This is a genomic window from Paenibacillus sp. Y280, from assembly GCF_056786335.1.
In genome coordinates, this window is the sequence record NZ_JBXCIW010000004.1 from 57672 (window position 1) to 173014 (window position 115343).

The 115343-nt window shown below is 48.2% G+C and carries 108 protein-coding genes and 1 pseudogene (1 of these 109 only partly in view); 49 read left to right on the forward strand and 60 right to left on the reverse strand.

The features are described 5' to 3' along the window. Positions 1-947: 947 nt before the first annotated feature. Positions 948-1118 (reverse strand): hypothetical protein, encoded by a 171-nt coding sequence (locus AC1TPC_RS06430; RefSeq protein ID WP_482066043.1) that lies wholly within the window; start codon positions 1116-1118, stop codon positions 948-950. Between the two features lie 148 nt (positions 1119-1266). On the opposite strand from AC1TPC_RS06430, the gene AC1TPC_RS06435 reads away from it, so the two are divergent. Further along, positions 1267-1749, forward strand: coding sequence for a pilus assembly protein (locus AC1TPC_RS06435; protein ID WP_482066044.1), 483 nt, complete (start codon positions 1267-1269; stop codon positions 1747-1749). Between the two features lie 230 nt (positions 1750-1979). Here the strand turns inward: AC1TPC_RS06435 and AC1TPC_RS06440 are convergent, their stop codons facing one another. Continuing rightward, on the reverse strand, positions 1980-2336 hold the full coding sequence (locus AC1TPC_RS06440; protein WP_482066045.1) for a hypothetical protein: 357 nt from the start codon (positions 2334-2336) through the stop codon (positions 1980-1982). A gap of 356 nt (positions 2337-2692) precedes the next feature. On the opposite strand from AC1TPC_RS06440, the gene AC1TPC_RS06445 reads away from it, so the two are divergent. Continuing rightward, positions 2693-3766 (forward strand): transposase, encoded by a 1074-nt coding sequence (locus AC1TPC_RS06445; protein ID WP_482066046.1) that lies wholly within the window; start codon positions 2693-2695, stop codon positions 3764-3766. A gap of 581 nt (positions 3767-4347) precedes the next feature. Beyond that, complete coding sequence (locus AC1TPC_RS06450; protein WP_482066047.1) at positions 4348-4866, forward strand: DUF5673 domain-containing protein; 519 nt, start codon at positions 4348-4350, stop codon at positions 4864-4866. A 75-nt stretch (positions 4867-4941) separates the two neighbouring features. Here the strand turns inward: AC1TPC_RS06450 and AC1TPC_RS06455 are convergent, their stop codons facing one another. Genes AC1TPC_RS06455 through AC1TPC_RS06465 form a run of 3 tightly spaced genes read right to left on the reverse strand, consistent with a single transcriptional unit; the run spans position 4942 to position 6898 of the window. After that, positions 4942-5766 (reverse strand): sugar phosphate isomerase/epimerase family protein, encoded by an 825-nt coding sequence (locus tag AC1TPC_RS06455; protein ID WP_482066048.1) that lies wholly within the window; start codon positions 5764-5766, stop codon positions 4942-4944. Between the two features lie 14 nt (positions 5767-5780). Then, positions 5781-6605 carry a membrane protein insertase YidC gene (yidC, locus tag AC1TPC_RS06460; protein WP_482066049.1) on the reverse strand — a complete coding sequence of 275 codons (825 nt, stop codon included), beginning with the start codon at positions 6603-6605 and terminating at the stop codon, positions 5781-5783. Continuing rightward, entirely contained in the window at positions 6575-6898 is a 324-nt protein-coding gene (locus tag AC1TPC_RS06465; protein ID WP_482066050.1) for a hypothetical protein, read from the reverse strand. Before AC1TPC_RS06465 ends, yidC begins: the two co-directional genes overlap by 31 nt. A 261-nt stretch (positions 6899-7159) precedes the next feature. Between AC1TPC_RS06465 and AC1TPC_RS06470 the strand changes: the two genes are divergently transcribed. Together AC1TPC_RS06470 and AC1TPC_RS06475 are read left to right on the forward strand one after the other, a co-directional pair. Further along, complete coding sequence (locus AC1TPC_RS06470; protein ID WP_482066051.1) at positions 7160-8659, forward strand: ABC transporter substrate-binding protein/permease; 1500 nt, start codon at positions 7160-7162, stop codon at positions 8657-8659. Then, complete coding sequence (locus AC1TPC_RS06475) at positions 8652-9374, forward strand: amino acid ABC transporter ATP-binding protein (RefSeq protein ID WP_482066052.1); 723 nt, start codon at positions 8652-8654, stop codon at positions 9372-9374. Before AC1TPC_RS06470 ends, AC1TPC_RS06475 begins: the two co-directional genes overlap by 8 nt. 186 nt (positions 9375-9560) lie before the next feature. Here AC1TPC_RS06475 and AC1TPC_RS06480 read toward each other — a convergent pair whose 3' ends face one another. The 5 genes from AC1TPC_RS06480 to AC1TPC_RS06500 form a co-directional block, all read right to left on the reverse strand. Next, positions 9561-10658 (reverse strand): glycoside hydrolase family 88/105 protein, encoded by a 1098-nt coding sequence (locus AC1TPC_RS06480; RefSeq protein ID WP_482066053.1) that lies wholly within the window; start codon positions 10656-10658, stop codon positions 9561-9563. Positions 10659-10811: 153 nt separating this feature from the next. Then, the gene (locus AC1TPC_RS06485; RefSeq protein ID WP_482066054.1) at positions 10812-11687 is read right to left on the reverse strand and encodes a carbohydrate ABC transporter permease; all 876 of its coding nucleotides are present in this window, start codon (positions 11685-11687) and stop codon (positions 10812-10814) included. Between the two features lie 39 nt (positions 11688-11726). After that, complete coding sequence (locus tag AC1TPC_RS06490) at positions 11727-12677, reverse strand: ABC transporter permease (RefSeq protein WP_482066055.1); 951 nt, start codon at positions 12675-12677, stop codon at positions 11727-11729. Between the two features lie 97 nt (positions 12678-12774). Further along, on the reverse strand, positions 12775-14331 hold the full coding sequence (locus AC1TPC_RS06495; RefSeq protein ID WP_482066056.1) for an extracellular solute-binding protein: 1557 nt from the start codon (positions 14329-14331) through the stop codon (positions 12775-12777). 254 nt (positions 14332-14585) lie between these two features. Continuing rightward, the gene (locus tag AC1TPC_RS06500; protein WP_482066057.1) at positions 14586-16103 is read right to left on the reverse strand and encodes an extracellular solute-binding protein; all 1518 of its coding nucleotides are present in this window, start codon (positions 16101-16103) and stop codon (positions 14586-14588) included. Between the two features lie 146 nt (positions 16104-16249). Between AC1TPC_RS06500 and AC1TPC_RS06505 the strand changes: the two genes are divergently transcribed. The 3 genes from AC1TPC_RS06505 (at position 16250) to AC1TPC_RS06515 (ending at position 19669) form a co-directional block, all read left to right on the forward strand. Next, positions 16250-18553, forward strand: a complete 2304-nt coding sequence (locus AC1TPC_RS06505) for an AraC family transcriptional regulator (RefSeq protein WP_482066058.1) — start codon at positions 16250-16252, stop codon at positions 18551-18553. A gap of 71 nt (positions 18554-18624) precedes the next feature. Beyond that, positions 18625-19143, forward strand: a complete 519-nt coding sequence (locus AC1TPC_RS06510) for a DinB family protein (RefSeq protein ID WP_482066059.1) — start codon at positions 18625-18627, stop codon at positions 19141-19143. Between the two features lie 106 nt (positions 19144-19249). Then, positions 19250-19669 (forward strand): DUF1284 domain-containing protein, encoded by a 420-nt coding sequence (locus AC1TPC_RS06515; RefSeq protein ID WP_482066060.1) that lies wholly within the window; start codon positions 19250-19252, stop codon positions 19667-19669. A 14-nt stretch (positions 19670-19683) separates the two neighbouring features. Here the strand turns inward: AC1TPC_RS06515 and AC1TPC_RS06520 are convergent, their stop codons facing one another. From AC1TPC_RS06520 to serS, 3 genes are all read right to left on the reverse strand, one after another. Next, positions 19684-20430 (reverse strand): hypothetical protein, encoded by a 747-nt coding sequence (locus tag AC1TPC_RS06520; protein WP_482066061.1) that lies wholly within the window; start codon positions 20428-20430, stop codon positions 19684-19686. Between the two features lie 15 nt (positions 20431-20445). After that, the gene (locus AC1TPC_RS06525) at positions 20446-20784 is read right to left on the reverse strand and encodes a papain-like cysteine protease family protein (protein WP_482066062.1); all 339 of its coding nucleotides are present in this window, start codon (positions 20782-20784) and stop codon (positions 20446-20448) included. A gap of 405 nt (positions 20785-21189) precedes the next feature. Next, positions 21190-22470, reverse strand: coding sequence for a serine--tRNA ligase (serS, locus tag AC1TPC_RS06530; protein ID WP_482066063.1), 1281 nt, complete (start codon positions 22468-22470; stop codon positions 21190-21192). A gap of 911 nt (positions 22471-23381) precedes the next feature. On the opposite strand from serS, the gene AC1TPC_RS06535 reads away from it, so the two are divergent. Next, positions 23382-23948: a hypothetical protein gene (locus AC1TPC_RS06535; RefSeq protein ID WP_482066064.1), complete on the forward strand. Its 567-nt coding sequence runs from the start codon at positions 23382-23384 to the stop codon at positions 23946-23948. A 92-nt stretch (positions 23949-24040) separates the two neighbouring features. On the opposite strand, the gene AC1TPC_RS06540 is transcribed toward AC1TPC_RS06535, so the two are convergent. The 4 genes from AC1TPC_RS06540 to AC1TPC_RS06555 form a co-directional block, all read right to left on the reverse strand. Then, the gene (locus AC1TPC_RS06540) at positions 24041-26098 is read right to left on the reverse strand and encodes a GxGYxYP domain-containing protein (RefSeq protein ID WP_482066065.1); all 2058 of its coding nucleotides are present in this window, start codon (positions 26096-26098) and stop codon (positions 24041-24043) included. 325 nt (positions 26099-26423) lie between these two features. Further along, positions 26424-28613 carry a GTP-binding protein gene (locus AC1TPC_RS06545; RefSeq protein ID WP_482066066.1) on the reverse strand — a complete coding sequence of 730 codons (2190 nt, stop codon included), beginning with the start codon at positions 28611-28613 and terminating at the stop codon, positions 26424-26426. 54 nt (positions 28614-28667) lie between these two features. Then, positions 28668-30122, reverse strand: a complete 1455-nt coding sequence (locus AC1TPC_RS06550; protein ID WP_482066067.1) for an MATE family efflux transporter — start codon at positions 30120-30122, stop codon at positions 28668-28670. 153 nt (positions 30123-30275) lie between these two features. Next, positions 30276-30494, reverse strand: coding sequence for a hypothetical protein (locus tag AC1TPC_RS06555; protein WP_482066068.1), 219 nt, complete (start codon positions 30492-30494; stop codon positions 30276-30278). 407 nt (positions 30495-30901) lie between these two features. Here AC1TPC_RS06555 and AC1TPC_RS06560 point away from each other — a divergent pair, with 407 nt between their 5' ends. Further along, the gene (locus AC1TPC_RS06560) at positions 30902-31240 is read left to right on the forward strand and encodes a hypothetical protein (RefSeq protein ID WP_482066069.1); all 339 of its coding nucleotides are present in this window, start codon (positions 30902-30904) and stop codon (positions 31238-31240) included. A gap of 107 nt (positions 31241-31347) precedes the next feature. On the opposite strand, the gene AC1TPC_RS06565 is transcribed toward AC1TPC_RS06560, so the two are convergent. Next, positions 31348-31848 carry a hypothetical protein gene (locus tag AC1TPC_RS06565; protein ID WP_482066070.1) on the reverse strand — a complete coding sequence of 167 codons (501 nt, stop codon included), beginning with the start codon at positions 31846-31848 and terminating at the stop codon, positions 31348-31350. Positions 31849-32114: 266 nt separating this feature from the next. Here AC1TPC_RS06565 and AC1TPC_RS06570 point away from each other — a divergent pair. The 9 genes and pseudogenes from AC1TPC_RS06570 to AC1TPC_RS06610 all read left to right on the forward strand — a co-directional run. Further along, positions 32115-32482 (forward strand): annotated as a pseudogene (locus tag AC1TPC_RS06570) (multicopper oxidase domain-containing protein); the annotation flags it as partial. Positions 32483-32598: 116 nt separating this feature from the next. Further along, entirely contained in the window at positions 32599-33102 is a 504-nt protein-coding gene (locus AC1TPC_RS06575; protein ID WP_482066071.1) for a hypothetical protein, read from the forward strand. Positions 33103-33257: 155 nt separating this feature from the next. Then, positions 33258-33743 carry a hypothetical protein gene (locus tag AC1TPC_RS06580; protein ID WP_482066072.1) on the forward strand — a complete coding sequence of 162 codons (486 nt, stop codon included), beginning with the start codon at positions 33258-33260 and terminating at the stop codon, positions 33741-33743. A gap of 166 nt (positions 33744-33909) precedes the next feature. Continuing rightward, positions 33910-36177, forward strand: coding sequence for a PAS domain S-box protein (locus AC1TPC_RS06585; protein ID WP_482066073.1), 2268 nt, complete (start codon positions 33910-33912; stop codon positions 36175-36177). A 137-nt stretch (positions 36178-36314) separates the two neighbouring features. Then, complete coding sequence (locus tag AC1TPC_RS06590; RefSeq protein WP_482066074.1) at positions 36315-37910, forward strand: histidine kinase N-terminal 7TM domain-containing diguanylate cyclase; 1596 nt, start codon at positions 36315-36317, stop codon at positions 37908-37910. A 37-nt stretch (positions 37911-37947) separates the two neighbouring features. Next, positions 37948-39315: a TrkH family potassium uptake protein gene (locus AC1TPC_RS06595; RefSeq protein WP_482066075.1), complete on the forward strand. Its 1368-nt coding sequence runs from the start codon at positions 37948-37950 to the stop codon at positions 39313-39315. Between the two features lie 81 nt (positions 39316-39396). Further along, the gene (locus tag AC1TPC_RS06600; RefSeq protein ID WP_482066076.1) at positions 39397-40104 is read left to right on the forward strand and encodes a futalosine hydrolase; all 708 of its coding nucleotides are present in this window, start codon (positions 39397-39399) and stop codon (positions 40102-40104) included. Continuing rightward, the gene (locus AC1TPC_RS06605) at positions 40101-40940 is read left to right on the forward strand and encodes a 1,4-dihydroxy-6-naphtoate synthase (RefSeq protein ID WP_482066077.1); all 840 of its coding nucleotides are present in this window, start codon (positions 40101-40103) and stop codon (positions 40938-40940) included. Before AC1TPC_RS06600 ends, AC1TPC_RS06605 begins: the two co-directional genes overlap by 4 nt. Positions 40941-41314: 374 nt before the next feature. Further along, complete coding sequence (locus AC1TPC_RS06610; RefSeq protein WP_482066078.1) at positions 41315-42250, forward strand: alpha/beta fold hydrolase; 936 nt, start codon at positions 41315-41317, stop codon at positions 42248-42250. Positions 42251-42357: 107 nt separating this feature from the next. On the opposite strand, the gene AC1TPC_RS06615 is transcribed toward AC1TPC_RS06610, so the two are convergent. The 3 genes from AC1TPC_RS06615 to AC1TPC_RS06625 all read right to left on the reverse strand — a co-directional run bounded on the left by AC1TPC_RS06615 (position 42358) and on the right by AC1TPC_RS06625 (position 43403). Further along, positions 42358-42738, reverse strand: a complete 381-nt coding sequence (locus tag AC1TPC_RS06615) for an ArsR/SmtB family transcription factor (RefSeq protein WP_482066079.1) — start codon at positions 42736-42738, stop codon at positions 42358-42360. 1 nt (position 42739) lies between these two features. Continuing rightward, positions 42740-43168: an SRPBCC family protein gene (locus AC1TPC_RS06620; protein ID WP_482066080.1), complete on the reverse strand. Its 429-nt coding sequence runs from the start codon at positions 43166-43168 to the stop codon at positions 42740-42742. A gap of 97 nt (positions 43169-43265) precedes the next feature. Then, positions 43266-43403 (reverse strand): hypothetical protein, encoded by a 138-nt coding sequence (locus AC1TPC_RS06625; RefSeq protein WP_482066081.1) that lies wholly within the window; start codon positions 43401-43403, stop codon positions 43266-43268. A gap of 171 nt (positions 43404-43574) precedes the next feature. Between AC1TPC_RS06625 and AC1TPC_RS06630 the strand changes: the two genes are divergently transcribed. From AC1TPC_RS06630 to AC1TPC_RS06645, 4 genes are all read left to right on the forward strand, one after another. Further along, on the forward strand, positions 43575-44294 hold the full coding sequence (locus AC1TPC_RS06630) for a 3-ketoacyl-ACP reductase (RefSeq protein WP_482066082.1): 720 nt from the start codon (positions 43575-43577) through the stop codon (positions 44292-44294). 150 nt (positions 44295-44444) lie between these two features. Further along, positions 44445-45473 (forward strand): LLM class flavin-dependent oxidoreductase, encoded by a 1029-nt coding sequence (locus AC1TPC_RS06635; RefSeq protein WP_482066083.1) that lies wholly within the window; start codon positions 44445-44447, stop codon positions 45471-45473. Positions 45474-45645: 172 nt separating this feature from the next. Beyond that, on the forward strand, positions 45646-47796 hold the full coding sequence (locus AC1TPC_RS06640) for a YhgE/Pip domain-containing protein (RefSeq protein WP_482066084.1): 2151 nt from the start codon (positions 45646-45648) through the stop codon (positions 47794-47796). A gap of 75 nt (positions 47797-47871) precedes the next feature. After that, positions 47872-48438, forward strand: coding sequence for a beta-class carbonic anhydrase (locus AC1TPC_RS06645; protein ID WP_482066085.1), 567 nt, complete (start codon positions 47872-47874; stop codon positions 48436-48438). 214 nt (positions 48439-48652) lie between these two features. Here the strand turns inward: AC1TPC_RS06645 and AC1TPC_RS06650 are convergent, their stop codons facing one another. The 4 genes from AC1TPC_RS06650 to AC1TPC_RS06665 form a co-directional block, all read right to left on the reverse strand. Next, the gene (locus tag AC1TPC_RS06650) at positions 48653-49135 is read right to left on the reverse strand and encodes a GyrI-like domain-containing protein (protein ID WP_482066086.1); all 483 of its coding nucleotides are present in this window, start codon (positions 49133-49135) and stop codon (positions 48653-48655) included. A gap of 64 nt (positions 49136-49199) precedes the next feature. After that, positions 49200-50114, reverse strand: a complete 915-nt coding sequence (locus AC1TPC_RS06655) for a helix-turn-helix transcriptional regulator (protein WP_482066087.1) — start codon at positions 50112-50114, stop codon at positions 49200-49202. A 53-nt stretch (positions 50115-50167) separates the two neighbouring features. Continuing rightward, positions 50168-50977: a GNAT family N-acetyltransferase gene (locus AC1TPC_RS06660; RefSeq protein WP_482066088.1), complete on the reverse strand. Its 810-nt coding sequence runs from the start codon at positions 50975-50977 to the stop codon at positions 50168-50170. A 197-nt stretch (positions 50978-51174) separates the two neighbouring features. Then, a complete protein-coding gene (locus tag AC1TPC_RS06665; RefSeq protein WP_482066089.1) occupies positions 51175-52080 on the reverse strand; it encodes an NAD(P)/FAD-dependent oxidoreductase in 906 nt (301 codons plus the stop codon). A gap of 257 nt (positions 52081-52337) precedes the next feature. Between AC1TPC_RS06665 and AC1TPC_RS06670 the strand changes: the two genes are divergently transcribed. From AC1TPC_RS06670 to AC1TPC_RS06705, 8 genes are all read left to right on the forward strand, one after another. Beyond that, the gene (locus AC1TPC_RS06670) at positions 52338-53306 is read left to right on the forward strand and encodes an MraY family glycosyltransferase (protein ID WP_482066287.1); all 969 of its coding nucleotides are present in this window, start codon (positions 52338-52340) and stop codon (positions 53304-53306) included. 191 nt (positions 53307-53497) lie between these two features. Then, on the forward strand, positions 53498-53821 hold the full coding sequence (locus tag AC1TPC_RS06675) for a PadR family transcriptional regulator (RefSeq protein ID WP_482066288.1): 324 nt from the start codon (positions 53498-53500) through the stop codon (positions 53819-53821). After that, entirely contained in the window at positions 53821-54168 is a 348-nt protein-coding gene (locus AC1TPC_RS06680; RefSeq protein ID WP_482066090.1) for a DUF1048 domain-containing protein, read from the forward strand. The genes AC1TPC_RS06675 and AC1TPC_RS06680 overlap by 1 nt, the downstream gene beginning before the upstream one ends. Before the next feature lie 9 nt (positions 54169-54177). Continuing rightward, positions 54178-54528, forward strand: a complete 351-nt coding sequence (locus tag AC1TPC_RS06685) for a DUF1048 domain-containing protein (RefSeq protein ID WP_482066091.1) — start codon at positions 54178-54180, stop codon at positions 54526-54528. Between the two features lie 15 nt (positions 54529-54543). Further along, entirely contained in the window at positions 54544-55302 is a 759-nt protein-coding gene (locus tag AC1TPC_RS06690) for an ABC transporter ATP-binding protein (RefSeq protein WP_482066092.1), read from the forward strand. Next, on the forward strand, positions 55303-56073 hold the full coding sequence (locus tag AC1TPC_RS06695) for an ABC transporter permease (protein ID WP_482066093.1): 771 nt from the start codon (positions 55303-55305) through the stop codon (positions 56071-56073). It begins immediately after the preceding gene. A gap of 431 nt (positions 56074-56504) precedes the next feature. After that, the gene (locus tag AC1TPC_RS06700) at positions 56505-57038 is read left to right on the forward strand and encodes an RNA polymerase sigma factor (protein ID WP_482066289.1); all 534 of its coding nucleotides are present in this window, start codon (positions 56505-56507) and stop codon (positions 57036-57038) included. After that, positions 56989-58071, forward strand: coding sequence for a DUF4179 domain-containing protein (locus tag AC1TPC_RS06705; protein ID WP_482066094.1), 1083 nt, complete (start codon positions 56989-56991; stop codon positions 58069-58071). The genes AC1TPC_RS06700 and AC1TPC_RS06705 overlap by 50 nt, the downstream gene beginning before the upstream one ends. A 419-nt stretch (positions 58072-58490) precedes the next feature. Here AC1TPC_RS06705 and AC1TPC_RS06710 read toward each other — a convergent pair whose 3' ends face one another. From AC1TPC_RS06710 to AC1TPC_RS06745, 8 genes are all read right to left on the reverse strand, one after another. Continuing rightward, the gene (locus AC1TPC_RS06710) at positions 58491-59735 is read right to left on the reverse strand and encodes a hypothetical protein (protein WP_482066095.1); all 1245 of its coding nucleotides are present in this window, start codon (positions 59733-59735) and stop codon (positions 58491-58493) included. 413 nt (positions 59736-60148) lie between these two features. Beyond that, a complete protein-coding gene (locus AC1TPC_RS06715; RefSeq protein ID WP_482066096.1) occupies positions 60149-60958 on the reverse strand; it encodes a phytanoyl-CoA dioxygenase family protein in 810 nt (269 codons plus the stop codon). 75 nt (positions 60959-61033) lie between these two features. Next, positions 61034-62590 carry an extracellular solute-binding protein gene (locus AC1TPC_RS06720; RefSeq protein ID WP_482066097.1) on the reverse strand — a complete coding sequence of 519 codons (1557 nt, stop codon included), beginning with the start codon at positions 62588-62590 and terminating at the stop codon, positions 61034-61036. A gap of 69 nt (positions 62591-62659) precedes the next feature. After that, a complete protein-coding gene (locus AC1TPC_RS06725; protein ID WP_169084203.1) occupies positions 62660-63520 on the reverse strand; it encodes a carbohydrate ABC transporter permease in 861 nt (286 codons plus the stop codon). After that, a complete protein-coding gene (locus AC1TPC_RS06730) occupies positions 63514-64446 on the reverse strand; it encodes an ABC transporter permease (protein ID WP_482066290.1) in 933 nt (310 codons plus the stop codon). The genes AC1TPC_RS06725 and AC1TPC_RS06730 overlap by 7 nt, the downstream gene beginning before the upstream one ends. Positions 64447-64664: 218 nt before the next feature. After that, positions 64665-66443: a cache domain-containing sensor histidine kinase gene (locus AC1TPC_RS06735; RefSeq protein WP_482066098.1), complete on the reverse strand. Its 1779-nt coding sequence runs from the start codon at positions 66441-66443 to the stop codon at positions 64665-64667. A 35-nt stretch (positions 66444-66478) separates the two neighbouring features. Continuing rightward, positions 66479-68020, reverse strand: coding sequence for a response regulator transcription factor (locus AC1TPC_RS06740; RefSeq protein WP_482066099.1), 1542 nt, complete (start codon positions 68018-68020; stop codon positions 66479-66481). Between the two features lie 69 nt (positions 68021-68089). Then, positions 68090-70345, reverse strand: coding sequence for an FAD-dependent oxidoreductase (locus tag AC1TPC_RS06745; protein ID WP_482066100.1), 2256 nt, complete (start codon positions 70343-70345; stop codon positions 68090-68092). Between the two features lie 120 nt (positions 70346-70465). Here AC1TPC_RS06745 and AC1TPC_RS06750 point away from each other — a divergent pair, with 120 nt between their 5' ends. Further along, positions 70466-71293, forward strand: coding sequence for a helix-turn-helix domain-containing protein (locus tag AC1TPC_RS06750; protein ID WP_482066291.1), 828 nt, complete (start codon positions 70466-70468; stop codon positions 71291-71293). Positions 71294-71362: 69 nt separating this feature from the next. On the opposite strand, the gene AC1TPC_RS06755 is transcribed toward AC1TPC_RS06750, so the two are convergent. Beyond that, entirely contained in the window at positions 71363-72952 is a 1590-nt protein-coding gene (locus AC1TPC_RS06755; RefSeq protein ID WP_482066101.1) for a bifunctional metallophosphatase/5'-nucleotidase, read from the reverse strand. A 173-nt stretch (positions 72953-73125) separates the two neighbouring features. Here AC1TPC_RS06755 and AC1TPC_RS06760 point away from each other — a divergent pair, with 173 nt between their 5' ends. The 4 genes from AC1TPC_RS06760 to phnE (AC1TPC_RS06775) all read left to right on the forward strand — a co-directional run bounded on the left by AC1TPC_RS06760 (position 73126) and on the right by phnE (AC1TPC_RS06775) (position 76588). After that, positions 73126-74106, forward strand: coding sequence for a phosphate/phosphite/phosphonate ABC transporter substrate-binding protein (locus AC1TPC_RS06760; RefSeq protein ID WP_482066102.1), 981 nt, complete (start codon positions 73126-73128; stop codon positions 74104-74106). Positions 74107-74226: 120 nt separating this feature from the next. Further along, entirely contained in the window at positions 74227-75000 is a 774-nt protein-coding gene (gene phnC, locus AC1TPC_RS06765) for a phosphonate ABC transporter ATP-binding protein (protein ID WP_482066103.1), read from the forward strand. Continuing rightward, the gene (gene phnE, locus AC1TPC_RS06770) at positions 74997-75788 is read left to right on the forward strand and encodes a phosphonate ABC transporter, permease protein PhnE (RefSeq protein WP_482066104.1); all 792 of its coding nucleotides are present in this window, start codon (positions 74997-74999) and stop codon (positions 75786-75788) included. Before phnC ends, phnE (AC1TPC_RS06770) begins: the two co-directional genes overlap by 4 nt. Beyond that, positions 75785-76588, forward strand: coding sequence for a phosphonate ABC transporter, permease protein PhnE (gene phnE / locus AC1TPC_RS06775; protein ID WP_482066105.1), 804 nt, complete (start codon positions 75785-75787; stop codon positions 76586-76588). The genes phnE (AC1TPC_RS06770) and phnE (AC1TPC_RS06775) overlap by 4 nt, the downstream gene beginning before the upstream one ends. 68 nt (positions 76589-76656) lie before the next feature. On the opposite strand, the gene AC1TPC_RS06780 is transcribed toward phnE (AC1TPC_RS06775), so the two are convergent. From AC1TPC_RS06780 to AC1TPC_RS06800, 5 genes are all read right to left on the reverse strand, one after another. Beyond that, entirely contained in the window at positions 76657-77271 is a 615-nt protein-coding gene (locus tag AC1TPC_RS06780; protein WP_482066106.1) for a flavin reductase family protein, read from the reverse strand. Between the two features lie 51 nt (positions 77272-77322). Continuing rightward, positions 77323-77934, reverse strand: coding sequence for an alpha/beta hydrolase (locus AC1TPC_RS06785; protein ID WP_482066292.1), 612 nt, complete (start codon positions 77932-77934; stop codon positions 77323-77325). After that, on the reverse strand, positions 77934-78881 hold the full coding sequence (locus AC1TPC_RS06790; protein ID WP_482066107.1) for a ring-cleaving dioxygenase: 948 nt from the start codon (positions 78879-78881) through the stop codon (positions 77934-77936). Before AC1TPC_RS06790 ends, AC1TPC_RS06785 begins: the two co-directional genes overlap by 1 nt. A 65-nt stretch (positions 78882-78946) precedes the next feature. Further along, positions 78947-79348: a DoxX family protein gene (locus tag AC1TPC_RS06795; protein WP_482066108.1), complete on the reverse strand. Its 402-nt coding sequence runs from the start codon at positions 79346-79348 to the stop codon at positions 78947-78949. A gap of 161 nt (positions 79349-79509) precedes the next feature. Continuing rightward, positions 79510-79962 (reverse strand): MarR family winged helix-turn-helix transcriptional regulator, encoded by a 453-nt coding sequence (locus AC1TPC_RS06800; protein WP_482066109.1) that lies wholly within the window; start codon positions 79960-79962, stop codon positions 79510-79512. Between the two features lie 537 nt (positions 79963-80499). Here AC1TPC_RS06800 and AC1TPC_RS06805 point away from each other — a divergent pair. From AC1TPC_RS06805 to AC1TPC_RS06825, 5 genes are all read left to right on the forward strand, one after another. Beyond that, positions 80500-81786, forward strand: coding sequence for an IS110 family RNA-guided transposase (locus AC1TPC_RS06805; RefSeq protein ID WP_482066110.1), 1287 nt, complete (start codon positions 80500-80502; stop codon positions 81784-81786). A gap of 948 nt (positions 81787-82734) precedes the next feature. Then, positions 82735-83109, forward strand: coding sequence for a lactococcin 972 family bacteriocin (locus AC1TPC_RS06810; RefSeq protein WP_482066111.1), 375 nt, complete (start codon positions 82735-82737; stop codon positions 83107-83109). A 102-nt stretch (positions 83110-83211) separates the two neighbouring features. Beyond that, the gene (locus AC1TPC_RS06815; RefSeq protein ID WP_482066112.1) at positions 83212-85488 is read left to right on the forward strand and encodes a DUF1430 domain-containing protein; all 2277 of its coding nucleotides are present in this window, start codon (positions 83212-83214) and stop codon (positions 85486-85488) included. 2 nt (positions 85489-85490) lie between these two features. Continuing rightward, entirely contained in the window at positions 85491-86132 is a 642-nt protein-coding gene (locus tag AC1TPC_RS06820; protein ID WP_482066113.1) for an ABC transporter ATP-binding protein, read from the forward strand. Between the two features lie 158 nt (positions 86133-86290). Continuing rightward, positions 86291-87289, forward strand: a complete 999-nt coding sequence (locus AC1TPC_RS06825) for a DUF1835 domain-containing protein (RefSeq protein WP_482066114.1) — start codon at positions 86291-86293, stop codon at positions 87287-87289. 68 nt (positions 87290-87357) lie between these two features. On the opposite strand, the gene AC1TPC_RS06830 is transcribed toward AC1TPC_RS06825, so the two are convergent. From AC1TPC_RS06830 to AC1TPC_RS06850, 5 genes are all read right to left on the reverse strand, one after another. Then, on the reverse strand, positions 87358-88287 hold the full coding sequence (locus AC1TPC_RS06830; RefSeq protein ID WP_482066293.1) for an MBL fold metallo-hydrolase: 930 nt from the start codon (positions 88285-88287) through the stop codon (positions 87358-87360). A 274-nt stretch (positions 88288-88561) separates the two neighbouring features. Then, a complete protein-coding gene (locus tag AC1TPC_RS06835) occupies positions 88562-88813 on the reverse strand; it encodes a GlsB/YeaQ/YmgE family stress response membrane protein (RefSeq protein WP_482066115.1) in 252 nt (83 codons plus the stop codon). Between the two features lie 113 nt (positions 88814-88926). Continuing rightward, complete coding sequence (locus AC1TPC_RS06840; RefSeq protein WP_482066116.1) at positions 88927-90015, reverse strand: sensor histidine kinase; 1089 nt, start codon at positions 90013-90015, stop codon at positions 88927-88929. Then, positions 90012-90686 (reverse strand): response regulator transcription factor, encoded by a 675-nt coding sequence (locus tag AC1TPC_RS06845; protein WP_482066117.1) that lies wholly within the window; start codon positions 90684-90686, stop codon positions 90012-90014. Before AC1TPC_RS06845 ends, AC1TPC_RS06840 begins: the two co-directional genes overlap by 4 nt. Before the next feature lie 21 nt (positions 90687-90707). Continuing rightward, entirely contained in the window at positions 90708-92456 is a 1749-nt protein-coding gene (locus AC1TPC_RS06850) for an ABC transporter ATP-binding protein (RefSeq protein WP_482066118.1), read from the reverse strand. Positions 92457-92741: 285 nt separating this feature from the next. Here AC1TPC_RS06850 and AC1TPC_RS06855 point away from each other — a divergent pair, with 285 nt between their 5' ends. After that, entirely contained in the window at positions 92742-93437 is a 696-nt protein-coding gene (locus tag AC1TPC_RS06855; protein WP_482066119.1) for a class I SAM-dependent methyltransferase, read from the forward strand. Positions 93438-93440: 3 nt separating this feature from the next. Here AC1TPC_RS06855 and AC1TPC_RS06860 read toward each other — a convergent pair whose 3' ends face one another. The 3 genes from AC1TPC_RS06860 to AC1TPC_RS06870 are packed head-to-tail and all read right to left on the reverse strand — an operon-like array spanning position 93441 to position 96119. Then, positions 93441-94055 carry a class I SAM-dependent methyltransferase gene (locus tag AC1TPC_RS06860; RefSeq protein ID WP_482066120.1) on the reverse strand — a complete coding sequence of 205 codons (615 nt, stop codon included), beginning with the start codon at positions 94053-94055 and terminating at the stop codon, positions 93441-93443. A gap of 27 nt (positions 94056-94082) precedes the next feature. Then, the gene (locus AC1TPC_RS06865) at positions 94083-94631 is read right to left on the reverse strand and encodes a class I SAM-dependent methyltransferase (RefSeq protein ID WP_482066121.1); all 549 of its coding nucleotides are present in this window, start codon (positions 94629-94631) and stop codon (positions 94083-94085) included. 39 nt (positions 94632-94670) lie between these two features. After that, positions 94671-96119 carry a DEAD/DEAH box helicase gene (locus AC1TPC_RS06870; RefSeq protein ID WP_482066122.1) on the reverse strand — a complete coding sequence of 483 codons (1449 nt, stop codon included), beginning with the start codon at positions 96117-96119 and terminating at the stop codon, positions 94671-94673. Between the two features lie 264 nt (positions 96120-96383). Here AC1TPC_RS06870 and AC1TPC_RS06875 point away from each other — a divergent pair, with 264 nt between their 5' ends. Next, positions 96384-98618 carry a GDYXXLXY domain-containing protein gene (locus AC1TPC_RS06875; protein ID WP_482066123.1) on the forward strand — a complete coding sequence of 745 codons (2235 nt, stop codon included), beginning with the start codon at positions 96384-96386 and terminating at the stop codon, positions 98616-98618. A gap of 73 nt (positions 98619-98691) precedes the next feature. Here the strand turns inward: AC1TPC_RS06875 and AC1TPC_RS06880 are convergent, their stop codons facing one another. From AC1TPC_RS06880 to AC1TPC_RS06890, 3 genes are all read right to left on the reverse strand, one after another. Continuing rightward, positions 98692-99150 (reverse strand): hypothetical protein, encoded by a 459-nt coding sequence (locus tag AC1TPC_RS06880; RefSeq protein ID WP_482066124.1) that lies wholly within the window; start codon positions 99148-99150, stop codon positions 98692-98694. 300 nt (positions 99151-99450) lie between these two features. Continuing rightward, positions 99451-100686: a peptidase gene (locus tag AC1TPC_RS06885; protein WP_482066125.1), complete on the reverse strand. Its 1236-nt coding sequence runs from the start codon at positions 100684-100686 to the stop codon at positions 99451-99453. Between the two features lie 154 nt (positions 100687-100840). Further along, entirely contained in the window at positions 100841-101179 is a 339-nt protein-coding gene (locus tag AC1TPC_RS06890) for an MGMT family protein (RefSeq protein ID WP_482066126.1), read from the reverse strand. 328 nt (positions 101180-101507) lie between these two features. On the opposite strand from AC1TPC_RS06890, the gene AC1TPC_RS06895 reads away from it, so the two are divergent. Further along, positions 101508-101942, forward strand: a complete 435-nt coding sequence (locus AC1TPC_RS06895; RefSeq protein ID WP_482066127.1) for a DUF1641 domain-containing protein — start codon at positions 101508-101510, stop codon at positions 101940-101942. A 36-nt stretch (positions 101943-101978) separates the two neighbouring features. Next, a complete protein-coding gene (locus AC1TPC_RS06900) occupies positions 101979-103160 on the forward strand; it encodes an NAD(P)/FAD-dependent oxidoreductase (RefSeq protein WP_482066128.1) in 1182 nt (393 codons plus the stop codon). Between the two features lie 69 nt (positions 103161-103229). Here AC1TPC_RS06900 and AC1TPC_RS06905 read toward each other — a convergent pair whose 3' ends face one another. The 10 genes from AC1TPC_RS06905 to AC1TPC_RS06950 form a co-directional block, all read right to left on the reverse strand. After that, a complete protein-coding gene (locus tag AC1TPC_RS06905; RefSeq protein WP_482066129.1) occupies positions 103230-104456 on the reverse strand; it encodes a GGDEF domain-containing protein in 1227 nt (408 codons plus the stop codon). A gap of 120 nt (positions 104457-104576) precedes the next feature. Beyond that, positions 104577-104948, reverse strand: coding sequence for a hypothetical protein (locus tag AC1TPC_RS06910; RefSeq protein ID WP_482066130.1), 372 nt, complete (start codon positions 104946-104948; stop codon positions 104577-104579). Positions 104949-105005: 57 nt separating this feature from the next. Continuing rightward, on the reverse strand, positions 105006-106202 hold the full coding sequence (locus AC1TPC_RS06915; RefSeq protein WP_482066131.1) for a ParM/StbA family protein: 1197 nt from the start codon (positions 106200-106202) through the stop codon (positions 105006-105008). Positions 106203-106469: 267 nt separating this feature from the next. Then, positions 106470-107126 (reverse strand): glycosyltransferase, encoded by a 657-nt coding sequence (locus AC1TPC_RS06920; protein WP_482066132.1) that lies wholly within the window; start codon positions 107124-107126, stop codon positions 106470-106472. Between the two features lie 75 nt (positions 107127-107201). Continuing rightward, positions 107202-107756 carry a pyridoxamine 5'-phosphate oxidase family protein gene (locus tag AC1TPC_RS06925; protein WP_482066133.1) on the reverse strand — a complete coding sequence of 185 codons (555 nt, stop codon included), beginning with the start codon at positions 107754-107756 and terminating at the stop codon, positions 107202-107204. 920 nt (positions 107757-108676) lie between these two features. Further along, a complete protein-coding gene (speD, locus tag AC1TPC_RS06930; RefSeq protein WP_482066134.1) occupies positions 108677-109072 on the reverse strand; it encodes an adenosylmethionine decarboxylase in 396 nt (131 codons plus the stop codon). Between the two features lie 3 nt (positions 109073-109075). Then, positions 109076-110026, reverse strand: coding sequence for a carbon-nitrogen hydrolase family protein (locus AC1TPC_RS06935; RefSeq protein WP_482066135.1), 951 nt, complete (start codon positions 110024-110026; stop codon positions 109076-109078). Continuing rightward, positions 109983-111521, reverse strand: coding sequence for a GNAT family N-acetyltransferase (locus tag AC1TPC_RS06940; protein WP_482066136.1), 1539 nt, complete (start codon positions 111519-111521; stop codon positions 109983-109985). The genes AC1TPC_RS06935 and AC1TPC_RS06940 overlap by 44 nt, the downstream gene beginning before the upstream one ends. 231 nt (positions 111522-111752) lie before the next feature. Next, positions 111753-112232, reverse strand: a complete 480-nt coding sequence (gene greA / locus AC1TPC_RS06945) for a transcription elongation factor GreA (protein ID WP_482066137.1) — start codon at positions 112230-112232, stop codon at positions 111753-111755. A 144-nt stretch (positions 112233-112376) separates the two neighbouring features. Then, the gene (locus tag AC1TPC_RS06950) at positions 112377-113213 is read right to left on the reverse strand and encodes a YitT family protein (RefSeq protein ID WP_482066138.1); all 837 of its coding nucleotides are present in this window, start codon (positions 113211-113213) and stop codon (positions 112377-112379) included. A gap of 540 nt (positions 113214-113753) precedes the next feature. Here AC1TPC_RS06950 and AC1TPC_RS06955 point away from each other — a divergent pair. The 4 genes from AC1TPC_RS06955 to AC1TPC_RS06970 form a co-directional block, all read left to right on the forward strand. After that, the gene (locus AC1TPC_RS06955) at positions 113754-113969 is read left to right on the forward strand and encodes a helix-turn-helix domain-containing protein (RefSeq protein ID WP_482066139.1); all 216 of its coding nucleotides are present in this window, start codon (positions 113754-113756) and stop codon (positions 113967-113969) included. After that, the gene (locus AC1TPC_RS06960; RefSeq protein WP_482066140.1) at positions 113911-114198 is read left to right on the forward strand and encodes a type II toxin-antitoxin system RelE/ParE family toxin; all 288 of its coding nucleotides are present in this window, start codon (positions 113911-113913) and stop codon (positions 114196-114198) included. The genes AC1TPC_RS06955 and AC1TPC_RS06960 overlap by 59 nt, the downstream gene beginning before the upstream one ends. Before the next feature lie 443 nt (positions 114199-114641). After that, on the forward strand, positions 114642-114794 hold the full coding sequence (locus tag AC1TPC_RS06965; RefSeq protein WP_482066141.1) for a hypothetical protein: 153 nt from the start codon (positions 114642-114644) through the stop codon (positions 114792-114794). Positions 114795-115331: 537 nt separating this feature from the next. Next, positions 115332-115343, forward strand: partial view of a hypothetical protein gene (locus tag AC1TPC_RS06970; RefSeq protein WP_482066142.1) — the 5' portion only. The gene runs 459 nt beyond the window's last position; 12 of the gene's 471 nt are visible here — the first part of the coding sequence; the start codon lies at positions 115332-115334; the stop codon falls past the right edge of the window.

Genomic DNA, 115343 nt, shown 5'->3' on the forward strand with positions numbered 1-115343 from the left:
AAAGGAGTACCAAACCACCTGAAATAAAAGTCGGTGCTAACTTCTTCTGAAGGTTGAAGCAAATAAATAAGAAAAAGCCTATACGTGTCAATAACAATAAAACAAGCGCAAATAAGATGTGCATACATAAACTCCTCTTTATAACAAAGGCCGCTCCTTTAAGGGAGCGGCCTTTGTGTTTTATTTATTAAATGGTTTAACCTCGAAAGCATGAACGGTTACATTTGTTACATTCAATCTGTCCCGAATAGAATTTTCTAAAGCAACATGATCGACTAGCCCGTTTTCGTCTTCTTTTGACTTGTCCTCTAAATCCAGAATGATGGTTAATTTACCTCTCACAGTATAACTTCTTTTCGTGGCCAGAGATTTCTATTCTCATGTCCAGCATTGTGATTTATTTAAAAATTGAGCCAACACATTAATGAGATCCTCCGGATGCAGCGTACCTAAATATATATCAATTTTATGATGAAGAAGGGGAACATACATGGCGCATTGTGCGACAGATGGCTTTTGCAATCCAGCAGCTTGCCAATGGACAAGGGTGAGATTCTTGCTGCCCTTACCCCGTTCTTCATGGGATGTTACTTTAATCACAATAGATCGATTATCTTTTGTGCTTTTGTGGTGAGTAATAATTTACTCACCAGTGAGTAAAATTTTACCCACCCTTTAAAACGTGAAAAAGGTGCCTTTCGGCACCCTTAAATTAGATTAACTGGTAGTTTGTATTTTTTTCTTTCGCCCTCAATCTCGATGTTTTTAAGAGCATTTTTAAATATAGCTGCTGTTCCATGATCAATTTCTTCCTTCGGGCACAACACAAGATATTAGGATTTACAAACCACACACGAGAGTTATAAACCTTGTTTTCTTCCTGATCCTCGTTTGCTATTTGTTTTTCCTTATAAATTTCAGTTTCGGCTACCGCCAATATCCCTTTTTTAAATAATGAGTTCATCACTGTTGATATAGTTTTTCTCTCTACCCAGCTTTTCGGCAAAATATGTAGGTGTCACTGGCTTACCAACAGATTTATCCTTTTTACGCTGCTTCTCAACCTTTTCGACCAGAACATTATATTTAAAATGCACATGAGAACCGAGTTTAAACAAGAAAGCACATTCTACGTATGATAATTAATCTCCCTACTACTTTTAGAAGTTTTGGAAAATATTTGACGTTGATCCTTTTTCATTAATTGTGTTAAAGTACCTTAGTACTAAAAAATATATATATTAATGGATTTGGAGAGTTCAAGCTATGAAGAAAAAAAGCGCATTGTTAGTAGGTTTATCTGTTTTATCTTTGACAGCAGCCATTACAGCTGCATCTGCGGCACCAGCAAATAATGTAGTGGTCCCGTCCGCAAATTCGATATCTAGTGAGGAAATCGAAATCACTCCTATGGCAGTTGATAAGGAATGGCATGATACAGCTACTGGTAAAGCAACAGTACCAAGGCCCTTTAGTATCAACCCGAATTACGGGCATATAAAGTTGTTTATGAAGAACTATAGCACCCAAATTGTGACTGTAAACTTGGAGCATGTTAGTACTGGTCTTCTGTATTTCAGTAAAAAAATTGCCGCTGGTGGTACATTAACATGGAAAAACTTTGAAGGTGGGTTTCCACAAGGCATGCGTACCGGAGATTATATACTTACCTGGAACAGCGGTGGCGCTACTAATGTTAATGGAGAATATTGGGGAAAAGCGGCATCACTAACAACAGACCTTCCTTAATGCCAAGATAAATTAAAGGGCTGTCCTTCGGGATAGCCCCTTGTTATTTTTTGCTTATAATGCCTGGTGTAAGCTTTTCCTGGTCCTCATCATCAAATGGATACAAGACCCAAACAAACATCTCCACGATTATAATTCATATAGGCAAATAAATATATATTCATCCTTTGCCTCTTCGTTGAGCGCAATGGATAGCTGCGTTTTTCGAAGGATCGACTTCCGCTTAGCCTTCATAAAAATTTGCTCCATTTCTGCAAAGCTGCATGCTTGCAACATATCCGGTTGTTTGTATTGCCAAAGAACTGAAATCTCCAACCATTATTGTTTACATCATACTGTAAACCAAAATCGAGATTGAAATGTTTATTAGATGTACCGCCTCCCGTTTCGATTGTCCAAAAAACAGTTGGATAAGTACCAGATTTAATATTCCAGGAGTCTGGCATTTGGAACGTAGTTTGAGAGGCTTTATATGCTCCCCAATCATTATTTGTTCTATGAACTTCCGCTCCATATGCAAATGCACTCATCGGTAGTGCTGCTAACACGAATAAAGATAAAATTGCTGCAATAATACCTTTTTTCATTATTGATTAACCTCCAATAAATAATTTTTTATAGAACGCTGGCCAGCATTCGAGTTTGAGCATGACTTATGCAGTTCATTCCAAGCGATGGAAATTAGAAATGTAAGCTAAAAGCCTGAAAACCCCTTGACTTTTGGGAATAACACCAATAATCGCGAAGAATACCTTTTCTAACGGGTATATCTCTCAAGATATTAGGTGATTTCAGTGAAACAAACCCTTGAAAATCCACGATTTCGTAAGCTTTCACAAGGCGAATGCGCGGGAGCGCCAATCTTGCGATCGCTTTGGGAAAAGTTCGACTTTTCATTGCTCTTGACACAATCCGGGATATTCAAACGAAGCGGTGCACCGTCATGGATGTTACGCATAGCGCTCATCCCTATGCAAAGAAACTACCGTTTCTGTGCTGGCTCATGGACTCTTCATCGAAAACATACAGCTGGTGTATGAACCTCGTTGTCCTGCAGGCGGTGCTCCAAAATGGACTAGAATATCCGTTGTTCTACCGCGCTTGGCATAAAGTGCCTGACGATGAGGTCGGCTTAACCAAGTTTGATTTAGCCAGACAAATGCTGCTCATGCTGCGTGAGTCGGTCACTTGCCGCCTCTGGGTAGCGATGGACCGATGGTATTTATGTAAAGACTTTTTCGTTTTCTTGCAAGAGCATTCCTTTGATTGGGTAACCAAAGCCAAGCGTAATACTGCACTGTACCGAAAGGTTACGGTCCCCGGACGTCGTGACCGGTATGTGCCTGTTACGGCGCGACAGCTTATTCAGGATGGATACAAGCGCTTATCTGCATCCGAAAATGGACTGTCTGCCATAGCTATGTCCGATATCTATATGAAAATGCCTTATCTTGCCGAGGGAAGGAAAGGACAGCCCGTAACGAAACAACGATTCGTTCCCATCGCTGCCGTTGTCGCCATGCGTCTTAAAGAAGACGAGGAAATCGTTAAAGTAAGGGAAGACGCCCAAGATGAACCGGCAACTTACAGAGGGGCGTACTTGATCATTAGCAACCGACATGATGCGCCTAAGAAGGCGCTTGAAGTATACGGGAAGCGCTGGCGAATTGAAGTGTTTTTCCGCACAGCCAAGCAAGAACATGGTTTTGAAAAGTGCCACTCGACATCCGAAGCACACCAGCATGCGCATATGAAGCTGCTTTTTGCTGCGGAAACGTTGCTTGCCTATGCTTTATGGCAAGTAAACAAAGAAAAAACGAGTGATGAGAGCCACACCCACGGCGAAATGGTTCGCGGTCTCTTCCACACTCGTTGCCAGGTTCGCACAAGAAACCACAAAGGTTTAAAGCGAATCTACATCGATTTTGACATAGAGGCACGCCGTTTTGCAAGCCTTATTTCCGCATACTGGCCCAAGAATCTCTCCATGAACATGTGGCCGGTTTATTCAACATAGATTCTCACAATTACCGATTAATCTCATGAACTGAATAAGTCATGTAACATTTCATTATGTCCAAATATTATAAATTAATCTACGAAAATCCTATTCAGGAAAATGATATTATATTTCATATTGATCATAATCTACCTTTTCAAATATAATCTAGTAAACATAGAACATAACAAAACCCAGCATCTCCTAAAGCTTATACAAAATAAGAATAGCTGCTAGAAGAGAGCCCGCATGAAGAATAGCATTTTTAAGGAGGATTACAAACGAATAATGTTATATTCCTTATTGTTTGCATGGGCTATTGTTCTTCTGCTTGCACTATATTTTATTCGAAAAAAAGTTGAACCTAATAAAAAAACTGCCTTTAACCTTCTTGTATTCATTGTAATGCTCGGTTTATTTTGTGCTATAATGGCACTATTTGATGATAAATACCCTCTCGGATTCACTGGTTTTCTTGTTCTAATGGGAGTTCTAATTCCATCGTTTTCATATATCTTTTATGTGGCTTGGAAAAATAAATCGAACCCACGAAGATTTCCATTCTCTTCTCTACAGTAAACAAACGAGGAGTGATTGAATTGAATCCAATTTTTTTGTTTACATTAGTATTGAATATGACTAGCTGTTTGATGGTACTTTGGTGCTTCTACTATGAACTTAAACAATATCGGATGACCAAAAATTTCAAATACATCATGCATATTTATAACTCTACTTTATTTGTAGCCAATAGGAAGTTAGTTTTAATTGTGCTGGCCTATGCAGCCGTTATTACGATTTTGTGGTTAATGTTCTTCTTTGGAGTAAGCGATTTGATTAATAATCACTGGTTTGCATATGGTTACCCCATCTTTCTTACATTTATAATCTCACGCGGAAATATAACTTATTCTATTGGGAATGACGGCGTGTACATTAACGATAGACTTTTACCGTGGGCGGATATTGTCCTTTATCATTTGAAGGAGTCTGATCGTTTCGAAAACAAGCTCATATTAGAAATACAGACAAAACGTAAGGTATTACGAGGAATTTTTCCCGCTGATGCGAAAACAAAGCTGCTTGCTTTGCTTCAAAATATCCCAAGCAACGCTTAATCATTAACTCGCTTACCTCCTCAAAAACAAAAAAACAGCAGCCCCAGGTTCCCCTCAGTCTACTGTTTTCCCCATCTACACCCGTCCGCGTATCCCATCAATATAAGCCTTTGACTGCGCCATCTGATGCTCTTTCGCTTCCTCCATAATGATGTGTACATGCGGCTTATATTGATTCAGAAGCTTCATATACAGCTCATAATTCATCGCGCCAAGGCCGGCCGTCACGGTCGCCAATTCGCCGCTCTCCAGAAGTGTGCGATCCTTCGCGTGAGCCGCGATAATGCGGTCGCCCAACAGCTCGAACGCTTCTTCGATCACTTGATCCTGCTTCGTAAAATTAGCAGCTGTCAGCAGGTTACCGGGATCAATCACGACACCGATATTCGAGGATGGAACCTCCTCCAGCATCCGAGCAAGCTCGGGAGCCGTTCCAATCAAGTGGCCGTGGGCCGCTTCCAGCCCGACAAATACGCCCCACTTCTCAGCTTCCTCGACCAACTCTTCAAGCGTCGCTTTCATAACAGACCAGTCGCGGTCGGTGTAATCCCCGCCCTCATTTCGTCCGGTTTCCGCTGCCACCATCGGCGCTCCAAAATACTTTGCATAGCGCAGCAGCTCCTTGAAGCGATTCACGTTAGCGCGGCGAACCTCCTCGTTGCGATCGAACAAATGCACGTAGCAGCCAAGCACCGAGATCGCTACACCGTTCTTATCGAACTGCTCGCCGATTGCATTCGCAAGACCCGGACTTAGATTGCCGGGCTTGCTGAAATCAACATCGCTAATCGCTTTCCACAAAGCTAGCTGCACGTGGCCGAAGCCGCTTGCCGCTACTTTTGGCGCAAGCTCCTTATAAGGCAGGCTTCCGAATAAATGAGCCAATACACCGACTGACATCTGATCGTCCCCTTTTATACGCTGCCTTTAAGTGCAACCTCCACCTTCGGAGTGTACACTCTCTTGGCTAGATAGGATTGTGCAATCATAAACAAACCGCCAGTTACCCAGTAAAGCGAGATAGCTGCAGGCGCTGACAATGCGAAAACGCCCATTATAATCGGAGATAGATAGCCCATGAACATAAGCTGCTTCTGCTGGGCGGCATTCGCGTTCGGCTGCGCCGTCTGCGACACCTTGAACTGTACAAAATAAACGATCGCCGCAATAATGGGAAGCACAATATCAGGCGAGCCCAGCTTAAACCAGAGGAAAGAATGATCCGCCAGCTCGGGCGTCAGCTTGATCGCTGAATAGAGTCCCATCAGTATCGGCATTTGTATGAGCATCGGCAAGCAGCCAATCGCAAGCGGATTAACCTGATGCTTCTGATACAGCTGCATCGTTTCCTGCTGCATCTTCTGCTTGGAATCGGCATCCGTTTTGTTCTTGTACTTCTCTTTAAGCTGGTTCAATTCCGGCTGCAGCACAGCCATCTTCGTTTTCATTAGATTTTGCGAGCGATATTGGCGCATCATGAGCGGCAGAAGTACAAGCCTGATAATAAGCGTAATGCCGATAATCGCAAAACCGTAATTGCCGCTGAACAGATCGGCGAGGTATTGAATAACTGCCGATAGCGGATAAATCAAATAGTGGTTAAATATTCCCGGCGTATTGCCGTCAATCGTTCCGCTAGCCGTACTGCAGCCGCTTACCAGAAGTAAAACTGCCAGCATTATGCCGGCCAAAAACAGACGTCCATATTTTAATGAAGGGAATACATTGCTCTTTTGCATAAAAATCCTCCTCGTTTGTTTGAAAGTTGCTGAGCAAACGAGGCGGAGCAATCTGCTATGTCGTCATCGGGTGATTCCTTCCGCTTCACCTTTCTGGCTAACCAGTGATGCAGCGGCACGGTATGGGTCATAACCTGCGGCAGTGAAATATATAATATATTGATGACTTGATTCCGTTCCCAATACTCATAAGCTCCCGTATGCAAATAAGAAGCGTAAGCATAAGCCAAGGAGTAAAGCAGACTGATCGAAATCAAATACGGTATGACGTCATGCAGCTCTAGCTCAAACAATGTATTCACCTCCCTTCCTTAATTGCTATCTTCCAATACAGCTTATGAAGGGCACCGTTTCGCCCTGAAGCTGCATGCATCTAAATAGATTTCATTGTATCTGGATATTATAACAGTTAATTCTCACCATAGTACGAATACCCTAATTACAAAAATGTTACGAATCGTTTCTTATTGGTTATTTACAAAGGGTAGCGAACACCCTATACTTTCTAATGTTACAGTCACCAAAGACAATTAATGAAGAAGAAAGAGGACAACATGAATCGACAAAAGCTGAAAATCATTTATTTATCACTCATAACCGCAACGATTCTGTTTCTGGCCATTGGACAAGTCTTTCCTATGGGAAAAGGCGGCTCTAGTTCCGTAAGCGCAGAAAGCGCATCTGATACTGCGGGCACCGAACAGAAAAAGAAGCTTATCATGGGTACCTCGGCGGATTATCCGCCATATGAGAGCGTAGACGCTAAGAACAACGGTGAAATCGTAGGCTTAGATATTGATATAGCCAAGTATATCACCAGCCAGCTCGGTTATGAACTGGAAATAGCGAACATGGATTTCAATGGGCTTATTGCCGGGCTCCAAAGCGGCCGAGTCGACTTTGTCATGTCCGCAATGTCCGCTACAGATGAGCGAAGGCAGAGCGTCGATTTTTCTGACAGCTATTATGCTGCGCGGAATACGATTGTATCTAAGAAAGCAGCACCGCTGGAGACGGAAGAATCGCTCATTGGCAAAACAATCGGCACCCAGCTTGGTTCCACGCAGGATCTGTATGCGGAAACCATTGAAGGCGCAGTGCTCAAAAAGCTCAATAAAATTCCTGATCTCATTCAAGAGCTTAACTCCGACCGCATCGATGCAGCTATCGTTGAGGACGCTGTAGCTATCGAGATGACTAACCTTAATTCGGAATTAGTGATGAATTTCCTGCCTGCCGAATCTGCAGATAATGGCTATTCCCTTGCATTTCCGAAGCAATCGCCCCTTGTGAATGAATTTAATGGCGTCCTTGCGGAAATGAAGGCAAACGGCAAGCTTGACGAAATAGTGCAGACATGGTTTCCTGAACAAAAGGAAGCGTCCGATAATCTGCTCAATATCGACTTCAGCATTCTTAAAGATTATATTCCCTATATTCTAAAAGGCGTTTACGTCACCTTGCTCTTTACGATTGTCTCGGCGTTGTTCGGGCTAGTGTGGGGTACGATTTTATCTTTGTTCAAAATATCCGGCATTAAGCCGCTCGAATGGTTCGCGACCGCTTATACATCCGTATTTCGCGGCACGCCGCTGCTCGTTCAGCTTACGCTCATTTATTATGCGACCCCGCAATTATTCGATTATAAAATTCCTGCGCTTATGGCTGCCGGTCTGGCATTTGGTCTCAATTCAGCGGCCTATTTGTCCGAAACGATCCGCGGCGGCATTATGGCCGTCGACAAGGGTCAGCGCGAGGCTGCCATCGCACTCGGCGTTCCTTACCGGACGATGATGCTGCGCATCATTTTCCCACAGGCGCTGCGCACGATTTTGCCGGCGCTCGTGAACGAATGTGTCGCTTTGCTTAAGGAATCATCGCTCGTTTCTATCATTGGCGTAACCGATTTGATGCGCCGGGCAGACGTTGTGCGCGCCGACACATTCAAAGCCTTTGAAATTCTATTATTTATTGCCGCTATTTATTATGTGCTTGTCCTTATCTTAACTTCGTTTGCCCGTATGCTCGAAAGGAGGCTGCGCCGCAGTGATTAATGTTACCGACTTAACGAAAGCCTTCGGCAAAAACCAAGTGCTGAAAGGCATTACAACGACAGTAGAAAAAGGGGAAGTCGTGGCGCTGATCGGACCATCCGGCTCAGGCAAATCCACTTTCCTTCGTTGCTTAAATATGCTCGAGACGCCAACTAGCGGGACGATTACGATTGACGGAACGGCGATTACCGATTCGAAAACAGACATTGCCCGCGTTCGCCAGCGGATCGGCATGGTGTTCCAGCATTTTCATCTGTTCCCGCATATGACGGTTATCGAAAACATTACATTTGCTCCCACTCAAGTTAAAGGCTTGTCTGGTGAGGAAGCTCGTTCCAAAGCTACGGAGCTGCTCGCTCGCGTAGGTCTCTCGGACAAAGCGGACAGCTATCCCTCGCGCCTGTCAGGCGGACAGAAGCAGCGGGTAGCTATCGCCCGAAGCCTTGCCATGGAGCCCGATATTATGCTGTTCGACGAGCCCACCTCGGCGCTTGACCCCGAGATGGTGAAGGAAGTGCTGAACGTCATTCGCAGCCTCGCAGACAGCGGCATGACGATGCTGATCGTGACGCATGAGATGAAGTTCGCCCGCGAAGCAGCGGATACGATCTATTTCCTCGATGACGGCAAGCTTGTTGAACGGACGGATCCGGAGCAATTTTTCACGAAGCCGCAAAGCGAGCGCGCCGCGCGGTTTCTGGAGCAGGTGCTATAGTTTGGTTCTTCGCTGTAGGATAGGAAGAGCTAGGCACATGCACAATCGTATCCGTGCAGTTCCGTTGCACAAACTGCAATGTAGGTGAAGCTAATCTGCCTCTGCCGATGATTGACGGAGGTTGATCGATAAGTTCCATATTTCCAAACAAAGCTCTGCGGCTGCAACAGCCGCAGAGCTTTCTCATTACATAAGCGATTCCATTTCGACGCATGCCATGACGAACGCGCCGACGCCGTGCAGATCGTTCTCGCAAGTTGGACGAGTGACGTAGTTTTCGTAATCGCCAGCCGAAGTGCCGATGCAAATATCCGGCAGGATGAAGCCGCCTTGCTCGTCATATTGCACCACACGCAAAAGCCCTTCATATCCTCGTTTTGCCGCAGCTAAGCAATCCTCCCCGACTAGGCCAAGCTTATAGGCTCTAGCGAGCGTGTAAACGAACAAGCAGGTGCAAGAGGTCTCTAGCCAATTATCCGCCAAATGGCCTTTATCCACTACCTGGTACCAGAGCCCGCTCTCCGAATCCTGATACTTAATAAGCGCCCGCGAGAAATCAGCAAGCACAGGTTCAAGCTCGGCGCGCCCTGCTTCGCCCACCTCTATTTCATTCAAAAACTGAGCTATTGCGAGGCCATACCAGCCAAGGGACCGTCCCCAAAATTCCGGTGAGCAGCCTGTCTCGGGATCAGCCCAAGGCATCTGCCGGCTCTCATCCCATGCATGATACAGCAGCCCCGTCTTCTCATCCCGCATGTAGCGGCGCATAAGCTGCTCCTGATGAAGCACCATATCACGCAGCCCCTTGTCCCCGTAAGCATTCGCATATTTTAGCGCAAATACACCGCCCATATATAGACCGTCCAGCCACATATTGTAGGCGTACTTGTCCTTATGCCAGAAGCCGCCCTCAGATGTGCGATTGAGCGTGTTGAACAGACAGCGCAGTTTGTCTGCCGCCGCTCGGTATTTGCGCTCACCGCTCCGTTTATCAAGCCGGAACAGCAGCAACCCTGCCTGGATCGCATCCAGCTCATCGCGGGCAAAATCGAAATTGCCGTGATCGTCAACCAGCTTATCCACGTAACGTTTGATGTAGGCATCATAGCGATCATCCCGCTCCGACTGCCATAGCAACTCCATGCCGCAAAGAAATACGCCCTGATGATAATGCCAGCGGCCCGCAGGAGGAAGCTCCTCCGGCAAATAAGCGCTCATTAAATAGTCGCAAGCGGCTCTTGCCCAATCAATCGGTGTCGTTAACCGTTCGGTCAGCATCGTCATTAGTCTCCTCTCCATTATCCAGCAAGTTTCGATGCGCTCGCTACTAGTGATCGAGCAGCACCTGCTCATCTATACAATCCATAAAAAGGACCCATCCTTCAACAGTTCCAAATCCATGTTCTTGCTCATGAACATTCATTAATCCTCCTGCCATCAGCCTTTAATCGACCCCAGCATAGCCCCTTTGGCGAAATGCTTTTGCAAGAACGGATATACGACCAGAATAGGCAGTGTTGCGACGACGATAACGGCCATTTTCACCGTCTGATCAGGCGGCGGCACGGCAGCATCCAGATCAGAGCTGTAATCCAGACCGCTGGCAAGCACGACGATTTGGCGAAGCAGCACTTGAATCGGCCATTTGGCGCTGTCATCCAAATACAGAATGGCGCTCAAATACGTGTTCCAGTACGTCACCGCGTAGAACAATGAAATCGTCGCGATAGCGGGCATGGAGAGTGGAAGCACAATGCGGAACAATATGCCGAAGTCGTTGCAGCCGTCTATTTTTGCCGATTCCTCCAGCCCCTCGGGAATGTTTTGGAAAAAGTTTTTCAAAATAATCAGGTTAAACGCACTGATCGCCGACGGGATAATAAGCGCCAAATAGCTATCGATCAGCCCCATCTCCCGCACCACAAGAAACGTTGGGATCAGCCCGCCGCTGAACAGCATCGTGAATACGACGAGAAACATGATGGCCTTGCGTCCATCGAGGTCTCTCCGCGACAATCCATACGCCATCAAGGCAGTCGTGAGCATGCTGAACAGCGTGCCGAATAACGTAACGCCAGTCGAAACCGCCATCGCGCGGAAAATCGTATCGGTCGAAAAAATGAACTTGTAGGCATCTAAGCTCCATATCGTTGGCACAAGAATGAACTTCTTCATCGCCATCTCGGCGCTTGTCGTGAACGATCCGGCAACGACATGCAGGAACGGAAGCACCGTAACGAGCGCAATAATGGCGAGCAGCGCAAAGTTCACCATCTGGAAAAGCCGGCCGCCGAGCGTTTTGTCCTCTACCATGCTGAACCCTCCTCAATTTTTTTGCAGAAACGCCCTGCCTTAATAAACGCCTTCCTCGCCCATCTTCCTCGCTAGCCTATTCGCTGCCATGACAAGCACGAGCCCGATAAACGATTTGAAGAAGCCGATCGCGGTGCTGTAGCTGAACTGCCCCTGCCGCAGCCCTGCCGTATACACATACGTATCAATAATTTCGGCAACATCCCGATTCATCGAATTCAGCAGCAGATACACATGCTCGAAGCCAAGCTCAAGCACATCGCCGATTTTTAAAATAAGCAAAATAATGATGACGTTTCGAATCGCAGGCAGCGTAATATGCCACACCTGTCTCAGCCGGCCTGCGCCATCCATGCGCGCCGCTTCATAGAGTCCAGGATCTACGGAGGCGATTGCCGCCAAATATATGATCGTTCCCCAACCCGCTTCCCGCCAGATGACCTGAATGATATACGTTGGTCTGAACCACTCGGGACTGAGCAGGAAATTGACTTTTTCGAATCCAAAATACGCAAGCAGCTCGTTCACGATGCCGCCATCCGACGTCAGCATGACGAAGCTGATCGACACGATAATGACCCAGGACATAAAGTGAGGCAAATAAATAAGCGTCTGAAACGTTCTTTTGAAAAACGACAATCGAACCTCGTTAAGCATGAGCGCCAATATGATGGGCACCGGAAAAAAGAAAAGGATATTCATACCAAACAGCAGCAGCGTATTCGTCAAAATGTTCAAAAAATCTGGCTCCGTAAACAATCGCTCAAAATGCATGAAGCCAACCCAGTCGCTTCCGCCGATTCCTTTGAACGGCTTATAATCCTGAAAGGCGATCGCAAGGCCAAACATCGGAATATATTTGAAAATAATAAAATAAAACACGCCCGGCAGCAGCATGACATAGAGCCATTTGTTTTTCCATATGCGCTTCTTAAGCTCGCTTGTTCTAGGCTGAGGCACCCTTGCCTGCTGAATGACCGTATCCTGCATAGGGGTTCTTCCTTTCCACGGGAGGTTGGGGAGACTGCCCGGTCGCCCGGACAGTCTCAAATGCTGCTGTATCAAACTCGTTAAGCTCGGCTAATCGTTATTTTTTGTACGCTGCATTGTATTCCTCGATAATTTGAGCTCCGCCGCGCTTCTTCCACTCCTCAACCGCCTTGTCGAACCCTGTCTTATCGATTGCCCCGTAAATATATTTGTACGTCGCGTCCTTAATGATTTCCTGAAGTTCCGTGCCCTTCTCCGTATACGTTGGCGAATCTAGCGGCGCTGTAGGATCGGCAACCGCGATCTTCTCGTTCTCGATGATGAGCTGCTCCGCATGAATCCGGGCAGGAAGCTCGTGGAATCCCTCCAGCATGCCATTCGTTTCCGGCTCGCCGATGACGCTGTCCTTAAAGCCTTTGACCTCGCGCTCCGTCAGCTCTTTGTCTGACGATGCTTTTGCTTTGCCATCCACTACCGTATAATGAGTGCCTTCAATGCCCCAATACATCATATTCGCCACTTCCGGCGTCATCAGCTTATCGAAGAAGGCCAAAATGTTCTTCAGCTCCGCTTCATCCTTGATCGCGGACTTAGGGAACAACGCTACGTTGTTATAGCCTGGAATGGACCATGAAGCCATTTTCCCGTCTGGCCCGGCTACCATGCTATGCGTATCAACAACGGCCGTCGGCACGTTTTTGACCAGATCCTTCACTAGAGAATCCACATCCTGCATCGAGCCGATATATACACCCGCCTTGCCGCTCGTAAACATATTGACCTGATCGGTCTTGCTCGTTGCGGCAAAATCTACGTTCATCGCCTTCGCATCACGAATTTTTTTGATATAATCCATCGTTGCCGCATACTCCGCTGTTGCGAATTCAGGCACGAGCTGACCGTCCTTCTCGCCCCAGTTGTTTGGCGTGCCAAACCATGCGGAGACGGTTTTGAATGCGCCATAAATAAGATCGTTGCGATCAGCTAAGCCGATCGTATCGGGTTTGCCGTTGCCGTCCGGGTCGCCGGTCGTAAATTTCTCCATCATGGCATACAGCTCATCCACGTTTGCCGGAGCGGCAATGCCAAGCTTATCTGCCCAGTCCTTGCGGTAAATAACGCCTTGGCGGGCTAGCGGCCTGCCGATGTACACCGAGTACAGCTTGCCGTCTACCTTCGTATTGTTCAAAATCTCTTCCTTCAGCTTGCCGAGGTTCGGGAACTCGCTTAGATAAGGCCCGATTTCCCAGAACTGGCCGTCACGGATCGCTTCCTTCATTTGGACGAAGGTCGCTTGATTTTTCAAATAAGTAACCTGCGGCAGCGAGCCTGTTGCAAAGGAGGCGTTCAGCTTCTCCTCATACGTGTCTGCCGGGAAGAATTGGTACGTCAGCTTCGTGTTCGTCAGCTTTTCCAGCTCATTCTTGATCGTATCCGGCGGTGTCTCTGCGATGTTAAGAGGAAGCATAATCGTAATTTCGGTCGGTTTCTCCTCCACCTCTGGTTTGGCTGTTTCTTCTGTCTTAGCCCCGCTGTCATCGCTAGGTGCCGGCGTCGTCTTATTGCTCCCGCCATTCCCGCTTGAGCAAGCTGCGAGCATTAAGCTAAACGTCAAAACCGCGCACATCAGAATCGAAAACGATTTTTTCTTCATACTGCGTTGACCTCCATATATCGTTTTAGGTTGCTGCCCCTTCAAGCTACCATCCGCGATTCGAGTGCCGAAACAATCATTTGCACATATGGCGAGCAGGTTGCGGAGCATCTGAGCTGATGATTACTGCCCTAACGGATGACACGTCACCTGCAAGCGGCTGAATCTACCGTTTCCATGCACAGTAAAAAAAAGAGCAGAACGAAGCATACGCTCCACCCTGCTCTTTCTGTCGTTCTTACCGCTTCCGCTCGTTACCTCTGAAAATAGGCATCCGTATACTCGCTCATCATCAAGCTTCCGCCGCTCCGCTTCCAGCGGTCAACCTCCGCATAGAAGCCCTGCGCGCTAATCTGACCGAGCATATACCGATACGTCGCATCGGAGACGATTTTGTAAAGCTCCATGCTTTTCTCATCATACGTCTTTGATTCCAGGCCAATCGTAGGGTCCTTCACGATAAATTTATCGTTGTCCGCGCTAAGGCGCTCCGCCATCTCCCACATCGTCTCTTTCTCCGCTGCCTTCAGCACATTTGGATTGCTAAGGTCGGCAATCATGAGCGCATAAAGCGCATTTACCTCTGTAACGCGAAGCTGCGAGGTTTCCTCGGGCAGCTGCACCTGATTGCCAGCCATATTATAATGCTTGCCTTCTATGCCGTAGCGCATGAGATTGGCAACATCCTTATCCATCGTGCGATCGAAGAAAGCCAGCTGCTCCAGCAGCTCCTCCTCGGTCCGAATCGCCTTTTTCGAAAATAAATAGAGGCCATTGTAGTTCGGAATCGACCAGACGCGGTAGCCCTCCGGCCCTTGGATCCGGTTCACCAGCGTGAAGCGCGCCTCGGGATTGATCTTCTTCGCCTCGTCCGACAGCCGCTGCACGTCAGTCATGCTGCCAATATATACGCCCGCGGCGCCTCGGATTATTTTGTCCCGCTGCACATCCTTGCTCGTAACGGCAAAGTCCGCGTTCATCAGCTGCTCGTCGTACAGCCGCTTCATGAAATTCATCGTAGCCATATACGGCCCCGTTTCGAATTCAGGCACGATCTTCTTATCCGTGATGCCCCAATTGTTCGGCGTGCCGAAATACGAGCTTAACGTCTTAAAGGCTCCGAACACGAGATCGTTACGATCAGCCAGTCCAACGGTATCCTTTTTCTCATTGCCGTCAGGGTCGCCCAGCGTAAATTGCTTAATAACCTCATACAGCTCCTCAAGCGTTCCCGGCTTATTCAGCCCCAGATTATCCAGCCAGTCCTCCCTTAAAATAACGCCTTGCCTGGAAGAAGGACGCTCCGTGTACAGACCGTATATGCGGCCATCAATAGCGGCTTGCGCTAGAATGCCGGCATCCAAATGCCGCAAATTCGGGAATTGCTCCAGGTATGGCCCGATTTCCCAGAACGAGCCGGAACGAATCGCATTTTTCACAAAAATATAGTCGGTATGCTTCACAAAGGTCGCCTTCTTCAGCGAGTTCGTGGAAAGCGCCGTGTTCATTTTATCGGTATAAATGCCGTCCGGCACCCAGTTGATATCCAGCTTCACATTCGTTAATCCCTCGAGCAGCGCTATGATTTCCTCGCTTGGCGGATGGGGAAAATGCAGCGGCGCCATAATAGAGATCGCCCTCGATGCGCTATCGTCATTCCGCATGCTTGGAGCTGAGGATGCCGCACAGGAAGCGCATAGAATTAGAATCAGTAATGCTATAAAAAAGCGACAGCTTATACGCAGTCCTGCGACCCTTGAACCGTTACCCATGTTGCAGCCCCCTTGTCTTATCAGCCTTTTCTGCCCATAATCTAAGGAAATGATTATCGGCTGGCCAGATGATTATTGCTCTAAATGTATGCGTTTACTAAAATAAAGCTAATGCTCTCTTATTCCTAGACAAGGTGTTGATAGCTGTGCGATCCTTAACCTTTCTGAGCAAGATGACGATCTTCGGCTTTCTGCTCAGCACGCTTCCGGTTATCTTTATCGGCGCGTTCTCTTACGCAACATCTTCCAAGGAAATCCAGAAAAATGTAAACGCAGGAAAAATGCAGCTTATTATGCAAATTAACTCAAATGTAGAGCAGAAATTGACGACTGTCAACCATACGCTCAATCAGGTCATTAATTCTACGGTATTGAAAAAAGCAATGAATCAGCCGCTGACCGTGGGCGAATTTGTTATGTACGACGACTTGCGCAGCGAGATTCGGCATATGCAATCCTTCGATACGAAGCTCGAGGATGTTATGCTGATTAACGAGCGGCATAACTGGATGATCAAAAACTCCGGCCTCTATGCATTCGAGCAATACGCTTATTATGAGGAGCTATCCCGTCTGACGCAAATACCCGAAGGCACCTCTTGGGTGCTTAACCCGTCCAGCTGGTTTTATAGCGAAGAGGCTGCTGGCAGTGCGGCTTGCAGCTACAGCATCAGTCTAGTGAAGAAGCTTCCGACGAACGGACTTGAAAAGTACGGCCTGGCGCTCGCCAACATTCCGACCTGCAGCCTCCAGGAGCTGCTAGTGAGCGATGAAGGGAACTTCTCAAATATTATGATTTTGGACGATCAATATCGTATTTTGGTGCATCAGGATCAATCGCTCATCGGCAAGCCCGCAGCAGTAAGCGGGCTGCATACGGAAGAGCTGGCGGAGCCCTTCGGCCAATTCACGGCGTCCATCGAGCAGAAGGATTACTCCATCACCTATTACCGCTCCGAGCTCAATGGCTGGATCTATTTGTCGGCGACCTCCATCGCAAGCATGACGAAGGAGTCGAACAAAATCGGCACCTATACGCTTTACGTTTGCCTGTTCATGCTAACGCTGTCGATGCTGCTTGCTTGGATCGGCTCACGCCGCATGTATTCGCCGATCCAGCTGCTGCTGAATCAGGTCGGCGAACGATTGACGGATGTACAGAAGCGGAAAACCAATGAATTTCAAGTCATCGGCGAGCGCGTCTCCCATCTCTTCCAATCCAAATCGGAGCTGGAGAAGGAGGTTCGGCAGCATATTTCACAGGTGCGCACCTTCTTCTTCATGAAGGCGTTTCAAGGCAATATCAAGCAGAGCGAAATCCATGAGAAGCTCGTCCAGTTTGGCTTTGGGACGCAGATGAGCGAATGGAAGACGATGGCTGCCATTACGCTGCAAATCGATTTTTCCGATAACAGCCGTTACTCGAAGAGTGATCTGGAGCTGCTGCTATTCGCTGTCCATAACATGATTGAGGAGCTTATCCCTTTTGAGCAGCGGCTTGCACCGGTCATCATGGATCAAACGATCGTCACGATAATCGGCAGCACGGAGTCTGACCTTGATGCGTTCCATAATGCCAAATACGCGCTGACTGAGCATCTCCAGCAGCAAATTGCCAGCTTCCTTCACGTGCAGGTCAGCATCGGCATGAGCTTGCCTTTCAGTTCCTTCACCTCGCTTGCGATTGCATACAGGGAAGGGCTTGAGGCGCTGAAGCACCGCATGAAACTAGGCCAGGGCATCATCATTCAATACGAGAACGTCAACGCGGGCAAGCATTACTTGAATCTCAACTATCCCGCGCATATCGAGAATGAGCTTATGGATGCCATTAAGCTGGCGGAGAAGGATAAAGCGAAGGAGCTGCTGAGTGCTTTTTTGCAGGCGGTGTTCGCGGTAGAGCTGTCGCCTCAGGAATATCAAATCCCGCTTGCCCGGCTGCTGAACAACCTGCTGATCGTCATGCAGGAATCCGGGGTAAGCTTGAGCCAGATTCACAAGTCAAAGGGCTCGCTGCTCGAAGAGCTGCTTGAGCTGCATATCGTTGCCGAGATTGAGGACTGGTTCTGGTGCGGCGTCGTCTACCCGATGATCAAAATTTTCAAGGACAGGCAGGAAGCGCAGTATCATAACATTTCGGAGAAAATCATCGATATCGTGCAGCATCAATATGATACCGATCTTACGCTAGAGGAATGCGCGTCGCGCCTTCACTATAATGCGAACTATTTGAGCAGCGTGTTCCGCAAGGAAACAAACTACTCGTTTAGCGAATATTTGTCGATGTACCGTTTCAAAATGGCCAAACAATGGCTTGCTGACAGCGAGCTTCCGATTAAGGATATCGCAGCCAAGCTGCGCTATAACAACCCGCAAAACTTTATTCGCTCCTTCCGCAAGCAGGAGGGCATTACGCCCGGCCAATATCGCGAGAAGAAACGCATTGTGTAGATGGTAATAATATACATTTAATTTGGAAGAAGCTGTGCTATAATCTTCAAAATAAGAAGGAGGCTATGCGAATGCTGCAACGACCATCAAAGGAAGAATATATGCCTTATTATGAGCAATATATTGGATTGGTTGGCGAAGGCTCTGTAACGGACATACTCGAAAAGCAACTGGCAAGCACGACCGAATTGCTCTCAAATCTGTCAGAAACGCAAGCCGACTACCGCTACGAGGAAGGAAAATGGTCGCTCAAGGAGGTTGTTGGCCACATTTCGGACAATGAACGCGTCATGAGCTACCGTTTGCTGCGAGCAGCGCGCGGCGACAGGACGCCGCTTGCCGGCTACGATCAGGATGAATTCATGAGCGGCTCTACGTTTCAAGACTGGACCTTCTCGCAAATTATCGAGGATTACATTTCCGTGCGACGGGCTACACTTACCTTGCTGCGAGGCTTATCGGAGGCGGCATGGCTTCGCTACGGCGTAGCTAACGGAGCCGACATTACGGCTAATGCGCTAGCTTATATCATCGCAGGGCATGAGATTCATCATCTGAACATCATTCAAGATAGATATTTAGTGAAGTAGGCAATTATTGCTTATAGCTTCCTCTCATAAAATCATGTATGTAAACCAATTGATATGATAATATGGTTAACACACATGATTTTTTCTTATAAGGAGCGGTAATGCGATGACAATACGTTTGCGCGGTCACCATCTGCTTTGTTTGCTCGGCTACCGAGGCATGGGGTATTCGGATGATTTTTGCGTCAATATGACTGCGATATATGAACAGCTGCGGTCGGAGCCAGAAACCGAGATTGAGATTATAATTGGTCCCGACGACGTGTGCAGAGCCTATCCAGCGGACAAAACCAATCACTGCGAGGGGGCTGTGTATGAATTGGATGCGGACGTACTTGCAAAGCTTGGACTGAAAGCAGGCGAGAGCGGCAGCTGGCAATCCATCTGCGACCGTGTAGCTGCTACTATGGTGCCGGAAGACATCAGCCATCTTTGCGTATCCTGCCCGTGGGAGAAGTATGGCGTTTGCGCACAGGGAGTCGGACTGATTGTGGAAGGCAAGCCGCTGCCAAAGGTAGGTGCTTGAATCGGAGTACAGTTCTAGTTCATACGAGGTTTTTTCAATTTCCACATGACAAAAATTAAAGCGACTAATGACAAAGCTGCTGTAGTTCCATATACCATAGACAGGTTATTAGTTGATTTAGCTTGCAATCCTTCAATATTACTCCCACCATACAATATTTCACCTTTTTCATTAAATTGCTGTTTTCCTTTAAGCTTTGTTACAAGATCATCTGTTATTGAAATATTTTTATTAAGCGATTGCTTAATTTCACCTTTCGGCCCTTCACTCACCAGCATATCGACATCATTAATCCTTACTAGCTTAGTATTATCTCCTTCGCTAGTAACTTTTGAGATTGAATTATTAAAGGCTGATACGTCTCCGCCTCCACTTATCAACATATACTGACCATTTTCAAGACCTATTGTAATCATTGTTTTTGGCGCACCATTTAAGGTGACTACAAAACTCCATTGGTCAAGTGGCTTAACAATATCCGATATTTCAGTAGAATTACTTTTTTCTAGTTTTTCCCTGTCAAGCCCCCACACCTGAAAACCATTTCCAAGTTTGGTCGATTTAACCTCTTCCGCAATACTGAAATCGTATTTATAATACCTTTCTGCGATCATACTTTGAAAATTTATTAGTTCCTTCTCTGCGGCAGCAATTATTTCAGCAGGAATCTCTTTAGCAGGATCATTAGCTGCGAATGCTGACATTGATGACATGATTAAAAAGATTCCTATTAGTAATGACAAGCTAAGTACTTTTTTCATTTTTTTCCTCCATTCTTATACATCAAATGCCCACATATCTTTACGTCCTTCTATCCAAGTACGATCACCTAGACCACCATTAAAATTATTATATGTTAGAATTTTATGCGTACCATTTCCTGGATCCATATACTCAACAATATTGTTTCCATTAGCATCAACATAATATCCTTCGATTCCCACAATGTGACCTGTGGAACCGTTAGTCCACATCCATCCTGCTACAATAGGTTTATTACCATTAATAGTACCATCGCCCGAGATTTGTGCTTTTATTTGGGTCCAGCTCAATGCATTTGAGTAATGATTACTTGATACTCCATAACTATATAATCCTGAAGCCGTTTCATCCATTGTACTAGCAACATTGACGCAGCCTGTTCCTCGCGGAGTGAATAGCGCACACAATCAAAAGTAAACCTGTTCGTATTTATGACGTAACAAGTCTTACTTTTGTTTGAGAAAAATAAAAAACTTTAGATAGATAAATTGTGATAGCCATGTGATATGCCGGGGCAGCACGATTCAGGAAGTTAAGAACGCATATCCGGATATAAAAATAGCGGATGAAGGAAGAACCGCCGAACTGAATGATGAAGAGTCCAATACTTTACGATTTGAGGTAGAGGAAGGGATCGTAACCCAAATAAAGATCTATCATTCCATCCCTTAATTGTAAGTTCTACTCTCTCCGTACTTATAGATTTCGACATTGCGGCAAGGAGGTGCATGAGCACTGCTCCTTGCCGCATTTTTTATCTATTGGATCGTTAGCCGCTTCATTCCGTTCATATAGGGCTGAAGCGCTGCTGGTATGCGAATCGAGCCGTCCTCCTCTTGATGATTTTCGAGAAGCGGAATGAGGATGCGCGGGCTTGCCACAGCCGTGTTGTTGAGCGTGTGACAGAACTTTAACGCGCCGTCCTCGGCACGATATCTGATATTCGAGCGGCGCGCCTGAAAATCATGCAGGTTCGACGACGAATGCGTCTCCCCGTAGGCAAGGCGGCTTGGCATCCATGTCTCAATATCGTATTGCTTATACGTTTTTTGCGACATGTCGCCTGTGCATACAGCCATAACCCTGCAAGGCAGCTCCAGGCATTGCAGCAGCTCCTCGGCGTTCGCGGTTATTTCCTGCAGAAAAGCTTCCGACAGCTCGGGATCGGCCTTGCACAGAATAACCTGCTCGACCTTTGCGAATTGGTGTACCCGGTATAAACCATGAACGTCTCTGCCTGCCGAGCCTACCTCGCTGCGGAAGCAGACCGATGCGGCTGCAAGCTTGATCGGCGTCTCTGCGTCTACGATTTCGTTCGCGTAATAGGTAATCATCGGCACCTCCGAGGTGCCGACCAGCCATTTATCGTCGCCTGTAATCCGGTAGCTCTGGTCCTCGCCGAGCGGGAAAAATCCGGTATTGCTCATCGCATCGGTACGAACCATCAACGGGACATCCAGCGGCGTGAAGCCTTTTTGCAAAAGCAGATCAAGGGCAAGCTGCTGTACAGCGCGGTGGAGCAGGACGCCCGCTCCCTTCAAGAAATAGTTGCGGCTGCCCGCAGTCTTCACACCTCGCTGCACATCCACCATATCATGCAGCTCACCGAGCGCCATATGATCCCTCAGCTCGAACGCAAAGCTTGGCGCTTCGCCAACGCGTCTCAGCTCCACATTGTAGGCATCCGAGCGACCGTCCGGCGTATCTGGCGATACGATATTTGGAACAAGTACCATCAGCTCTGCTACATGCCGCTCGGCCTTTGCAAGCTCCGCTTCCACAGCAGTCAGCTTCTCATTCGTCTCCTTTACGCTTTGCTTCGTTTGCTCTGCTTCTTGCTTAGCACCTTGACCCAGCAGCGTGCCGATATCATGCGAGAGCCTATTGCGAATTTGCCGCAAAGCCTCTGTCTCCTGCAGCAGCAGCCGCTTCTTCCCATCCCACGAAAGCAGATCAGCAATGGAAACGTTAATCCCCTTCTGATTTGCTACCGTCTGAACCTGCTCTTCGTTTTGCCTCAACCATTTCATGTCCAACATGTCACCGCGCTCCTTTTCGTTTGGAAAAATAGAAAAAACGCCCTCATCCCATATGGGACGAGGAGCGCTTTTTACTCGCGGTGCCACCCAAATTGACCAAACAGACGCACTGCCTGATCCTCTTTGTTCCGCGATAACGGGCGGGCCCGGTAAACTTAGGGGGAGGGTGCTTCCCTTCCCTTGACGAGAACGCCTCCGAGTTGGATTCTCTTCACTGGCGTGATCCGATAATTAATTTTGTAGTAATATAACATATTCATCATAAGAAATACAAGTGTGCTTATTTGGAGAAAAACAACTTATTGCCAGAGCGGAATGCTATCTTAGTTGGTCTAAAAAGGTTTTGCAGCGCCCATTCACGAATAGTACAAATAGGATAACGATCTCTTAATTACATGCTGGACACTGTATTAGGCAGGCCGCTTGAGGTAACAGGCCTCTCCTTCGGTTAGATCTCGTTTTTTATTGTCCGCAGCCTGCATTTCGACAATGAGCAGCTGACGCCTAATTCACGTATATCAGCTGCTGTGGCGCCTTGGCTTGATCAGGTCGGCCGCGCGCAGGGCTATCAAATTGTCAAACTCGATTTACTCCTCTACTGTAGGAACATATATGTTTTTACAACCGTCTCTCACTCCCGCACACGCCGATTCCACGCCATAAGCACATATGCGTGCTTAAAGACAACAAACACCGCATGTTACTCCTCTATAAGCACATATATGTTCTTACTGCCTTCTTTCGCACTCCCGCACACGCCGAATTCACTCTATAAGCACATATGCGTGCTTAAAAGCTGTCATTGAACAATCTACACCGGCCATGATTGAAAACAGAACGATAGGTTTAAGATAGTAAAGAGAATTAATGGATGGGTCAGACGTACCCGCCAATCCTATAGGAGGTTCAACATGTTGAACAGCATGACGGTTTTACCATACACTAAACGCAAGAAGAAAGGTTTTGCCGCTTTTGCGGCATTTGGCATAGCAATGACCTTATTGGCAGGCTGCGGACAAACGGGGACAAGCAACAGGGACGCTGGCGCTAACAAAGCCACCATTGCCCCTGCGAATCAAGCTGAAGCGACGAATGCGATGAGCGAGGAGGATAATCCTTTCGAGGCTGCTGGCATTAACGATCCCAAAGCGTTTATCAAAATGTTTGAGCTTGCCAAGTCAGCCGTTGCCGCAGATGAGAAAGCCGCTGTCGCAGAGCTGATCCTGCTCCCGCTTCAGGTCAATGGAGAGACACCTATGGAGATTAAGTCCAAAGAGGAATTTTTAGAGAAATATGACCAGATCATGACGAAGTATGTAAAAGACGCGCTGGCCGCGCAAAAGGTTGATGATCTTTTTGTTAGAGATCAAGGCGTTATGGTCGGAAACGGTCAGCTTTGGTTCGGCGCATCCGCACAGGAACCTCAAGTGTACGGCATCATTGCCGTTAATCCCGATGTCGCTCTCACAACGAATTAATCACTAAACCAAAATTAAATATCGCATCTTTGCTTCCCATAATCCCATACACCAAAATAAAGACGCCAGCGACCGCGCTGGCGTCCTATCCTTTATGGCTTAGCAGGCAGTCCATTCGCGCTGCGAATCAGCGAGAAATACTGATCGGCGCGAACGGGAACATACTCAGATCCAAGCGAAGCTTGCAGCTCGGCAATGTCAGAAGGCGTGAGGCTCCAGGCGAGCAAGCCTAAGGATACGAATAACGGCGACTTCCCGTCCCACTTAGCCTTGGCATCGGCAAGAATCTTCTGTCCGTCCTGCACGGTGCTGATGCCTTGAATCGTCGAGACAGGAAGCTTGCCGCCCACAATCTCTACGCCATAGCGATTTTCCCAGCTTAGGAACAGCCCCTGAGCTTTGTATTCCTTGATGTAAGCTGCTGCATGTGCGTCGCTTAGCGGTACATTCTCACTGTTGACGCGGTTCAATACGTAAGGAATCGTCATGCCCGTCTTCTCCATGTACGAATACGACTGCTTCAAGAAAGCGGCAAACGATTCCGCTGGCCATGCATTCGGGTAGAAGTAGCCTGCGCCGGATGGTCCTGCGATAAGCAGGTCATTTTCTGTAGCGGTCTCCTGAAAATAATTCAACATCGCAGGTGCGCCATCATAGAGCAGCGGGCTGGATGTCCAGTTCAGCGGCACTTTGCCGCGGCTTGGATCATCCCATAGAATGCGCATTCTATGCTGATTGTATTGGAAGTTGTCACCCTCGCTGAACGTATACGTTACATAAATTTTGTTCTCCAGCTTCGGCGTCTTCGCCGCCTTTGCTTTGACAGCGTTCGCCTTTGTTCCGGAGAATACCGTCAGGTTGCTGAACCAATCGGCTGCAAGCACATAGACGCCGTGATTGGACAAAATCTCGACACCGCTGAACTCGCCGTCTACGTCATTGCTGAACCAGCCTAGGTATGGCGTGCCCGGCTTCACGTCCGCTAAAATTTTCTCGAAGAGCGCCTTCTGCTCAGGTACGTTGGAATCGAGCCAGAACACCATCGCTTTATTTGCTACGGCATAATCTCGCAAGTAGCCGTAAGGCTCCTTCTGCTCGGAGGATACTGGCTGCTCATTGCCAACGGAAACCTTATATTGATTCCACATATCGACGGAAGCCGTCAGCCGTTTTGTACCAGCAGGCGGAGTAAATTTATAGATGAAGTAACGGTTGTTGTCGGCAAACCGATGTCCGCCGTTGCCCTCAGACACTTGAGAGCTCTGCCGATCATACAAGAACGGCTCTTCTTCCGGTGTACCCGGGATAAATTTCGCGATGGCCTTGCCGTCCGCCGTAATCGTTACCTCATGCACAGCCGTTCCCCAGCCGTCCTGCGAGAACGCATCGTCGAAGCGCAGATATACATCCGACTTGCCAAGGCTCGAGCTTAGATCAAGATCATACACCTTCCTATTGGCACCGTCACGCTCCTGCGTTGTATCTTGCGCAATGACTTTGAACAGATCCTCTTGGCCTGCCGGAAGCCTGATCGACGTGTCCGGACTAAGACCGACAAGCATCCGATGCGTCGTCTGGCTCCATAGATTATCATACTGCCAGGTGTAAGCGTCCATTCGATCCTTGAATTTCCCTTGAAGATCGTCCAGCACTTTCAAGCTGTACGGTTCGGCCTGCAGCTTCTCCGCCAGCTCAGGGCTCGCAACCACGCCGCCTTTCAAACCAGCTAACGTTGTAGCCACGTTAACGGAGTCCGGTACGTTCGGATCGTATATAACAATACCGTTTATTTCGTTCTTGTATTTACGGACGATCTGCCAATAATCGTCTCTCACCTTGTAGGTCACATCTAAGTCATTTAGCCATGTGTACTTGCCTTCCTCCTTGTTCTCCAGCAAATAAATGCGGGGCTCGACACGATTAACAATACCTTGCAAGGTTGCCATTAGAATCTTTATATCGCCTGGCGCATCATAGATATCCGCCACGTCCAATTGCTTAATCTTCGAAAAACTTGGAAGCGCTTGCTTTTCTGGCCAAGCAATCGCGCTCGCCTGCGGCTTCTCCTTGGATTCAGCGGCAGATGCACCTAATGACATGGACAACGTACAAACGACTGCAAGTCCGATAACGGTAAGCTTACGCAACATGGTCTACACCTCAGTTTAATAGTGGTTTGGAGGACAGCCTCTTGACGCGTGCGTTTTCCCCTACGCCTCCTTTACTCGGCAGCATCATTTCACTTCCTCACAAATATATATTTATTATATTGAGTATATAATTACAACCACTTCGACAAAAGCTCTCATCTTCCCCTATCATTTTGAGTCTCTTTATACAGACATCATCTGTGTACCTAGTCAAAATATCCTGTATCAAGTAGGACGAATCACAGGTTTTATCTTCGAAAATTGTATATATTATACATAACAAATATACCACTCTCCTTGCCATAAAGAAAAAAAGCGCCTGCGGCTACGAGCCGGCAAGCGCCTTGCGAACAGATAAAATATATTTGGATTGATCGAGCGGATTTACGCCACGGCGTACCCGCTCCGCTTTCACATCTGGCGGACATTCACGATAACCCGCGAATAAGGTTGCCAAGGCGCCTCTCCCCTTCGTCAGCGAGCCGAATCGTGCAGGAAAATCGAGCGAAGTAGCTACCGGAAGCGTGCCTTCAATCTCCATCCTCTCCTGCCTGACAACCGGCGTATCGAACTCCCCGCGCATAAGAATGAGCTCGTTCATCAGCTTGCCGCCCGTCTCCTCCGGAACGGAGATACGGAACGACAGCATCGGCTCCAGCAGCTTCACCCCTATGCGAGATAATCCATCCATGATGCCCATCGGCGTTGCAACCGCAAAATCAAGCGGATGCGTGTGCCACACATGATGCTCCCCTTCAACAAGCGTCACCTTCAAGTCCGTTACTTCCCAGCCAAAAAGACCCTGTTGAAGCGCCTCGGGAACGGTTCTGGCTACTTCATTCTGATAGCGATCGAGCAGTCGTTCCGAGCGTACAACGGAGCTAAAGGTTATTCCGCTTCCTCGTTCGCCAGGCTCGATATGAAACCGCAGAATCGCCCAGCACGGCTTCGGCATCGTATACGCGATGAAGCCCTCTCCTGCCTGTGCAGGCGTCTCTTTATATATAACCGACGGCTCGCCAAAATCAGCCTTCAAGCCATAGCGATTGTGCAGAACATGCGTGAGCACCTCGATCTGAATGGGCCCCATCACTTTGAGATGCAGCTCCCGCTGCTCCTGCAGCCATTGCAAATCGAGCAGCGGGTCCTCATCAGCCAGCTCCTGCAGCGCAACTACAACTGCCGGATACTCGGCCTCGTTGCTCCAGCGCACCTGCACTGTTAGGAGCGGCACGGCCAACCGCGTCTCGCCGGGAACATAATCGCCGCAGCCGACAATATCGCCAATGCGCGCCTGATTCCAGCCGCACACAGCCGCAATATCGCCTGCCGCAAGCAGCCCAACATCCTCGGCCTTCTGCCCATCGATTTTGCGGATTTGCGTAACCTTCTCTTCGATTTGCTGCGTCTCATTCCGAACGGAGTCACGGTTGCGAATGACGCCGCTATACAAGCGCACATAAGCGATTCGCCCCATCACGGCATCACGCTCGATGCGGAAGACGACGCCCGATACCGGTCCGTCAGGCGCAACCTCAGGCGGGGGCAGCAGCGCAACCATCGCTTGCATCAGCGGCTCGATGCCGATTCCTCGATTCGACGCGCCAAATAAAATCGGAAACAGCTCACCGCTCTGTGTGAGCGAGCGCAGCATCTGATTCAGCTCCGCCTTCGGCAGCGTCCCGCTGTCCAAATAATGAAGCAGCAGCGACTCATCCTGCTCGGCCACCGTTTCCTCCAGCAGCTGCAAATAGGACTGCACCTCTCCTGTATCGCCAGCTGCATCATCCAGCACGCTCACCGCGCCGCTAAAACTATCCTCCACGCCAAGCGGTGCCTGTACCGGCGCTGCCTGAGGCGAAAGCAAACGACGAATTTGCTTTATCGTCCCAAGCGGATCGGCTCCAATCCGGTCCATCTTATTTACGTAAATAAGCGTCGGAATATTTCTCTCCCGCAACGCTTGCCAAATGACCTCCGTCTGCGCCTGCACGCCCTCAACCGCCGAAAGGATGAGCACCGCTCCGTCCATCACGCGCAGCGACCGCTCGACCTCAGAGAGGAAATCGACATGTCCCGGCGTATCGACCAAATTGACCGTAGCGCCTTGCCAAGCAAAACGCGTCGCTGCCGCTCTTACTGAAATCCCTCTGGAGCGTTCAACCTCCAAAAAATCCGTCTGCGCCGTACCCGCGTCCACGCTGCCAAGTGATCGGATGCGACCGCTGCGAAATAAAATCTGTTCCGTTGTCGTCGTCTTCCCTGCGTCGACATGGGCGAATATGCCAATATTTCGTATATGTTTTGACTCATTAAGCTCCATCCTGCATATCTCCTTACTTGCTGTTCCTTTCTTTATCGTAACTCTGAAAGCGCATAACAGCAACAAAAAACGGCTCACCGCTGCATTGCACGGTGAGCCGTTTTCTATAGGCGCTTTGCCCCAAGGGTCCTTGCCAGCGCCTTCGAAGCTAACGGCAAACTTCTCGGTACGCGTCAAGCCATGCAGGCTCACGTCTCCGACACTTAGACATCCTTATATATTTTACTATGAATACTTGTCATCCTATTACGAATGCAGGACTGACGCCTTTTCCTTGCTCTCGCGCTTGACCAGCGCATGCTTCTCCCACGCTCTGCTCCTCCAGCGGAAAAACATAATAACCGCGCGCAGCCATTCGTCGGCCGCAATCGCAAGCCAAATGCCCGCCAAGCCCAAATCCAGCGTAAAAATAAAAAAGTAACCGAGCGGCAAGCTCATTGCCACCATAGAGCCCATGCCGATCCAGAGCGGATATTTCGCATCCCCTGTTGCCCGCAGCGAGTTGACGAGCACGATATTGATCGTTCGTCCGGTCTCCAGCACGATACTAAGCAGCAGCACGTTTACACCCAGCCGAATAATTTCCTCATCATCCGTGAACATGCGCATAAGCGGCTCGCGGAATGCAATAACGAGCAGGACCGCGAACAAGGTTACGCCGCTTGCCCAGCGCACGCTTTTCCACACGCGATGATAGGCTGTCGCCTGCTCGCCCGCACCCACAAGTCTACCGACGATAATCGACGTCCCCATGCCAATGGCGAAGGCGAATAGATACGTAAACATCGAAATGTTGTTTGCATAGTTTTTGGCTGCCAAGGAAGCCTCGCCAAGATAGGTCGCATAAAATAAGAACATGATTTGGCATGCTTGGTACATCACCTGCTCAAGCGCTGATGGAATACCTATTTTCAATATTTTGGAAACATACTCCTTGGATAGCGAGATATAGTAGCGCAGCTCCACTCTCACCGACATAATCCGATACAGCAGCCAGAAGAAGACGACCAGCGCCAGCGCACGGCTGATAACCGACGAAATCGCTGCGCCTTGAACGCCCATCTCAGGAAAGCCGAACTTCCCAAAAATAAGCAGATAGTTGCCCACGATATGAACGATGTTCATGCCGAGCGATACGTACATCGCTTCCTTCGTAAATCCATGCACGCGTATGATGGCAGAAATAGAATTAATAATCGCTTGCAGGAAGATCATTCCGCCTACGATTGATAGATAGCTTTTGGCATGAACGAGTATCTCGCCCTGCAAATTCAGCATCTGCAGCAAATGCCCGCCAAACAGCACGAACATTAAGCTGATCATCAGTCCGACTACGAGATTGAGCGTAACGGCCAGCGCTGATATTTTCGCCGCTTCTATAAACTTCCTTGAACCGATATATTGCGCGACTACGATCGATGCCCCGTTACCGATTACCTCTAGCAGCAAAATCGCAATATGCAAATATTGATTGGATGCTCCGACGCCGGATACCGCATTATCCGAAATCGCGCTCAGCATCAGCGTATCCGCAATTCCCATAAGCATAAACAAAAAGATTTCCAAAAATATAGGCCATGTCAGAAAAAATAGATTCAATCCTTTCTGCTCATGCTGCCCTTGTGTACTACCGGCCTCTGCCGTTGCCATGATGTCACCTTCTTCTAAATTGGAAAAGTAAAGCACAAGGTATCGTAGCATATTGGGCTGTCTATTGCACGCGTGTTTTATTTATTTCCATGCACTAAATGATGGCAATATCTATGAAAGCGCATAAAAAAAGACTGTGCTATGATCGCTAGTAAACGACCTCAGAACAGTCTTCCTCTTTATAGTTTAAAATGATTGATATCATTATTGCTCTTCGGACTCTTCTTCAGCAGCTTCTTCCTCAGCCGCCTCTTCTTCCGCTTCCTCTGCTGCTTCTTCCTCAACCGCAGCAGCCGCTTCTTCTATTTCCTCTTCCAATTCAGCCTCAACAGCATCTACCGCTTCTTCCGCTGGAGCCTCTTCGGAAATCAGTTCCACGGACTCCTCCGCGCCTTCTTGAACTACTTCTTCTTCTTGGCTCATATCATTCACCTCCTACTTCTTAATACCTTAATTGTAGCGCTTTCATAGAACTAAACAAGAGGTGTAAAATGTCGTTTCATAGGAACTATTTCCGCAATTTGTAGCATTCGAGTTCATTCGCTTTTCTTCGACCAAGACTTCCCAAAGACTCCCCGCCAGAGGTCTAGGACTGCGTTCCGACTTACGGCGGTTTTGCACAGCTAGTGAACTAGATAAGATGAATAACGACTAGTAAACGGTTTCTCATACTGCACGCAGAGGCATAAATAATCCCACGCTCAGGAGGCTTAGTAAGATGTATTCACTACTCACTAATTTGGAGCTCGGCGCCTTAATGCTTTTTGTTGTTTTCTCTTTTATAGCCGCTGGCAAAAGCATCCAAGCTCGTATACTTTAATACGGAGAAAATGCTTTACCGCAAAACCCGCAAGCTGCTCTTCTGGTCGATCAGCCTTAGCTTGCTCGCCGCTGCGGTGGCCACAGCCGATACGATGCTGGCCGCAACCGCTCATCCATTGTTTTGGATGGACCGGCTGCTCATTCGAACACCGCTTGCCGTACTCCCTGTCCTCCTTATTTGGTTTGGCTCCTTTCCTAGAATGCGCAAGTCGCAAGTTTACGCTAACCGCGCAGCAGAAGTCCGTGACCTTGAGCTCCGGCAAGTTTTACTCCTCCTAAGCAAGGTAATAGCTTCTATTTTTTGGATACCTTTATTCAAGGTTGATAAGCAATTGGCAAGCGTATAGGAAATAAAAAAAAGGAACCATATGAGGAATAAGCCCCCCTGCGGTTCCTTTTTTTATTTCTTATACAGTCTCGTATTTAATAAAAGTCATCTGTTGTTGAGGTTGTTTTACCCTTCCACTTCTTCCGCATTGTTAGAAGCAAATCCAGAGTAAGCAACATTTACATTAGCAGAGGAAGATCTATAGGTAACGGTATAATCACCACTTCGCATACCTTGTGGGAATTTTGCAGTGCTTCTCCAAGTAAAAGACTTACTTGCATTAACTGTTGTTGTAAAATACACCAGGCCAGTATCAACATGCGTTACAGATATTATAGTATCGCTTGTTCCATTATTAAGAAAATACAACTTTACATGTCCATAAGTTCCTGGCACTACAAATGAAGAGCTGGTTTGTTTAGCACCTGATGTAGTACCAGACCAATTGTTACCAATAGTAAAAGGAGTGATAATACCTCCTCCAAAATTATTACCTTGTTGAGTTACTGAAGGCGGCGTTGGAACAGATCCCGTATTGTTTTGATCCGCTGCTGAAACCCCCTGTACCGAAACTGTCGCCAGTAAAGCGACCGCAGCCAAAGTAGTCAAATATCCTTTTTTCTTCATTTTCTATCTCTCCTTCTACTTTGTTACTAATTTAAACCCAATGAATACCATACTATTTCTGCTGAATGATAGCAACGCAAACTTGATTGGTATTTTCCGAAATCAGTTTTTCGCTAAATTTGGTAAATTAAGAAAAACAATATTATTAAATCATGAACTTTTTTAAATTATTGCATTTCTTCTGAATAACCCATAATGTCATTAACACTTAAATACTCATTACTATTTATAAACGATTAATGGCATTAAACGGAGGATTTGCAGCTTACGATACCATTAATGGCGAAGTATTTCCGAATACCCCCATGTTCGTCGTGAAGGAGGGCGAGCTTGTGAAAACAACGATCGTCAACCGCAGCTCGGTAGAGCATCCGATGCATTTGCATGGCCACCATATGCTCATATTATCCCGCAACGAAGAGCCGGTTACCGACAGCCTGTGGTGGTCGGATACGCTTGATGTTGCACCGGGCGAGGTGTATGAGGTCGCCTTCCGCGCCGACAATCCCGGTATCTGGATGGATCATTGCCACAACCTGGTCCACGCGTCTGCTGGCATGACCATGCATCTTATGTATGAAGGCGTTACATGCCCTTCGAGGTCGGCACGGCTACCCACAATCATCCGGAGTAGGTAAAACTGGACTTTAGTCCAGTTCCACTTTTTACCTGCAGCAGGAGGACAGCTATTTTCCTTGTATGCTATGCTGAAGGCAGCGAATAAAACGAAGATTGGGGTGTATTAAAACAATGAATTTAAGAACAATTGGCGGGCTCGTCCTCCTGCTGCTCGGTGCATGTTTATTTCTGAATCAAGGCGAAGCTTTTGGTCCAGGCAAAATATTTGCTTACTTCTGGCCATCGATATTCGTCATCCCGCTCGGACTATTTTTCCACTGGCTGTACTTCGTCATGATCGGCAGAAAAGGAGTTGGCGTCTTGATACCTGGCGGCATCTTGCTCACAGCAGGCCTAGTAAGCCAGATCGCGATGCTCTTCAATAACTGGGTTTACATGTGGCCCGGCTTTATCCTTGCGGTTGCTGTCGGCTTGTTCGAATTTTATTGGTTCGGCAACCGAAACAAATGGCTGCTTATTCCGGTCAACATTTTGACCGTGCTCTCGCTTCTCTTCTTTGCAGTCTTCTCGATAGGCTCCATCTACAACAAGTTCGTGCTTAGCCAGCCAATCTTCGCCATCGTGCTCATTCTCGCCGGCGCTATCATGCTGCTGATGAAGAAGAAGGATATTTAGCAGCTTCCTCCTGCTGTGTGGTATAATCACAAGCATCGCAACAGCTGCTGCGCAAACCTAAGCTGATGCTTACGAAGTGGTTTGCTATCGCAAACCTAAGCTGATGCTTACGAAGTAGTTTGCTATCGCAAACTTTTAGGAGGAAAAATCAACCGATGCTATCTTTTGAACAAAAGCTTGCTATAATCGAATCCTTTCCCGAATTGCAGCGAAAGGATGTTTCTCTCGGCCGCACGAACTTCCATTATGAAGAAAGCGCCCACGAGAAAAAATCGGTCGTGCACCATCTGCACCCGAACGGAAATGGCTATGTATTCGCCGGCTTGGTGAAAGGCGTCGCAACCGATGATAAAGGACTCGTCAATATCCGGGATTTCAGCGAAGAGGAGCTTCGCTCGCTTATCGAGAAATCGATCAGCTCCCTTGCGATTGCACCGCCGGATAAGCCCGAATCGAAGAAAAAGAAAAAACGCAACACTCCGCAGGAGGAGCGCTGGATCGGGCCAAACAATGCTGTTTTAACGCTTCTGTTTGAAGAGGATCTCTGGTATTTGTATGCCGATTTAAATTTGGAATCCGCCTTCGAGACTTACGAGGAAGCGGAGCAGTACTTAAAAGAAGAGCAGTTCTCGCGCGCATAACGGAGCAGTACGAACCATTTTCGCCAAACCGTGCGTATAAACAGTAAATACCGATGGGGAAACATATTTATGTTTCTCCATTTTTTTATTGGCAAGCATACAGGATTTTTGTCGACCCGTGTCAAATTGTAGTATGTGCACCTTAGATTCAGGGAGGGAGATCCTGTTGTCCATCAAAGTTAAACTATCTTTTTCAATTTCTATTATTGTCGCCGTTATTCTGGCTCTCTATATATCGATTTACTATGTTTCATCCAAAGCCGAGGTACAATCTGGCCTTGAGCAGCAGGTAAACAATATAGCAAAGCAAATAAGTCTCACGCTTGAAGCATCGGAAAGTGCAAGGCAGTCTATGGAGGATATGATTGGCGAGAAGCTTCGGATGGCTGCGATCGCAGCAAAGGAGCAGCTTGACCCCGATATCGATAATGTCAAAAACGAGCAGCTGGTAGAGTTAAGCCATAAGCTTGGCGTCGATCATATTACACTCTGGAAAAAAATAGGAGATGACGTAATCGCTCTTAAATCATCCGATCCAAACGAAATTAATCTAAGCTCCAAAACATGGGATTATTGGTACCGTGCGTTTCTTCAGCTATTCGAAAACCACAACGTTACCATTCCCGAGGGGCAGAAGCTTGAAAACTATTGGTCGGGTCCGTTTAATTTCTCCACCTCAGATCCCAAAAAGATTAGAAAATGGGGCAGCTATAACGACGGCACGACTAACTACATCATCAATCCGTACGTGAACGCGCAAGTGCTGCTTGATTTCGACTTTACGATCGGGACGGATGCCATCGTTAACAAAATCATTGCAGATCAACAGGATATACTTGAAATTACCGGCTTTGATCCTCAATTTTTTGGTAAAAGCCCGATTATAAAAATTAAAAAGGGAATTCCCGTCTACAACCTGGACGTTCGCGACATTCCCTTTGGGCAATACACCTATAAGGATCAAGAGAATGATTCCGTCAACATCCAATACGCGTTGAAAAGCGGCAAAGCCGTTACGGTAAAAAGCGCTCTAATGGGCAAGCGTGTCATGAAAACATTTATCCCGATTAAGATCGATAAAACGTATGTCATCTGTATCAGCTTTGATCAAAATTCTATTTTAAAGCCGCTCAATCGGCAGCTTCTCATTCAATCGCTCATCTCGCTCGGACTCGTTCTCGTCACGCTGGTAGCAAGCTACTTCATTGCAGGCTTTATGATTCGCGGCTTGAATCAAATTTTGAGCAAAGTTAATGCGATTGCAGCAGGAAATTTCGGTGAGGCCATCACCATTCGCAGCAATGATGAATTCGGCTTGCTCGCATCGCGCATTGATACGATGGGCAGCAATTTGCACAGCTATACAACGCAGCTGAAGGATGCAGCCGAAGAGCTGCGAAGCACGAAGCAGTATTTGGAATCCTTCGTAAATCACACATCCGATGCGATTCACGTAGCGGATTTAGCGGGTGATGTCATTCAGGTCAATCGAGCCTTCGAGACGATGTACGGCTGGAAGGAGGAAGAGGCTTTAGGCAAGCCGCTGGACAATGTGCCAGACGACTATCTCGGCTCTCACCATGAGCTTCAAGACACTGTACTTCAAGGCGGCTCCGTTACCGATTTCGAGACCGTTCGATACAGCAAATCCGGCAAGCTCATTGATCTAAGCATCACGATCTCGCCAATCCGAGACGAACTAGGCGAGATCATTGCGATAGCTACTATTTCTAGAAATATTACATCCCGGAAGCAAACGGAAGAGATTATTAGGCGCTCCGAGAAGCTATCTGTCGTCGGCCAAATTGCGGCAGGCGTCGCGCACGAGGTTCGCAACCCGCTTACTACGCTTCGCGGCTTCGTGCAGCTGCAGCAGCAGACCGGCTCTCTCTCTGCCGACCATCTCAAGGTTATGCTTGGCGAGCTTGATCAAATCAACATGATCGTAAGCGAGTTTCTCGTATTCGCCAAGCCGCAAGCTAACTTGCATCAGCCGATAAACGTGCTCAGCATTGTTGGCGATATTATGATGCTTCTGGATTCAGAAGCAAAAATGAGCAATGTCCAGCTTGCCCTGATCGCTGATCCCAATCTTCCTGAGGTTATTGGCGAGGCTAATCAGTTAAAGCAGGTTTTCGTCAATGTGATGAAAAACGGTATTGAAGCGATGCCGGGCGGCGGCGAGCTTACCGTGAAGCTTGAGCATGCCGCGGACAATATGCTTACGCTGCAATTTATTGATCACGGCTGCGGTATTGCCGAAGATGACGTTCACCGTTTAGGGGAGCCTTTCTTTACAAAAAAAGCGAACGGCAACGGTCTTGGCCTTATGGTCAGCCAACAAATTATTGCCGCACACAAGGGCTCAATCGTCTTTCGCAGCGAGCTTGGCAAAGGAACCTGCGTTGAAGTTTCTCTACCAACGGGCAGCTAGGGAAATCACCCAACTGCCTGCTTTCATAATATTTTGAAGAAGTACAAGCTACTATGGTAAACTGTGTCCGTAGCCATTGTTCTTGTACTGCGAGAAGTAACAACTAATTCCGCTACACTCGGGAGCCACTTATGTCGATGACGTTTAATTCCCCAATTTCACAATATATTATTTTTGTCATTATTTCCGGCGTTCTTAGCGTGCTGCTTGCCATATATGCTTACTACAACAAGACAAGCTTCAAAGGCATGAAAGTATTTTTGTGGTCGACCGTATTGTCCGCCGTATATACCTTTGCCTATGCCTTTGAGCTGGCAAGCGATACGATTCGCGAAATTCGTTTTTGGATAAATATTGAATATGTTGGCATGCCATTTATCGCTCCTTGCTGTCTGCTGATGGTCATACATTATGTTGGGCTAGATAAGTTCATCACTCCCAAAAAAACTTGGGGGTTGTTCGTCTTTCCAGCCATCACGCTGCTGATGGTCACGACCAATGATTATCATCATTTGTTCTATAAGATGCTTTATTTGAGACCGCTTGTTCCAACGCCAATGGCTGACGTTGTTCCTGGCATCTGGTACTACATACATGGCAGCTATTCATCCGGAGCTATATTTGCCAGCCTCTTTATTTTGGCACGCTACTTGAGAAAGACGAAATCGGTCTATCGCAAACAAATGATTACGCTCGCTATCGGCATATCGCTTCCACTACTGGGCTCCCTCATTTATGTGCTGGGTCTCACCCCGCTTGGGATGGATCCGGTTCCGCTTCTGATGTGCGTAACGTCGGCGCTTTACCTCGTGTCCATATTCTCGACTTCTCTGTTAACCGTGGCCCCCATTGCACGCGAGCATATCTTCGAGAGTATGCGCGATGGCGTGCTGGTGCTTAATTTAGAAAATCAGATTTTGGATTTTAACGGTGCCGCATCACAAATCATACCAGCGCTTACTCCATCGGCGATTGGTCAAAAGCTGGAGGATATTTGGAAGCGCGGCGCCGAATCCGGCGCTTTCTCATTTGGCGTAGACCCATCGGTATTGCATGAGCAAGAGCTCAAATGGATACGAGGCGGAGAAACGTTCTATTATAGGATAAGAGCATCAAACCTATTAAGGCCGAATGGTCAGCTTGCAGGTAAAACAATCGTTATGATCGATGTAACGGAGCATACACTGCTTCAGAACAAGCTGCGCTATCTAGCCGAGATTGATGGACTGACATCTATTTATAATCGTACTTTTTTTATGGAAAAAAGCAGACAGCTGCTTAACGCCGCTCATCAAGCAGGGCGGCCGATCTCCTTTATATTGTTCGATATCGATCATTTCAAGCAGATTAATGACGGCTATGGCCACAGCGTCGGCGATTTTGCACTTCAGCATATCGTCTCGATATGCCAGCAATTGCTCCCTAAAGGCGCATTGTTTGGACGTTACGGCGGTGAGGAGTTCGCTATCGGCTTACCGGGTGTTACTCTTGCCGTGGCTGGAAAAGTTGCGGAGCAGCTCCGCAAGGCAATAGCCGGGAATCCGATGTACAGCTCTGCCAAAGCCATCACGATCACAGCCAGCTTCGGGGTATCGCAGGCCAAAACGGCTGACGTGCCGCTGGAAGCGCTGCTGAGCGAGGCGGACATTGCCCTTTATCGCTCGAAAAATAGCGGACGAAACGCTGTTCATCTGGCAAACGCTGAGCAATCACATGCAATCGATAAAAAATAACCATACTAGCACGAAAGAGACAGGTGGAGTTGACTTCATGCCAAATAAAGCATCCCTGCGCGACAAATTGCGATTTCGGCCAAGTCCGCCTCAAGTGATGACCTTCGGCTTCATTTTGATCATCTTGATTGGAGCTCAGCTTCTATCTAGGCCGATATCGTTTACCGGCGACAAATCCATTTCGTATCTTGACGCTTTATTTATGTCTGCCAGCGCCACATGCGTGACAGGGTTGACCGTTCTTAGCACCGGAGAGCATTTCTCCACTTTTGGACAAGTCGTTATTATCACACTCGCCCAAATCGGAGGATTAGGTTTTATGACGATGGCAACCTTGTTTGCCCTGTTGTTCCGGAAGCGCATTTCGTTCCGCGAGCGCCTTGTGCTTCAGGAATCGATGAACTATGGCTCTACAGAAGGCATCGTACTCCTAATCCGCAAAGTATTGCTTTATGCCTTAGTCATCGAATTGTCAGGAGCGCTGTTGCTAAGCAGCTATTTCATGCTGGAAATGCCTGTAGGGAAATCGATTTATTTCGGCATATTCCATAGCATTTCGTTCTTTAACAATGCGGGCTTTGATTTGTTCTCCCAATTTCCCGATCGGGCGAGCAGTCTCATCCATTATGTAGAGGACCCGTTCGTTAACATCGTCTCCATGCTGCTCATTTTCTTTGGAGGGATTGGCTTTATCGTCATCTCCGAGCTCGTCACCTATCCGAAAAATAGAAAGCTCAGCTTACATAGTAAAGTCGTATTGTCCGTTACCGGCTGGCTTACTGCCTTTGGGGCAATCGTTATTTTTGCGCTTGAGTTCTCCAATCCAAATACGCTCCAGTCGTTATCCGGCATGGGAAAAGTTTTAGGTTCTTTGTTTCAATCGGTTACGGCGCGTTCGGCTGGTCTGAGCACTCTCGATCCTGGCATGCTTAGAGAGGTTACGCAGTTTTTCCTCATCCTGCTTATGTTTATCGGCGCGGGTCCTGGCTCAACAGGCGGCGGCATACGGGTGACTACCTTCGCGATCCTGATCGGAGCGATCATTGCGATGATTCGCGGAAAAAACGATGTCGTGCTGTTCCGCTACCGCATTGCCAAGCAGCAAATTCATCAGGCTATTATGTTTACGATGATAGCTTTCTCGATTATTTGCGGGGCGACGATGCTTCTCAGCATAACAGAGACCGGTTCCTTTCTTGCCATATTGTTCGAGGCGACCTCCGCCTACTGTACCGTTGGCATGTCGGCGGGATTAACGAATCATCTAAGCGAAATCGGCAAAATCATTATCATTTTGCTGATGTTTGTCGGACGCCTTGGACCGGTCACTCTGGCTTTCGCGCTCAACACTCGCTCGAAGAAGGAGCTTTATCGCTACCCTGAAGGTAAAATCACAATCGGCTAAGCGGCATTTGCATCTGCAAACTTGCGAGTGATACGATAGTAATAAGCAAGCTGACAGGTTATTAAAGGAGATTATGTAAGGATGCCATCACATTCAAATACCGATTCTGTTCATGCAACAGGTAGTGAGCCTGTCATAAGCGGGAAGCGTGTTCTGATCGTGACCGCCGTTGACGCCGAGCGCGATGCCGTGCTTCGCGGCCTGCAAGGAATGGCGGGCGTTGACGTTATCGCGGCTGGAGTAGGAGCGGCAGCTGCGGCTGCTGGTACAGCCTTCGCGCTCGCTTCGGCAGCCGACTATCGCTTTGTTATAAGCGCCGGAATTGGCGGCGGCTTTGCTGGAAGAGCTGCGATCGGCTCGCTCGTCGTTGCCGAACTTATCGTCGCGGCCGATCTAGGCGCAGAGTCGCAGGATGGGTTTATTAGTGTAGATGAGCTCGGATTCGGCACTGCACGCGTTGAGGTAAATGTTGATTGGAATAAACGTTTGGTTGCTGCTATTGAATCGGCTGGATTATCGGTTAGCAGCGGCGCTGTTCTCACCGTTACGACTGCAACCGGCACCGCCGAGACCACTGCTGCGCTTGCTGAGCGGATCCATGGCGCAGCGGCCGAAGGGATGGAGGGGCATGGCGTTGCTGTCGCCGCTTCCAAGCTCGGTATTCCCGTTGCTGAAATTCGAGCCATCTCGAATGCGGTCGGTCCGCGTGACCGCACTGCATGGCGTATCGGTGAAGCATTAGCTGCATTAGAAGCGGCAAGTAAAGCAATACGGGAGGTATTACAATGAATATCGCTTTTTCTCCATGCCCAAATGATACATATGTCTTCCACGCTTGGACGCACGGTCTGATCCCCGGCGCGCCTGAACTGGACGTGACCTATGCAGATATCGATATAACGAATAATTGGGCCGCCCAATCCAAAGGCCCCGAAGTGATGAAAATTTCATACGCAGCGCTGCCTTGGGTATTGGAAGACTACAAGCTGCTGCCTTGCGGAGGCGCTCTCGGCAGAGGCTGCGGCCCGCTCGTATTGACGAACGGCAGCGGCGAGGAAACGAATAATCCCACGGCGCTTTCCGGTAAACGAGTTGCGGTTCCCAGCGAACGCTCAACCGCCTATCTTCTCTTTCGATTGTGGGCTGCCCGCCACGTTCCCGGCGGCGTAGGCGAAATTGTCGTCATGCCCTTCCATGAAATTATGCCTGCCGTGCGAGACGGTCACATCGACGCCGGACTCGTTATCCATGAGGCGCGGTTCACTTATCCTTCTTACGGGCTAAGCATGATGACGGATCTCGGAAGCTGGTGGGAGTCCGATACGGGGCTGCCTATTCCGCTCGGGGCTATCATTGCCCGGCGCTCGCTTGATACCGATGCGATTACCGATTGGATTCGCGCATCCGTTGATTACGCTTGGACTCACCCAGAGGCTTCGCAAGCCTATATTATGATGCACGCACAAGAGCTCTCGACAGATGTCGCTCAAGCGCACATCGATCTATACGTCAATGAATTCACTGCGAACTTAGGCGAGGACGGTTACGCCGCGATTACAGCCCTCCTTGGCCGCGCAGCTGAGGAAGGCCTTGTCCCAAGCTTCGACCTTACGCTGCTGCGATAACGTACTGCCACAAGCTCCAGCTATATCGACTTAATATCATAATCGTCAAAATGACCCCCAATTCTGCGGAATTGGGGGCATTTTATTGCTTCTGATGTCATATTTCAGCATAGTTTCTCACGGTAGGTGCTCCTGTCAACATACCACGATTACTTTGCGTGCAACAATCGTTACCTTAATGGAAGCTTAATTGTTCCCTCTAGCTTCGGATAAGATTTAAGGCTCAGTTAACGCTCTGTTATACAGGATCTAAGTCTGGCTTGTTAAAATGAGGTAGACAAAAGCATGGATACGGGATACATGAGCCCAATCAAACAATCGTCGGTGCATTTTGACAAACAAATTATACGAAGCAACAGGAAAGGAACAGAATAATGAAAAGAATGTATAAAATTTTGCTTAAATCGATAGCAGTAATCCTTATTGCAATAGCCATTTTTCTAGTCATTGCTTTTACAGTTAATATGATCTGCAACAAATTGGATAAAGGAAAAATAGAGTCCTATGGGCAGCTCGTACCTGTAGATGGAAAAAATATGAATGTGACGATTCAAGGAAAGGGCGAAGAAACGATAGTGCTGCTGCCAGGCTTCGGAACAGGAGCGCCAGGTATTGATTTTAAGCCGCTAGTGGAAGAGTTATCACCCTATTACAAAGTAGTTGTCATTGAGCCTTTTGGTTATGGATTAAGTGATGTAACTGAAAAAGAGCGAAGCATTGATAATATTGTAAAAGAAATTCATGAATGTTTGCAAAAACTAAATATTGATCGATATACGCTAATGGGTCACTCCATATTCGGCATTTATGCACTAGAATATGTGAACAACTATGAAAACGAAGTCCGTGCATTTGTTGGGATTGATACCAGTGTTCCAACACAAGGCGGCATGGATGAATTTCCATCAGATAGCTATAGCGTGCTCAAAAAATTAGGTTTCTTCCGATTGCTAATGATATTAAGTCCTGACCAACTTGTTGCACCAGAAGTAGATGATCAAACAAGAGAGCAAATTAGAATGATTTCTCTCAAAAACACGATGAATCCAAACATCTTAAGCGAAGGAGAAAATTTAAAAAATAATTTTAAAGCTGCCGAAGATTTAAAACTCCCTGAAAATCTTCCTGTTATTTTCTTTTTACAAGCAAATAATACGGATGTTGAAGGCTGGGAACCCAAACATAAAGAACAGATAAAAGATTCTGTAAATGGGAAAATGATGACCTTTGAAGGAGGACATTATTTACACCATACCAAATCAAAAGAAATCGCTGAAAACTTTAGAAGCTTTATGGAACAGATAAAATGATAAGGACCCAAAAAAAGCCGTAAATAAGCGCTAAAAAAAGGAGCTGTCTATCAAGGTCTAATACCTCGTTAGACAGCTCCTGCTTCATTAACTGATTGATCTCGCTTTTATTCGCTGGAATCCCGATCTGCCAAAGCAAGTGGGCCGAATGGCTCTGCATCTGCGGTGTCGCTTGATTCAACAAAGCGTTTAAGCGCAATTAGTTTATTTTCCCAATAGCGCTCGTAATAGGCCAGCCAACGCTTGAGCTCAAGCAGCGGCTCCGGGTCAAGCCGGTAGCGCGTCTCCCGTCCAACCTTGCGGTCCTTCACCAGTCCCGCATCCGCCAATACACGCAAATGCTTGGATACCGCCGTTCGACTCATCGTAAAATGACCGCTTAAAACGGTGACTGGCAGCTCCTCATCGCCTAGCAGATGCAGCAGCCTGCGTCTGGTCGGATCGGCAATCGCTTGAAACACATCATGCTTCGGTGCGGCGTCTGCCATCTTAAGCCTCTACATACTTGCTGAGTTTTTCCACGAGACCGACCCAGCCTCCCGACATTCTGCTTCGAACCTCATCATGAGTCTGTCCGAATTCAGTAACCTTGGCTGCATCCCAGCCTGCATGAATAAGCGTAAATTCCGTTTTGCCTTCCAAATCGATAAGCTCGAATGTCAACGACCAGTCCTTGCCCCATTCAAACGTAAGGCGGCTAGGCGGATCAAGCGCTGTTACTTTACATGGTGACTTACCGAATGGCCCTGCTTCCAAGTGAAACTCATAGCCCAGCTCAGGCTGAAAATCATTTGGCATGAACCATGCCGCGATGCCTTCAGACGTGGCCACCGCATCCCATACCTTCTGAACCGGCGCGTTAAGTACTAGCGTTTGTCGGATATCCGGCAACGCACCCTGCGTATTGTTGTTTCCCATTTGATGACCTCCATCAATATTGCCATATCTTCTATTTGCGATAATACGAAACCATTTGGTTTCATATTTTCATTATAGGACACCCTTAGATTTCATGTCAAATGAGAACAATAATAGCTCCGAGCATCGTTACGCCAAGCAGCAAGCTTTGCAATATGACCAGTACAATGCAGCATGCCGCTTCATCGTTGATTTCATGTCCAAATATACCATGAATGCTGATCTCCCAATGCAAACGACTCCTTTAGTATAAAAAAGATACTATCTTACTTAAAAGTTGGTACTTGCAATAAGTACGAAATATCATAATAATAGACATGATGATTGATTCCTTGTTAAAAGGATATCATACCTATGTCGCGTCATACGAATCAAGAAAACAACTGCAAGCAGAGGAGAGATTAACATGGAATTAAAAAATAGATCAGCTATCATTACTGGTGCTGGAAAAGGAATCGGCAAAGCGGTTGCAATCGCGCTCGCCGCAGAGGGCGTAAACCTTGGTTTGATCGCTCGGACAAGCTCCGATTTGGAGGCTTTGCAGGCTGAGCTCGCGAACCAATACGGCATAAAAGTCGCCATTGCCAAAGCGGATGTATCCGTCAAATCGGATGTCGATCAAGCTGTTGCCGCTCTGAAGGAAAACCTAGGCTCTATTGATATTCTAATCAATAACGCCGGAATCGCATCGTTCGGCACTGTGCTGGATATGGACCCGGGTGAGTGGGAGCGCATCATTCAGACCAATGTGATGGGCACTTATTATGTGACTCGCGCCGCGCTTCCAACGATGCTTGAGCAAAGCAGCGGAAGCATCATCAACATCGCTTCGACCGCAGGCGAGCGCGGCTTTGCAACCGGCTCCGCATACTGCGCATCCAAGTTCGCCGTCATTGGCTTGACCGAGGCGCTTATGCAGGAGGTTCGCAAATCGAACATTCGCGTTACCGCTCTGACTCCAAGTACAGTGAACACCGAGCTCGCTTCGAATGCCGGTCTCAAAATCGGCGACGAAGACCGCATGATGCAAGCTGAGGATGTAGCCGAGCTGGTTCTGGCAGCGCTCAAGCTGCCTGACCGCGTGTTTATCCGAACGGCCGGTATTTGGACAACAAATCCGCAATAAACGCCATTTTATGCAGCCCCTCGCCCTTGCTGGCGCTGGGGTTTTGCGTTTAGGTTCAGTCTGCTAGCCATACTTGCTCTATGCTGCGAATCCATTTCTGCGAAACGACAATTATTCCGTTTACGCTCTACCTAGGAGGTATAACCCGCTATGACTATTTCTAACATCCCCTTTTCCATATTAGATCTTGCTCCAATCGTTGCCGGCAGCACGCCGGCTCACTCGTTCCGCAACACGCTTGATCTTGCCCAGCATGCCGAGAAATGGGGCTTCAATCGATTTTGGCTCGCTGAGCATCACAATATGCCCGGTATCGCCAGCTCCGCAACATCTGTTGTCATTGGCTACGTAGCCGCAGGCACGCAGAAAATTCGCGTCGGCTCCGGCGGCATCATGCTCCCGAACCACGCACCGCTCGTCATTGCGGAGCAATTCGGTACGCTGGAGTCGATGTATCCTGGCCGTATTGATCTTGGCCTAGGAAGAGCGCCAGGCTCCGATCAGGTTGCGGCGCGCGCGCTTCGCCGCGGACTCGGCAGCAACGGCGAGGATTTTCCCGAGCAGCTTAGCGAGCTTCGCCATTATTTCTATCCCAGCGCAGAATCGCGCAGCGTGATGCCAAGAGCAGTACCGGGCGAGGGGCTGGACGTGCCGATCTGGCTGCTTGGCTCAAGCGGCTTTAGCGCTCAGCTTGCCGGGCACCATGGCCTTCCGTTTGCGTTTGCCAGCCATTTTGCGCCGGACTTCCTGCTCCCTGCCTTGAAGCTGTACCGCGATAACTTCAAGCCATCCGAAGTACTTGATAAGCCTTATGCCATGGTTGGCTTAAACATCATTGTTGCGGATACGGATGAAGCAGCTGCCTTTCTCGCCACCTCGCAGGAGCAAGCGTTCCTGAACCTTATCCGCGGACGGATGGGACAGCTTAATCCTCCTGTCGACAGCATGGACGGACTATGGAGCGAGCAGGAGAAAATGATGGTGCAAAGACAACTCAGCTTCACAATTGCGGGCACAAAAGCAACCGTCAAGGGCAAGCTAAGCTCCATCATTGAGCAGACGGAGGCCGATGAACTCATTGTCGTCAGCCAAATCTACGATCATGCAGCGCGTCTTCGTTCCTACGAGTTGCTTGCCGAGGTTGTTAACGAGAGTCGTTCCGCAGCCGTGCAGCAATAAACAATATAAGCAGCAGCTCAAGGGAAGAACCTTGTGCTGCTGTTTTTTTTGATGCCCGGATAAACTGTTCTCCCTCCTCCGGCTGAATTAGCACACTATCATTAACAATTCCGTGGTGTAGATTTTGGCTTATTCAGCAATACTAAGAAAAACATTTTTTGGGAGTGGGAACATGGGACATATCTGGGCCATTTACAGCAAGGATCTTCACCATATTTCTCGAAACATCGCAGCTGCCATCATTATTCTAGGGCTCACCTTTCTACCTTCCCTATATGCATGGTTCAACATCAAAGCGTCCTGGGATCCTTACGGCCAGACCAGCTCACTCGCCATTGCTGTCGTGAATAATGACAAAGGCGCCGAGCTGCGCGGCACGCCGATTCAGGTTGGGGATGAAATCATTGCCTCCTTGAAGGAAAACAAAAAGATAGGCTGGGTATTCGTTGAGGAGAAGAAGGGGATCGAGGGCGTAAAGCATGGCGACTACTATGCCAGCATCACCATTCCAGCCGACTTCTCGGCCAAAATGGCAACCGTGCTGACCGACAAGCTGCAGCAAGCAGAGCTCGACTATGCCGTGAACGAGAAAATTAATGCGATATCGCCAAAAATCGCCCAGAAGGGCGCGAGCGGCATTATTGAAGAGGTTCGCGCAAGCTTCGTCAAAACCGCTAATGAAACGATTTTTCGCATCTTCAATCAGATCGGCATAGAGCTGGAAGCTAATCAGCCTGCGATCGAGAAGGTTCGCAATACCGTATTCAAGCTGGAGGCGCTAATTCCGCAAATTAACGAGGCGGTTGCCCTTGCGTCTACCGATATCGATAAATCGAAAAAAATCGTAGCAACCGTTCAAACAGAGCTGCCAAAGGCAGCAGAGCTCGCTAAGGACGGCGAGGCGTTTACGAAGCAGCTCGGCACTTTTTTTGACCAAAGCGGAGCGACACTCGATACGGCAGGTCCGCTCATCAAGCAGGATTTGCAGCTGCTTCTTGAGACGGCCAACGCGGCTCAGGCGCTCACCGGTATTTTGCAGGACAGCTCGATTGATCCAGAGGTCGTAAAGTCCACCTTAGCGCTGGCAGAGAAGCGCTTAACGAACGCTGTTACGGTGACGGGCGGGATGATCAATCTGCTTGAACCTTTAAACGAGACGGTTGAAGGCAAGCTGCTGTCGTCTACGATTGACCGTCTGAAGCAGGTAAATAGCCGCTTTAAGCAGCAGCTTGCGCTCGTGCAGCAGATTCAATCGGCCATTGAGCGAGGCGAGCAGCCTGCACAGACTCTTATTGACCGCCTAAGCAGCTTGTCCAAGGAAACCTCTCAGATTCTAACGGACGTATTAGGCCGCTACGATAGTGAAATCTTGCCGCGCATTAAGCAAGCGGCGGACAACGCCAAGCAGGCGGCAGCAAAGGCTCAGTCAGTATTATCGGAGGCAAACAAGCTCGTTCCGAGCGCCCTGCAGGTGGTGGATGATGCGGCGAAGGGGCTTGAGCTAGGCGGCAAGGAGCTGGCGAAAATCCAGAAAAACTTGCCTGCCGCGGAGCAAAAGATTAAAGACTTCGCACAGCGTATTCGCGAGCTTGAGAAGGAAGGCAATTTGAATGAGCTCGTTGACCTGCTCAAAAACGATGCCGAGCGCGAAGGCGCTTTTTTCGCGGAGCCTGTCGTATTGAAGGAAAACCGGCTGTTCCCGATACCGAATTACGGATCGGCGATGTCGCCCTTTTTTACAACATTGTCCTTATGGGTCGGAGCGCTGCTGCTCGTTTCCTTGCTGACCGTGGACGTTCATCACCCAGACCATACGTACCGGAGCTATCATATTTATTTCGGACGCTTTCTCACCTTCCTGACGATTGCCATCGTGCAGTCGTTGCTCGTAACATTAGGCGATATTTATTTGCTCAAGGCGTTTGTCGCTGATAAAATGTGGTTTGTGCTGTTTGGCGTCGTGCTTAGTGCCATATTTATGCTCATTGTGTATACGCTCGTATCGATATTCGGCAATGTCGGCAAAGCGATGGCGATCGTCCTGCTCGTGCTCCAGCTTGCCGGATCGGGCGGTACGTTCCCTATTCAGGTGACGCCGCCGTTTTTCCAAGCGATACATCCATTCCTGCCGTTCACGTATGCCATCAGCATGATGCGCGAAGCGGTAGGCGGTATTTTATGGGATATCGTCGCCAGAGATCTGATCGCTCTTGCGATTTTCGCCGGTATCGCGCTGCTTCTAGGGCTTGCGCTGAAAAAATGGATCAACCGCTATTCTGCCAAAATGGTGGAAAAAGCGAAGCAAAGCGGATTAATTCATTAGAAGATCATTTGACTCCCTCCCTATTTTTATGAATAATAAAATAAATAGATATAAAGCTCGATAGGAGGAAATCTTATGTCCATCATTCCCCGCATGTTGGAATTTAACAAGCAGTTTGTAGAAGAGAAACAATATGAAGCCTATCTAACCGACAAATTTCCCGATAAAAAGGTAGCCATTCTTACCTGCATGGATACGCGGCTCGTTGAGCTGCTGCCCAAAGCACTTAACTTAAAAAATGGCGATGCCAAATTTATTAAAAATGCAGGCGCCATTCTGACTCAGCCGTTCGGAAGCGCGATGCGCAGTATTCTCGTTGCCGTCTATGAGCTTGGCGCGCGTGAGGTGCTCGTCATCGGCCATCATGGCTGCGGCATGACGAATCTTGACACAGCTGGCATGGTCAGCAAGTTCGCTGATCACGGCATCGACCCGCTCGTTCTGGAGACGCTCGAAAATTCAGGCATTCGCATGGATAAGTTTTTACGAGGCTTCTCTAGCGCCGAGGAAGGCGTTATGCACAGCGTGAAGCTCATCCGCAAGCATCCGATCTTTCCGAAGGATATTCCGGTTCATGGCTTTGTCATCGACCCGGAGACGGGCGCGTTGGATGTTCTCGTACAGGATTACCGCGAGGATTAGTCACCAGCAGGCACTTCAACTTTAGGTTGGAGTGCTTTTTTTTATGTGCTTAAAGCGGTCATTCGACGTGTGCGGATGGGCGAAATACGACCGTAAGCATACGGTTTGAACGATTGAGTCAGAAGCGAATAGTTCGAGACAAACTATCCCGTCAATAAGCAAAAGGCAGCCATACAAGGCTCGCTTTGCCTTGTACGACTGCCGTTTGCTGGCTTTATTTTACCGCGATATAGATGTCGACCTCTGCATCTGCTGGATTAAGATTTCGGCCATCATACAGCTCGAAATCGCCTGTGTAGGTACGCTTTAAGGACGAATGCTCGAAATATGCCCAAATCTCGTTCCACGCTTGCACTACAACCTCGAAAACAGGGCCTCTCTTCGTCCTGAACACCATATACTGGGCTTCTGGAATGTTTGCCTGCACTAAGCCCTCCGGCACTTCAACCGAAGCGTCACCGCATTCATGCCCGACAACAACGGTGTAAGCGCCGCTTGCATCACTCTCGTAATGGGTATATAGACCATAGATCAAATGGCTGTTGCTGACCTGCGTCTGCTCGGCGATACCGCTTGCGAAATAAGTGTTCCATAGCGCAGGCAGCCGCCCGTTAGGACCTGCTTCCTCCGCATTTGTCGTCCGCGCGGCTACTCCAATTAACGTTATTGCTGGTTTTTGAATAAGATTCGTATTCATCCATCATTCCCCATTTCTTGAATATGGTCTTATTGTACTTGGGGAAAGTGGACAGCTGTCTGTCCTAGTTCTCGTAACGGCTAATAATATTTTTGGCGCGCTGTATCACTTGTTCTGCCAAGTAGGCGGGATGCTCCACCTTCACTGCATCGCCGTGGCTGAGAATCATGCCATAAAACCATTCATCTACCGTAAACTTACTTTCTACACGCAAGGACCCATCCTCCAAAACCGTCACTTGATCCGAATGAAAGGAATCGCCGACACGATAGCGCGCCTGCGGGCGGAAGAGTAGCGTTACTTCCGTATCCGCATTTTTTGTCCATTCCAAATCCCATGCGTAGCCATCCAACGAAGGCACTTGGCGACGCTCAAACGGATCAGAGCGCATTTGAAGCTGCTGCACGCGAGACAAACGAAATACGCGAAACTGCTCGCGGAGCAAGCAATACGCCTGCAAGTACCATACATTTGCCTTCAATAGCAATGCATAGGGCTCGACCATTCTCTCCGACTCCGAGCCATTCATATTGATATAGCTAAACTGCACCTTCTGGGTTTCATCGATAGCCCGCTTTAACACATTCACCTTTTGGCGCGCTTCCTGCCCCTGTCCCCATGGGTTGAGATCGAAGACCAAGCGCTCTCCCGTGTTGCCTTCTTGGTGCTTGTCCGATTGATGCAGCAGCGTCTTGACCTTCTCATGCAAGCTCGCATAGGATGCATCATCCATGGCAGTGCCTATTCCTTTAACAGCAGCAATAATAGATGAGATTTCTCCTAACGATAAATATTGACGCGATATCGTATACTGCTCCATAATCTCGAACCCGCCCGTTGTGCCTTGATGAGCGAGTATTGGGACGCCCGCTTGACTCAGCGTATCCATGTCGCGATAGATTGTTTTTGTGGATACTTCAAAACGGTCAGCCAGCTCCTTCGCGCTAATCCGCCCGCGATTAAGGAGAAGCACGGTCATCGCTAGTAAACGATCGATTTTCAGATAGTTCCCTACTTTCTATGAACTTGCTCCTACTTAAAACGGATTTCGGCAATCGTTCCGCTCTCTACGAAGCCTGCATTTTTGTATACTTTGTTGGAGTCTGGGTTTTTGGTGTCTGCATACAGCATCGGCTCTCGGTTCTCTTCCTCCAAAATAGAGCAAAGACCCGCTACTATAGCGCTTGCATATCCGTTCTTTCGCAGCACCTGCGGTGTATAGACGGCATTTATCCTTCCGTGCCGTGGAGATCGGTGAGCGATGTTCGCCATCGATACCGGAAGCTCGTTAACGGTCCAAAAATATAAATCGCCTCTCATGATCATGCCCTCAGCAGCCGGAAGCTGGCTTGCAGGTATAACCGACGCGCCGTAAGCATCCTCGGTGAAACCAGCCAAAAATTCGGCGACAAGCTCCACATGCTGCCGAGCAGCCCGGATCATTTTCCCCTTGACCTTTAAGGGCTTGATTACCTTTGGGCATGAGTACGTTTCCATCAGCATATAAGCGTGATATTCCAGTTGATTAGCCTCTGCATACAGCTTCGCGAACAGCTCTGCCGTAGGCGGTGCGCCGCATATGCCGGACAAATCGGTGCCTTTGTAATAGGCAATAAGCTCCTGCATCAGCGCTGACCTTCGATCATCGGCAATGTCCTCCGACAGCCATAGCCATGCATTATGTCCCGGCGAGCCCGCAAACAGCATACGGCCGTCAGGCGTTTTCAAAGTAGTCGCCCCTTCAATTGAGGAAATCAAATGAATCAAATTATATTGCAGCTCATCTCGCATAAACGGGTACTGGTTCAAAACATAATCATCTGGATGCAGCTTCTCTAGCATATCATCTCTCCTCCTGCTGACCGCAGAGCTTTCTACGAAATGTAGAATAGTCTAATTATTTTCGTCCAACACCAATACCCACAAAGCGAACCGCTGTAACAACCACGTTCTATGATTCTCTTCTTTATTTAGCAAAAAACCACCTTGACTAGGTGGCCATTTGATCAAGCATGCCATGCATACAGCGCTTCGCGCAACTAGAATCCAAAATCCTGCTGAGTCATGTCTGTATTGGCGCCAATCGCTGCTTTGCTTCCCTCACCTGCCGCAACAATCACCTGCGCGGGAGCAATAATAGAGGTATCTCCAGCCGCATACACACCTCTGACGCTTGTTCGGCCATAGTCATCTGTGACAAAGCCGCCTCCCGGCGTCATCGCGCAGCCAAGCGCTTCACCGAAGGGTGCCGCCTGATCCCATGATGGAGAAACGAAGCCGCCCGTCCGCTTTGCTTCAGCGTTATTCTCAAAAACAACGCGGCTAAGCCGTCCATTCTCGCCATGCAGCGCTTTAATCCGGTGCTGGCTCACTTGAATGCCCTTCTGCCTAAGCTTCCCGATTTGCTCGGCGCTTAAGTTATTTGCACCATTTGTGCATAAGAGCAGATCCTTGCTCCAGTTATAGACGATTTTGGCCAAAGGGAATAGATTCGAGCCCTCCGAAATAACGATCAGCGCCTTATCTCTCAGCTCCCAGCCGTCGCAATAGGGGCAGCTGAACAAGCTTTTTCCATAATAGTGATGGATGTTAGGCACTGCAGGCAGCACTTCCTTCAGTCCGGTCGCCAATAGGATCGTGCGCGCTTGATACATGACACCGTTGCTCGTCGACACCTGAAAGCCCGCTCCATTGGGAGACACCTCCGTCACCTTGTCTGGCTTAACGGTCACCGAACGGTACTTGGCAATATCGGCATGGGCAAGCCTTCGGAACTCGCGCGGCTCTATGCCGTCTCGCGTAATGAAGCCGTGCGACTCATGCGTTACTGCGTTTCTTGGCCGGTTATGATCGAATAAAATGACATTCCTCCGCGATCTTCCAAGCACAAGCGCAGCATTTAAGCCCGCTGGCCCGCCGCCAATAATGGCACAATCCAGCCACATAGCTATATCTCTCCTCTTTATTTTGGATATGAAAAGTTTCCTTGCAGCTTTCTCTTCTTATTTTAAAAAAGGATTGCTTATCCTTATTCACAAAATCGAGGTTGAATGCATTCAGATTATTTGAGAGCTATGCTATCTTGGGCAGCGTTCATTTGGCAGAGGTTAAAAAATTAATATCTTCTCACATGAGTTTCCTCTAATCGACAATGTTCGGCTTGGACTGTATAATTTTGTTGTTCGTTCAAAATATATCGGTGGTGACAACTATTTTATACGCTATCGCTTTGCTATTGTCCTTTGCTATCGTTTATTTCTTAATCCCGCCGTTCGGCAGGCTGGCATTCCGTCTTGATTTTGTGGACAAGCCCCGCAAGGACGTCGAACGCAAGCTCCATCGGGAGCCGATTCCGCTTACGGCAAGCTATGTTATTTTTATCGGCTTTTTCCTTACCTATTTGCTTGTCACACAGGACTTTTCATTAAAGACCGGCGCTATATTCCTGGGCGGTGTGCTGCTGCTCATCATTGGCACGATTGATGATTGGTATAAAACAAAGGGCAAAGACTTCCCGTCGCTCCCCAAGTTTATCGTGCAAATATCCGCGGCCGTTCTCGTCTATGCCTCCGGCATAGCGTTTACAGGATTTTTCAATCCGTTTTCAGGCGAATATGTGGTGCTTCCGGTCATTTTGCAATTTTCACTTACAATTTTATGGATTTTTGGCGTTACGACGGTCATTAACTTTACCGATGGCATGGACGGGCTCGCTGGCGCTCTTTCCGCCATTTCCGCGGTTACGCTGTTCATTGTCGCCATAGCCAAAGGACAGTCCAACTCCGCCATTATGGCTATTATTTTGGTCGGTGTAACGATTGCGTATTTACGGTACAACAAGCCTCCCGCAAAAATTTTCATGGGCGATGCAGGAGCAACCTTTCTGGGGTTTATCTTAGCGGTTATTGCGCTGGATGGCGCATTCAAGCAAGCTACGATCATGTCATTGTTTATTCCGATTCTTGCGCTGGGCGTGCCGATCTTCGATAACTTGTTTGTCGTCGTGAGACGCATGCTGCAAGGCAAAGCGATCTATCAGGCAGACGCCAGCCAGGCGCATTATCGCCTGCTGCGTGCAGGGCTCAGCCATAAGCAGGTCGTCATGTTCCTTTGCTTGATCAGCACATGCTTATGTTTATCGTCCATCATATTGCTGCTTGTACAGATTTAAATGTTGAAGAACCGAGACTTGGCGTCTCGGTTCTTTTTTTGTTTTATGTGGGGTGGCTGTAAGCATGTATATGCTCTTACTGTCCAAAGAAAAAGCAAACGCTATTGACAAACAATCTACTACGTGTTACTTTATAGCAGTAGTTAGTATCACTTCATACCAGTGGTACAGAATAGAGAGGGGTGATTGTGCTGGAAAACCTAACGGAAATGCTCAAAGGGTCGCTTGAGGGCTGTGTCCTTGAAATTATAAGCCGCAAAGAAACCTACGGCTACGAGATCACGCGGCGGCTGAACGCCCTCGGCTTTACAGATGTTGTGGAGGGAACGGTGTACACCATCCTGATCCGGCTTGAAAAAAACAAGTTGGTGGAGATGAACAAGAAACCATCCGACTTGGGACCGCCGCGCAAGTTTTTCGTGCTCAACGACGCGGGGCGCAAGGAACTACAGAAGTTCTGGGAAAAATGGGAGTTCGTATCATCAAAAATTAACGAGTTAAAGGAGGAACAATAATGAATTTTTGGGAAAAAATCACTGGCAGCGACATGACTAAAGAAATGAAAACTTTTGAATCGCGTGCCAAAAAGCTGCCGGCTGATTATCAAGCGGCATGGAAAAAAATTAATGCCAATCTTTGGCCGCACTCCGATTTCACCGGTCGCAACCTCATGCCAATTCTTGACGGTGTGCTTGGCCTGCTCGAAGAAACGGCGGCGGACGGTCAGAGTGTCCAAGAGGTTTTGGGTGACGATATCAAAGGCTTCTGTTCAGCGCTGGCCGGCGAAGAAGGGGCAAAGTCTTTTCGAGACAAGTGGCGCGAGCAGCTCAACAGTAATATCGCTAAAAAATTAGGTAAATAGGAGGATAAAATGAGAATACAAGATATCATCGAAGGCAAAAAAGAATGGCGAGCGCACATGGCGCGTGTCAAAGCGCTCCCGCAAGATTATCAGATTGTTTATAAAGAGATTCAAAAATATCTCTTTAAGGTCGGACCTGTTGAGCTAACCGACGGGACGGGATTGCTCTCGGGGATTATCGATCTTTTTGAAGAGGGCGCGGCCTTGGGGAAAGGCGTACTCGAAGTGACGGGCAGTGACGTAGCGGCTTTCTGCGACGATCTAATCAAAGATTCAAAAACTTACGCTGACATCTATCAAGAATCTGTTGACCAACAAGGTAACAAGGCCATAAAAAAGGGGACGGATAAGACAAAGTAAAAGGGGGATATCGGGATGGAAAAAGCAATCGAAGTGAAAGGTCTGCGAAAGTCTTTCAAGGACACGGAAGTCCTAAAGGGCGTCGATCTTGAAGTAAAGCGAGGTGAGATTTTCGCCTTGCTTGGCTCCAACGGCGCGGGCAAGACGACGATTGTCAGAATCCTCACCACGCTGCTCAAACAGGACGGAGGCACCGCCACCGTAAACGGATTTGACGTCGCGTCAAAACCCGATAATGTGCGGCAGGCGATCAGTCTTACCGGGCAATTTGCCGCCGTGGACGAAATTTTGACTGGACGGGAAAATCTGATCATGATTGCCAAGCTACGATACCTCAAAAATCCACGTCAGGTTGCGGATGACTTGCTTAAACGCTTCGGCTTGTCAGACGCCGGCGACCGCAGGGCGTCTACTTATTCGGGTGGTATGCGCCGCAGGCTAGACATCGCCTTGAGCCTTGTGGGAAAACCGCAGATCATTTTTCTCGACGAACCTACCACTGGGCTTGACCCCGAGGCGCGCATCGAAGTTTGGAAGACTGTCAAGGAGCTTGCCGACGGCGGCACGACGGTACTCCTAACCACGCAGTATTTGGAGGAGGCTGAGCAGCTTGCCGACCAAATTGCCATTCTGCATGAGGGCAAGATTATCGCCAGCGGCACGCTCTCGGATCTAAAAAAGCTATACCCACCCGCAAAGGTGGAGTATGTTGAAAAACAGCCGACTTTGGAGGAAATATTCCTCGCAATCATCGACAAAAAGGAGGGAAAGTAAATGGAGACGACAAAGAAACACTTTTTCAACGATATGGGCGTTATGCTTGAACGTTCCATGCGTCATATTTTCCGCAGTATGGATACCATCGTCACAGTCTGCATCACTCCGATTGCGATGATGCTGCTGTTCGTCTATGTGTTTGGCGGCGCAATCCAAACTGGTACGGATAACTATGTGAACTACCTGTTGCCCGGTATCCTGCTGATTGCGATTGCAAGTGGTATAGCCTATACGTCTTACCGCCTGTTTTTGGATAAGCAACGGGGAATAATTGAGCGGTTCCACTCCATGCCGATTTCGCGTTCCGCCGTTCTGTGGGGGCACGTGCTGACCTCGGTGGTATCCAACGTCATATCTGTTATCGTCATCATTCTCGTAGCGCTCATTATGGGCTTTCGTTCGTCGGCGGGGCTACTGCCATGGCTTGCAGTAGCCGGCATACTCGTGCTGTTTACACTGGCGTTAACTTGGGTCGCAGCGATTGCCGGACTGTCCGCAAAATCGGTGGAAGGTGCAAGCGCGTTTTCCTATCCGCTTATCTTCCTGCCGTTTATCAGCTCTGCATTTGTTCCGACCGAGTCGATGCCTTCGGTCGTTCGTGCCTTCGCTGAAAACCAGCCGGTGACTTCGATCGTTGAGGCTATCCGTGCACTATTGTCAAGTCAACCGGTAGGCAATGATATCTGGGTCGCTTTAGCGTGGTGCTTAGGGATAATGATCGTCGCATATCTATTTGCGATGCGCGCATACAAACGGAATGCAGCTTAATGTTTGTATGCATTATAATGAAAGTGGTCAACAAAAACATCAAGTAAAGGGCCTTCCACTGTCCATTAAAGATAATCAGAGAGCAGACTGCTACGGATGGCCTGTTCTCTTTTTTATTGAAGTAGGCGTCAAATCGAGGATGCCGTTAAGCTAAAGGAGAACGTTAGTTCAATGAAGGACTCTATACAAACGATGAAGGAGCTGCCGCCGCAGCTCCTTTTCATCTTCACAAATACAGATGTCAAATTAACCTTCGCTCAGCAGGGCAAGGAATTCTGCAACCAGCATTAACGCCATTTAGCGCGAGCTCAAAGTAGCATGGCGGGAGCGGTTTGACGCTTACGCCGCTGCATTTGGTAGATTGTTTTTGAAACCTTTTCGGTCGTCGTGTGTCATTATGATAGGAAGAAGGTGAGAGCCAATTGGAACAGATGGATCAACTAAATCAATGGGTCCGGGATTACAATGACCGGCTGCGTTATGTCGCTTACACGTATGTGCGCGATCACAACAGGGTAGAGGATATTGTGCAGGAAGCGATGGTGCAAGCGTATCTCTCGATTCGGCAGCTAAGAGACCCTGGGCGTCCGTATCCGTGGCTGGTTCGCATCGTTATCAATCTGTGTCTGAATACGAACCGCAAATATCGGAAAGAGCAACCGACCGACCTTCTGCCTGAGCAGAGAGGCAGGAGCACGGAAGACATTTACCTGCAGCAGAGCAGGGACAAGGAAGTTTATGCGGCCATAATAGGTTTAGACGAGAAATTTCGAACGCCGATCATCTTGTATTATTTTGAGGACTTATCGGTCAGGGAGATCGCATACGCCCTCAAGTTAAGTGAAGGTGCGGTCAAGACACGGCTGGCGAGAGGGAGAGAGCAGTTGAAATCAGCGTTAACTAGAGGGGAGTCGGATGATGGAAACACGTATTCGTCAAGCAAAGCCAACCTATATACACGCTGATCCGGAGCGCACGGCCGAGGCGGTTATGGTAAGACTGCAGGAGTTGCCAAAGACCGGTCGCGTACAACCGGTCAGTCGCCGGGTGCGTACAGCAGGCTTGATCACCGCGTCTGCCGTTGTGGCGGGATTATGCATCCTCGGCGCAGGGTTCGTCAATCCGGCAATGGCCAATGCACTGAGCAAGTTGCCGCTGGTTGGCAGTCTGTTCGACCAGGCAGGCGATACGGGGCTGAAGTCCGCGGCCAAGCAGGGCTTGACCGCTAAGGTGAATGCCAGCCAGACGCATGATGGCGTCACCTTCAAAATCTCGGAAATGATGTTCGACGGGACCCGCATGTCCATGGTGCTGATCAGAGAAACGAACGATGGCGATAACCCGCCGCTGAAGGAATGGTCGGATGCTACGACCGAGGAAACGATCGCGATGTACAAGAAGCAGGGTAAAGAAGCCAGCATGATCGAAGTTCGGGCGAACGGGAAGAAGCTGAATGTGTCAACGTTTCTGGCTTCCGATATTTCGCACAACAATTCGTCCATATTAACGGTACAGCCATACATCGCGGAAACGCATACGACCTCGTTTGATTTGCCGGATGAGTTCAATCTGGAGGTCGTAATTCGGGACGCGGCTATTGGGCGGTATTTTACGCTGTCATTCCCGGTCAAGAAAACAACAAGCCAGTCGATCGTACTGGCATCCGAGGAGACGAAGTCCTATAAAGGACTGGTCATGCGCATCAAGAAGTTCGAGATGACAGAGGCCACCTCGCAACTGGAAGTAAACCTCTCCGGCGAGGAGCTGGAGCTGGAGGACTCGCTCATGTACGACATTCAGAATGAGCGCGGGGAATCCGCCGACGTTATGGGCGGAAGCAGCAGCCCTGGAGCGGACCCCGGAACCTATGTGAACACGGTCGAAATCACTCCGTTCCCTAGCATTCCGAAGACGGTTACGGTCAAACCATATCGCTGGAAGGGGACGGACAAGGAGTACATCCCAGAACTGGCATTCACGCTGCCGGTGAACAAATAGTCGCGCATTCGGTAACCTGCGAGCGTAAATCGAATGGGTAATTGACAGGAATCAGAGGGAGTGTCGACGTTTCTAACGGAGAACGATAGCCCAATAAAACAGCAGAAGGATCCGCCACGGCGGATCCTTCTTACTTTTTAATAGACTGGGATCACTGATCTTACGCCGTTTTTGAAATTGAATTATCGTCAGCTTTTGAAAAATAAGTTTTAGACTGATCTTTAAACAGACGAGGAACGTTAGCTCAATAAAACAGCGACAGTCTAGGACTTTGTTTTTTCGTCCACGGCTGCCGCTGTTTTTATAGTTGGGGCTAGTCTAATCCTTTATTTTCTTTTTAAACTTACAGCGAATGAGTAACCCTTGTTTGCGGGCTATAAGCACATATATGTGCTTACAAAGTTAGTCCTTCCCATCAATCAACCTGCCTCATAAAAAGCCAGCACCTCATCCCAGTACCACTGCCCATAATAGGAATCTGCTATGTCGATGCCTTTAATCCATTGCTCCGCGTGGCGTCCACGCTCATTTGCCACGATAACGTTCGCCGATGACTGGTCACGCTCCACCCATGCCAGCTTGGACTTTAATGCTGCCGGATGATAAGCACCATGCTTGCTGGATGGTTTCGTAATGGACGTTTGCTCGCCGTTCTCCAGCTCCACCCGCATCAAATAAGGATAAGCCGGTGCAGCTTGGCCAACCTCTGGCTTAGATTCGGCTGCTCTCGATACGACAATATGCTGCTCATCCTGCCATGCAAAGGCTTGATCAACAAAGCCCTTTGGCGTGTACTCGGCCGATTTTTCCGAGGTGACTGCTATCACTTTAAGCTTCTTGTTGCTCGCAGCCTCACGCCCAACACCGGCAATGTACGCCAAACGGTCGCCGCGCTCTGCCCATTCAAACCACTGCTCATTATTAGCCATTTCGTCCAACGTTCGAAAAACGACTCCATCCGTTGTGATAACGCAAAGCGTGTTGCTGTCGGCTGATAATGAGGCGGTTGGCTTCGCTAGAAAAGCGATCCATCGCCCATCCGCCGACCATTTGAACACGCTGGTTGCAACCGCAAAAAAATCATCCGAAGGGCTTGGCAGCACATGCACGGTTACATATTTGCTCGGATCGAACAATCCAGCAAGCGGTATTTGATAAAGACTAATCGGCGTCCAGCCGTCCGGCAGCAGCTCCGATTGCGAGGAAGCAAAGAACCCCTTGCCATCCGGCAGCCATGAATAGTTGCCGATGCCTTTGGCAGCGCCAAGCGGCTCGTCCGGCTTATTCACATCGACATATTGCAGCAGCTCCTCAGTCTGGTACGCAAGCTTCTCTGCATGCGGCGCCCATTGAAAATTTCTCCCGCCTTCCCTCGATACAAGCTTGCTTTGGCCGGTACGCAGCTGCAGCACCCACAGCTCTTGCTCCGCCTCCCCCGTCGTATATGCGATCCACTTTCCGTCGAACGACCATTTTGGATTGCGTACGAGCGGCCCATTAACCAGTCTCTTCTCTTGACGGCCTTCCTTCAGCCAAAGCTCCCCCTTGCGTACAAAAGCCGCCTTAAACGAGCTAACTCCCTTTGCCGCGCTAGCAGCTCCTGATCCACCCGATATCCAGACAAGAGCAACCATCAGCAGCACACTTATCAGTTTCATTTTCATAAAAAATCTCCTCCAACGTATGCGACTGTCCCTGCTGCATGAGCATTATGCAGAGGAGCTTGCCTCACATAAACACTCTATGGTTAAAGTTCCCTTTGCCCGTCCATACATACTTTATTTACGCTTGTAATTTTTCAATTTGTTGTTTCCAATTTGATTCCGGATTGCAACTGTTCTGTTACGAATTTTTGAAGCCCCCTTCTCGAAGGACGGTGTCCACTTGAAGCGTCATGGAGCGGAATTTTATGCGGAGCTGCTGGCGAAAGCGATCTAATTTCCTCATCTGTATGAAGAACAAAGGAGCAGTGAAAAACGATTACTCGTTTTTCACTGCTCCTTATTGCGCTGCGGGAATATCGCTCGCCGCGCAACCGAAACAATATTCAGCTTTAATAGGAACCCGATTCAACCAGTTAAGAATGACCGATGAACATCGATTTGAGCGGCACCATCGCATCTTCAGGAACATAGTACTTAAATTTATTGTCGCTAATTTGTCCAAGCAATTGACGGCGGATCGGATCAGCGTCCTTCAAGAGACTCTCATCTGCCTGATGGTAATCGATTGGACGCATCCAGATCGGACTGTAGCCGAGAAACAGCTGTCTTCTTGTGAACTCGGAATGATTCGTCGAGCCGGCATGCCACAGATTTTGCGCAAAAATAAACACATCCCCCGGCTTTCCGCACACCTGTACCTCCCCATCCAATTGCTGGCTTACATCCTTATGGTTCGGATTGTATGGCTGCTTATGGCTGCCCGGAATGACCTTTGTGTTGCCTCTGTTTGGCTGCGACATATCGCTTAAAATATAACAGACTTTAATATAATAAGTAGCCGTTAAGCCTGCAATGACCGGAAACTGCGGATGAGGGCCGTCTTGATGCCAATCGATGAAGCTGTGCGTAGCCGTTTTCACATCGTTTGGATTAGGCTTCCTCACCGTTAGATGGGAGATATGCAGCTGAATATTATGTCCAAGCAAATTCACGATTAAGGGAAGGATCGTTGCATGATCGATTAACGAAGCAATCTCAGCATGCCGAGAAACGCTATTATAAATATTATGGGCAAGCGTATCCTGCTCCTCTGCGAGCACTTCATCGATCGCTGCATTCAAACGGGTTACCTTATCCTCGGATAAAACATCCGGTATAATCAAGTACCCTCGCTCGTCAAACTGTTTCTTCAATTCTAAAATATTAAGCGAAGTCGTTTCCATTAGGCCTCTCCTCCTGCTTGCGTACATGTAATTAGCCGACTTGTCTTGCACATTCCATTCGCAGCAATTAATGCCTTAGCCACCATAACCTAGCGCCTTCAGCTGCTCGTAAGCGCTATCCAGGAATGCTTTATAATTCATGGATGTCTCCAGCGTCTTAATAAAAGCATCGTATTCGCTTATTGGGCGTCTGTTATAAATAAATTTCGCGATCTCTTCCTCGATATACCGATCGGCGTCAGCCGGATTAAAGCCTTCAGGATTATCTACGAATCCATTGAGCACTTTAATGCGAGGCTGGTCGTTGGCAAACTTGATTGCATCAGACTGCATGGTGAACTTTGCTTGCAAATATTCCATTTCAGGCCTTCCCGTGAATTGGTATAACCATGAATAACCGACGTCGCCTGCCTTATCCGTCATCTTCGGCTTTCCGTTATCCATCGTGAAATGAGTGTCCTTCACCCCGAATTGAACGAGCATTGAGCCGCCGTCCGGGTTCGAGATATAGTTCAGCAGATCGAAGACGCGCTGCAGCTTCTCCGGATCCTTCTCCAGTGCCTTCGGAATAGCAAATCGTCCCGGCGCTGAGCCAATATCCCATGAGCCGTCAAATTGTCCCCCCGGTCCGCTCGGCGCAGCCATTTGCAGCCACTCCGCATTCGGATTAACGGTCTTGATTTGCTCGACGAATTGCTCCTTCGTCATATTCGGCCAATCGATATAGACCATGCCCGCTTGACCCTTAATGGCCTTCTCCTGATGCTGAAGCCCGCTGTTGGCTAACAACTCGGGATCAACCGAGCCCGAAGCGATCATCTGCTGAATGAGCGTCAGTGCATCTTTCATTGCCGGGTCGTACAGCGCATTAACAACGGCCCCGTCTTTCTCATAGAAATTTCCTGGCATACCGACACCGAACGCTCCGAATACCGGTGAAAATGCGCCCAGCTTACCTCCCGTCAAACCATACGTGTCCGGTTTGCCGTTGCCATCGGGATCCTGAGTGGTGAAGGCCTCCGCTACCTCCTTCAATTGTTCAATCGTTGTCGGAACCTGCAGATTCAGCTTATCCAGCCAATCCTTGCGAATCCATAACGTGTTATAAGGGATTTGCGGGGATTTGGAAATGCCGTAAACCTTCCCGTCTACCATGCCTTTCTTGACGCTATCTTCACCGATGTAGTCGACCGTCTGCTGCAATTTATCCATGTAAGGCGTTATATCCAGCAATAGTCCTTGTTTGGAAAATTGGATTAGCTGCTGCCGGCTCACCATGAATAAATCAGGGAAATTGCCGGAGGACATGCGAACATTCAATTGGTTTGCGTAATCATCATTCGAAGGATAGACGGTCAGATTAAGGTCAATGTTCAGCGCCGTATCCAGCTCCTTCTTAATGATATCCTTATCCGGCGTAGGCAGGTTGTTGCCGCTCTCGATAATTTCCAGCTTAATCGGTTTGTCGCTTTCCCCGTTGCTAGGCTTAGCGGTAGAGGCATTGCCAGGCGTATCGCCATCTTTTGTATTGCCATCTTTGGTTTCGCCGCCTCCACCTCCCGAACAGCCCGCAAGCAAAGCTCCTAGCAATGAAATGGTCAGCAAGAATGAAAATACTTTTCTCATCTTCATATCCCCTTTCTGAAAACTATCTATTGAATAGGTCCGTATGGCTGGCCAGTTATCCATACGGCGACTAGATCAACCTTTAATCGATCCGAGCAGCATACCCTTCGTAAAGTGCTTCTGGAGGAAGGGATAGATCACGATAACGGGCAGACTCGCAATCATCACGGAAGCCATCTGCATCGTCTGGGTAGGCATGATGTTCTCGGCATTTTCAAGCGGCTGCTGGCTTTGCATCAAAATTTCTCTGACGATGACCTGCAGCGGGAACAGCGTTCGGTCTGTCACATAGAAGATCGCTTGAAAAAATTCATTCCAATGGCCAACTAAATAAAACAATCCGACAGTGAGCAATACCGGTATCGAGAGCGGCGTGACGATCTGGAGCAATATCCGGAACTCCTTGGCGCCGTCCATCCTGGCTGATTCGAACAATTCCTCGGGCAGTCCCTCGAAGAAGCTCTTCATAATGAGCACGTTAAAGCTCCATACGGCGTTTGGCAGAATCATCGCCCAAATCGTGTCTAGCAGTCCCATCGATTTGACGACCAGGTAGGTTGGAATAAGTCCTCCGCTGAACAACAATGTAAACACGATCATCAGGAGAAAAAACCTTCTTGCCGGCAGGTTTTTGCGGCTGAGCGGATAAGCCATCAAGCCGGTCAATATGAGATTGACTGCCGTACCGATAACCGTAATGAGGACCGTTATTTGAAAAGCTTTCGGTATATTCGACTCGGTTAACAGCGTGCGGTAAGCAGAGAACGTGATCTCGCTCGGGAACAAAATAAATCCGCCGTTGCGCAGCACTTCACCGAATGGCGTGATGGATACCGATACGACATAAAGCATCGGAAGAATGGCAGCAAGTCCGCATAGCCCGAGAATAACATATACGACACCATTGAATATTTTATCATCCAAGCTTTTTACCATATTCCCTCACCCCACCTTTTCGCCAGACGGTTAGCTCCCAGCACCAGTATCAGTCCAATGAGTGACTTGAATAATCCGACTGCCGAAGCCAAGCTGAAATTCAATTGCTGCAAGCCTGTTCGGTATACCCAAGTATCCAAAATGTCGGCAACCGGATACACCTGAATATTGTACAGGATATAGATTTGGTCGAACCCGGCATCCAGCAGATGGCCCAGCTTCAGAATGAAGAGCAGCACAATGATGCTTTGAATGCCTGGAAGCGATATGTGCCATATCATCCGCAGCCGGCTCGCGCCATCCACTTTTGCAGCCTCATAAAGAGTAGGATCGATGCCTGCCATTGCTGCCAAGTAGATGATCGCGCCCCAGCCAAGGTTTTGCCACACCTCGGAACCGACCAGAATGCTGCGGAAATAGTCCGTTGAGGTCAAGAAGGGGATCGACTGGCCGCCCGCCTCCACAATCCATCGATTCACCAGTCCCCCGTTCTGGGAGAACAAGGTCAGCAGGATTCCAAAAATAATAACCCACGATAAGAAATGCGGCAAATAAGTCAGTGTTTGGACAATATTTTTCAACCAACGCACGCGGCATTCATTCAGCAGCAGCGCGAGTATGATTGGGGGAAATGTTCCAAAGATTAGCTTGTAGCAGCTAATTAACAACGTATTAGTCAAGAGCTGACTGAAATAGGGGGATTGATAAAAATCTCTAAAATGCTTATACCACGGGTCTACCCAGGCGCTTCCCGTTATGCCGTCCATAATTGCAAAGTTTTTAAAAGCAATAATGACCCCGTACATCGGAAAGTATCGGAAGATAACAAAATAGATCACACCGGGGAGCAGCATGATGTATAATGCCCGGAAACGCCAGACGGTTCTTAAAACCGACTGCAGCTTCGTTTGCGGAGTAGGCTGCATTCGAGAGGCGGGTATGTAGCTTTGATCGGCTTCCATGTAAGCCCTCCTTTTATGGTTACGCTTTCATGTTTTAAGTATAAGCAGTGCCTCCAACTGCCGATATACATAAAAACGTAAAAAGTGTATGGATTACGGGAAAGTATGTATAGGCTGCTCGAAGTGCGCCAACAAACAAAGAGACCGTCCCATGGGACAGCCCCCTAATTCGGATAGACCGCTTAGCTCAAGACTCCTAAACGCTCATCGTTTTCGGTAAGAACGGGGATGTCCACCCGGATGACGGTTCCGACGCCTTTGGCACTTCCTATTCGCAAGCCATAGGGCACGCCAAAATGAATACGGATTCGATCATGCACATTGCGTAAGCCAATTCCGGTAAAACGGTATTTAGAGCGTTCCTGCTCGAAATGGTCATGCAGCGCTTTGCGAGCTTCGGTTCGGGATAGGCCGATGCCGTTATCACGAACATAGAGCCTGATCATGCCCCACTCCAGCTTCCCCTTAATCGTAATAAGCCCTCCGCTGCGCGGTGTAATGCCATGAAATATAGCATTCTCTACAAGCGGCTGCAGGGTTAGCTTAAGAATCCGGTATTGCAGCAGGCAGGGGTCAATATCCAAATGGTATTTGTATTGCTCGCCATAACGCACCTGTTGAATGTGCATATACATGCGCAGCCCTTCCAGTTCTTCTTCGATCGAGACGAATTCCGATTGTTTATCGAAGCTGAAGGCTAACAGCTTAACCAAGGATCGAATCGTATCGCGCACCTCGTCAATCCGCTGCTGCTTGGCAAGACTGCTTATACAGGCTAACGTATTATATAGAAAATGAGGCGCAATCTGGCTCCGCAGCATTTTCAGCTCATATTCCTTTTTCTGCTCCTCCGCCGACTTCGTTTTTTGCAGCAGCGTTTGAATCCGCTCCAGCATGTCATTATAGCTTTGTGTCAGCCGGCCGATCTCATCCTTTCTTGTGACCGGCAGCTTCGCGACAATCTGCACATCGTTTAACCGGTCCATCTTCTCTACGAACCGGCGAATAGGCTTCGTGAAGGAGCGGCTCATCAGGAATGCGCTTATCAACAGAATGATCATCCACACGATGCTTGCCGTTCGGTAATTATAATTTAACTGCTGCAGGTCTTGGTAGAAATAGTCTTCCTCAATAAATGCCGCTAAGGACCAGCCCAGCCGGTTTTTCGTCGACTTCACGGCTACAAGCGGTTTCAAACCATTTCCTTCGATCTGGCTAACGCCGACTTTAAGGGAAACAAGCTGCTTCCGAAAGCTATCCTGAAGTACAGGCGGATACACCGCTGACTGAAAAGGAAGCATTTTATCGCGAGAATCAAGCCGGTTAATAATATTCCCGTCCTTCGTCACTAAAGCATACGATTGGTAAATCATTGGAGCGATTCGCTCCGTAAGCAAATCCAGATTCACCTCTGCCACGACAACACCCTTCACCTGTCTGCGCAAATCGGTAACCGGCAAAACATAGGCCAATGTGTGGCCGGACATCGGTGAATAATAGGGCTCGCTTACATTGATTGCCCCATAATTCTGAAGCGCCAGCTCATACAGCTCCGGCAGCTTCGAATTGCCGATGATATCATAATTGACTTGCGAGTTCGCGTAGACCTTCCCATCGGTACGAACCAAATACAGCGTCTTGGCTATCGAATTGTTATAATCGGCGAATTTGCGCAGCGTATCGTCGGCAAGCGCCTCGTTTCCTTCATCGAACAGATCGTAACGGGTAGAGAGCAGCAGGAGCATATTCTCGACATTGTCGAGGCTGGCATCAATATATTGATTGGTCCGGCCTACAAGCAGCTCGGCATCGCGTATGACTTGATTTTTCAATAGACTTTCTGCCTCGCTCAGATTGCGATAGGCAAGCACCATCACGAGCAGAAGCGTCACGATGAATAAATAGATGAACTGCTTGGTGGCAAGACCTAGACTGCTATACCAATTGACCAACTTAGACATATGCCCCATACCCCCGTATCCGATCTCGCAGCTGTTTAAGGATTCCGTTTGTAATCCGTCGGAGACACCCCTGTCCAATTGCGAAACGTAACGGTAAAATAACGATAGCTCGGAATTCCGACCTCTTCCGCGATCTCGTACACCTTTTTATTCGTTCGCTTCAGCAGCTCAACCGCCTTCTCCATTCGAAGACGGGTAATATATTGATTGACCGTATCGCCCGTCTGTTCACGAAATAACCGACTGACATAATGCGGGCTTAAGCCGACCTGCTCAGCAAGGATCGGAAGCGAAATGGGCTGCTGCATATTCGCTTGAATCCATTGGATCGCGGAGCGTATTTCGATACGCGAGCGCGATCCTCCGCTCTCGATTTCGTTGATATTATGAATGAGGCAGCCAATCATTTGCTGCAAGGTTTGCGCTCCCATCAATTGCGTGATGCCCCGGCCATCAAGCTCAGCACCCTCATGGACCTTCAGCCATTCCATCTGCCAGCTCAACATGCGCTGCTTGAGCTGCTGCGGCCGAATGCGTATTGCTGAACACCATACAGGCAAGTCCCCTTGAATGCAGCTCTTTAGGCTTGCAGCAGACTTGCTAGCCATTCTTAGCATCTCATTTAGTTGCTTCGCATGCTTATCCGTCATCTCTCTCAAAGGAACCGGTCTGCCGATCCATACGCTGCTCCCACGCGAGCCATCGTAAAAAAGCGCGTCCTTCCATTCGGTCGTATAAGTGAGCGAATGCGATAGCTCTTCCTTGCTTGTGAACGGTTCACTGACAATCGCATGCACCATTACAAGGTGTTCGGGCAGCTCTTCATATTCCTTCAAGCAGCATTCCAACGCTTGTACGACTCCGCTAAGCGAGGCAATCGCTTCCGCTTCGGCATGCTGTGCCGCCATGAGGACGAAATACTCCTTCTCACCGGTTGTCAGCCAAGTCAGCCAATTGGGGTCAGATCTTTCTCTATCATTCAACGTCTGTTGAATACGCTGCCTCGCGGGAATATAGGAAGCATTCGGCGCATCCAGAATCAGGCGCGCCAATCTATAGGACCTCGCTCCATCCAGCTCGATAGGCATCCACTCGTCGCCACTAAGCGCATGACCGCGCAGCAGCTTCCCGAACGCTGCCGCTTGCAGCAGCCGCCGCTCGGATTTTTCATTATCAAGGGAACGCCGTTCCTTGACGATCGCTTCTCTAACTTTGATCATCGCCTGCTTCATTTCCTCTTCTTCCATCGATACCTTTAATAAATATTCAAGCGCTCCAAGCCGGAGCGCCTCCTGAACATAATGGAAATCACTGTGACAGGTCAGCAAAATAATTTGAATGGCAGGATATCGTTTCCTAAGCTCCCGTATGAGTGTAATGCCGTCCATAATCGGCATCGTGATATCCGTAACGACGACATCCGGTACGCGGACCCCGCACATTTGAAGCGCTTCCTCGCCATTCCCGGCCTCGCCGATTAAGACGGCGCCGCAGTCCTCCCATGGGAATAGGCGAAGCTCCTGCCTCAGCGGAAGCTCGTCATCGACAATTAGGACGTTCAACGGTTTCTCAGCCATGATACTCTCTCCCTTCCATTCGACCAATCTATACCAGTCTATGCTGTAAGCGATTCCAATAGTAATAGATTAGGATATACCATAGACTCTGATCTCGCAAACCTCCGCATGCGGACATCCATTCGTTGCCTCTATGTTTAGTTTAATTTGGTTAGTGATAATCGCTTCTTGGAGGAGATGCACTTTTTTTCGTTTGTGATTATCCTGCTCCGTTATGATCGTTACCCATTCCCCAGCGATGAAAGCTTGAATGCGATAGCTTTGCACGACCTCGGGAATCGCAGCGAACGGCGTTCGATGATGATGCAGATTGATTAAATCTTCATTTACGTCATCGTTAAAGGTTAGATGAATTTCACCAATCTCCTGCTCGTCATCCCAAACTAATTGTATCCATTCCTGTGAATGAGCGGATAATGGCCTAGATACCCACATATGCGGACCCGCATAAGGCCGAACATAGCCGTCTGCAACTTGGCTTGCCGCATAGGACTCCGTATTTGGCGTTACCCGCAAGCATACTGGCCGGCGGTTCCATTTGCGCATGCTCCACTGCGCTACCGGCTGATCGGGTTGATGATCCTCAAGCAAAGTCGATACTACCGGCTTAGGCCCCTTCTCAAAGCAAAGCACGCCGGTTAACGGTTCGTCAGATCCGTGCAGCGTGATAGCCTCATTCGCTTTGACGATGACAAAAGCGTTGCAGGCCGACTCCGGCTGCCAATCCAGATCAAGCTTAACCCACTGCTTGTTGCCCGCGGCGACGGCCTTGGAAGCCGACTTTACCCATTGCTTGGGAACGTAATTCTCTCCCTTGCCCGTATGCCATAGCTCCACCTCAACCGTTGTGGCTTGTTTGGCATCGACAAGCAGCTCAACCGATGACAGCACGGGATGAACTGGGAACAATATGCCGATATCGCGATCGAGTGCATGTATCGTTGCGGCGTGTTCAATCGCAATTCGTTCCAGCGTGCTGGATGCGGTAACGCGTGCGGATTTCGCCAGATCATTCGGATCATTGCCGGCCATACCAATGATTGACGCATCCTGCCGCAGCATCGTCTGCTGCAATTCATTCATATAATCGCGATGAAGCATGCGCGGAGTAATCCCTTTCTGTACGGAAAGCGCAGCGCCGCTGCCTGCCGCTTCCCCGATTACGGCACAGGTTGCCATCACTCTTGTCGTGCCGAAAGCAACATGTGTCGCGCTAATGTCGCGGCCTGCAAACAACATATTGCGAACATTGCTGGAATACAAGCTTCTGAACGGGATGTGATAGACGCCGTCCGAGAATAGATGCTTCGAGCCGCTCTCTTCCGAATACATGCCCTGCGGTGGATGAAGATCGATGGACCAACCCCCGAAAGCAATGCGGTCCTCGAATGGCTCCTGCGCCATAATATCGTTCTGATTCAGCATGTAGTCCCCGACAAAACGCCGATACTCCCGCTTGCCGGGAATGGACCCTACCCATTCCAGCGTCATATTTGCCGCATCGAATTGGCCTGAATTTTTAATATAGTTCCAAATCCCGTAAATAACCGACCACAGCTCGTCGCGTATCCTTTCGTTGTCATGGACCGTGTCCAGCTCTCCGCCCCATTCGATCCACCAATAGTGACAACCGGAGTCCCCGCTGCGAATTACCCGCTTCATCGGAATCGTCGTTTGTGTAATGTCCTTGGCAAAGCTAGGCGGAATATATTTGACCGGCATGCCAACATCCTTCGTATAAAAGAGCAGCGTGCTGCCAAGCGTAATGTCATCCGCCACCTCCGGCGCCCAATCCTCGTTGTACTCATCCCTGGCCTCGCGGCCGATTCTATATTTCGCTCCGGCAAGGAAGCCAACAAGGCCATCGCCGGTACAATCGATATACATGCTGCTCTCGAAACGAATTTTTCGCTCTGAGCCCATCATCCAGCCTGTTACGCTTTGAATGACTCGGTCATCCTCCGGTCCTTCCGCCTCCGCTTCGTGCACATCCGTGTTAAGGAACAAGCGAATATTTTTTTCCGCGCGGACGGTTTCCAGAACAACAAGATCCCATATATAAGGATTCCCTTCGGGGTTTCGATACTGATTTTCGACGAACATTTCACCCATGATGCCGGTTTCTCTCGCATAACGCTGCGTTCCATGCGCCGTTGCACCGCATACCCACACCCGTACCTCGCTGCTTGAATTGCCTCCGAGAACCGGCCTGTTATTAACTAAGGATACGGTCTGCCCAAGACGGGCAGCAGCGACGGCGGCGCAAACGCCTGCCAGTCCCCCGCCAATAACGGTAATATCGGATTTTACATGTTCGATTTTCATCAGGCTATACCTCCACTAGATCGATTTGATTTCATCATAATATGGAGGCTAGTGATTTAACATGCACTACGCTATCATATACCCATATACTTTATTTCACCGAGGAGGTGTAGAAAAGTGATGCTGCAAAGCTCCGGCCTGTATCCTATTCTATCTCATCATATCTTTTGGGATAGCAAATCCCAGTTTCAATTAAGCGTGGATACGTATGATCTATGGGTGCTGTTTGCCGTGGAGAGCGGGAGCTTCTCGTATCGAATAGGGGAAGTAGAGGGTACAGCTCGAATGGGAGATGTGGTCGTCTGTCCGCCGGGCTTTCGCTTTCATCGCAGCGTGATCCATGCGTTATCGTTTCATTTCATCGGATTTTCTTTTGGCTCGGCTTCAAACGATGCACCTGGCATAAATGAACGTGAACAGGCGGTTCAGCAGCAGCTGTCCGAATCCGCATACAAGCTGAGCATTCGGCACCGAAATCGTCTGGCCGATAACTTGAATAGCCTAAAGCAGCAATCCATTTATACCGGTGATCAGAATCACTATTGGAAAAATCATATGCTGAACGATATTTGGCAATTTTGCCGGCTGACTGAATCCGATCCCGCCAATCAAGAGGCTGGGCTTGCCGATCCGCTTATTGAACAGGCCAAGGCTTTTATTCATCAGAATCGCTACCTGGATATAAGCATGCACAATCTTGCAGCTGAGCTGGGCATTAGTCCTGTGCAGCTTAGCCGCAGGTTCCAGCGGAGCGTAGGATTGACGCCTTCCCACTACCTGTCCACTCTTCGAATAGAGAAAGCCAAATCACTGCTGACAGAGACCCATTTGCCACTAGAGCAAATCGCCCAAGCATGCGGATACAGCAACGGATTTTATTTAAGCCGAATATTTTCAAAAAAAGTGAAGGTTAGTCCCTCTGAATACCGAAGGATGAATCGGGTATAGCGCAAACGCAGCGGAAGAAATGAAGAAGCAGCCCAAAACGCTCTTTACCAGCTTCGGGCTGCTCCTTGTTTATGATCTAATGATTACCCGCCAATTGTTGTTGCACGTTGCCTCGACTACGCCATGCTTCTGCAAATACTGAGCGACCAGCTCCGCCATATCGATCTGCACCTCGCGCACGACCAGCTTCCCTTGATACATGTCATAATCCCCACCGCCGGCTGCCCGGTAATTGTTCATGACGACGTCCAGCTCCTCGTCTTCTTGCAAGGGCTGCCCGTTCCGCAGCAGCTTCGTGACCCGCTGGCCGATCGGCATCGCCGCGTTCAGCTCGTACTCGATGCCTTCCCACATATCGTAATTGTAATGCTGCTGCTTCGGCTCAATATAGGCTGGGTTGACGCCTAATGTACCGTCCTCATTCACTTGGAAATACGCCGCCGTCAGCTCAAGCGCCGCTCTTACATCCGCTCCGGTAAGCCTCAGCACGGTCAGCGTGTTCGGATACATGAAATTCGTCAATATATCCCGCATCGTCACAGCTCCGCGGAAACCTTCGGATTCATTGCTCAGCAGCGCAGCATTCGAGACATCAACGCCAGCCGCAGCCATCTGCACCTTATTCATAAACTCGATAAAAGGATGATCCGCGCTGCGGCAGAGCAGCGGACTTGCTATCGTCATATCGCCCGATACTTGCCCGATTGGCTGGTCCAGCCAGAGCTGCGTCTGCGACTCCACCTCCTGCGTCAGCGCCAGGATGGCGGGGTCAGCGGCAACCGTCTCATCTAATCGCAGCAGCTCCGCCTTCTTTTCAACAATAGTCCATCCGCTTTGCCCTCTCTGGAACGTAACGCTGACTTTGCCTACTGCTTGTCCGTTGCAGCCGGGTTGAAGGATGGCAACGCCGCCAAGCTCACTTGCGATAAAACGATGCTGATGCCCGGTAATCAGCACGTCGATTCCTTCCAGCTCCGTGCACATGGCATAGGCCTGATTTTCCCCCGTGAGCTTCTCCGTCGGCTCGCCGCTTGCTAGGTCGCGCTCGAAACCGCCATGATAGGCGACGACGAGCAGGTCCGGTGCTTCTTCCTTTCGAATATGGGCGACCCATTCCTTGGCCGTGCCCAGCGCATCCATGAAGGTTAATCCTCTAATATGGGCAGGGTTTTCCCAATTCGGAATGTAGTGTGTCGTAATGCCTAACAAAGCTACTTTTATGCCCTGACTTAATATTTTCACGATATAGGGCTTGCCAAATGCAGGCTTATTCGTATCGCGATCTACAATCCCTGCCGACAGCCAAGGAAAGCTGGAATCGTTCACCGCTTTGCCTAGCAGCTCCAAGCCATAGTTGAATTCATGGTTGCCGATCACCGCCGCATCGTAGTTCAGCTCATTCAGCGCAGCAATAGCTGGATTCGGCAGCTCCTTGCCCGCCGTGACGGAATAGTAGGAAAATGGCGTGCCTTGCAGCAAGTCCCCATTATCCACCAGCAGCAGCTCCGGCGCCTGCTGCCTTGCCGCTTTTACAAGCGTTGCGATTTTGGCTAGCCCCGTATGACTCTCCTCGCGCGTGCGATAATCGACCGGCTGAATATGTCCGTGGATATCGCTTGTCACCATCATCTCATACGTAAATACGTCGTTTCGTTCCATTCGATGACTTCCCTCCAGCCTGCCTTAATCCTTCTATTTTAACAGCTAAGCCAGGAGCACAAACCAAAATCTCCCAAGTTTACAAAAGCTTATCCCCTGTTTTACGGTCTGATAATAAACCGTCCTTATAGTTAAGCAAGTACCATAAATTAGAATTTTTGGAGGGTTATCGTTTGAAAAAAATCGCTAAGTTTGTTTTACCATTGCTATTGTCCGTATCACTGCTCAGTGCTTGTGGCGCTAACAAAACGAATAACGAAGCCGCGGCAACTAACAATGCTGCTGCAAATGCTACAATCGCTCCAGCTGCTACCGAACAAGCCGAAGGTTACGTGCCAGAGAAGCTGACCGTACAATTCGTCCCTTCGCAAAATGCAGATACGCTGGAAGCAAAGGCAAAGCCGCTTGAGCAGCTGCTCTCCGACAAGCTTGGCATCCCTGTTGAAGTAAGCATTTCCACCGACTACAACACCATTATCGAAGCGATGGCTTCGCAAAAAGTAGATGTAGGCTTCCTTCCCCCGACTGCCTATGTATTAGCTAAGGAAAAGGGTGCCGCTGAAGTTATTCTTCAAGCGCAGCGCTTTGGCGTTCAAGACGACACGGGCGCTCCGACAGACCAGCTCGTTGATTTCTACAAATCGATGATTATCGTGAAGAAGGATTCCCCTATTAAATCGCTTGAAGACTTGAAAGGCAAAAAAATCGCTTACCAAAACGTAACCTCCTCCGCAGGCTTCGTATGGCCGGCAGGCAAGTTGATCGAAGCTGGAATTGATCCGCTTAAGGATGTAACGGCTGTTACCGTAAAAGGCCATGACCAAGCCGTTATTGCCGTATTGAACGGCGATGTTGACGCGGCAGCTATTTTCCAAGATGCCCGTACAATCGTAGCGAAGGATTTCCCGACTGTGATCGAAGATACGCGCGTATTGACGTATACCGAAAAAATTCCGAATGACACGGTAACCGTTCGTTCAGACATGAATGCAGAATGGATTGCAAAAATTCAGGATGCCTTTATTGCGCTGGGCGGTGAAGAAGCTACCCGTAAAATTATTTTTGACATCTACTCCCACCAAGGCTATGTGAAATCCGAGGACAGCATCTTCAATATCGTTCGCGAATATGGCGAGAAGGTTAAGACCGAGTAGACTTTCCATCCCCGCAAAAAAATCATCTATTATCGTGTACCGAAAGCCAGTTCGCGGCCCTTGCGCCCGGACTGGCTATCCCTTTATTACGACGATATTGAGCAAAGGAATGGTCCTCCCGTGATAGAACTTCAGAATGTATCGAAATTGTACCCAAACGGGACAAAAGGCTTAGACAACATTAATTTACGTTTTGCAAAAGGGGAATTTATCGTCATCGTTGGACTATCCGGCGCCGGAAAATCGACGCTGCTGCGATCGATAAACCGTCTTCACGATATTTCGGAGGGCGATATTCTCATCGAAGGACAATCCATTACGAGCGCAAAGGGGAAGCAGCTGCGTTTGATCCGCCGCAACATCGGCATGATTTTTCAAAGCTTCAACCTCGTCAAGCGTTCTTCCGTACTGCGCAACGTGCTCGCGGGCCGCGTAGGCTATCATTCCACTCTAAGAACGTTAACGGGACGATTTCCCGAGAAGGATATGAACATTGCATTCGAAGCGCTGGATCGCGTCAACATCGTCGAGAAAGCTTATTCGCGCGCCGATGAGCTGTCCGGCGGACAGCAGCAGCGGGTAGCGATCGCGCGCGTACTCGCCCAGGAAGCGAAAATTATTTTGGCAGACGAGCCCGTTGCCTCTTTAGATCCGCTTACGACAAAGCAGGTCATGGATGATCTGAAGAAAATCAATATCGATCTGGGCATTACAACGATTGTTAATCTGCACTATGTGGACTTGGCGAGGCAATACGCTACGCGGATCATCGGCTTGCGCGCTGGACAAGTCGTATTTGACGGCCCAGTTGAAGAAGCGACGGACGAGCGTTTTGCGGAAATATACGGACGACCGATTGAGGAAGCCGAGCTGCTGGGAGAACGACACGCATGAGCACACAAACGGAGCTTAATCGTCCGAAGGCGCCAAGCAGGCTCAAGCATTATTTAACGGCTATTATTATTATTTTGCTGCTGTGGGGCAGCTCCGTCCAGACCGATGCAACGTTTGGGGAGCTTATTGAAGGCTTTCCGAATATGTTCGACCTGCTTAAGGAGATGTTCCCGCCAAAATGGACCTATTTCGACAACATCGTCGGCGCGATGCTGGAAACGATTCGAATGGCGCTCATCGGCACGACAATCGGCGCTATACTCGCCATTCCGGTCGCTTTGCTTAGCGCCAGCAACATCACGAAGAGCGGGTGGCTTCGTTATCCTTTGCGCTTCGTGCTCAATCTGATCCGCACCATTCCCGATCTGCTGCTAGCGGCTATCTTTGTATCTATCGTTGGCATCGGCCCGCTGCCGGGCATGATGGCACTGACCATCTTCTCATTAGGCTTAATCGCCAAGCTAACCTATGAGGCTCTGGAGGCGATCGACCGCGGACCGCTTGAAGCGATGACCGCAGTTGGAGCAACCGGCTTGCAGCGCATTCTATATGCGGTTATCCCGCAAATTCAAGCTCATTTCATGTCATTTACGCTTTATACGTTTGAGATTAACGTTCGCGCGGCAGCCGTGCTTGGACTTGTAGGCGCTGGCGGCATCGGCCATTATTATGAAATTACGTTAGGTTTCTTGGAATATGACAAAACAAGCGTCATCATTATATTTACACTAGCCATCGTCTTGCTCATTGATTATTCAAGCACGAAGCTGCGGGAGAAGCTGCTATGACTAAACCCAGGAACACGATCGTTCGCAAGCCTAAAACTAACCGTTACCGCTGGCTGATCTACCTAGCGCTTGCTGCCGTCTATATTTGGGCGTTTGCAGGCATACCGTTTACTGGCTTTAAAGATACCGCCGCTCAAATTACGAGCTCGATCGTAACCGGCATCCTCTCGCCGGATTGGGATTTCGTTTATTTGCCCGATGGCGAGGATTTGCTGAGAGGTTTGCTGGAGACGCTCGCCATATCCATTTTGGGCACCTTTATATCTGCGCTGCTCTGCTTGCCGCTTGCCTTCTGGGCTGCGGTTAATATAAGCGGGTCAAGAATGGTGTCAGGCTCCGGCAAAATGGTGCTCAGCTTCATTCGGGCCGTTCCCGAAATTGTGCTGGCGCTCATGTTCATTAAGGCTGTCGGGCCGGGCTCCTTCGCCGGCGTGCTCGCGCTGGGCTTGCATTCGGTCGGCATGCTGGGCAAGCTGTTTGCCGATGAAGTGGAAAATATGGATAAAGGACCGGTAGAGGCACTTATCTCTTCCGGCGCGAATCGGCTGCAAATTTTGTGGTTTGCCGTCATTCCGCAGGTGCTGCCCGGCTTCCTATCGTATATGCTGTACCGCTTCGAGATTAATATGCGCTCTGCGACCATTCTCGGCGTCATTGGGGCAGGCGGCATCGGCACGCCGCTCATCTTCGCCCTCAGCACCCGCAACTGGGATCGCGTCGGCATTATTTTGCTCGGCATCGTCATTCTTATTACGATTATAGATATCATTTCCGGCATGGTCCGGAAGCGGCTTATTTAGCTGCCATGTCAAAAAAACAGCCCGTACCAGTGAAAGTTCACAAGGTACGGGCTGTTTCGTATACTTCATCAAACAGGACGCTCAATGGAAAACTGATCGCCCAGCTTCGCATAATCGCTGCCGGCTAAGCGGCTGACTGGCTTTAAAGCCTCAGCGTTGATCCGGCCGTTCTCGTACAGCGCTTCATCGATATGAAAGCGTACAACGCGCCCAATGAGCAGGTCGCATGCTGGCGATGCATCGATACCGCCAAGCGGGAGCGATTGCTCCAATACGCATTCCATTCGTATTCTCGCCTCGGCCACGCCGGGTACACGGATCTGTTCACTCGCTATCGCCGTCAGTCCGGCTAAAGCCACTTCGCTCTCCTCGGGCGGTACATTCGCCGCTGTCACATTTATCGCTGCAATGTAGCTCTCGTCGGAAATATGTACGACGAATTCGCCTGCGGCGGCCGCATTTCGGGCAGTGTCCTTCTGTACACCGCCCGGCTTTCGCTGCACCGATACCGCAACCATCGGCGGATTAGCCGTTACGATATTAAAGAAGCTGAACGGCGCCGCATTCAGCACTCCTTCGCTCGTAAGTGTCGTTACGAAAGCGATAGGCCTTGGCACAATGCTGCCGATCAGCAGCTTGTAATTATCCTGCACGCTTTGGCTCGTTGGATCAATGGATAGCACAGCCAGCTCCCCTTTCACAGCATGATGTTTACTTATATCTGCCTGCTTCGATTAGACCTTGAAGGTTTCCTTATACCAAGCGGCAGCGGCTGCCACTTCTGAGCTTGTCAACTGATGGCCATGCTGCTCCCAGTGAACCGTAACGGGGGCTCCAGCTCCTTGCAGCAAACGATCAAGCTCTTCGGTCTCCTGCGGCATGCAAAGCGGGTCGTTAGAGCCTGCGCCGATAAAGACAGGCACGCCCGCCAGATTCGGCAATTCCAAGCCGCGGATCGGCACCATCGGGTGATGCAAAATCGCGCCGCGAAGCGCCCCTTCATAATGAAACAGTAAGCTCCCAGCAATATTGGCACCGTTGGAGTAGCCTATCGCCACCATATTGCTGCGGTCAAAGCTGTACTCGACTGCGGCGCTGTCTAGAAAATCGTTAAGCTCCTTCGTGCGGAACACCAAATCCTCCAGGTCAAAGACGCCTTCGGCCAATCGGCGGAAATAACGCGTCATGCCGTTCTCCAGCACATTCCCTCTTACGCTAAGCAGGGATGATTCTGGCGATATAAGCTCTGCGAGCGGGAGCAAATCCCGCTCTGTGCCTCCCGTGCCGTGCAGAAGAAGCAATACTGGCGCGGATTGATCGGTTCCTTGTTTAAATAGATGCTTCATCATTTATCCTCCTCCAATACCCTTATATCAAATGGCGTTAATAATTGCTCGATTTGTGTGCGATGCTCTTCATACCAAGCGGGAAGCATCAGCTTCTCGCCGAGATGCGCAGGCTCTTCATCGCGGGCAAAGCCCGGAGGATCCGTTGCAATCTCGAACAAAATGCCGCCGGCTTCGCGGAAGTAGATCGCGTTAAAATATTGACGATCCACGATTGGCGTAGGCTGGAACCCATTGCTCTCGACATGGCTTCTCCATAGCGCGTGCTCCGCATCGTCTTTTGCCCGCCATGCGATATGGTGGACGGTGCCAGCGCCGCCATGGCCCTGCTCCATGCTTTCGACATTAACGTCGATCAGGTTGCCCAGATCTCCTGTTGCTTGAAAGCGTGCATAGCCGCCCTCTTCTCCGACTTTCACAAGCCCCATCACTTTTACAAGAAGCTCAGCCGTTTGGGCAGGAGCAGTACTGTACAGAATCGCGCCCCCGAACCCTTTGATCGCTTTATCCGCTGGAACTCCGCCAAATGCCCATTTGCTTAACGCGCCTTGCTCACGGGCAACGATTTCAAGCTTTAAGCCGTCCGGATCAACGAATTGCAAATACTGCTCGCCGAATCTCGACGTTTGCACGGCAGCAACATTCAGCTTTGCCAGCCGTTCTTTCCAGAAATCGAACGCAGCAGCAGGCACGACATAGGTCGTGTAACCAACCTGACCGCCGCCAACTTTGCCTTTGCGTGAGTTTTCCCAAGGGAAAAACGTAATGATCGTGCCCGGACTTCCGATTTCATTGCCAAAGTACAGATGATAAACCTCAGGTGCATCAAAGTTGATCGTTTTTTTAATCAAGCGCAGGCCAAGCACCCCTGCGTAAAAATCAGCCGTAACCTGTGGATTTCTTACAAAAGCAGTTATATGATGAATGCCAGTCGTTTGCGTTGTCATATCGAACACACTCCCTATTTTATATTAGTTTAGTTTAAAAGTAATGTAACGAACCAATTCACAGATTAACGGATAAGCGCATCAATCGAATAGTCGCCGGCACCTGTTAAAGCAACACCTATAGCAATGGCAACTAACACCAAATTATATTCATAACCATTAGCTGTAGCCCATAGGCCGTTCGGACCATGCACCTTCACAATAGCGCCCAGCATCGCAAGCACGATGAGTGCTGCAGCAAGCGGTGTAAGCAGTCCTGCTGCGAACAACAGTCCGCCTACCAGCTCCATCAGCCCGGCTGCGACGGCCATGGCTACCCCCGGCTTAATGCCAATCGACTCCATCCAGCCGCCCGTTCCTTTTGGACCGTATCCGCCAAACCACCCGAACAGCTTCTGCGCGCCATGCCCTACAAACAACAAACCTACGACTACACGAACAACCAACAATCCTAATGCTAAACTCATTTTAAATTCCTCCATTTTTTTTGTTTTTTGTTTTATCGTGAATTAAAGAGTCTTTAATTTAAGATATAGGACGAGCAGGAGCGGCTAATTCCGCCTATAACGATAACAGCCTGCTTCGCTTTGAAAAGAATGAAATCGCTGCTCATTTTAGAACATCCCAGCTACTTGTAATTCTCCTGCGCAAACTTGCCCAGTTTCTTCAGAAGCTTGCTTGCCACTTGCTTTTCTTCAGGTGTAAGACCGTTCACCGCTTGCTCGATCGTGGCCTGATGTGCGGGGAATACTTCCTCCACGAATTGCTTGCCCTGATCGGTCAGCTCGGCGTAGATAAGACGTCTATCCTCGGTTGAGGCTCTGCGGCGAACCGCCTGCTTCTTCTCCAGCTTGTCGACCACATAAGTAATGTTCCCGCTGCTCATCAGCACCTTCTCGCCGATTTGCTGCAAGGGCTGCGGCCCTCTGTGATACAACAGCTCAAGCACGCCGAATTCCGTCCGGTTCAAGCCATTTTTACGTATATCGCGATCCGCATGTGCGTTCACCCATTGGGTCGCTCTAGACAACGCGATGAAGAGGTCTAATGAATCATTTTGTTTTTGGTTTTCGATTGTCATGATTATCACTCCCTTCTGCGCTGCATTTATCTTTAAGTTAATTATCTTTAATTAAAGATAACTCAATTTAAAACAGTTGTCAACTTTTTTTTAAATGGGTGACCAAATGGATTGAGTTAAGCAAGCTTCAATAATATTAATAGCGATAAACGTACGCTGCTCCAAAGAAATCCTTTGAGCTATCGGAAAATCTGTAGCAGTAATGTGCTTCACTCCTGTTTCTTGCTTGATCAGTATGAGCAAGCAATAGGTTCCAAAATCTTCGATTGTAACTAATCAGGAACGAGACGGTGGTTTAAATGAGGTCTTCAGCGGACAGAGAATCCTTTATTTTTCTAATTCAGCAATTATTGTAGCGTTCGCGGACTCAGGTTCCGCTATTCACTCAAAAAAACCATTTTAACCTCGTTTAAATGGAGATAAAATTCCTGTAGGTGCTAAGAAATGGCCTTTGAATGAAAAGGAGCGCCTCTGGTACGATAGGGTTGCACGGGGTCAAAGCCCTTATTACCTATCATCCAAGGAGGACGCTCTACTATGAAGTTTAAATCATCGCACCGTATTAATCAACGGATTGAACGTATTTCCGCAAGTCACCTAATTGTTGGAATCGACATCGCTAAAGAAACACACGTCGCTGCAGCAGTCAATTTTAGAGGCATTCAGCAGGGCCGTATCCTGTCGTTCCAAAATGATGCATTCGGTGTGAAAAAACTGCTCCAATGGGTAGCCGATATACAAAAAGCGAGCGGCTACACGGACGTGATGTTCGGCGCTGAGGCCACTGGTCACTATTTTCTTAACATCGCCTTTGCCCTACGCGAACGCGGCCATACGTTGGTGCTCGTTAATCCGCTTACGACCAAGCGGAATAAAGAAAATCGCGACAACAAACCTTCTAAGAACGATGTCAAGGATGCCTTAACGATTGCTGACGTGGTTTCTCGCGGCTATTACAGTGACTGGATCGTCAACGAAACAGTATACCGGAAACTGCATACGTTGGTGAATGAAAAGGAGATGCTCTCCATCGATTTAGCGGCCTTAGGCAATCAGCTCCAGACAGCTGTAGACCAAGTGTTTCCGGAGTTCACGACTTTGTTCAAAGAATGGGATGGTGTTTGCGCACTGGCCACGTTACGGTGCTTTCCTTTACCTTCTGACATTCAAAAGTTGACCGTCTCCGAGATCGTCGATGGCTGGAGGATGGCGGGCATGAAGCGCGCTGGAGGCACGCAAGGAACTCGATATGCAACCGCATTGCGGGAAATCGCTTCCCGTTCGATTGGCCTGACAGACATCGCCCAGGAGATGAAGGGACGATTGCTGCGGCTTTTGGATCGGCGTGAAGATCTCAGCGCCCAGATTTCCATCCTGGAACAGGAGATGGACGCCCTGCTCGCTCAAGTGCCACAAGAGGTGCTCTGGCCGTTGCAGCAAGTCGGGATGAACCCTTGGTTTACAGCCGTCATACTGGGGAACACGGGCGATCTGAGACGATTCAGGCATGGGCAGCAGTTGCTAGCGTTAGCGGGCCTGAATTTGGCAGAAAGCGCCTCGGGCAAGCGAAAAGGGCAAATCATCATCTCCAAGCGAGGGCGGAGGCAACTGCGCAAATATTTGTATCTGGCTGTACTTATGATGATATGCAACCATCCTAGCTTTAAACGTTGGCATGCTGACAACGTCGGGACACGCCAGCGGAAAGGAAGACACTCTCTCTTTAAGCTCATAGGCAAACTATGTCGTATACTGGTTTCTCTGGCACACAGCGGAGAAGCGTTTAACGAAAGCAAGCATCCGAGGCTCGAGCAAGCCGCCTAATTTTTCAGCGAGGCGAGACCCCGCTTCCCACGTATGCTCCCTCGTTTGCAGGATGACAAAGAAAGCACGGAGTACCGAGATGGAGTTCCGCAAGGGCACAGACCCGTCAGTTAAAACCAATCGGCCTCCACCACTTGGGCAGGTATGACGAAGGAAAGTAAGGGCGCAGACCCGTAGAGACATGGGATGGTGAACCCCCAAGAGTGTAGTGGAGAATGCGTGCAGAATATGGATAATTAAGGGAATATCGAGGATTCCTTTGTTTGCGCATGCCCTTACACCCCTTTGGGGCGAGTTCCCCTGTAGCTCCAACTTCATCACCAACTCTAAGTGATTTGAAATCCTGCGAATGAGTGAGCATACGTGAGAAAAACCCATAATACCAGAGGGACGGATCTCCTGTCCGCCAATTACGCCTAAATGGTCATAATGCAAAATAACGGAACTACAGTCCTCTCATTACAATTTCATGTGTTGAGATTCATTTGAAAGAAGACAACCTTCTTCGTCCAGTGGCGTATCGCTATTGCTAGAGTGCTGGATAAACATGTCTATTTGTCGTCTCTAAACAACCTAAAATCTGGTTAATCAACAGACGTGGAATATCACAAATTAAAGAATCAATGGGTGGTGATGCCGAATGGAAAGGAATTAAATAAATTATTAAACTTGCTTTCAAGAGGTGGAATGCCTATAAATCCAACTTTAGAAAATTTGAATAAGAGATCGCTTGTTATCGAAAATTCGGTTGTAGAAACGCAGTGTATTTACAATAATTCACAATATATACATATTTTCATAGCAAAATTCGACATTTTTTTCAACAGAGGTATGATATCTTTTAATCACTGAGGGCCTGGCCAGCTTTCAAATATATCATTTTTTTGTAAAGCTTCTACTAAAAAAACGCGGATTTCGTTTCAAAAAAAGCTAAAGGAGATGAAAAAAATGTTGAAAAAAATCAAGGTAGCAGGCGTAGTTGCGGCAATGACTCTAGCAATGGGGACCCAAGCGATGGCTTCAACTGGAAATCAGACACATGGTCAGGTAGAATTAAGCAACTCTAACGTATCTCCGTTTACTGTAGTTAACGTTGGTGGCGGTACTTGGGATTATGGCACAGAACTTACTGCTTCTCAAAAGCATGCCTGGTCCCACTATAATCATCCGGATAATTACCATTCCTCAACAGCTAAGGTCGGAACTAGTGTTGACAAGGATTATGCGGATGCAGGTAGTTATTCATTCGCAGATGCATATGGTCCAAAACTCCAAACTGGATATGCCTATTGGAACAACGATGCAGTAGCGCCAAGCAAATAACATATCGAATTGACAAGCAACTTCCGTACGCTACTTTGAGTAACGTACGGAAGTTGTGTCTGTAAGAGATGGCGGAATTTTTGAATATAGGGGAGCGGAGAATTGAAAAAGATATTATCGTGTTTACTAAGCTTTATTTTCGCGGTCTCTTTTCTATTGTCTTACAATCAAACTAATAGGAATGAATTGGATAAGATGGAGACAGTAGGTGATGTGATTTCAAGAAAGTTAAATATTCCTAACAATGGGATTTTTGCTTCACCAGATGAGATTTACCCAATCTTACTTGAAGCGGCCATCGAAACAAGGGTAAATATTTTCAGAACAAACATCGATTATAGTGTAGATGACGAAGTTCAAATTCATAAGTACGTGTTACTGACAGACAATACCCGATTATTTTCTTCCCTGCGTTTAAAAAGCGGCAAGTTTCTAACTGCTGAAGATACTCAGCATGGTAGTTATTTCCTATCCAATGTAGATTCTGGAGATCAAAACCAAGTTGGCATTATTAATAGTTTTGGAAATAATTATTTATTTGAAATGAAACCGCTACGATTTGCTTATACACATCTTCCAGTAGAAGGTCAGTACCTTGTGGAGTCATCTGAGGAACAATACAACGAATTTATTGAACGTATCATCCACAAAGTAAACAAACTAGTTGATGAAAAGACACTTCTCTCCCCTGAAGATTTTAAGTATCAATCTTATAATTCTGGTGAAATCGAAATCAAAGAAGAATTCTTAACATATATCAAATATTTGATTTTTATCATCACGATTATTATGCTCGTCTATTATGTTTTTAACGAATCCAAGCGGATTGGTGTAATGAAAATGCACGGCCTATCTAACTTACTTTTGTGGTACTTTGTTGTTGGAAGATTGATTTCCGTTATTTTTGTTTTATCTTTAGTGGCCTCTGTAATTGCATCACTATTAATTAAAAATGTGACTGTTCAGTTTATCGGTAGTGTTGTCATCTCTGAATTAATCAGCTATATCATCGTTAATTTGATTTCACTCATCGCCTATATCTATATCTCTAGAATAAGAGTTGTCGATGCGATTAAAAGCCGCAAAGAAACGAACAGTATCTTTGCTTTGAACACGCTGCTCAAGATTGGATCTTCCTTATTTCTTATCTTGATCATCCTTTCAATCTGGAACCAGTATAATAATTTGCACATCAAGCAAGAAAATTTGAAAAGCTGGGAGCGAAGCAAGGATTACGGTGTTTTCTATCCTCTAAAAGTTGGGAACGATTTGGAGGATGTAAATAACGGAGCACACAAGATGACTCTGGCGCAAGTCACAGGTCTCTACCCTTTACTTAATCAAATGGGAGCCATATACATTGATGCGGGAGAATATGAGCAACAAGCACTTCTTTTAAACAGGGAAGGCATACGTAAGATTTCGGTAAACCTTAACTATCTGCATGAATTCCCAGTATATGATACACAAAAAAATTCTGTGAATATTTCTGAGGATACTAGTGATTTGATACTGCTTGTACCTGAAAAATACCGAAATAATGAAAAGAGTATTTTCGATTACATTAGGAAAACAAGGAAGAGTCGTGCTGAAGGTGATGAATCCCTGTTTAAAGTACATGTTACAGATCGCATAAAGAATCAACAACTGAAAATCATCTGGATTGCAAATGGACAGAAAATATTTAGCTTCAATCCAGATGTATTTCGATTAGAAAAAAATATGATTGTAGATCCGATCATCCAAGTGATCACCGAGCAAAACAGTCTTGTTGCAGATAAGGCAAACATGACGACCGGTGGTGGGGGACGAGATTCATTGAAGGTGAAACTAATTAATAGAGATAGCCAGAAAACGTTAGAGGCTCTGGAGCCTGAACTGAAAAGACTGAAACTCGACGACAACTTGACAAACCTGATATCAGTCAACCAGTACATTCTCAAACAGATTTACGATTTGCAAAAACAGAGGAATCAACTTTTGTTCATTAGTTTCGGGCTAGTAGCAGGGTTGTTGGTGCTTGTTGTACAGAATCTAAGTGTATTCTTCAGCAAATATAAACGCAGATTTATTATTCGCAGATTATTTGGAATCGGTTTTTTCAGGACTTATAAGGAGTATATGTGGCTATTAACGGCGACATGGGTGATTCAAATAGGCACTTGTTTCCTTGTGAACAACGGATTAGCAACTACTCTGTTACAAAAGGCTGGGGGCGCATTTGCAGTGGTGTCATCCATCCACCAGGCAGTGGGGGCATCTGACATCAGTGTTCTTGCAATAGGTGGTGGGGTAACCGCGATTGAGTTTGTAGCGGCTGTTCTTGGACTCTTCGTTATTGAGCGTCGAAACAAAGTAAAAATACTGAGAGGGGGTTAAACGTGAACACGATATGTGAGCTTGTGGATGTTAGCAAATGCTATCAAGACCGCGTAGTTTTTGAGAATATAAACTTTAAGGTTTACGAGGGCGAAATGCTCGCCATTATTGGGAAAAGCGGTTCTGGAAAGACAACCGTTCTTAATGTTATGGGATTGCTAGAAAATTCGAGTAGTGGCACTGTTAGACTGTTTGATAAGAATAGTCCTCGGATTGGTTCGGCTAAGGCTAGACGGCTTGTCATGACAAAAATATCCTATTTATTCCAAAATTATGCGCTAATTGATGATGCGACAGTGGACTATAATCTTGAAATTCCGCTGCTTAATTCGAGGCAAACAAGAAAGGAAAAACAAAAGTTAAAAATGAATGCGCTTGAGAAGGTTGGGCTGGATATCCCACTCAAACAGAAAATATATGGAATTTCAGGCGGTGAGCAGCAAAGAGTGGCGATCGCGAGAACCTTGTTAAAACCCAGTGACCTCATCCTTGCCGATGAACCCACTGGCTCATTAGATATCGAAAACAGAAACGAAATCGTTAAGCTTCTAAAGGGGCTCAATAATGTAGGCAAAACAATTGTTATTGTGACGCATGATCAGTATGTTGCGGAAGCATGCGACAAAATCATAAAACTGTCGTGAGGATGCGTGATAACAGCGCACACCAAGTTAAAAACTCAAGCGAAAACCACCGGTCGTCAGGGAGCCAAACCTAACGACGGTGGTTTTTTCGCATGAAAAACGGACCAGGTTGCAAAAGCGCCCATTCTCCGCCAAAATCAACCTATAAAGGAGGCGAGATGATGCTTCATATTGTAAATGGAGATACGGTAGGAACAAAGCTCAAGGAGGGCGGCGCTTCAGGGGATATTCTCGTTTGGCGGGAAATTTATACGGTCGGCCCCGTATTTGAACAGCCTGCGCTGCCGGCAAATCGAGCTGCCAGAGGGCAATATTTGGAGCAAGCGCTGGGCATTCCGCAGCAGCAATGGCGCGAAGGCTCGGAAGCGCAGGAAAAACAACTGGCAAGCTTCCAGCAGTACGACGATATCGTGTTGTGGTTCGAGCATGACCTGTTCGATCAAACGATGCTCTGCTGCTTGCTTCACAGGCTTGCGGAACTAGACTTAGGCGATACGAAGCTTCATCTGCTAAGCATCAATCAATATCCCGGCATTCCATTATTTCATGGCCTCGGTCAGCTATCCGCGGAGCAGCTGTCCGGCTTGATCGGTACTTGGCATGAAATAAGCAAGGAGCAGCTCCTTTTAGGCAAAAAAGCCTGGGAAGCGTACACGTCCCCGACTCCTGAGGCGATCTCTCAGCTGCTTCAGCAGGATACTTCTACCCTTCCGTTCCTGAATGATGCGCTACAGCTTCATTTAACTCGTTTTCCATCTACGCAGAACGGCCTTGGCATTGTCGAGCAAACTACGCTGGAACTGCTCTTAAAAGGCATTGACACGCCCTTGCAGCTCTTCTCTTATGCAACCGACAAGCTTCATGCGCTCGGAATGGGCGATCTCGAATATTGGCTTTGTCTGCGGCGCCTCTCGCAAGGCTCGCACCCGCTCATTGCGATTGAGGGCAATGAAAAGATTCCGACTCTAAATGACTCCCCGCAAGCTTTCTTGCAAGTAGAGGTAAGCTTAACCGAGCTAGGCGCTGAGGTTGCGGGATATAAAGCCGATTGGATCAAGCTGAACGGCATTCATGAATGGTACGGCGGCGTGCTGCTCGAGAGCAGCAGCACGCCGTGGCGCTGGGATGACCAGCGCTCCACAATCGTACGTTGCTAAGCAAGCATCGCAACAGAACAGCCTGCCGGGTTTATCCGGCAGGCTGTTCTGTTGCGGCCTAATATCGCTTAACGCCACCAAGACGAGGAAGGATAAACGGCTGCTTGAATGAATACGGTCTCGCCAATTTTCGGAGTGGAAATGCGTGCATTCCTCTCCTTCGCAGCTTTCACGGCGCGTTCCACCGGATCGGTCCAATCATGCATCGCTAGCGTAAATGCGCCCCAATGGATCGGAATCATAACATTGCCCCGCACGTCCAAGTGAGCCTGAACCGTCTCCTCTGGCATCATATGGATCGCGGCCCAGCGCTCATCGTATTGCCCGCATTCCATCAAGGTCAGATCAAACGGACCGTATTTATCGCCGATTTCTTTGAAGTGAGGGCCATAGCCGCTGTCGCCGCTAAAAAAGATTTTGGTCGCGCGTCCCTGAATAACCCACGAGCACCACAGCGTAGCATCACGATCCGTAAGGCTTCTTCCCGAGAAATGTCTAGCCGGCGTGCAAGCCAGCTGCAGCCCCTCGCAGGAAAACTCTTCCCACCAGTCATGCTCATCTATTATTGTGGGATCAACTCCCCATTTGATCAAATGCGGTGCAACGCCAAGCGGCACTATGAACCGTTTCACCTTGTCCTTTAGCTTCACGATGGAGCCATAATCCAAATGATCGTAATGATCATGGGATATGAGCACGGCATCGATCATCGGCAGCTGCTCGATTTCAAACGGCAGCTTGTCGCTGTATCTTTTTCCGCCAAAGAGAGGAAACGGAGATGGAACCTTGCCGAACATCGGATCAAGCAGCAGCGTATGACCCTCGAGCTGAAGCAGAGAAGCGGAGTGGCCGAACCATGTCAGCTTAGGCTGCGGCTCCTGACCGAAATAAACCTCGCTAAGCGGCTCAATCATAACCGGCTTGCCTGGCCTAGCCTTCGGATTCCCTTTCACGAACTGGACAAGCATCTTCAGCTTCTCGCCTGTCGTTGTCTCCATCGAGGTAGGAATCGGATTTATAAACCTTTTGCTGGCATAATACCTTGAGCGACTAAGCTTCTTCCTGCGCTCCTTCGACTGGCTTGCTCCGAGAGCAGGATAATATCGCAGCATCAGATAAACGAAAATGACGAGAGCAGCGATGAGACTAATGATTATAAGCATTTCTTTCGACCTCTTTCATCTCAGCTTTTGGACGCAGAAAAACCGCTATCGAAGTATACGTTACACCTTCAACAACGGTTTTATCAAGTTTTTGCGTAAAAGCTTCAGGCTATGCCTTTCTTACACTGCGCATAATGGCACTTAACAGCAGCACGATCACGACAGCTCCAATAATTGCCGGAATAAGCGCAAATCCGCCCATCGACGGCCCCCACGAGCCAAGTATAAGCGTACCCAGCCAAGCTCCGATGAAGCCGGCGATAATGTTGCCGATAATGCCTCCCGGAATGTCACGGCCTGCAATTAAGCCGCCTAACCAACCAATAATACCGCCAACGATCAATGTCCATAATAGACCCATTTTAATCTTCCCCTCTCTATACTGTTATATAGCTATAATTAACCTCTTATGTCCCCTTTGAATCATAGGGGCGAGGTGTAATTTGTGGAAAGAGAGGGGAAAGGGTCCTTTCTTCAAACGCTGCCTTCTGGCTGCGGCACTGCATGCGGCAGAATCACCTCGAAAGTCGAGCCCTCATGCAGCCAGCTCTCTACGCGTATTTCGCCATGATGCAGCTCGACAATTTTTTTCACGATCGACAGGCCAAGCCCGCTTCCGTCAGCCGTCCGCGTCCGCTGCTTATCACCCTTATAGAAGCGCTCGAACATCCGCAGCTGATCCTCCGGCGCAATGCCGATGCCGGTATCTATAATAAGCACCTTGATTTCCTTCTCTGCCCGCTTCAGCACGACCTTCACACTGCCGTGGGCAGGCGTAAACTTAATCGCATTATGAATGAGATTGACCCAAACCTGGCTAAGCATCTCCTCGTTGGCCACGATCTCCGTTTCCGCAAGCTCGAGCTCCAGCTCGAGTTCCTTCTCCAGCCACTGCGGCTCGCAGGCCAGCACGATGCTCTCCAACTGCGCATCAAGTCGGTAACGCTTCGTGTCGAGCTGCTGCTGCTTTGCTTCGAGCGTGGTCAGCTTGAGCAGATTGTCGCTTATTTTGGATAGCCGCGTCGTTTCCTTCTCAATAATCGACAAATAATGCTTTTGCTCCTCAGGACTCAGATCCTCGCGCTGCAAGGTGCTCGCAAAGCCGCGAATCGATGTCAAAGGCGATTGAATCTCATGCGATACGTTAGAAATAAACTCCTGACGAAGCAGCTCTACCTGCTTCAGCTCATGAGCCATTTCATTTATGGATTGGACGAATGCACCGATTTGACCATGATACTTCTTGTCGCGGTCGAGCGAGACATTGAAATCGCCTTTTGCCATCCGTTTCAGCGCATCCATCATTTCGGTCCAAACCGCTCTCTGCTTCGATCGAGTCAGCAAATTAATGATCGCGATCAGCATGAATAAAAATAAGATGCCGAGGCCCCAGTTGACCAATTGCAAGACATACTCTGGCAAGATCACCTCATGCCTTGCATAAAACCATTTTGTGAGCCAATACGCTAGCGAGAAAGCGAGCCCGCTGACTAAAAATACCATCGACAGCGAGCCCATGAAGCGCAGCGCAATCTCGAATTTCGATAAGCGCCGCCGCTTCATTGGAGCACCTCCAGCCGGTAGCCGAGTCCGCGTATCGTACTGATCTTAATCGACACACGCCAAGCCTCAAACCGCTCCCGCAGGCGGTTGATATGCACGTCGAGCGTTCTCTCGTTTCCGTCAAAATCATAGCCCCAAATCGCTTCGATCAACTGATTCCGCGTTAACGTGCGGCCCAGATGGCTAACGAGCATGAACAGCAGCTCAAATTCCTTCGGAGGAAGCGTCATATACTCGGCGTGAACCTTCACCTCATACGTCTGTCGATCCAGCATCAGCTCCGCAACGGATACCTGCTGGGACACCGCGATCCGGTAACGTTTCAGCAGCGCCTTGACCCGGACGGTCAGCTCAGCGGGATCGAATGGCTTCACTAAATAATCGTCCGTTCCCAGATTGAAGCCGCGCACCTTATCGCCCATCTCGCCCTTGGCTGTCAGCATGAGCAGCGGAATATCGTAATGCTTGCGAAGCTCCTGGCACAGCTGCCAGCCGTCCATGTTCGGCATCATAATGTCCAAAATAACCATGTCCGCAGGCGCAGCCTCCATTCGGGCAAGCGCCGCTCGTCCGTCCGGAGCTTCCTCTACGCTCAGACCTTCCTTCTGCAAAATAACGCGGACAAGCTCCCTTATATGCGGATCATCGTCCACAACAAGCACATAGCCCATCTCCACACCCTCTTCCGTTGCTTACGAAGCCGTTCTATTCATGCGAAGCTGGCCATTGGCGAATTCGCGGTACATCGTATGGCTCGCATACAGCTGCTCATGCGTTCCGACGCCAGTGATGACGCCCTTCTCGAGAAATACGATCGAATCGGCATCTACGACGGTCGACAAGCGGTGCGCGATCACGACCGTTGTCCGGCCGACCATCAGGTTCTTCAGCGCATCCTGCACCACTTCCTCCGACTTGCTGTCCAGGTTCGACGTTGCTTCATCGAGCATCAGAATATGCGGGTCGCGCAGCAGCGCTCTTGCAATGGCAATCCGCTGCCTCTGTCCTCCAGAGAGCTTAATGCCGCGCTCCCCAACCTCAGTTTCATAGCTGTCCGGCAAATCCTCAATAAAGCCATCTGCATAAGCCATTCGAGCAGCCTGCTCGATTTCCTGCTGAGAAACCTCGCGGTCCAGTCCGTAGCATAGATTTTCTTTGATGGTCCCCGCTATAATCGGGCTCTCCTGCGAGACGTAGCCGATCTGGCTTCTCCACGAGCGAAGCGAAGCATCCTTAATGTCCGTCTTGCCAAGCCTTATCGCGCCTGAGGTCGGATCGTAAAATCGCTCCAGCAGCGAGAACAGCGTTGTCTTGCCGCTTCCGCTCGGACCGACTAGCGCCGTTACTTTGCCCGCTTCAATCGTGAGGCTCACATCCCGAAGAATCGGCTCCTCCGGCTTATAGGCGAACGATACATTTTCTACCTGCAGCGTCTGATTCATTTCCGTAACCGCTTTGCCGCTATCCTGATCCTCCTCTTTCGCTTCCAAAATGCCAATAATGCTGTCGGTAGCTCCCATCGCCTTCTGAAATTGCGTAAAGAACTGGGCAATTTGCGTAATCGGCAGCATGATTTGGAACAGGTACATGATGAATGCGACCAATTCGCCCGCAGTCATTGCCCCTGAGGATACCTGCACGCCGCCAAAGCCGATCAAGCAAACGAGCAGCAAAATAATAATAAACGATACGAGCGGTGATATAAGCGCCTGCATACGGGCTTCCTTCAAGCCAAAGCCAAACAAATTCTGAATGCCCGTACGGCCTTGTTCATATTCGACAGGCTCGGAGCCGGATGCCTTCACAAGACGAATCTCCGATACGACACGATTTACGACAGAGGTAAAGCGCGCGTTCTCCGCTTGTGTGTCCTTGGAGATGCGGTACATTTTACGGCCGATCGGCACCATGATCAAGGCGGCAACCGGGAACACGGTGAGCATGATAAGCGTCATTTGCCAGTTCATGTATAACAAGATCGACAATGCGCCAAGAATGGACAAAATGCCTGTAAAAAATCCGGTCACATGCTCGGTAATAAGACCCTTGAGCAGCGCTGTGTCATTCGTCAGCCGGCTAATGGTATCGCCTGATGCCTTGTTGTCGTAATACGGAACCGGCAAGCGCAGCATTTTGCTCCACAGCCGCTCGCGAATGGACGATACGATCTTATTGCCGCTGTAATGCAGCAAATAGACGGACACGCCGCCAGATACCACCTGCGCAAGAAAAGCGACCGCCATCCCTACGATTTGCACCGTGCTTAATGAGCCAAGGGAGAATCCGTTCACCATATTTTTTGTAAATAGGGGGATGGTTAGTCCTACAAGCGTCGTAATAACGCTAAGGACAATAGCTATCGTTAACATAACCTTAGGAGGATTCGTCTCCATTATTAGTGCAATGAACCGCTTAACATTGCTGTTTTTATGATCTTTCATCTGTTTCACTCCTATTACTCAATTCTCTATTTTCTATTCTCTCCACCACGTTTTCTACTTTACCTTGCCTTATTAAACGCAGTTTAAACGATGGCAAGAAAAAAAGAGATACAGCTTCTTTTGCATGATGAATTGAATTGGGGTAAAATGGAAGGACTCTTTTGGCTTGAATGTTTTATTCGTTCGCTGGCTGGAGCGCAGAGTTGAAATAAGGCTCTTGACCTTGCCGTTACGGATACCTTTATGCTAGGGAAAGTTCAGAAACAATCTAAGGAGGAAGTAACGATGCCGGATCACGATGCCATTTATGCTAATGAAGCAGACCGTTACCATCAATTAATTGCGAAGCAGCCGGATTTACAGGCAGTCATTAAAGAAATACGGCCCATTAAAGGGCTGGATATAGTAGATCTAGGGGCAGGGTCGGGCAGGCTGACTTCCGTGCTGGCTGGACTCGCCAGATCGATTGTTGCCCTGGATGCAAATGAGCCTATGCTACAAATTGCGGCAGAGCGCCTTACGAGGGCGGGGCATACGAATTGGCGTACCGAGGCTGCCGATCACCGGCAGCTGCCGCTTGCGGATCAAAGCGCGGATTTAGTCGTGTCTGGGTGGAGCATCTGTTATTTGGCCAGCGACGAGCTTGCGGACTGGGAGCAAAACATTCGGCAGGTCATGGCTGAAATCAAGCGGGTTCTGCGCCCTGACGGCACCGTCATCATCTTCGAGACGATGGGGACCGGCTATGAGACGCCTAATCCCCCCAGCTTCTTAAAGCCGTATTACGCTGCCTTAGCCGGGCAATACGGCTTCTCGCACAAATGGATACGAACCGACTATACGTTTGACAGCGCAGAGCAAGCCGAGCAGCTAGTCCGCTTCTTCTTCAGCGATGAATTGGCAGACAGGATCGCGCAGGATAAGCTCGTCCATCTCCCCGAATGCGCGGGCATATGGTGGCTGCATCTACAAGAGGCATAGCAGCTAGTCCGCTTTTTGAATGCACCAGGTTGCCATGCAGCGCATGCCGGACACGATGACGGTTTTGAGCGGCTCGAATAATTGGCCCTGAAGCCTCGCGGTAAGGGCCAAGAGCCGTTCGTCATTTACGAGAAAACGAGTGCTTCCGTCTGGAAGCAGATAGCGCTCGTTCCCAAGCGGCTGCACGATGGACTCCATCCCGGTCGAGGAGGCAAGTCGCGCGAACAAGCGCCCGCCCGGCTTCAGCACGCGCCAAAGCTCCTGAACCATTTGGTCAAAATTCTCCTCATGCTCCGCGAAATGCAGCACCGCGCTGCTGATAATAAAGTCAAAGCTTTCGTCTGCGAAGCTCATTTGCTCGACAGCTTCGACACGCGCCTGATCCGTATGCCACTCAGGCGCTATTTCTGCTGCAAGACGCTGCACCTGCTGAATGGCACCCTCCGAACGGTCAATGGCATTCACCTTATAGCCGCTGCGCAGCAAATAGGTTAGATTTCGCCCCGAGCCGCAGCCTGCATCAAGGATTCGCATCTCCTTCGTGATTCGTCCCTTCAACAGCTGATCAAATAAGTAAATATCGATATCGCCAAACTGCTCCTTCAAATCTTCCAACATCGAGCCGCCCCCCTATCCACAAGACCATTAGGCTGCATAAATATAAACCTTTGTCCGGTACAAATCCCGGCATGTAATGACCTGCTTTGGCTCCCAATCCGGCAGCGCGAAGCAGACGCTTATAATGTGCGCACCAGGCGTGAGCTGGTTCCGCAAAATAACGCTTAAGCGCCGCATCGCTCCCGGATACAGGTAACAGACTACCGTATCCACATCCCGGTAACAATATGTGTATAAATCGCCCCTAATGAACGATACATTCGTCTGATTATTGAGTTTTGCCGCGAAAAAAGATATCCACATGGGGATAACTGAATTTTCGATGCCGATTATTCGCCAGCCCGTGCGGGCTCTTCCTGCCTGCAGCGCCAGCGTCCCCCAGCCGGAGCCGGCTTCCACCATGACGCCTCGGCTTGGAAGCTTTCTCAGCACAGCTACGACCACCCGCCGCACGGATGCGGGCGAAGGCATCGGCGAGATGCCGTTGCGCCAGCTTGCATACACGATCAAAAGAGCGGCAGCCAGCACGAATGCGGCCACCGCCATCAACATAATCTGATAGATGAGGCTTTCCATGATGCTTCCCTCACTTTTTTACATGAGCTTGCTCCTGCTTTAAGCCTTGTTCCCTCTGCGAACCTTAAGTTGCTTGCCCTTAACGGTCGTGTTCTTCATCACTTCAAGCACGAGCGACCCTTTGCCGTTCAAGATCTCCACATCGGTGACGTTATCGAGTATCGTTATGATGCCGATATCATCAGCGGACACGCCTTCGATCTTCGCGATCGTACCGACAAAATCGACCGCTCTCAGCTTCTTCTTCTTGCCGCCGTTGAAATTAAGCTTCATGATCTGCTTATTCAGCTGCTCGCGCTTGTCTTTTTTGAGAACGGGGCCTACATTGATTTTTTGCTCAAAATCTTCTCTGCGCTGGTCAACCGCTTCTTCCGAGGGCGCCTTCGCTTTCTGAATGCCGAATCCGATATAGCTCTCGATTTCGGCGAGCCGTCTGCTGTCCTTTGGCGCTACGAAGGTGATCGCTTTGCCCGTCTTGCCTGCTCGTCCCGTTCTGCCCGTGCGATGGACGTAGCTTTCCTTCTCGAGCGGAATATCGAAGTTGATGACATGCGTAATATTCGTAATATCGATGCCTCTGGCAGCAACATCCGTTGCCACTAAGTAGCGGAACTGCCCTCTGCGGAACGCATTCATCACTTCAAAGCGCTCATCCTGCTCCATCCCGCCGTGAATGCGATCGCATGGATATTCTAGTTCCGCCATTTGGCGGAACACCTGATCGACATTTTCCTGTGTCTTGCAAAAAATAATGCAGCTGTCGGGATTTTCGACAATCATAACATTCTGAAGCAAAGCGAATTTGTCCGCTTCCTTCACTTCGATAACCGAATGCTCGATCGTTGCCGTCGTTAGTCCAGCAGCCTTGATCTCGACATGAACCGGCTCATTCATATATTTGTGCGACAGCTTAGCCACATCCTCCGGGAACGTAGCGGAGAACAGCATTGTCACTCTGTCTGCCGGAAGCTGCTGAATAATCGCCTGCACTTGCTCGATAAAGCCCATGTTCAGCATCTCATCCGCTTCATCGATCACCAAATATTTGATGCGCTCCAATGCAAGCGTTCCCCGCTCAATATGGTCATGCACCCGTCCGGGCGTCCCTACGACCATATGCGTTCTTTGCTTCAGCTCTGCCTTCTGGATATGAAACGGCGCCTTTCCGTATACGGCCATCGATTTGATCCGCTTGAAACGGCCAATGTTCGTGATGTCCTCATTCACTTGCAGGGCAAGCTCCCTTGTTGGCGTGAGCACGAGCACCTGCGGCTTATTTTCATTCCAATCGACCAGCTCGCACAGCGGAATGCCGTAAGCCGCCGTCTTGCCGCTGCCGGTCTGCGATTTAACGACAAGATCCTTCTGCTCAAGCGCCACGGGGATCACCTCGCGCTGTACCTCGGTTGGCTCTGTGTAGGCTAGGCTTTCAAGCGCCCGTACGATTTCATTGCTTAAAGCATAATCCGAAAAATTTGTTTCACTCATCTATAGACCTCATTTGCATTTTTATCGTTCATTCATTCGTACTCTTAAGAATAGCACACTACCTTGCCTATTGATCTATAAACCTTATTATAGCGCTTTCGCACACCGTTAAACGACGCAGCAGCGATTATTTTATATCCGCTTAACAAAGTGAAGTTATGGGTACAAGAAATAGCAACCGGTACTACAAAAAGTGAGTACTAGTTGCCAATAGATTAGGTCATTATAATACAAATATACCAACATGAAAGGCATGTGAGTGCTATGCTTCGGTTAAACGTAACGCGTGTCGGCTTTCTAATGGGCGTGTCCCTGCTGCTTGCTGCCATTATCTACTTCTTCGCTGCCAACTGGGGCGGTCTTGGCCGCGCCGATAAAATTCTCGCCTCTGCAGGCATTATGGTGCTGTTCTACGGCGTAAGCTTTATTTTCTCCAAAATGAAAATTATGCTCGGCCATCACTCCTTTCTGTCCGCTATCTTTCTGGTCGGCGGCTGCATTTCGTTTGGCGCTGCTGTGGCGCTTCTAAATCAAATTTACAATTCGCATGCCGACAACTACGAGCTGTTTCTCGTTTGGTCGATACCGGCACTATTGCTTGCTTTTATAACCCGCTTCAATCCGTTCTACTTGCTGGCGTACGCGCTGGTTCATCTCACCTTGTGGCAGTATTTTTTCCCGACCTCCCTGCATGTCGTTCACACCGACAGCGAAATTCTGATGATCGGCTGCTTTTTTGCCTTAATCAATCTCCTTCTGTTCGTTCTTGTTGAAGCCAAGCTGATAATATCGGCCCCGCTGAAATACGCGAGCTTTATCGTCTTCCATATCTCCTTGCTCGTCTTAACAAATTCCATGCTGTACGAGCAATATGGACCGTGGATGAATATCGCCAGCGTAGCTGCCATTGCACTTGGATTCTACTATTTCACCCGCGTGCATTTGAACAAAATCATGCTGACGCTTAATGCGCTTGCCGCATCCGCTTTCGCTGTATTCAAGTTTTTGGAGCTGATGTCAGAGCATGCTTCCACTACATTTTTTGTTTTTGGACTGGTCTTCGTCACTTTGCTGCTGACAGGCAACGTTTTTTTCTTCCGTTACTTGAACAAGCTGGGCTCACAGGCTGCACATCCCAAGGAGCAGGAAGCCGACAAGGAAGCAGAAGACCATAAAAGCGCTCTTGTGGGCAAAATTGTATCCACCATCGTCACGATAATTGGCGTACTAATCGGCAGCATTTCCTTAATCGGCCTAGTCTTTATGGCATCCGATTCGGTGGCGCCGGAGAACGTGCTGCTTATAATCGCCTTCCTGTTCATTATTCCCGTTCTATTGCTGCGCCGCCTAAATGCCGTTGTTCGCTACACAGTGCTTACCATCGGATACGCTGCGGGAATGATCGCTATCGCTTGGATAGATTTAGCGGGCATATCCTTGCTCTTCCTGGCCGTAACGATTGCCGGCTGGTTCAGCCTGCAAGGACGCGCACAGCATTTTTTCATCTATTCATTGATCAATATCAATATTGCCATTCTTCTGCTCCAGCTGTTCGAATCGGTATATCAAGCCGCTTCCTTCATCGTGTTCATTATGGCGAGCCTGAACGCGGTCATCTATGCAAGTCAACTTCTTGTTAAAGAAGGCACTCTAAAGCAGCATATAAGAGAATGCGGGTTGTTCTTCACGCTGCTGCTTCTGTTCTGGCTTACCTTTATGGACGATATTTTCCCTTATTCATACGAGCTGTTCAACCTATTGAACTTCATTGTCGTGACAGCGTTAGCGTTCTTTTATGTTCGAAGCAACCGCGTGCTCGAGGCCACTGTGAGCTTGATATTCTGGTTTGTATATATCGCTTTCAAATATTACGATTTGTTCTGGACGCTGCTGCATAAATCGATCACACTCGCTCTGCTCGGCCTAATCGCGATTGCGATCACTTATGTTTTTGCCTACCGCACAAGAGCTGCTGTTCCAGAAGAAGCCAATGCATTCAGCCGATTGCTGCGCAGAAGCCCTATACTGATTGGCATCGTTATTGTGCTGCAGCTGGGTTATGTGGGCTATCATGCCGCAACTAGCGAGGCCTTGCTCTCGAAGGGCACCTCGATTAAGCTGGCGATCGAGCCGATTGATCCTAGGTCTATCCTTCAGGGGGATTATGTAAGGCTGGGCTACAGCATTTCAACCCCTCCGGCTAATGTCGCTAAAGAAATCGAATCGCGCCGAAGTCTTAGCCGGATCAAGGTCGTGCTCCGTCCAGGCGACAACGGGGTTTACGTTTTTGATCGACTATATACGAGCGGAGAAGCGCTAACCGACAAGGAGATCGTGATCAATGGCACCTCAAGCGGCTGGCAATCCATTAATTACGGTATCGAAACGTATTTTGTGCCCGAGGGCACCGGCACTGAAACCGAACAAAATGCTCGCTTTGCTTACGTAAAGGTGGGCAAGAGCGGCGATGCGATACTGGAGCGATTAAGCAAGGAGTAACTCCAAGCCTCTTTATAACAAAAAATAGCAGGATGAATGCTGCTAACCACGCTGCATACATCCTGCTATTTTATTAATTCGCCAGCTTGCTAAGCTCGGGAAAATCCTCTAGATAGCCGTTTCGCTCAAGCTCCATCAATGCCTTCCGAATGCTTTGCTCGTCTTCGCCGGATTGATCAGAGAGCGCCAGAAGCTCTGGCAGACTAATATCCTTATGCTCCTTGCAATAGGTTAACAGACCTTTTGCCGCCCATGACAAACGGTCATCCTGGAATTCACCGATCATTTTGCGGAACAATTTATGTGGGATTAGCTGCTCATCAACTAAGGCTTGCATCGCTTTAATCGCATACTTCGTTGTCATACGGCCTTTCTTGGCAACCTCATCTATGGTGAGTGATGCGGAATCCGCGGTGCTTGAGCTAAGCACGATATAAATCATTTGCGAATAGATGTCCAAGCTCGGTTTATAAAAGATATCAGTGGAAACGGTGAAATTGCGAACATTGCTGGGTGAAAGTTCTGTTGACATGATGATGCTCTCCCTTCCGATTGGTCTATACCATAATAAAGGTTCGGATACGGGGTTTCAAATGAGGCTTTATTAAAAAAAGTTAATTTCCTCAAAATCCAATTCCCCCCAGGCGGCCAATAGCAGCGTATAGGTATTGCCCGGGCAATAGCAGACGAGTCTACGGGAAGCCTTGATAGCGAGAAGAAGATCGACGTTCTTCAAGCGCTTCGGAGGGATATTTAACAGCCTTCACGCAATAACAAACCAGCCGATCCCTTATAAGAGATCGGCTGGTTCCTTTTTTTAGAGCGATTATTGCTATTGCTTCGGTGCTGCTGCATGATCATCGGAAGTGACGATCACAATTTCAGCATTTGTAATAGGCGGCAGCGATTTCGTCATCATTTTGGAATGGTAAGCGACAATTTTGGTTCCTGCTTTAAGTACGGGTTCTCCGGCAAGCAGAGGAATCACTTTTGTGTCCTCGGAGATATTCAGAATAATATCATTGTTTGTAGATTGGTCAGAGCCTACATTGACATATACTTGGCCTTCCGTTGTACGATCCGAAGCGACGACTGTGCCTTCAATTTTGCTCGTTTCCGTTTCTTTCACAATAATTTTTTCGGCTGTTGTTTGAGCCGGGTAGATCATTGTCAACACTTCACCATAGCTCACTTCAACGCGAACATCATTTTTCAAAGCATCCTTCGTTAAAGGGCTGCCATCTTGGCCTACGATTTGTGTTTTCTCGTCTACGGTTAGGATGACATGATCTACTCCGCCTTTAGCCATCGGCTTGCCAATTACGGTGTACTTATCATCCGTAATGCTCGTAATAATACCGTCTGTGCCCACTGCATTTTGCTCATTTTCGTCAGCCGTAGTGTCCACCACCACATATTTTGTTGTTGCTTGAGGCGGAATGCTCATCGTAACGGCCGGGCCGTAAAACGCTTTGACGCTCATGCCTGGCTTGATCGCGTTAGCTTCAATAGTCTTGCCATTTTGGTCAAGAAGCTGTGCTTTGTCGGCAAAATGCAAAACGATCGTATCCTCGATCGAGGTATAAATATCTTTTCCTTTTACGACAATCCCGTTTTCTTTCACTTCAGACACGGTGCCGTCAATTGCGGTAAAGCTTTGGTCTTGTACGACAAGCGTCAATGCTGTTCCTTGTGCTGGAATGCTTTTTGTAATCGCTGCGCCGTAAAACGCTTTAACGACTTTCTTCTCATCAATAATCGTTTTTAAAGGAACTCTTTTTCCTTTTGCATCAACAATCTTTGTATCCTTGGTGATCGATAGTACGATTTCACTCTGATCGCCTACCGCAAGAGCGCGGCCAGTAACGGTAATGAATTTGCCTGTTTTATCGTTTACGAAATTCGTAATTTGACCCATAGTAGCCGGTACAATCTTAAATTGATTTTGAACATTTCCTTGCCCGTTATGGATCGTATGAGGCGGAACGTCCTGCGCGCTTGCTGCCATCGGCATTGCTGCCATCGCAAAAATAGACGCTGTTGCTAATACTTTGTACATTTTGTTCATCTGTCATTCCTCCAATTCTGAATCATGCTGCATGTTCGGTTATCGAAATGGCCTGCATGATTTTAGACGGCGAGGTTTTTTGGAATGTTGCACAACCCTCATTTATGTATGGTAAATATTTACTTAGTTTTGTGTATTGTGTGAACGTTTAATCTCATTCTATTGGGTAAAATGGTCCATCCCCTGCCTCGCAGCGGTGTCGGTATTTGTCTAAATCGACACGCCCCTCCTCACTCGTTGCGACGCCCTCCCCATTTAAGAACAGCGTCTGCATATAACGGGCTTCCTCATCCCGAATCGCGATCTCTCCCTTTGCATTAACGACTCTGTGCCACGGAAGCTGATGAATATCGCTTAGCGAATGAAGAATCCGCACGACCTGACGCGCGCCTCTGCGGCTTCCCGCATGCTCCGCAATTTGTCCATAGGTCATAACTGACCCTTCCGGAATGGCTTTAATGACCGCAATAACCCTTTGAGTAAAAGGCTGCATATGTGTCACTCCCTCTCTAAAAATATAGTGCTTTCGGTCCATGATAGCGCATAACATTATTTTTTTTGAAAAAAGTTATAAATTTCTTTTTAACTTTTGCCTAAAACGATGTAGAATAGAAGCAAAGGGTTCAAATCCGATTACGTCTACTCGCTATCGCATCTCCTTTCTTGAAGCGGAGATTAAACTGTTATGTGCACACAAACATTTTTTCGAGAAACTATGTGAAAAGTGTAACAATCTTTTAACAGTGTATCCTTACCTTAGCGGCTGACACAATTGTGACTAAAACTTACTTTCAACTTTACGTAAAGGAGGACATTCTATTATGTCACAACCATCTGCAGGACAAGAGATCGCAGCAAGCCTAATCGATGAGAAACAATCGTTGGATGTACTTGATCAGTTAATGAAGCCGGAGGTTCAACAGTCATTGACTGTGCTCGTGGACAATCTTCCGAAATTAGCTGAAATGGTCACGCTTATGACCAAAGCTTATGATTTTGCACAAAACATTGCTACAGACAAAGTATTGATCAACGATTTCGCTCAAGGTATCGGTGAATTCGTCAAACCGGTCCAAGAGAAAGCAAAAGGTATCGCTACAGCAGCTATTGAAGCGGGCGAGCGCTCCCAAGAAGCTGCCGGTTCTACTGTTGGCCTCTTCGCTATGTTGAAAATGTTGAAGGATCCAGAAGTTCAAAAAACGCTGCGCTTTGCGCAAGCTTTCCTTAGCGTGTTGTCTGAACGCAAAAACGTATAATACACTGATTACGCATAGAACGAACGGAGGATGAACATGTCGAAGCAAATTTTAATTCTTGGTGGCGGTTATGGCGGCTTGCTTACTGCTCTAACAGCACGCAAACACTTGTCAGCAGCAGAAGCTAGCATCACAATCGTGAACCGTTTCCCTACTCACCAAATCATTACTGAGCTGCACAGACTTGCAGGAGACACCATTGCTGAGCAAGCGGTTGCTCTTCCGCTTAGCAAGCTTCTAGGCGACAAACATGTCAATATCATCGTTGATTCGGTGAAAGAAATTAAACCAAACGATAAGCAAGTTGTTCTTGCAAGCGGTCAAGTACAGAAGTACGATACGCTTGTTGTGGCGCTCGGAAGCGAAACGAACTACTTCGGTATCCCAGGCTTGGAAGAGAACAGCCTTGTTCTTAAATCCGTTGCTGATGCCAACCGCATCCGCAAGCATGTTGAGGATCGTCTTGACGCTTACAAAAAATCAGGCAACAAAGCTGACGCAACGATCGTTGTGGGCGGCGGCGGCTTGACTGGCGTTGAGCTTGTTGGCGAATTCGCTGACAGACTTCCTGAGATTTGCCGCAGCAAAGGAATCGACTTCAATGAAATTTCGCTTTATTGCGTAGAGGCTGGTCCAGCCGTTCTGCCAATCTTCCCGAAAGTATTGATCGACCGTGCTGTGACAAGCCTTGAGAAACGCGGCGTAAACTTCATTACTAGCGTTGCAATTACAGAAGCAACAAAAAGCTCCGTTTCACTTAAAGACGGACGCACAATCGAGTCCAGCACAATCATCTGGACTGGCGGCGTAAAAGGCAACCCTGTTGTCGGCAGCAGCGGCCTTGCAGAAGACCGCGGCCGTTCACTCGTTACGCCAACGCTGCAATCCACATCTCATGCTGATGTTTTCCTTGCTGGAGACTGCGCAGTTGTATTCCCAGAAGGCAGCGAGCGTCCTTACCCGCCAACAGCACAGCTTGCATGGCAAATGGGCGAAACGGTAGGCTACAACCTAGCGGTTCAAATCAAAGGCGGCGTGATGGATAAGTTCGTACCTGTATTCTCCGGAACGCTTGGCAGCCTTGGCCGCAAAGACGGCGTAGGTACGATCGGCGGCAATGCGACGCAATTGAAAGGCTTGCCTGCATCCTTGATGAAGGAAGCGAGCAACGTTCGTTACCTTTCGCATATCCACGGTTTGTTCGCACTTGCGTACTAATAGACGGAAATAGGAAGAAGGAGGGCAAGCTGCCCTCCTTCTTTTTTTGTTTACGTACTCGCAATCGTCTCAATCAATAGCTGCGGCACTCGTAATTTTGTTCTTGCCCGAATTTTTCGAGATGTATAAGGCTTTGTCCGCAAGCTGAAATAGCTCTTCAAAGGTCATTCCGCTTCTTTCCGTGTACATAAGTCCGCCACTGGTCGTGACCGAAATGGACTTCTCCTCGGTTATATGCGTTTCGCTGCTTTCTATCATTTTTCGCAGCCGCTCGGACCGTTCTTGGCTATCTCCCTCGCTGCTATCCCTTAGAAATACCGCAAATTCCTCGCCGCCTACTCTTCCTACAATGCCGCAATCTGCATAAGCCTTAAGCAATAGGCTTGAAAAGGTAATCAATACCTTATCTCCTGCCAAATGCCCATGTACATCGTTAACCTTCTTAAAATCATCGATATCCAGAAGCAGCAAGGAGCAGCCCGAGCTTGTCTCATTCAGATTCTCCCGCACTCTCTCGACAAAATGTCTGCGGTTAAACACGCCCGTCAGATCGTCAATTGTCGCTTGCGCATACAATTTCTGTCCAGTAACTCTGGCATGATGCGCTTCCTGTATTTTATAATCCATCGCTTGCCTTAGACGATGAAACACATATACGATAGCAATCAAACTAGACATGAACAGCAGTATTACAAAGGTGTGGATAAGCATTGTTGTCGTAAATTGGTTATATGCAGCTTCGCCAACCTCCAGCCTGTTTACATGCATGAACTTATTCACAATATATATGCCGTTCAGCAATAAATTGAGGGTACAAACGATGATCATGAACCATCGGTCGACATACAGGCAAAATAACGTCGCAAGCGGGAACACGAATGTAAAAGTCACCGACGTTGTCGCAGACAATAAGGTGAACACGTACATCAAGAAGAAGCCGCTAAAGGTCGCGTATCTCACATACCTTGTGAGTGGATTTATTTTGTAGAAGATCGTACCTGCAATAACAGACACCATTCCTACTGTCAATATCGAAACCACAAATACTATCGAACGAGTCCCCTTTACAAATTCGATCAAAAAGCCGGCCGATAGGATAAAGACCATCACCCAGCAAATGATGATTACTATAAAGTTTACAGCGCTTTCATAAAAAAAAGGCTTCTGCTCTTTTATCTCGAATGCTCCTCTCTGCCGAATCCATTTATACGTATATCGTATAAAGAAATGGAGGCCTTGTCGTTGAAAGTGTTGATCCGCAAGCAGCTTAGAATTGGCGGGTTGTACGCTCATCATAACACAAAAATAATGCCAAGCGTGACTTTATCACGCTTGGCATTATTTTGTGTTACTAAGCATTTCTTGATATCACTAAGTAATACCTAAAGTTTCCCATAAAGCTGGTTTATTCTGGAATTAGCTCCATGCTTCAATATCATCATCATCTATTTCTTCTTCGACAACCGGCTCAGGAGCAGATGCCGAAGAGGATTCTTCGACGGCTTCCGCCTCTTCCGAAGCAGCAGCCATTTGCTCTATGCCAGCAGCATAAGGCCGATATTCGCTTGCTGCTTGCTGAGAGGCAGAGGAGCTCTGCAGCATATTTCTCTCCATCGGAACGAATGCCTGCAGGTTGCGAACACCATTCAAAGAGATTTCATTCTCGACCAAATAGCGTAGAGAATCCATCAGATTTGATTGCGAGTTCAGCCATTGCATAACCAATGGGTCTTCTGTTTTTTTGGTTTTCAAGCTAATATTGTCGCCAGGAAGCTTCGTTTTCTTCATAACATTCACCTACCAGAATCCGTTAGATTATGCCCAAGCATGCATGCACGATGCAACTTATGCAGGCTGAACCGCTTTATTTTTGAGCGCCTCATAAATTTTGCCGCGCACAAAAGCGTCGAGCCCCATTGCATTCAGCAGCACCGCATAATCAGCCGGAATATACAGCAGCTGCATTTCTCTTTCTGTGCATAATTCTTTAAGCTGCGGATATAGGACCGAACGCATTAGAATGCTTCCGCCGCCATAAACACAGATGAGATCGATCTCATTGCGGGCCTTCGTGAGCTGTTTTTTGACATGCTGCACAATTTGTCTAACCTGGCTCTCAAGCGGTCTCTTTAATGTTTTCAGTGCCCTAGCATGGTATTTATGCTTCGGATTTTTGATGACATCACTGAAAAACTGCCTTGGGCTATCCGGCAAATGAATGAGTCGGTTGAACTCCTGCAAAGCTTCCTCAATCGCATATCCAGCGCCGTGGTGGCTGCCGTGAACGAATTGACGCAAAAATTTATTGCCCTCGGTAATCGGATATTCCGTTGAGCCATCTCCGATATCGATATGAAGAATTCGCTTGTCTTTAAAATAGCTGCCGTTAAACTTTTTCTCAATCCCATAGGATTGCAGGAAATCATCAAAGATTTCCCCTTCTCTCCATCCTCCAGCGGAATCCTTCTGCAGCGTGAAAATAACCGGCGTTGCCTCTGGAACAACCTTTGCGAAAGGGAATACGATTTTTACCGCTACGCGCTGAATGCCCAAATGAACGGTCACGTGATGCGTACCGGTAGTAAACCGTTTCTCAAATTTCGCAGACGTTTCATCCGTATGCTGCGTAACCGGCAGCGCCGTAGCCATATCGACCTCCACGTCGATTTGCGCAGGTATATTCTTCTCTTCCTCGTATGCCTTCTGTACAGCCATCGCTGCAATTTGAGCCAGCGTATTAATAACCGGAAGATCCATATCGCTTTTCAGATCGATGCCGATTTGAAGGTTGTCCAATATTTCTCCGCTTTCGAGAGCAAACTTCCCAACATAGTACATGCCTGGTCTTGCGGCAGGCGAATCAATCGTGACGACCAGTTGGTCCTGTAAGTTTTTCAAAAAGCTTTCCGGCGATTGCTCTTCGCTCCATGGAAGCTCGTCCACCGTGCAATTCACATTCGGCTGCTGAATCAGTTTACCGTCGATAATAAGATCATGCTCACTGTTTCCGTTATCGTTGCCTACAAAGAAATGATAATTCATAATTGCTCTCCTCCTAGAAAAGATTTTTAGGAAACAAAACTAGCTCATGGCGTATGTTTACAAACATAAAACATTCCTTGGTATTACTTTGCCATACAAAGTGTTAGTTTACATCAAGCTAGAGACCCAGACCCCATTAAACTTTTCTCATCTCTTTTTGTCGGAATATGTGCGTATGAAGCGGTTGTAAGGCGATGCTGTCGGATTTTCACAGTAAAAAAAGCTAACCCGTATTCAACGAATTAGCTCACCATGATGCTTATTCAACTAATTAAACGTCTTCGGAAATTGCTTGATAATGCCAGCCGAGAGGATGTCCGCGAACATAATCATATGCTCCAGCCCCTTATCGGAGGCTGCGACATCGGCCTTCCAATCCTTTGTAAGCCTAGCCATTATGTCTTCAGTAATGAGCTGCAAATGCACATATAACATCTCTTTTAGCTGTTTATCCGTCCAGTTCGGGTTTGCGCTGCTAAGAAAAGCTGCAATATCATCCGCATTTCTATGCCACTCTTTGTTGTATTTATCTGCATCTGCTTGATTCCCGCTCTTCATCGCAGATAATAATTGGCCAGCAATCGAAATGTGCTCTTTCAAGAGCACAGCCAGCTTATTGCCTGCTTCCTCGCCATAGAACGGCTTGACCGCATCCCCAATATCCTGCTGGTTTTTAAGCAGTCTATCCAGCACAGTCTGCTGATCCTCCAGCCCTGCTATCGCACTCACTATGTAGCTTTTTGTCCATACGACATGATCGGTCCATAGCTTTCTCATATCTTCCTTCAGCTTTACGGCAGCTGGGCTTACATAGCCCTCATGACCATTGCGGTGATGATTGCCGTTTGCTTCCGCGCTTAGCGGTGCTGCACTGAAAGCCATGATCATACATACTAGCGTGGCGATGAGTAATCTGTTCTTCATGGGTACCTTCTCCTTTAATGACACGAATGGAATAGCGAATAGCCTGTATAGTATTTGCTATTCCTTTCATTTCATTCATAGAAGCTGGCCAAGAGGTGTAGGCATGCCATCGATACTCTTCGAATTTTTCTCTTTTCGATATTCCTTCAAGCCTTCTTCGCCTTTCTGAACCGCCCAGCGCTGCAGCGTGTCTCTCTCTCCCTCATAGGACATGAACGGGATCGAGTAGCCGCAGGAGGTCTGTACCTTGTGCACTTCGATGTCAATAATTTGCCTAGCGCCCGGAAGCGGCGCGAAGAGCGGATACAAGGCATCCCACTCCGCTGTGCCAGGGAGCACGACGGTGCCCGTTCCGAACAATCTCAAGATGTTGGGAACTCCATCAAATGCGCAAAACATAACGGTAACTCGCCCGTTCTCATACAGATGCGCGCTTGTTTCATTTCCGCTGCCTGTCAGGTCTAAATAGGCAACGCGATTAGGGGATAAAATGGTGAAGGAGTCATGTCCTTTCGGAGAGATATTAACATGTCCCTCTTCCGACAACGGCGCCGATCCCACGAAAAAAATATGCTGCTGACGAATAAACGTTTCATGCTGCGGTAGCATCGCATCAAATTGTTTTCCCATAATGCCCTCACCCTTCTTATTCCAATTTTATCCTATGTAGATCTGTTGTTAGCTATTAATGTATAAGCAACCTTCCCATCTTGTCAATTCATTGAACAAAAACGGCGGCGGGGGTGCATCGCTTCGAACAAAAGCTTTGGGCTTATATAAAAACAATCCGCTCCGCGCCATCAACGACGGCATACTTAAGTGGAATGATTTATATTTACTTTTGATTGTGGCGAGCGGTATGATGCAAGGCCGGGACTGGTGGATAAAGTGCAGCGTTCGAAGCTGACGGAAGCAAGCGGCAAGAAAAGAGATTTATATGTACTTATGCGTGTGGCGAGATACAGGGCTGGGACTGGTGGATAATATGCCGCGTTCGAAGCTGACGGAAGCAAGCGGCAAGATTAACGGGAAAACCTCCCGTTATTTCAAACTATTTTGGTCAGAAATCAGGATTACAAGGAATTTCTCCAGTTAAATTTTCCTTTTTGAGCGAATATGGGGGATTGTGCCAATATTAACGGGAGTTTTTCCAGTTAAATGGTCAAAATCGATACATTTCGAAAAATTAGCAGGGGTTTTTCCAGTTATTTAATAAAGTTTTGATAGGTTGGGGTTGGGGTTGGGGTTGGGGTTGGGGTTGGGGTTGGGGTTGGGGTTGGGGTTGGGGTTGGGGTTGGGGTTGGGGTTGGGGTTGGGGTTGGGGTTGGGGTTGGGGTTGGGGTTGGAGGGCGGTGGTTGGTGGTTGGTGGTTGGTGGTTGGTGGTTGGTGGTTGGGCGGTAGGCGGTTGGTTGGGAGTCTGAAATCGTTAATAGATCGGTTTGAGCGTCCAGCGAAATTTCTTTACGCCCTCGCGCTACGCCAAACGAGCCTTAGAAGCAACTCTAAGGCTCGGGCTCGCTAGCTTTTGTATCATTATGCTAGTTAAGCTTTATCTAGCGAAATCAGCGGTCTGAGCACGTTCGAGTTGAAGCTCTCCTGTACCGCGGGTTATTTTCACATTAGACGTTTCCGTTGGCTGTAAGAACGCAAGCATCGCCTTGATTGCGATATCCGGATCGACAGCTGTCCCGCAGGTGTAACAGTCGAGTGCTGCAAAGCCTTTCTCGGGATACGTGTGTATCGACATATGGCTTTCTGACAATAATAGCAGCACGGTAGCCCCTTGCGGCTCAAATTGCTTAGCCTGCACGGACAATATGCTCGCCCCGCTCGATTCGGCAGCTTGTACCATTTGTGCGCTCAGCTTGTCTGCATGATTCAAATGATCAAAAGCTATTCCCCAAGCATCCACTGCAACATGACGGCCATAAGTTGAATATTCCATCGTTTAGCACTCCCCAAGAAGTATTTTTGCTGATTCGCACCGGTATAAAGACGGGCGGCGATCGTAAAAAGGAGCCACCACGCCATGCTCACGGTTCTCTTGAAGCATCGAAAAATCAAGCTCCGCCATCGCCATGCCACCTTGGTTCACCATGCCGACTTGCAGAATGCCCTGCTCCGAAAAAGGATAATCGCAAGGCGTAAACACGCCAGCTTGGCAATAGCCTTCATCAACCTGCAGAAGTCCCTCGGGCAATGAGCCAACTATGCCGCTAAGCACGACGAACAGCTGATTCTCGACCGCTCTGGCTTGGGCGCAGTGGCGCACGCGATAGTAGCCGAAGGCAGAATCGGTATAGGACGGGCAGAGCAGCAATTGCGCGCCCTGCTCCGCCGCCATGCGGGAAAGCTCTGGAAATTCGATATCATAGCAGGTCGTGATCGCCAGCATGCCCCACTTCGTTTCGATCATGTTCAGCTTATCGCCAGCCACCAAGGACCAGCAATTGCGTTCCTCCGGCGTAAGATGCAGCTTAGACTGCACCTCGATCCGTCCATCAGGGAAAAATAAGAAGGCATTGTTGACATAGCCGCCTTTTGCTTCGCAAATATGGGTTCCGCCAAGAATGACCATATTAAATGAGCGGCTGCTTTCCAAGAAAAATGCCATATATCTTTCGGTAATCGTGCTTAAATACTGACATGCCTCGTTATGCGGCATTGCTGGCTTTAAGCTGAGTAAATGAGCCGTCATATATTCAGGAAAAACGATAAGCTCCGCGCCTTGCTCCGCCGCTTTGCCAATCGTTGACGTCAGCCCCATCCAAAATTGCTCTTCGGATTCGATTAACGTCAATTCATACTGAATGGTTGCCACGCTTAATGCTTTCATAGTTGCAGCCAGCCCTTCTCTAGGAACGAATTTGTAAGGAGTAAATGTCCGTCCGACGATCACGGAACGTTAACACCTCTTTGGATTTGCGATGGCGCTGCAAAATTTCCATATCTACCTCGGCCATAATGACCGCTTCCGTATTCTCGCTGCATTCCCCTGCTATTCCATCACGCGGGAACGAGAAATCCGTTGGCGTGTAGACGCCTGATTGCGCATATTGAATATCAACATTGTCAACATGCGTCAGATTGCCGACCGTGCCCGATGTAACGGTAAATACTTGGTTTTCAATCGCGCGCGCTTGTGCGCAGTATTTCACACGCAGGAAGGTCTGGCGGTCCTCCGCACAAAACGGAACAAACACAATCTGCGCCCCCTCTTCCGCGACGATACGGGAGATTTCGGGATATTCGATATCGCTGCTGAGCTGAATCGATATTTTCCCGCAATCGGTATCGAAGACCTCCAGCTTGGAGCCGCCATTAATGCCCCACCACTTGCGCTCGTTCGGCGAAATATGCAGCTTATATTGCTGTTCAATCGTACCGTCACGGCGGAATAGATGGCCTACATTATAAATCCGGTTATTTTGTTCAATGAAGTGGGAGCCGCCAATGATGTTTACGTTGTATTTAACCGCTAATTCGGTAAACAGCTCCACATATTGCTTCGTAAAGGTGCTTAGCTTCCGTACAGCTAAGCTGGGTGAGCGCTCCTCGAGATAGGACAACAGCTGCATCGTCAAATTTTCCGGAAAGACCACAAAATCTGACTTGTAATCGGCAGCCACATCGACATAATGCTCGCACTGCATAGCAAATTCATCGAAGGAATCAATTTTCTTCATCATATATTGAACGACGCAAATTCGAACGGGAAAGGAGAGCTTATAATGCGTCTTGCTGTTGGTCAGCTTGTAGTCAATGTTGTTCCACTCCAGCAAGGCCGCATAGTTCATCGAGTCATCGTCATCCGACAAATAATTCGTAATAATCCGCTTCAACGTGAACCCGTTCATCATCTGGAAGGTGAGGACGGGGTCATAAATGTTTTGCTGCAAAACTTCCTCCGCATACTCTCTCGGAGACAACTTCTCGCTATGTTTGTGGTAACCGGGAATTCGGCCGCCAACGATAATGCTCTTAAGATTCTTCTTCTCCGCCAGCCGTTTGCGCGCTTCATACAGCCGCCTGCCGATCTTCATTCGGCGGTAATCGGGATGCACCATAACCTCCATCCCATATAAGCTCTCACCGCGTGGATTATGATTGCGGATAAATCCTTTATCCGTAATTTCAGAATAGGTGTGCTGCTCCAAATAGTCGTCAAAATTGACGATCAGACTCGAACAGGAGCCGATAATATCGCCATCCAGCTCCACGCATATTTGCCCTTCCGGGAAAAGACGAATATGGCTTTCCATTTGGCTTCTCTTCCAAGGATGCATGTTAGGGAAACAGACAAGCTGCAAGGCAATGATCTTCTCAATATCTGCGTCCTCGATATTTCGAATGATCATTTTCTTCTCGAATTGTGAAATTTGATCCGATGTCATAGAGGCTCCTCGTTTACTTGTTTTACCCCAGTATACATTCAGACCTTTTCACCAGTATTAGTGCACCGTAAATGATTTGTAAACTTTTTAAATTTTAAACTGTTATAGAGCGAAACGGACAACTGCAGGAAGAAAATCTGGTGGATTGCCAAACGTTGATGCATAAAAAAAACCGCAGCAGCTTAGTCTGTTTCGACTTCGCCGCTGCAGCCCGCAATTGGGGACGTATGATTACGTAGCTCTAATTTCCAGCAGCTCGTATTTAATAACGCCCATCGGCGCGTTGACACTCACGATACTGCCTACCTTTTTACCTAGAAGCTCTTTGCCCAGCGGGCTCTCGTAGGAAATTTTATTATCCGCTACGTCAGCCTCCTCCGTACCCACGATTTTATACTCAATCTTCTCAGAGAATTCAATATCGTTGAGGATAACCGTCAAGCCAATGCTGACCTTCGATAGATCCAAGGTTTCCGCTTCGATGACCCGAGCCTTCTTTAGCATTTTATCCAAGATAAGAATGCGTGTCTCCATGAACGATTGATCGTTTTTGGCGGAATGATACTCGCTGTTTTCCTTTAAATCGCCGTAGCTGATCGCTAGTTTAATCCGTGCTGCAAGCTCCTTGCGCTTTACATATTTAAGATCATCCAGCTCGGCTTGCAGCTGCGCCAAGCCTTCTTTGGTCAAAATCACTTCGTCTTTCGACATTTAAACAACTCCTATTTGCTTTCTTGCTTTAATTTTACTCTATATTCCGAAAATAAGCGAAGAGCGATCACTTCCAGCATCATCACTTAAACCCCTTGATCGCGGAATGACCAAGGAGCCCTGTCTCATGCAATCCATATTGTATTATTTCGAAATATCGATAAAGCCTTCGCCAAACACGTCTCGCACATCATGAATCGTTATAAATGCATTTTTATCGACGGACTTCACAATTTTCTTCAGCTGGCTCAATTCTTGCTTGCTAATGACGATATAGAGAATTTCCTTCGGCTTCTTCGTATAATGCCCGTGCCCATAAATGACCGTAACCCCTCGATCCATTACCACCGTAACATGCTCAGCGATTTTGGCCTGCTCCTCGGAAATAATCGTGACCGCTTTTTTCGGATTAACGCCTTCTATGATGAAATCCATCGTCTTCGTTCCAATATAGAGCATGACGATCGTGAGCATAAGCGCCTCCGACCCGATAATGAAATAAGAGGAGAACGCGACAATCAAGTCAAAAAACAGAAGCGCATAGCTAATATTCCAGTCCAAAAACTTATTCGCGATTCTTGCCAAAATCGTCGTGCCTGCGGTCGTTCCGCCGACTCTTATAATCATGCCTATCCCAATTCCTGCGAACAAGCCTCCAAATACGGCATTTACCGTTCTTTCATCCGATGCAACGGTCCAATCAGAGGTTAAATGAAGAAACAGGGAATGGAACGCAACCGCCGCGATCGTATAGACGATGGCTCTCTTATCCAGGAAGCGATAGCCCACAATTAGCAGGAACGAGTTGAAGATCAAGCTCATCAGCCAAGGCGCCCATCCGAACACATAATATAAGATAATCGTTATCCCGGTAACCCCGCCTTCTCCAAGCTCGTTCGGAATAACAAATAAATTGATTGATAATGCAAAAATAAACGACCCTACCATAATCATGAGCATATCCAGTGATATCTTCTTCATCTTCAAACACCCTTCTTAACAATAAATGTAACTTTCAGCAAATCCATCTTATCAGATAATGTATAGAAGCAGAAGGCTATCACGTTAACGCAAAAAAGGGGCTTATCAAATTACAGCTCGCTAGAGAAATAGCTCGCTTTGATCAAATAGGAAAGCCTCCAACCACACTTTGAAAGTGGAGTTGGAGGCTTAGCTTTCTTATGATCCGCACTTTAAAGGCAGACAAAAGAAACCATGATAAGGCTTTGGGACAGCCTCTTTGCAGACTAAAGCTTACCGAGTCTAGCCGATTTGAAGCTCTTTGGGGTCCCGCCAGCAAAACGCGGATTTACAACGGTAAGGTGAGTTTTGCTGGCGGGACCCCTAAGAGAAATGAATAGAAGCCCTCCGGGATCCGGAAGGCTTCTTTTTAAAATTTATGGATGAGATAATGAACTCATCGACAAATACAAAATAACAAGCCGAACTCAACTTCGAACATGGGTCAACAAGTATAATAGTCACAGCAGCTTCAAATCGGTTAACAAAGGAGCAATAGCTATGACAAAGGGTCGATCTACCACATGGCAGGAACGAAACGAAATCGTTCTTTACTGTATTGCAAATGAGCGCGACTACGGAAAAACAGCAACACAATTTAAAGTTTCCTACAACCAGGTGTACCAATGGGTCAAGAAGTACGAAAACGGCGGGCAGGATGCGCTTCAGCCAAGATGCCCAACGCAAAATTTTGGAAGCCTTCGGCTACTTGAATGAGCATGGCACGGATAAAGAGTATCTTGGCAGAAAAATCGAAAAGACCAAGCGTGATGGGCTCTGGGAACTGAAAATTAAGGGTAGCTCCAAGCGGGAATGGCGCTTTTTGTTTAAGCACATTTCAGGCCCGAAGTATGCCATTCTTCATTTCTTTCTGAAGAAAGACGAGGCCATCAGAAAACAGGATATGACAACGGCTGCGCGAATCGCTGATAGAGAAGGCTGGTAACAGCCTTTCTCTTCACGCTTCCGAACTACACCAGCTTAAGCCAATAAGAAGATAAGGGAAAGTAAGACAGAAAAACATTTTATATACCCCATTTTTTAGGAACTCAGCCAAGTGGCAAAAGGAGGATCGAACTATTTGAAATTGGAAAACAGGCCGGAAAGAAGATCTGATCGGACTAGGAAAAGATTCTATTGGATTCAAATTGGCGTCTGAATGAACGGGAAACATTTGAATCGTATTCCAATAACTTATAAAGATCATTAGACAAAGAAGATCCTTTTATTCCCTGTCTCGTTCATCTTAATGTATTTATGTATTACTGTGGATACAGTAATATATAAATATTCACAACATGGATTCGAATCCCTGGCTAAATAGTTCCTTAACGGTTGTTATCGCGTCTTATCATTGATTCAGGAAGTGCGTAAGCGCAATTATCGATCATGACCGTGATCGCCGAGCAACTCGCTAGCGAGGCGCTGGAGAATCCGTTTAGCGACGACGAAATGAAGGTTATGTTTGACCAGTCATTGGAGGCAGCTCTACTGCCCGAGCCAGATCGACCGTCGCATGACGTGTTTAATTGGGAATGTTGAGCTCGGTAGTTGGATCGCGGTCTCAGCAGAGAGCAGATAGCGTCTGTCCTGGCGGAACATAAACGAGTGAGCTACTCGTCGCAGGAAGCAGCGGAGATCTATTGGGCGTTGAATGAGGAGGACAATAACGACAATGGGTGAGACGTTAAGGACGCAGCTGCTGCGAGCCAAGGTCTCACGGCAGCCTGTAACGGACGTTCGATTGTCGCTATACTGAGCTGGTCGAGGATCTGACGGAGTGGACGGTAACGCTACGGCTGGTAGACGGGATCCTGTATATTATTCCGGTCGTCGATCGATGTGGCCTATGAGAGCTGCTGAGAGTCGCTGCGGCGGATCTTTTGTTTTGTCTATGTGTCTCGACATAAGCGAAGCAGATCGAGGAGCCCGCGGTGAGTACCCGGCAAAGCTGTTCCGCTTATGCAGCCACCACATATTTTTTTGTTTTTACCATTTTTTTCATTGTGTTTTCTGAAAATAAGAATAATATTAATATTCCATAGATAACAATTTACTAGGTGAGGGAGTTTATGACAAATGAGAAACAAA

Bases quoted from the DNA above. Each gene is read 5' to 3' on its own strand.
- AC1TPC_RS06840 (WP_482066116.1), bottom strand. From the start codon at position 90,015: ATGAAGCGGCGGCGCTTATCGAAATTCGAGATTGCGCTGCGCTTCATG.
- AC1TPC_RS06660 (WP_482066088.1), bottom strand. From the start codon at position 50,977: ATGCTAGAGAAGCTGCATCCAGATGATTATGTTTTGAACCAGTACCCG.
- greA (WP_482066137.1), bottom strand. From the start codon at position 112,232: ATGTCGAAAGACGAAGTGATTTTGACCAAAGAAGGCTTGGCGCAGCTG.
- AC1TPC_RS06635 (WP_482066083.1), top strand. From the start codon at position 44,445: ATGACTATTTCTAACATCCCCTTTTCCATATTAGATCTTGCTCCAATC.
- AC1TPC_RS06855 (WP_482066119.1), top strand. From the start codon at position 92,742: ATGCCGGATCACGATGCCATTTATGCTAATGAAGCAGACCGTTACCAT.
- AC1TPC_RS06515 (WP_482066060.1), top strand. From the start codon at position 19,250: ATGACAATACGTTTGCGCGGTCACCATCTGCTTTGTTTGCTCGGCTAC.
- AC1TPC_RS06720 (WP_482066097.1), bottom strand. From the start codon at position 62,590: ATGAAGATGAGAAAAGTATTTTCATTCTTGCTGACCATTTCATTGCTA.
- AC1TPC_RS06900 (WP_482066128.1), top strand. From the start codon at position 101,979: ATGTCGAAGCAAATTTTAATTCTTGGTGGCGGTTATGGCGGCTTGCTT.
- AC1TPC_RS06645 (WP_482066085.1), top strand. From the start codon at position 47,872: ATGTCCATCATTCCCCGCATGTTGGAATTTAACAAGCAGTTTGTAGAA.
- AC1TPC_RS06845 (WP_482066117.1), bottom strand. From the start codon at position 90,686: ATGGGCTATGTGCTTGTTGTGGACGATGATCCGCATATAAGGGAGCTT.
- AC1TPC_RS06805 (WP_482066110.1), top strand. From the start codon at position 80,500: ATGAAGTTTAAATCATCGCACCGTATTAATCAACGGATTGAACGTATT.
- AC1TPC_RS06800 (WP_482066109.1), bottom strand. From the start codon at position 79,962: ATGACAATCGAAAACCAAAAACAAAATGATTCATTAGACCTCTTCATC.
- AC1TPC_RS06510 (WP_482066059.1), top strand. From the start codon at position 18,625: ATGCTGCAACGACCATCAAAGGAAGAATATATGCCTTATTATGAGCAA.
- AC1TPC_RS06830 (WP_482066293.1), bottom strand. From the start codon at position 88,287: ATGGAGACAACGACAGGCGAGAAGCTGAAGATGCTTGTCCAGTTCGTG.
- AC1TPC_RS06850 (WP_482066118.1), bottom strand. From the start codon at position 92,456: ATGAAAGATCATAAAAACAGCAATGTTAAGCGGTTCATTGCACTAATA.
- AC1TPC_RS06600 (WP_482066076.1), top strand. From the start codon at position 39,397: ATGCCATCACATTCAAATACCGATTCTGTTCATGCAACAGGTAGTGAG.
- AC1TPC_RS06785 (WP_482066292.1), bottom strand. From the start codon at position 77,934: ATGAAGCATCTATTTAAACAAGGAACCGATCAATCCGCGCCAGTATTG.
- AC1TPC_RS06615 (WP_482066079.1), bottom strand. From the start codon at position 42,738: ATGGCAGACGCCGCACCGAAGCATGATGTGTTTCAAGCGATTGCCGAT.
- AC1TPC_RS06905 (WP_482066129.1), bottom strand. From the start codon at position 104,456: ATGATGAGCGTACAACCCGCCAATTCTAAGCTGCTTGCGGATCAACAC.
- speD (WP_482066134.1), bottom strand. From the start codon at position 109,072: ATGGAATATTCAACTTATGGCCGTCATGTTGCAGTGGATGCTTGGGGA.
- AC1TPC_RS06705 (WP_482066094.1), top strand. From the start codon at position 56,989: ATGATGGAAACACGTATTCGTCAAGCAAAGCCAACCTATATACACGCT.
- AC1TPC_RS06535 (WP_482066064.1), top strand. From the start codon at position 23,382: ATGTTGAACAGCATGACGGTTTTACCATACACTAAACGCAAGAAGAAA.
- AC1TPC_RS06590 (WP_482066074.1), top strand. From the start codon at position 36,315: ATGACGTTTAATTCCCCAATTTCACAATATATTATTTTTGTCATTATT.
- phnE (WP_482066105.1), top strand. From the start codon at position 75,785: ATGACTAAACCCAGGAACACGATCGTTCGCAAGCCTAAAACTAACCGT.
- AC1TPC_RS06890 (WP_482066126.1), bottom strand. From the start codon at position 101,179: ATGCAGCCTTTTACTCAAAGGGTTATTGCGGTCATTAAAGCCATTCCG.
- AC1TPC_RS06690 (WP_482066092.1), top strand. From the start codon at position 54,544: ATGGAAAAAGCAATCGAAGTGAAAGGTCTGCGAAAGTCTTTCAAGGAC.
- AC1TPC_RS06500 (WP_482066057.1), bottom strand. From the start codon at position 16,103: ATGGGTAACGGTTCAAGGGTCGCAGGACTGCGTATAAGCTGTCGCTTT.
- AC1TPC_RS06695 (WP_482066093.1), top strand. From the start codon at position 55,303: ATGGAGACGACAAAGAAACACTTTTTCAACGATATGGGCGTTATGCTT.
- AC1TPC_RS06435 (WP_482066044.1), top strand. From the start codon at position 1,267: ATGAAGAAAAAAAGCGCATTGTTAGTAGGTTTATCTGTTTTATCTTTG.
- AC1TPC_RS06575 (WP_482066071.1), top strand. From the start codon at position 32,599: ATGAATTTAAGAACAATTGGCGGGCTCGTCCTCCTGCTGCTCGGTGCA.
- AC1TPC_RS06595 (WP_482066075.1), top strand. From the start codon at position 37,948: ATGCCAAATAAAGCATCCCTGCGCGACAAATTGCGATTTCGGCCAAGT.
- AC1TPC_RS06885 (WP_482066125.1), bottom strand. From the start codon at position 100,686: ATGAACAAAATGTACAAAGTATTAGCAACAGCGTCTATTTTTGCGATG.
- yidC (WP_482066049.1), bottom strand. From the start codon at position 6,605: ATGCAAAAGAGCAATGTATTCCCTTCATTAAAATATGGACGTCTGTTT.
- AC1TPC_RS06655 (WP_482066087.1), bottom strand. From the start codon at position 50,114: ATGACCGTGCTTCTCCTTAATCGCGGGCGGATTAGCGCGAAGGAGCTG.
- AC1TPC_RS06490 (WP_482066055.1), bottom strand. From the start codon at position 12,677: ATGCAGGATACGGTCATTCAGCAGGCAAGGGTGCCTCAGCCTAGAACA.
- AC1TPC_RS06755 (WP_482066101.1), bottom strand. From the start codon at position 72,952: ATGGAACGAAACGACGTATTTACGTATGAGATGATGGTGACAAGCGAT.
- AC1TPC_RS06940 (WP_482066136.1), bottom strand. From the start codon at position 111,521: ATGACATCGGATCAAATTTCACAATTCGAGAAGAAAATGATCATTCGA.
- AC1TPC_RS06565 (WP_482066070.1), bottom strand. From the start codon at position 31,848: ATGAAGAAAAAAGGATATTTGACTACTTTGGCTGCGGTCGCTTTACTG.
- AC1TPC_RS06680 (WP_482066090.1), top strand. From the start codon at position 53,821: ATGAATTTTTGGGAAAAAATCACTGGCAGCGACATGACTAAAGAAATG.
- AC1TPC_RS06470 (WP_482066051.1), top strand. From the start codon at position 7,160: ATGAATCGACAAAAGCTGAAAATCATTTATTTATCACTCATAACCGCA.
- AC1TPC_RS06790 (WP_482066107.1), bottom strand. From the start codon at position 78,881: ATGACAACGCAAACGACTGGCATTCATCATATAACTGCTTTTGTAAGA.
- AC1TPC_RS06725 (WP_169084203.1), bottom strand. From the start codon at position 63,520: ATGGTAAAAAGCTTGGATGATAAAATATTCAATGGTGTCGTATATGTT.
- phnE (WP_482066104.1), top strand. From the start codon at position 74,997: ATGAGCACACAAACGGAGCTTAATCGTCCGAAGGCGCCAAGCAGGCTC.
- AC1TPC_RS06750 (WP_482066291.1), top strand. From the start codon at position 70,466: ATGCTGCAAAGCTCCGGCCTGTATCCTATTCTATCTCATCATATCTTT.
- AC1TPC_RS06955 (WP_482066139.1), top strand. From the start codon at position 113,754: ATGACAAAGGGTCGATCTACCACATGGCAGGAACGAAACGAAATCGTT.
- AC1TPC_RS06485 (WP_482066054.1), bottom strand. From the start codon at position 11,687: ATGGTAGAGGACAAAACGCTCGGCGGCCGGCTTTTCCAGATGGTGAAC.
- AC1TPC_RS06960 (WP_482066140.1), top strand. From the start codon at position 113,911: ATGCGCTTCAGCCAAGATGCCCAACGCAAAATTTTGGAAGCCTTCGGC.
- AC1TPC_RS06810 (WP_482066111.1), top strand. From the start codon at position 82,735: ATGTTGAAAAAAATCAAGGTAGCAGGCGTAGTTGCGGCAATGACTCTA.
- AC1TPC_RS06555 (WP_482066068.1), bottom strand. From the start codon at position 30,494: ATGAGCCAAGAAGAAGAAGTAGTTCAAGAAGGCGCGGAGGAGTCCGTG.
- AC1TPC_RS06950 (WP_482066138.1), bottom strand. From the start codon at position 113,213: ATGAAGAAGATATCACTGGATATGCTCATGATTATGGTAGGGTCGTTT.
- AC1TPC_RS06865 (WP_482066121.1), bottom strand. From the start codon at position 94,631: ATGGAAAGCCTCATCTATCAGATTATGTTGATGGCGGTGGCCGCATTC.
- AC1TPC_RS06710 (WP_482066095.1), bottom strand. From the start codon at position 59,735: ATGAAAATGAAACTGATAAGTGTGCTGCTGATGGTTGCTCTTGTCTGG.
- AC1TPC_RS06735 (WP_482066098.1), bottom strand. From the start codon at position 66,443: ATGTCTAAGTTGGTCAATTGGTATAGCAGTCTAGGTCTTGCCACCAAG.
- AC1TPC_RS06495 (WP_482066056.1), bottom strand. From the start codon at position 14,331: ATGAAGAAAAAATCGTTTTCGATTCTGATGTGCGCGGTTTTGACGTTT.
- AC1TPC_RS06740 (WP_482066099.1), bottom strand. From the start codon at position 68,020: ATGGCTGAGAAACCGTTGAACGTCCTAATTGTCGATGACGAGCTTCCG.
- AC1TPC_RS06685 (WP_482066091.1), top strand. From the start codon at position 54,178: ATGAGAATACAAGATATCATCGAAGGCAAAAAAGAATGGCGAGCGCAC.
- AC1TPC_RS06520 (WP_482066061.1), bottom strand. From the start codon at position 20,430: ATGAAAAAAGTACTTAGCTTGTCATTACTAATAGGAATCTTTTTAATC.
- AC1TPC_RS06915 (WP_482066131.1), bottom strand. From the start codon at position 106,202: ATGAATTATCATTTCTTTGTAGGCAACGATAACGGAAACAGTGAGCAT.
- AC1TPC_RS06440 (WP_482066045.1), bottom strand. From the start codon at position 2,336: ATGAAAAAAGGTATTATTGCAGCAATTTTATCTTTATTCGTGTTAGCA.
- AC1TPC_RS06620 (WP_482066080.1), bottom strand. From the start codon at position 43,168: ATGGGAAACAACAATACGCAGGGTGCGTTGCCGGATATCCGACAAACG.
- AC1TPC_RS06480 (WP_482066053.1), bottom strand. From the start codon at position 10,658: ATGACGATGCTGACCGAACGGTTAACGACACCGATTGATTGGGCAAGA.
- AC1TPC_RS06745 (WP_482066100.1), bottom strand. From the start codon at position 70,345: ATGAAAATCGAACATGTAAAATCCGATATTACCGTTATTGGCGGGGGA.
- AC1TPC_RS06445 (WP_482066046.1), top strand. From the start codon at position 2,693: ATGGATGTTACGCATAGCGCTCATCCCTATGCAAAGAAACTACCGTTT.
- AC1TPC_RS06550 (WP_482066067.1), bottom strand. From the start codon at position 30,122: ATGCTACGATACCTTGTGCTTTACTTTTCCAATTTAGAAGAAGGTGAC.
- AC1TPC_RS06605 (WP_482066077.1), top strand. From the start codon at position 40,101: ATGAATATCGCTTTTTCTCCATGCCCAAATGATACATATGTCTTCCAC.
- AC1TPC_RS06795 (WP_482066108.1), bottom strand. From the start codon at position 79,348: ATGAGTTTAGCATTAGGATTGTTGGTTGTTCGTGTAGTCGTAGGTTTG.
- AC1TPC_RS06860 (WP_482066120.1), bottom strand. From the start codon at position 94,055: ATGTTGGAAGATTTGAAGGAGCAGTTTGGCGATATCGATATTTACTTA.
- AC1TPC_RS06965 (WP_482066141.1), top strand. From the start codon at position 114,642: ATGACCGTGATCGCCGAGCAACTCGCTAGCGAGGCGCTGGAGAATCCG.
- AC1TPC_RS06880 (WP_482066124.1), bottom strand. From the start codon at position 99,150: ATGTCAACAGAACTTTCACCCAGCAATGTTCGCAATTTCACCGTTTCC.
- AC1TPC_RS06910 (WP_482066130.1), bottom strand. From the start codon at position 104,948: ATGAAGAAAACGAAGCTTCCTGGCGACAATATTAGCTTGAAAACCAAA.
- AC1TPC_RS06455 (WP_482066048.1), bottom strand. From the start codon at position 5,766: ATGTCAGTCGGTGTATTGGCTCATTTATTCGGAAGCCTGCCTTATAAG.
- AC1TPC_RS06610 (WP_482066078.1), top strand. From the start codon at position 41,315: ATGAAAAGAATGTATAAAATTTTGCTTAAATCGATAGCAGTAATCCTT.
- AC1TPC_RS06920 (WP_482066132.1), bottom strand. From the start codon at position 107,126: ATGAAGAACAGATTACTCATCGCCACGCTAGTATGTATGATCATGGCT.
- AC1TPC_RS06925 (WP_482066133.1), bottom strand. From the start codon at position 107,756: ATGGGAAAACAATTTGATGCGATGCTACCGCAGCATGAAACGTTTATT.
- AC1TPC_RS06730 (WP_482066290.1), bottom strand. From the start codon at position 64,446: ATGCAGCCTACTCCGCAAACGAAGCTGCAGTCGGTTTTAAGAACCGTC.
- AC1TPC_RS06665 (WP_482066089.1), bottom strand. From the start codon at position 52,080: ATGTGGCTGGATTGTGCCATTATTGGCGGCGGGCCAGCGGGCTTAAAT.
- AC1TPC_RS06715 (WP_482066096.1), bottom strand. From the start codon at position 60,958: ATGGAAACGACTTCGCTTAATATTTTAGAATTGAAGAAACAGTTTGAC.
- AC1TPC_RS06650 (WP_482066086.1), bottom strand. From the start codon at position 49,135: ATGAATACGAATCTTATTCAAAAACCAGCAATAACGTTAATTGGAGTA.
- AC1TPC_RS06630 (WP_482066082.1), top strand. From the start codon at position 43,575: ATGGAATTAAAAAATAGATCAGCTATCATTACTGGTGCTGGAAAAGGA.
- AC1TPC_RS06870 (WP_482066122.1), bottom strand. From the start codon at position 96,119: ATGAGTGAAACAAATTTTTCGGATTATGCTTTAAGCAATGAAATCGTA.
- AC1TPC_RS06540 (WP_482066065.1), bottom strand. From the start codon at position 26,098: ATGTTGCGTAAGCTTACCGTTATCGGACTTGCAGTCGTTTGTACGTTG.
- AC1TPC_RS06560 (WP_482066069.1), top strand. From the start codon at position 30,902: ATGCTTTACCGCAAAACCCGCAAGCTGCTCTTCTGGTCGATCAGCCTT.
- AC1TPC_RS06580 (WP_482066072.1), top strand. From the start codon at position 33,258: ATGCTATCTTTTGAACAAAAGCTTGCTATAATCGAATCCTTTCCCGAA.
- AC1TPC_RS06835 (WP_482066115.1), bottom strand. From the start codon at position 88,813: ATGGGTCTATTATGGACATTGATCGTTGGCGGTATTATTGGTTGGTTA.
- AC1TPC_RS06525 (WP_482066062.1), bottom strand. From the start codon at position 20,784: ATGGATGAAACGGCTTCAGGATTATATAGTTATGGAGTATCAAGTAAT.
- AC1TPC_RS06875 (WP_482066123.1), top strand. From the start codon at position 96,384: ATGCTTCGGTTAAACGTAACGCGTGTCGGCTTTCTAATGGGCGTGTCC.
- serS (WP_482066063.1), bottom strand. From the start codon at position 22,470: ATGTTGGACATGAAATGGTTGAGGCAAAACGAAGAGCAGGTTCAGACG.
- AC1TPC_RS06825 (WP_482066114.1), top strand. From the start codon at position 86,291: ATGATGCTTCATATTGTAAATGGAGATACGGTAGGAACAAAGCTCAAG.
- AC1TPC_RS06700 (WP_482066289.1), top strand. From the start codon at position 56,505: ATGGATCAACTAAATCAATGGGTCCGGGATTACAATGACCGGCTGCGT.
- AC1TPC_RS06640 (WP_482066084.1), top strand. From the start codon at position 45,646: ATGGGACATATCTGGGCCATTTACAGCAAGGATCTTCACCATATTTCT.
- AC1TPC_RS06895 (WP_482066127.1), top strand. From the start codon at position 101,508: ATGTCACAACCATCTGCAGGACAAGAGATCGCAGCAAGCCTAATCGAT.